The sequence below is a fragment of the Pantoea sp. X-Soil-ISGK-275 genome (assembly GCF_059730795.1).
On sequence record NZ_AP035976.1, the window covers coordinates 4,074,377 to 4,178,925 of the forward strand.

A 104,549-nucleotide genomic window follows, 5' to 3' on the forward strand; every position below is an offset into this window, starting at 1 on the left:
GGGCAAATTGCACATTCAAACAGTAGTTAGCCGGGAAGAGATCGCCGGTTCGCTACACGGTCGCGTGCCGCAGCTGATTGAAAGTGGAGAACTGGAGCGAGCCGTCGGCTTGCCGCTGACGGCCGAAACCAGCCATGTGATGCTGTGCGGCAATCCACAGATGGTGCGCGATACCCAGCAGTTACTGAAAGATACGCGTGAGATGCGTAAACATTTCAAACGTAAACCCGGCCATATGACCAGCGAACATTACTGGTAATCGGCGCGGCACAAAGAATGTAAGATTTTTCCCAGTGTGGGTTTTGACTTTGCCCGGTAAAAACCGTTCTAATCGTGGGCTAAGTGAATGATTTAGGGCCGAAGCAATGAACAACCTGCCAGTCGCGCTGCTGCTTGGCCTCGCACTGACATTTCCCGTCTGGGCGGAGGATGCCCCCGCGTTAGATCGTAGCGATCATCTGCCTGCTGCGCCCTATCTGCTCGCGGGTGCGCCAACGTTCGATATGACCGTTGCTCAATTCCGTGAGAAGTACAACGCGGCCAATCCCAATGAATTGCTGCAGGAATATCGCGCCATTGATAATCGCGGCGATAAAAGCAATCTGACGCGTGCCGCCAGCAAAATCAGCGAAACGCTGTATGCCTCAACGGCGCTGGAGCAAGGCACCGGCAAAATCAAAACCCTGCAAATCACCTGGCTGCCGGTTCCCGGCCCCGATATGAAAGCCGCGCAGGCACGCGCCATGGATTATATGACCGCCCTGCTGCGCTTCTTCATCCCCGGCTTATCGCCCGAAGATGGGCGTAAAAAACTCGATTCCTTGCTGAGCGCCGGTAAAGGCGCGCGCTATTTTGCCCGCACCGAAGGTGCCTTGCGTTTCGTGGTGGCGGACAATGGCGACAAGGGTTTGACCTTCGCCGTTGAGCCGATAAAACTGGCGCTCGCGACGCCCTGATCGCACCGGCAAAAATGACGAAAAGCAAAGCCAGCAACAAATTTGATCTCTATACTGTCTCGCAGACATCGCTGCCCGATGGCAGCGCTATTTCATGAATCGCGTTATGCGGAGGAAAGAATGCGACATCCACTGGTTATGGGTAACTGGAAACTGAACGGTAGCAAGCAGATCACCAAAGAGCTGATTGAAGGCCTGCGCAAAGAGCTGTCTGGCGTTGATGGTTGTGGCGTCGCGATTGCACCGCCAGCCATCTATCTGGACCTGGCGAAACACGCCATTTCCGGTAGCCACATTGCTCTGGGTGCTCAGAACGTTGACGTTAATCTGTCTGGCGCATTCACTGGCGAAACTTCCGCAGACATGTTGAAAGACGTTGGCGCGAAATACATCATCATCGGCCACTCTGAGCGCCGCACCTATCACAAAGAGAGCGACGAGTTCATCGCAAAGAAATTTGCCGTTGTGAAAGAAGCGGGCCTGGTGCCGGTTCTGTGCATCGGTGAAACTGACGCAGAAAACGAAGCGGGCAAAACGGAAGAAGTGTGCGCACGTCAGATCGACGCCGTGCTGGAAACTCAGGGCGCTGCAGCGTTCGAAGGCGCAGTGATCGCTTACGAGCCAGTTTGGGCGATCGGTACCGGCAAATCAGCCACTCCAGCGCAGGCTCAGGCGGTGCACAAATTCATTCGTGACCATATCGCGAAGAAAGATGCAGCTATCGCCCAGCAAGTGATCATTCAGTACGGCGGCTCGGTCAACGACAAAAACGCCGCTGAGCTGTTCACCCAGCCAGATATCGATGGCGCGCTGGTTGGCGGTGCGTCACTGAAAGCCGATGCATTTGCGGTGATCGTGAAAGCGGCAGCAGCAGCGAAAAACGCGTAAGTCAGCGTTTTCGATGCAGAAAAAGGCGGCTGATTAGCCGCCTTTTTTATTGGTCGCCATAAATGGCAACCCAACGAAAGATGGGTTATTGCGGCAATATGCTGCAGTTATGATCCTGCAGCTCTTCCGCCGAGCCGCTGTTTAATTTCAGCCAGTTACGCTCCAGCGCCAACAGCGCTAAACGGCCATCCGGCAATTGTGCCAGCGCCAACCCGTATTTCCCCATCTCGGTGCGCGCATGCGGCACTTCATCCGCCAGGCGGATAAACGCACTCTGCTGCGCCAGTTCTGCCGCAGAAATCGACCGCACCAGATAACGATGCTTACGCAGCATTTCACTGTGCCACTGCGCGTTTAGCCTCGGAGCCAGCGCGTCCAGCTGCTGACGCACATCTGGCCGCAGACAGGAAATATGAATATGCAGCTGATTCTGCGTACGCCCATATTGCGCATTGATGGCCAGCGACAGCGCGCTATCGGGAATCGGCGCGCCGTGCTTCTGCGCCAGCAATGTGCGTTGCTGCCACGCTTCGGCAAACAGATTTGGCGTTGCGGGTTCAAGAAGGATCGGACTTTCCATGCCGGTAATTTTTTCGAGCGGCATCAGCAGAAACTGCAACGGGCCGTTGAGATCTTTCAGCGTGACGTAACGCTGCGCGCTGTTCACCTGCTGACATGGCGCGGGTTTGCCCGTCGCCGCCATGTTAGGCACGCACTTTTCGCTGATAATCTGCCACAAGGCGTTGGAGTTTTTATGGAAATGGATGGCGCCGGCGATCAGTCCGACAATCAACAGCACCAATAATGCGGTAAGTAACTTCAGGGTACGACGACTGCCCTGCATAGCCCGATTCCTCTGTTCATCACCTGCCAGCATCCTCGCCTGGCAGGTGATGAAAGTCACGGACTAAAACAAAACGGCCAGCATTCTCGCTGGCCGTTTTTTATGCGTTATGGCTTCATCACCTGGTCGTAGCTGCCGCCATCGGCGAAGTGGGTTTTCTGGGCTTGCGTCCAGCCACCAAATTTGCTGTCGATAGTGAACAGTTTTACCGGGGCGAATTTATTGGCAAATTTCTTCGCAACGGCTTCATCACGTGGACGGTAGAAATTCTCCGCTGCGATGGTCTGGCCTTCCGGCGAGTAGAGATACTTGAGGTAATCTTCGGCCACTTTACGGGTGCCCTGCTCGTCGACCACTTTATCCACCACTGAAACCGTTGGCTCGGCCAAAATCGATTCGCTTGGGGTGACGATTTCAAACTTGTCTTTACCCAGCTTATCCACCGCCAGATAGGCTTCGTTTTCCCACGCAATCAGCACATCGCCAATGCCACGTTCAACGAAGGTGTTAGTCGCACCACGTGCACCCGAATCCTGTACTTCGACGTTCTTAAACAGCGATTTGACGTAAGCCAGCGCTTTGGCCTGATCGCCATGGTTCTGATCCAGCGCCCAACCCCATGCAGCCAGATAGTTCCAGCGCGCACCGCCCGACGTTTTCGGGTTTGGTGTGATGACGGAAACGCCCGGTTTAATGAGATCCGGCCAATCATGAATGCCTTTCGGGTTGCCTTTACGCACCAGGAACACGATGGTCGAGGTGTAAGGCGCGGAGTTGTCCGGCAGGCGTTTAATCCAGTTTTTATTAATACGACCACGGTCAGCAATAGCATCGACATCAGATTGCAGCGCCAGCGTAACCACATCAGCACGGATGCCATTGATCACTGAGGTCGCTTGTTTACCGGAACCGCCGTGCGACTGGCGAATCACCACGTTGTCGCCGGTCTCCTGCTTGTAATGCGCGCTAAACGCTTTGTTGTACTGCTCGTACAGCTCACGGGTTGGATCGTAAGAGACGTTTAACAGCTGAATATCCTTTGCCAGAACACTGGTTGAAGCCAGTAACAGGGTGACACCAATACTCCACTTATTCATTGCTTGCTCTCCCGAGGTCGTTATAGAACAAGACTGACACAAACTTATCCATGGATTAAAGAATTAAAAATAAGCTGTTATAACTGGAGGGAATATGAGCAGGTATAAAAAAGGCGCGAGTTGCGTCGCGCCTTGACAGGGAATTAGTAAAGTTTTTTGGCGGTATCCAGCCAGTCGCGTTTGAACGGACGCTTCATATTTTCAATCGCGTCGATGATGTCGTGATGCACCATCTTCTCGTTCTGAATGCCGACGCAGCGGCCGCCATAACCTTGCAGTAGCAGCTCGATGGAGTAAGAACCCATGCGCGATGCCAGGATGCGGTCATAGGCACAAGGTGCGCCGCCACGCTGAATGTGACCGAGAACGGTGGCGCGGGTTTCGCGTTTGGTTTCAGCTTCGATGAAGTGCGCCAGATCGTCGATATCGCAGATGTGCTCGGTAATCGCTACGATGGCGTGTTTTTTGCCTTTGGCGATGCCCGCTTTGATCTCTGAAACCAGCTCTTCGCGGGTATAGGGGATTTCAGGCAGTACGATGAACTCACAACCGCCGGCAATCGCTGCCGCCAGGGTTAAATCGCCGCAGTAACGGCCCATCACTTCAACGATGGAGATGCGCTGGTGGGAAGAGGAGGTGTCGCGCAGGCGGTCAATCGCTTCAACCACGGTTTCCAATGCAGTGAAGTATCCGATGGTGTAATCGGTGCCCGCTACGTCGTTATCGATGGTGCCCGGCAAGCCGATGCACGGGAAGCCCATTTCGGTCAGGCGCTTCGCACCCATGTAGGAACCGTCACCGCCGATAACGACCAACGCATCAATGCCGCGCTTTTTCATGTTATCAATCGCGGTCTGGCGCACTTCATCGTTGCGGAATTCTGGGAAGCGTGCGGAACCGAGGAAGGTGCCGCCACGGTTGATCATGTCTGACACGCTGTAGCGGTCGAGGTTGATCATGCGATCTTCGTACAATCCCAGATAGCCGTCGTAAATACCAAAAACTTCCAGTCCTTCACTCAGCGCGGAACGTACAACTCCGCGAATGGCTGCGTTCATGCCTGGGGCGTCGCCGCCGCTGGTCAGTACTCCGATTTTTTTGATCATGACAACCTCTGGATTGTTCAAAAACTAAGGATTATTCCTGCCATGTGTCCGGCGTGGACCAGCTCGCGATCGCATGGCTTAATAGTTGCAAAATAGTATATCAAACGCTTGATGCTGAATTGATTCAGGTCAGACAAGTTTTCGCTAATTTTTTACAGAGTTGTTAGCGTTACGTCACTTTTTTTGTGTAATTGCATGATTTTAAATCGCTAACCTTGAAAAAATCCGTGCTGATTGCTCGGCACAACAGAGCAGGGATCTTGATGGATGATCACGTCTGAGCCGGGAAACTTCTTTAGTAATGCCTGCTCAATTTGATCGGCCACCTGATGCGCCTGCACCAGCGGCAACTGATCTTCCATCTCAAGATGCAGTTGGATAAAACGCGTCGGGCCCGATTGCCGCGTGCGCAGTGCATGTGCGCCACGTACGCCTGGCCAGTTGGTCACCACGTTAATGATCTCCTGCGTTTCATGCTCGGGCAGTACGCGGTCTAGCAGCGCCTGTACCGCGTCATAGCCCATCCGCAAGGCGTTATAGAGAATGTAAACACCGATGCCGAGCGCGAACAATGCATCCGCCCGTACAAAACCATAGCTGCTCAAACCAAGGGCGACCAATATTGCGCCGTTCATCACCACATCAGATTGATAGTGCAGCATGTCTGCGCGAATCGCCTGGCTACGCGTGCGACGCACCACCCAGCGCTGGAAGGCAACCAATGTCAGGGTTGAAAACAGCGCAATCACCGTCACCACAATGCCCACCAGCGGCGCATGTAAGGTTTCGGGCGATGCCAGATGCTGAATACCGGTGAGAAACAGAAACAGCGCCGAGCCGGAGATAAACATGCTCTGCGCCAGCGCGGCCAATGATTCGGCTTTACCATGGCCGAAGGTGTGATCGTCATCGGCCGGCTGTAATGAATAGCGCACCACCAGCAAGTTGGTGAGAGAAGCGGCGATATCCACCAATGAATCCACTAAGGCCGCCAACATGCTGACTGAACCGGTATGCCACCAGGCGAAAATTTTAACGATTAACAGCAGCGTCGCCAGCGTAGTCGCCGCTAACGCCGCCCGATTGACTAACTTTGCATAGGAAGAATCCATGCTATGCCTCGCCGGGTCGCACGCTTCATCGGTGCGGCCTTTAGGTCTCAAGATGGCTAAAGTTTATCATCGGCAGAAGTGTGCTGCGTGATTGAATTTTAAGACAATGATGTTAGAGAGAAATGACAAGCAAAAAAAACCCCCGCATCATGCGGGGGAAGACAGGGATGGTGTCTATGGCAAGGAAAACAGGGATACTATGTTACTGGTTACTGCTGGTACTACTCACTGCTTGCAGCGGTGATGATGGCTGCAATCCTGAGAGCCGACGAACTTCAGCCAATCGTCGCTCATAATTTTTCTGCAATGTCGCTTGCTGTGCAGGCGTTAACAGGTGGTACATCTGATTACGAACCCGAGCCATTTCGACTTGCTGTTCTATCGCTGCGCGGGCTTGTTTCTCTGCCTGCTGTCGAATAGCCGATTCGTTAAATTTGTCTGCAATGACAAGGTCATGCATAGTTTCTATATCTTGAACGCTGATTGTTGGGCGTTCGTGTCGCGCTTGCTGCATCAGGTCTCGCATCTGTTGCCGCTGTTGTTCAGTCAGCTCAATGCCATCGAACATGTAGCTTTGCGGATTTTGCGTCATACTGCCTGTCGTCAATCCGCTGTTCGGATGCATCTCGTCAATCGTCGTCGTGTCTGCTGCTTCGGCGCTGGCGTGACTGAGAACCATCGCTGAGGCAATGACGACGGCGGTTAAGTAGCGCATCGTTAACTCCCAGTTCGTTCCGTTTTGCGATTCAACGAGAGCCAGTGTACGGCGGTGGCTGCAAACATCCGTCAGGGGGTGTAAAACTACGTAAAGCGTTGGATTGCAAGTCAAGGAACACGGTATTTTGCCTGCGGAGGGCAATAAAAAATGAATAAAATCCTGTTGGTTGATGACGACCGCGAATTAACTTCGCTGCTTAAAGAACTGCTTGAGATGGAAGGTTTTGAAGTCATTGTGGCAAGCGATGGTGAGCAGGCGCTTAACCTGCTAGATAACACCGTGGACTTGTTATTGCTTGATGTCATGATGCCGAAGAAGAACGGTATCGACACATTGAAAGAACTACGCCAACAGCACCAAACTCCGGTCATTATGCTGACTGCACGTGGCAGCGAACTGGACCGTGTTCTGGGCCTTGAACTGGGCGCAGATGACTATCTGCCTAAACCGTTTAACGATCGTGAACTGGTGGCGCGTATCCGTGCCATTTTGCGTCGTTCAAACTGGAGCGAGCAGCAACAGCAGCATGATAACAGCTCACCGACGCTGGAAGTCGACTGCCTGCGCCTGAATCCAGGTCGCCAGGAAGCCAGCTTTGATAGCGAAACCTTGGATCTCACCGGCACCGAGTTCACTCTGCTCTATTTGCTGGCACAGCATCTGGGTCAGGTGGTATCGCGTGAGCACCTGAGTCAGGAAGTGTTGGGCAAACGTCTGACACCGTTTGACCGCGCTATCGATATGCACATTTCTAATCTGCGCCGTAAATTGCCGGAACGTCGTGATGGTCATCCGTGGTTTAAAACCCTGCGCGGACGCGGCTATCTGATGGTTTCGGCATCATGATTGGAAGTTTAACCACCCGCATCTTCGCCATCTTCTGGCTCACGCTAGCGTTGGTGTTGATGCTGGTTTTGATGGTGCCCAAACTCGATTCGCGCCAGATGACCGCATTACTGGAAAGCGAGCAGCGTCAGGGCACCATGATTGAACAGCACGTTGAAGCGGAGCTGTCTCAGGATCCGCCAAACGACTTAATGTGGTGGCGTCGCCTGTTCCGCTCCATCGACAAATGGGCGCCGCCCGGCCAGCGCTTGTTATTGGTGACCAGCGAAGGCCGGGTGATTGGCGCGCAGCACAATGAAATGCAGATCATCCGCAACTTTATTGGGCAGTCGGATAACGCCGACCACCCACAAAAGAAAAAGTATGGTCGCGTTGAAATGGTTGGGCCTTTCGCGGTGCGCGATGGCGAAGACAACTATCAGCTCTACCTGATTCGTCCTGCCACCAGCTCACAGCTGGATTTCGTCAATCTGCTGTTTGACCGCCCGCTACTGCTGCTGATTGTCACCATGCTGATCAGTTCACCGCTGCTGCTGTGGCTGGCGTGGAGCCTGGCGCGTCCCGCCCGCAAACTTAAATATGCGGCGGATGAAGTGGCAAGCGGCAATTTGCGTCAGCATCCGGAACTGGAATCGGGACCGCAAGAGTTTCTGGCAGCGGGTTCGAGTTTCAACCAAATGGTGAGCGCGCTCGAACGCATGATGACGGCGCAACAGCGTTTGCTATCTGATATCAGCCATGAACTGCGTACGCCGTTGACTCGCTTGCAGCTGGCAACCGCGTTACTGCGTCGCCGTAATGGTGAAGGCAAAGAGCTGCAGCGCATCGAAACGGAAGCGCAGCGTCTTGATGGCATGATTAACGATTTGCTGGTGCTGTCACGCACTCAACACAATAACGCACTGGTTAGCGAGGCAATGAAGGCCAACCAGCTGTGGAACGGCGTGCTGGAAGATGCCAAATTTGAAGCCGAGCAGATGGGCAAACTAATGGAAGTGCCCTATCCGCCTGGCCCGTGGCCGCTGTACGGTAATCCACATGCGCTGGAGAGTGCGCTTGAGAATATCGTGCGTAATGCGCTGCGCTATTCGAATTCGCATATCAGCGTCAGCTTCTCGGTGGATATCGAAGGCATCACCATCCACGTCGATGATGATGGTCCGGGCGTCAGCCCAGAAGATCGCGAGCAGATTTTCCGTCCGTTCTACCGCACCGATGAGGCGCGCGATCGTGAATCAGGCGGCACGGGTTTAGGCCTGGCGATTGTCGAAACGGCCATCCAGCAGCATCGCGGCTGGGTCAAAGCCGATGACAGCCCGCTCGGGGGTTTACGCCTCACGCTGTGGCTGCCGCTGTACTCCGCCCGCCAATAATTTGTTATGCTTCGGCCCTCGTTTCTGGGGGCCTTATGCTAAACATTGTCTTATTTGAACCTGAAATTCCGCCAAATACCGGCAACATCATTCGCTTGTGCGCAAATACCGGTTTCCAGTTACACCTGATTGAACCGCTAGGCTTTGCCTGGGATGATAAACGCCTGCGACGCGCCGGGCTGGATTACCACGAATATACCGCCTTAAAAAAACACGCCAATTACGCGGCATTTCTGGCGACGGAAGCACCGCAGCGCATGTTCGCCCTCACCACCAAAGGAACGCCTGCGCACAGCGCGGTGAGCTATCAAAAGGGGGATTATTTGGTGTTTGGTCCGGAGAGTCGCGGCTTACCCGCAGAGATCCTCAACGCGCTGCCCGCTGAGCAGAAAATCCGTATTCCGATGATGGCGGAAAGCCGCAGCATGAATCTGTCTAATGCGGTGTCTGTGGTGGTGTATGAAGCGTGGCGCCAGCTCGATTATGCTGGCGCACTGATCAAAGGCTAAATGCCGTCGCCGTACTCAAAGCCCGCGCCGTTGAAGTGCTGATCCATATCCATCGACGGTTTATCGCTGGTCGGTTTACCGACAATGCGCGCAGGCACGCCGGCCGCCGTGGTATGCGGCGGTACGGGCTGCAGGACAACGGAACCGGCACCGATTTTCGCACCGCGTCCTACTTCAATGTTGCCCAGAATCTTGGCACCCGCGCCAATCATTACACCTTCACGGATTTTCGGATGGCGATCGCCGCTGGTTTTACCGGTACCGCCGAGCGTCACCGATTGCAGGATTGAAACGTCATTTTCGATGATGGCCGTTTCGCCGATAACAATGCCGGTGGCGTGGTCAAGCATGATGCCGCGACCAATGCGCGCCGCCGGGTGAATATCCACGGCAAACGAGACGGAAATTTCGTTCTGCAGATAAACCGCCAGTGCGCGGCGACCTTCTCTCCATAACCAGTTGCCAATGCGATAGGCCTGTAAGGCGTGGAAACCTTTGAGATAGAGCAGCGGCGTGGAGTATTTATCAACAGCGGGATCGCGCTGACGCACAGCCTGAATATCGTAGGCCGCGGAGACAATCATCTCTGGGTCTTCACGATAGGCTTCTTCCACGATTTCGCGAATAGCGATAGCGGGCATGATCGGGTTCGCCAGCTTGTTGGCGAGCATATAGCTGAGCGCACTGCCGAGGTTTTCGTGTTTAAGCAATGTCGCATGGTAAAAGCTGGCCAGCATCGGTTCACAGTCGGCCAGTGCTCTGGCTTCGGCTTTGATATGGTTCCAGACCAGTTCTAACTCTTCAGACGACATTGCTGTTTGCTCCCGATAAAAAAAGCGCCTGATGGGGCGCTACAGGTGGTGACGCTGGCGCATCCTGCTTCAGCTTTGGCTGTTTTCGTCCTTCCTTGCACGGCCAAGTAAGGTCAATGCTGCCTCTCGCGCTGATTTTCCGCAATAGAGCACCTGATAAATCTGCTCAGTAATCGGCATTTCTACGCCGACACGCGCGGCCAATGCTTTGACTTCTTTAGTGTTTCTGTAGCCTTCTACAACTTGTCCGATAATGCGTTGCGCATCGTCTACGCTCTCACCTTGCCCCAGCATCATGCCGAAACGACGGTTGCGCGACTGATTATCGGTACAGGTCAGCACCAAATCGCCTAAACCGGCCATGCCCATAAAGGTGGTGGCATCGGCACCCAGCGCTGCGCCGAGACGGCTCATTTCCGTCAGACCACGGGTGATTAAGGCAGTACGCGCGTTGGCACCAAAGCCTATGCCGTCAGAAATCCCCGCACCAATCGCAATCACGTTCTTCACCGCGCCGCCTAACTGCACGCCGATGAAATCCTGATTGTTATAGACGCGGAAACTTTTACCACAGTGCAGCTTCTGCTGCAGGTCGTCAGCGAACTCCGCATCAGTCGATGCCAGTGCGATGGCCGTAGGCATGCCAGCAGCCAGCTCTTTGGCAAAGGTGGGTCCGGAAATCACCGCTAGCGGAATGGCATCGCCAAGGATTTCACGCGCCACATCCTGCAGCAAACGGCCGGTCTCTTTTTCCAGTCCTTTAGTCGCCCAGACAATCCGTGAATCGGCACGCAAATGCGGCTTAAGCTGCGTCAGCACGTCGCCAAATACATGGCTCGGCACCACGACCAGCAGATCGCGACTGGCGTTAACCACGGTAGCCAGATCGGCTTCAGGAACGAGATTATCAGGGAAAGGAACATCGGGCAGGAAAGCGGTATTGCAGCGGTCAGCTTGCAGCTGCGCCAAGCTTTGAGGATTGTGGCCCCAGAGCAGAACCGGATGGCCATTACGGGCCAGCGTGATGGCCAATGCGGTGCCGTACGAGCCGGCACCGATGACGCTAATTGAAGCATTGAGTGTAGTCATCAGGCATCCTGATGTGGCGCTTCGCCTTCACCTTGCTGCTGCAGATAGTTCATAAACAGCGCATCAAAGTTAACTGGCGCCAGGTTGAGCTGCGGGAAAGTACCACGAGACACAAGGCTGGTTACGCATTCGCGTGCATACGGGAAAAGAATGTTCGGGCAGTAAGCACCGAGGCAATGTGCCATCTGCGTGCCTTCGATACCGCTAATGGTGAAAATACCCGCCTGCTGAACTTCGCACAGGAATGCGGTCTCTTCGCCAACGGTTGCGGTTACGGTAACACGCAGAACGACTTCAAAAACGCCATCAGCCAGCTGAGAAGAGGCGGTGTCCAGGTCCAGCTTCACTTCCGGTTCCCACTCTTTCTGGAAAACCTGCGGTGCGTTTGGCGCTTCGTAAGAAACATCTTTGGTGTAAACACGTTGAATCTGGAACTGCATTTCGCTGTTGCTTTGCTCTGACATGTGTCTAAATCCTGTGAGTTAAAATTGTCTGACCGAAAAGTTATGCCTGGAGTAAAGGATCAAGTCCCTGACGCCCATCCAGCGCGTAAAGATCGTCACAGCCGCCAATGTGCTGCGCATCAATAAAAATTTGTGGCACCGTCGTGCGACCGCTGCGTTGAATCATCTCTTCACGTTTCGCCGCGTTCCCGTCAATGGGAATCTCCTGGTACGACACGCCTTTCTGATCCAACAACGCCTTTGCACGGTGGCAATAAGGACAAGTGACTTTGGTGTAGATCTCTACATTTGCCATACGGTTACCTCGAAGAAGTTATTTACCGCGCACCAGTGGCAGGTTTTCACCACTCCAGCCGCTCACGCCATCTTTCAGTACGGAGACTTTCTCGAAGCCCGCTGCGCTCAATTTCGCCGCAGATTCGCCCGCACTTTGACCGGTCGCGCAAACTACAATTATGTGCTGTGACTTGTGCTTTTCCAGCTCGCCAAAGCTCTCTTTTTTGATGTCTGCTGCCGCTACGTTGATAGCCCCAGAAATGTGTCCTTTGCGGTAATCGTCACGTGAACGAACGTCTACCACCACCGCGTCCTCTTTGTTAATCAGGTGGGTTGCTTCACCACGGCTGATGGTTTTTACTTTAGAGAACATACCTTTAACGGTGGTCACAATCACGAGAACGAGTAAAGCAACCCATGCCAGACTGAGGATGGGGTGATTGCTTGCAAACTGCATAATTTCTTGCATGAGGGGTAACGACTCCAAACCGGGCTGATAAGCTAAAACAAGGGTTCTGAGTATACCTGCGCCACTTCGCATGTACAGTCGCTAAGGGGACAGAGTTACGATTTGTGCGTCATTTTCCAAAAAAAGTGTTCTAATCCCAAAATTAAGACAAAGTTTATGCCGGTAAGCTCGGTACAGACATTTTTAGCAAAGTAAAACCCGGCCGGGCTAACTGGTAAGCGGCTGTTCATCGTGGAATAATTATCGACTATGAAGGGAAAAGCGACCGTTACACACACAAGGACCCGTCACAACGGCACTGCGCTTCCGTTGTCATTCCGCTGGCCCGAAATCTCCCTGAGTCTGCTTCTGGCAGGCACATTATTACTTCCTGCTGCCGCTCGCAGTGCGGATGACAGTAAAACGCAGTTGAAGTCCATTCAGCAGGATATCGCCGAGAAAGAGAAAAGCGTTAAAGCACAGAAAGTGCAGCGCAGTAAGCTGTTGGATCAACTGCAGAGTCAGGAAAAAGTGATTGCGCAGGCCAGCCGTCAGCTGCGCGAAACGCGTAACAGCCTCAGCACGCTCGAAGGTGAAATCGCGCAGGTCACCTCCTCTATTTCGCGGCTGGAAAAGCAGCAAGCGCAGCAGGAAAAACTGCTGGCACAACAGCTTGATGCCGCCTTTCGTCAGGGACAGCATAATGGTCTACAGTTGCTGCTTGGTGGCGAAGAAGCCCAGCGCAGTGAGCGTATTCTTGCCTATTTCGGCTATCTCAACGCCGCACGCCAGAAAAACATCGACGATCTCAAGCAAACCCAACAGCAATTAGCGGAACAGCGCCAATCATTGCAGGGTAAACAGGATCAGCAAAAATCGTTGTTAGCTCAGCAGCAGACGCAGCAAAACAAGCTGGAAGCAGCTAGCGCGGCGCGTAAGAAAACGCTCACCGCACTGGAAAGCTCGCTGGAGAAAGATCAGGCTGACCTGGTTGAGATGCGTGAGAACGAAAGCCGATTGCAGAGCAAAATCGCCAAGGCTGAGCGTGAAGCGCGTGAACGTGCCGAACGGGAAGCGCGCGAGGCGGAAAAAGTGCGTCAACGTCAGGCACAGGCGAAAGCCAAAGGATCAAACTATCAGCCAACGCAGAGTGAGCGCGAGCTGATGGCGCGTACCGGCGGATTAGGCAAGCCCGGCGGGCAAGCGGTTTGGCCGGTACGTGGACGCATTGAACATCGCTTCGGTGAATCGATGCAGGGCGAATTGCGCTGGAAAGGTCTGGTGGTTGATGCGCCAGAAGGCACTGAAGTGAAAGCCATCGCAGATGGACGCGTACTGATGGCCGACTGGCTACAAGGCTATGGTCTGGTTGTGGTTCTGGAACACGGTAAAGGTGATATGAGCCTTTATGGCTACAACCAAAGCGCACTGGTGAGCGTGGGTGCTCAGGTGAAGGCAGGACAGCCTATCGCCCTTGTGGGCACCAGCGGCGGCCGCGGCACGCCTTCGCTCTACTTTGAAATCCGACGCCAGGGACAGGCCGTCAATCCACTACCGTGGTTAGGAAGATAAGTTTTGTTTCAACCCTCTAAGCTCTCGGCCGCCCTGTGCGGCCTGTTTCTATCACTTTCCGCCCATGCGGGAAAACTCTCCATCGTGATCGACGACTTCGGTTATCGGCCAAAAGAAGAGAATAAAGTGCTGCAGATGCCTACTGCGATTTCCGTTGCGGTCCTGCCGAATGCGCCACATGCGCGTGAGATGGCGACGAAAGCGCATCAGGGCGGTCGCGAAGTGCTGATTCACCTGCCGATGGCACCGCTCAGCAAACAGCCGCTGGAGAAAGACACGCTAACGCCAGAGATGAGCAGCACGGAAATCGAGCGGATTATTCGTGAAGCCAGTGGCAAAGTGCCTTACGCCGTCGGCCTGAATAACCATATGGGCAGCAAAATGACATCCAGCCTGCCCGGCATGCAGAAAGTGATGCAGGTGCTCAATCACTACAACTACTACTTTCTCGATAGCATGACGATTGGCAACAGTCAGTCGATCCCGGCCGCGCAAGGCACCAACGTTAAAGTACTGAAACGTCGCGTGTTCCTTGATGATAGCCAGGATGAAGCTTCAATTCGCATACAGTTTACCCGCGCGGTGAAACTGGCGCAGCGCGATGGTTATGCCATCGCCATTGGCCATCCGCATCCCACGACGGTGCGCGTCCTGCAGCAGATGCTGCCGACATTACCCGCCGATATCACGTTAGTGCGGCCAAGCCAGTTACTGAATGAGCCGCTGCATCAGGGCACGACTCCGCCGCCATCCAAAACGCAGCCTCAACGCTTCCGCGCGCCAGGCGTATGTAAACCGAACAAACCGTTAGCGCCAGTGCCGCAGAGCCACGCCGTTGAGTTGATCAGTGAAAGCATTGTGCAAAGCCCATTGGTTCAGTCAATAAAGCAGCTCTTCTGAGATCGGGAAAAGGAAATTCAATGAGAAGAAAAATTCTGCTATTGGATACCGGCCGCGAATGGGGCGGCGGTACCAACAGTATGCTCGAGTTGCTCAAGCGCATTGATCGACAGAAATTTGATATTACCTGCTGCTTCTATAACAACTATTCTCGCGGCAACAGTGAAACCATTGAGTCAATTCTCAATTCGATTGGCATTCCGGTGGTTTTTATCGCCCAGCGTCGTCAGCCGAAATGGGCGAAAATCGCTAAAGAGCTGTTACGCACGCTATTCATTTTTAACCGTTCGCTGAAGAAGCAGATGATTGGTCGGGTTGATGAAAAATGGCGTGTGTTGCCAAACGCAAAACAGATTTCATCAATTTTGCATGCAGGGCAATATGACGCGCTGTATATGAATAATCAGCCCAGCACCAATGTTGAAGGCTATCGCGCTGTTCAGGGTATGCCGGTTGCGCTAATTCAACACTGCCGCATTGAGCCGCAAATGAACTCTGCGCTGGTCGAGATGGTTAATGAACGTGTTGATGCCGTTATCGCGGTTTCGCATGGCGTAAACCAGACGCTGCGCCAGAGCGGGGTTGATGTGCAGCGTTGCTTTACTGTTTCAAACGCCATCGATATCCATCAGGCATTACCGGATCACGAGAAAGTGCGCGAGCGCTTTGCTTATTCGCCTGATACTTTTATTTTTGGCTCGATCGGATCCCTTATTACACGTAAAGCGAATCATCATATTTTCCAGGCGCTAGGCCAATTTAAACGCATGCATCCTGAAGCTAAATGGAAAATGGTGGTGGTGGGTTCCGGGCCGGAACATGAAAATCTGGTTCAGCTGGCACTTAAAGAAAACATTGAAACGAATGTTGTTTTTACCGGTTTTCAAAACAACCCGCTGGATTACCTCGCAGCGTTTGATGCCTTTATTCTCGCCTCGCGCAGTGAAGGCTTACCGCGCGTAGTGCTGGAAGCCATGCTGGTGAAAACGGCCGTTATTGGTTCGAATGTCGTGGGCACCTCAGAGTTAATTAACCACAATGAGACTGGATTAATTTTTGAATATGGCGATGTTAAGCAATTAAGTGCTCATCTTACCGCCTTATGGCAAGATGCAAGCTTACGCCAGCGACTTATTAGTACTGCGGAATTACGCGTGCGTGAATGCTACGCGATTGAACACTATGTCGCGGGGGTTGAAATGATATTGGATAAGAGTATTGAAAGGAAAACGGATGTTTGATTTTTTAAACAAAAATCGTCGGCATATTCGTGGGCGTCATAATATCCCCTATTCGCAAAGCAGTACGCAGGGCGATGTTCCGGTTACCTCTGTTGTCATACCTTGTACCGGTGCTGACTATGTTGAAGAAGCGTTATTAAGCGCCGAGTTTGCCAGTCGGTTTGCGCCCGAAATGAAAGAGATTGTTATCGTTAGCGATCAGCCTGTGCAGGTTTTTGGCAAACTTCCACACAATAGTCGTGTGGTAACGTTAGATGTTCCTCATCGTGAAGAGAGCTATCGTTACAAGCAAATCTACCGCAGCCGTTTAATTAAAATTCAGGCGCCTTTACAAGCAAAAGGTAACGGTATTTTAATGATTGATTCGGATCTGAATTTGCTTAAATCCCCCGATATTCGCATGCATGCAGGTCACCTTTATTCTAGTTTCCGTAACGGAAAAATGATCGCCAAGCTGGAGGGTGCAGAAAAACATGCCATTCCCGCCTATTACCGGCCGTCAATAAGACCTTATTTTGAAGACCACGTTAATGGCGCCTATTTGGCGGCAACCCGACAAACCTGGAAACGCATTTGTCCACTATGGTTAACGCTATTTCAGGACACCTGGGAATTAATGAACGATAGTCAACCGCCGACAGATCAGCTTCCTCTTGCCGCCTTATTGGATATGCTGGATCTACGCACAGTTAATTTAGGTGAATGGGCGAATTGGCCTGTGTCAAAAAAGATTGGTGGCACCCCGGCGACAATCCCCGCAGAAGTCATTGGCGCGCACGGTGGTTTTCCATTGAGTGAATGGCAAAAGTATTTACATGATCCCACTCAGCCTCTCACTTTTAGAGGCCAGGATTATACGCGCAAAGTACGTTATCTGACGGATGCGGAAAAACAGCAGTCCTGAAATTCTCCGGCCATCAGGCCGGAGAAAGGTTTAATCCCAGCTCAACACCACTTTGCCGGATCGTCCCGAACGCATTTCATCAAAGCCCTGCTGGAACTCATCAATGTGATAGCGATGGGTGATGATCGGCGTGAGATCGAGGCCAGACTGAATCAGCGCCGCCATCTTGTACCAGGTTTCGAACATCTCGCGGCCGTAGATGCCTTTGATGAACAAGCCTTTAAAGATAACCTGATTCCAGTCGATTGACATCTCGCCCGGCGGAATGCCGAGCAGCGCGATGCGGCCGCCGTGGTTCATCACTTCCAGCAAAGTGCGGAACGCCGCTGGCGCACCGGACATCTCCAGACCCACATCAAAGCCTTCGGTCATGCCGAGTTCAGCCATCACGTCACGCAGATTTTCCTGCGCCACGTTCACGGCGCGCGTTACACCCATTTTGCGCGCCAGTTCGAGGCGATAGTCGTTGATGTCGGTGATCACCACATGGCGCGCGCCGACGTGCTTACACACCGCCGCCGCCATAATGCCAATTGGCCCAGCACCGGAAATCAGCACATCTTCGCCTACCAAATCGAACGACAGCGCGGTGTGCACCGCATTGCCGAAGGGATCGAAAATCGCCGCCAGTTCATCGGAAATGTTGTCAGGAATTTTGAAGGCGTTAAATGCCGGAATCACCAGATATTCAGCGAAACAGCCCTGACGATTGACGCCAACGCCTACCGTATTGCGGCACAGATGCGTGCGTCCGGCGCGGCAGTTGCGGCAATGGCCGCAGGTGATATGACCTTCACCGGAAACGCGATCGCCCACGGCAAAGCCCTTAACTTCCTGACCCATTCCTACCACTTCGCCCACATATTCATGGCCGGTGATCATCGGGACTGGAATGGTTTTGCGCGACCAGTCGTCCCAGTTATAGATGTGTACGTCGGTGCCGCAGATAGCAGTTTTACGAATCTTAATCAGCAGGTCGTTATGGCCGGGTTCGGGAATCGGCGCGTCCTTAACCATCCAAATGCCTTCTTCGGCTTTTAATTTGGCGAGTGCTTTCATTTACTTGCTCCTGAAATAACGCCCAGCTGTTGACCAATGCGGGTAAAGGCAGCCACGGCGTGCTCCAGCTGCGCCTGCGTATGTCCGGCAGAGATCTGCGTACGGATACGCGCCTGGCCTTGCGGTACCACCGGATAGAAGAAGCCGGTGACGTAGATGCCTTCCTGCTGCAACAGGTTGGCAAACTGCTGCGCCACTTTGGCATCGCCCAGCATTACCGGGATGATGGCGTGATCGGCGCCGGCCAGCGTGAAACCTGCAGCAGTCATTTTCTCGCGGAAGAAGCGGGCGTTTTCCCACAGGCGCTGACGTAAACCGTCGCCTTCGCTTAGCAGCTCCAGCACGCGCAGCGAGGCGGCAACAATTGCCGGCGCCAGCGAGTTGGAGAACAGATACGGACGCGAGCGCTGACGCAGCCATTCAACCACTTCTTTCTTCGCTGCCACGTAGCCGCCCGATGCACCACCCAGCGCTTTGCCCAGCGTGCCGGTCAGAATGTCGACGCGATCCATCACGTCACAATATTCGTGCGTGCCGCGTCCGGCAGAACCGACAAAGCCCACCGCATGAGAATCATCGACCATCACCAGCGCATCGAACTCATCGGCTAGATCGCAAATGCCCTGCAGATTGGCGATCACGCCATCCATCGAGAACACGCCGTCGGTGGCAATCAGGATGTGACGCGCGCCTTTATCGCGTGCTTCCTGTAAACGCGCACGCAGCTCGCTCATGTCATTGTTGGCGTAACGATAGCGCTGCGCTTTGCACAGACGCACGCCATCAATGATCGAGGCGTGATTGAGGGCGTCGGAAATAATCGCGTCTTCAGCGCTGAGCAGCGTTTCAAACAGGCCACCGTTGGCATCAAAGCAGGACGAGAACAGAATCGCGTCTTCCATGCCGAGAAACTCAGCCAGCTTATGTTCCAGCTGCTGGTGGATGTCCTGCGTGCCGCAGATAAAGCGCACCGAGGCCATGCCAAAACCGTGTGAATCCATGCCGTCTTTCGCCGCCTGGATCAATGCCGGATGATTGGCTAAACCCAAATAGTTATTGGCGCAAAAGTTGATAACGGGCGGGCTGTTGGCAACGTTGATTTCTGCCTGCTGTGCCGATGTGATGGTGCGTTCTCGTTTGAACAATCCGTCCTGACGTGTTGTCTCAAGTTGTTGACGAATTTGCGAATAAAACTGACTGGACATGATTCTGCTCCTCAGATAGCAAAATTTTGGCACATATTACTGATCGAAAAGCGAATAGACGATATTTCAGCCATCAATATCTCGGTTTTGCAGCATAGTTCACGCTGCGGACAGGATTTGTGCAGCGCTTACGGAGTCATCTGGCTGCCTGCGTCTGGCTGAAATGTTATGATGATAGGTATTCGTGGGTGAAACCTCCTGTTTCCCCCCAACTCTTTAAAGGCAAAGCATATGATTATCGTAACCGGTGGCGCTGGCATGATTGGCAGCAACATTGTTAAAGCGCTGAACGATCGCGGTCTGACCGACATTTTGGTGGTGGATAATCTGAAGGATGGCACCAAGTTCGTGAATCTGGCGGATCTCGACATCGCTGATTACATGGATAAAGAGGAATTCCTCAGCTACATCATGTCTGGCGAAGATCTCGGCCCCATCGAAGCCGTTTTCCACGAAGGTGCGTGTTCCGCGACCACCGAGTGGGATGGCAAGTACATGATGGATAACAACTATCAGTACTCGAAAGATCTGCTGCACTTCTGCCTCGAGCGTGAAATCCCGTTCCTGTACGCCTCTTCTGCGGCCACTTACGGCGGCCGCAACGAGAACTTCATCGAAGAGCGCCAGTACGAGCAGCCGCTGAACGTATACGGCTACTCGAAAATGCTGTTCGATCACTATGTGCGCCAGATTCTGCCTGAAGCCGAATCGCCGGTGTGCGGCTTCCGTTACTTCAATGTGTACGGTCCGCGTGAAGGCCACAAAGGCGGCATGGCGAGCGTCGCGTTCCACCTCAACACGCAAATCAGCAACGGTGAAAATCCAAAACTGTTCGAAGGCAGCGACGATTTCCGCCGCGATTTCATCCACGTTGATGACGTGGTGGCGGTAAATCTGTGGTGCTGGGAAAACGGTGTTTCCGGTATCTACAACTGCGGTACCGGGCGCGCTGAATCTTTCCAGGAAGTGGCGGATGCGGTGCTGAACTTCCATCAGAAGGGCCAGATTGAATACATTCCGTTCCCGGACAAGCTGAAAGGCCGTTATCAGGCGTTTACCCAAGCCGACCTCACCAATCTGCGTGCAGCGGGTTACGACAAGCCGTTTAAAACCGTCGCGCAAGGCGTGGGTGAATACATGGCATGGCTGAACCGTAACGCATAAGGAAATCGGCAGCAGCGATGAAAATTCTGGTTATTGGCCCATCATGGGTCGGCGATATGATGATGTCGCAAAGTCTCTATCGCACGCTCAAGGCTGAGCATCCTGAAGCGGTAATCGACGTGATGGCACCGGCCTGGTGCCGCCCATTGCTGTCGCGTATGCCGGAAGTGAATCAGGCGCTGGCGATGCCGCTCGGCCATGGCGCATTAGCGCTGGGCGAACGTCGTCGTTTGGGGAAAACCCTGCAGGCCAGCGGCTATGACCGCGCCTATGTACTGCCGAACTCCTTCAAATCTGCGCTGGTGCCGTTTTTCGCCGGGATCAAACGTCGCACTGGCTGGCGCGGCGAGATGCGCTATGGCGTGTTGAATGATGTGCGCGTGCTGGACAAAGCGGCCTTTCCGTTGATGGTTGAGCGCTATGTGGCGCTCGGCTATGACAAACCGGTTGCTTCCGCGCAGCAGCTGCCACAGCCATTGCTGTGGCCGCAATTGCGTGTTGATGACGATGAAAAGCAGATGACGGCGGCACATTTTGCGCTGTCGGCCGATCGCCCGGTGATCGGCTTTTGCCCAGGCGCAGAGTTTGGCCCGGCGAAGCGCTGGCCGCATTATCATTATGCCGCGCTGGCAGAGCAGCTGATTGGCGAAGGTTATCAGGTGGTGCTATTCGGTTCAGCGAAAGACCGCGAAACTGGCGACACCATTGTGCAGACGCTGTCTGAAGTGGCGCGTGCGCACTGCAAAAATCTGGCCGGTGAGACGCAACTGGAGCAAGCGGTGATTCTGTTAGCGAATTGCGCGGCGGTAATCAGTAACGATTCCGGCCTGATGCATATCGCTGCTGCATTGAATCGTCCGCTGGTGGCGCTGTATGGCCCAAGCAGCCCGGACTTCACGCCGCCGTTGTCCCAGCACGCGCGCATTATTCGTTTGATCACCGGTTATCACAAAGTCCGCAAAGGTGATGCCGAGCAAGGTTATCACCAGAGCCTGATCGATATTCAGCCAGCGCGCGTTCATCAGGAACTGAGCGCGCTGTTGCATCCGGTGCAGGAGTAAAGATGCACGTTTTAATTGTTAAAACTTCCTCAATGGGAGACGTGCTGCACACCTTACCGGCGCTGACAGATGCGATGCAGGTGATTCCTGGCATCAGGTTTGATTGGGTGGTTGAAGAGAACTTCGCTCAAATCCCAGCCTGGCATCCGGCGGTCGATAAAGTGCTGCCGGTGGCAATTCGCCGCTGGCGCAAGCACTGGTTCGGCAGCCAGCAGCGTGAAGAGCGTGTGCAATTTAAGCGTGAGCTGCAATCGCGTCAGTATGATGTGGTGCTTGATGCACAAGGCCTGATTAAAAGCGCCGCGCTGGTTACACGCCTGGCAAAAGGCGAGAAGCACGGACAAGACAGCCGCAGCGCACGCGAACCTTTCGCCAGCTGGTGGTATGACAAACGCCATGAAATCAACAAGCAGCAGCATGCGGTGGAACGTACGCGCGAGCTGTTTGCCAAAAGCCTCGGCTATGAAAAACCCACGACGCAGGGCGATTATGCGATTGCTGGGCATTTCCGTTCTACGCTGCCAGACAACGCTCAGCCTTATCTGGTGTTTCTGCACGCCACCACGCGTGATAACAAACACTGGCCGGAATCACACTGGCGCGCGCTGATTGACTTAGTGCAGCCAACAGGTTTGCGCGTGAAGTTGCCGTGGGGCGCTGAGCATGAACATCAACGCGCACAACGTTTGGCGGAAGGCTTTGACCATGTTGAGGTGCTGCCAAAGCTAACGCTGGAGCAGGTAGCGCAGCAGTTAGCCGGCGCGCGCGCGGTGGTGTCGGTGGATACCGGTTTGAGTCACCTTACGGCGGCGCTGGATCGTCCGAATATCACACTTTACGGTCCAACCGATCCGGGGCTGATTGGCGGTTATGGTAAGAATCAGTATGTGCTGCGTCCTGCTCAAGGACACAGCATGGCGGATATTCAAGCCAAAGATGTTGCAACGATGATGAAAGAAATTGCGGTATAAATTTATACCGCTATCGCTAGATAGCGCTGTTTCTCTTCTGCAGCGCATATTCCGTCAGCGTCATACCTTGAGTACGTGATTGTAGCCAACTGAAAAGCTGCTCTAAATCATCATAAAGGCGCTCAATGTCAGCTTCATTTTTAAATGTGGGGCTGCCATCAGGCATGAATTCTGATGAATGCAGCATGAACTCGACGTAATCATTCCCCTGGCTAAGTGTTTGCTCAACCACCTGCTTCATCTGCGCCACATTGCCCCCAACCGGACGTAGCCAATTAACAGAGGGACCACGTTTCTTGCCGCGTACGTCATTCCACACTTTTTTCAGCTGATTAGTGAATGTGCCATAGCGGTATTGAATGCTCATCGGCAACTCTAACAACGGACTGTCACCTGCGCGGGAAATGTCATGAACATCAAGGTAATAAGCATGATCGGGGAAACGGCTGTAATCGGTGCCGCCTTTGCCTTGCGGCGCACCAGATGAATTACGCCAATCCACGCGCGGTGTGACAGAGCAATCAACCAGATAACCATTGTCAATCAATGCTCGGGCGTAAACTTCATCAAAAGCCCAGCGTCCGGCTCGATGGCTAGTCATCTTCTGCTGAAAAGCGCTTTCCAGCAAATCGGTCATGTATGCGACCTTGTCGCGCAAAATATTTTCAGGAAATTCAATCAAATAAGGCTGATAGCGCCAGTCATCATCGGTCAACGCGTATTCCGGCGGGCTATACCATGCATGAAGATGCATGCCGATTTCACCTTGCCCGCGCGCCAGTAGATCGCGACCAAATTCAACATAAGCCGCATCGCTCGCCATTTCGTAATTGGTTAGCCAGGTAGGTTTAAACCCGTATTTCTCACATAAAGCCTGAAAGCGCGGCAGGAACTGAACATTTCGAGTGGTAACCTTGCCGCTGCGATTGCGCCAAAGATTATCCCCTTCAGTATCGAGAGTAATTAAAAACGCAGGCTTATCCATAACTTATCCGGTAAAATGAGCACTTTCTCATCGCTATGGTACGCAAGCCCTTGAGTGAGGGCAAACATTTCATCTGGCGTGTTCCCACAGATGTTGTTAGCAGTATAAGTGTGGTTAAACTAGAGTAAATTAGACTGCACATCGACGCGCATACGCAGAATGTTCATCTTAAGAGCAATAAGCAATATCTGAAGCCAAACATACCTAATAAATTGATTTATCTTATATTCAGTCCTGTTTTATCAGGGGATGATAGCTGCATTGTCATACAAAACAGGCTGGCGATTAGGAGCAAAAGAATTTGTCGAAGCGCATTCTGATGGTGATTGATGGCCTGCCGGGCGGCGGTGCCGAAAAAGTCGTGCTGACACTGGCTGAGGGTTTTATCAGTCAGGGACATCGTGTGTCGCTTTTCTCCTTGCGCAAAGTCTGCGAATACCCCATTCCTGCGGGCGTGGATTATCAGACCGTGATTGATAAAAGTTCACGTCCGTGGCGCAAACTGACTGAAACCCATCGTCGTGCGCATTTGTTAGATGAAGCCGTGCTTCAAAGCGAAGCGCTGCACGGAAAATTCGATTTGGTTTTATCTAATCTGCACAAAACCGATCGCATTGTTCGCTATGCACGTGCGCTGGATGCGAGTAAAACCTGGTACTGCCTGCACGGCGTTTTTTCAGCCTCCTATCTTGCTCGCAAATCAGGTTTCTCTTTATGGCTTAAGCGGCTGAAAATTCGTGATACTTACCACGGTAAACAGCTTATCGGCGTCTCGCAATACGTCATTGATGATGTGATTCATAATATCGGCGTGAAACCCAGCAAAGCGCAGGTCATCTTTAACCCATTTGATTTCGAACTTATTTCCCGACTGGCCGCAGAACCTTGCCCACTTGCAGGACGCAATTTCGTGCTGCACGTCGGACGCTTCCATGAAACTAAGCGTCACGATCGTTTGCTGGCCGCCTATGCTCAGAGTGGCATCACTGCTCCGCTGGTTTTATTGGGTCAGGGGAGCGAAAAAATCACGGAAAGATTACGCCAGCAAGCCACTGATTTAGGCATCGCAGAACGTGTGCGCTTTGAAGGTTTTCATAAAAATCCTTACCCGTGGATTCGCCACGCTCGGCTGTTAGTGGTGAGTTCAGACAGCGAAGGATTCGGCAATGTACTGGTTGAAGCCTTGAGCTGCGGCACATCCGTGGTAAGTACTCGCTGCCCCGGCGCGCCGTCGGCCATCATGACCGGCGACCTGGCGCGCGGTCTAGCGGATTTGAATGCTGATTCACTCGCGCAGAGAATGCGCGAGATTTATGCCGATCCGCCTGAGTTGCAAGATCTGGACTTAAGCATTTATAGTCTCAAGATTATTTGTCAGCAGTATTTGCAACTGGCAGAAATGGAAGTACCTCTATTTTCAGGCACTCAGCACGTTTCAGGTTAATAGGTCCCCATGTCGGTGTGGCCGTATCATGGGGATAGATCGTTGACGTATGTAATTCTCTTTTTACTTTTTTTACCGGTCAAATGGGTGATGAAAATCTTCCACAGCCGAACCGGTAAAAATCTGGTTATTCAAACAGCCAAGATCGGTGATTTCGTTAATATCACCCCGCTATTAACCCATCTGGGAAAAAGCGATGCGCTATTGAGCAATAGCGTTGCCGCTCTTGCCACGCGCGATAACACGCTGGAAAACATCTGGTATATCGAAGAGCATCGTTCAGGCTTAGTCAAAAAAATGAAGTTGGTGTGGCAGATACTCAACCGCTACGACAACATCTATCTATTGCATCCCACCAATCTCAATCTGTTTATTGCCGCTTGCTGTAATGCCAGCAACAAACAGTTTCTTTCAAGTTATCGCCGCAAAAGTTATCAGGGTTTGTTTTACCTCACTGCAAGCGGCGTGGTCGAACATGAAAAAAATACCCTGACGCTGGAAAATTACCTGAAACTCGCCGATCGCTCGTTCACTAAAGAGAGTTATCCTAAGCATGCCACACAACCACTTTGGCAACCCAACTCGCTGCCGGATGAAATATTCCAGCATGATGGCATTCGCATTGGCATCAGTATTACCGCAGGTAATCAGGCAAAAACGATCCCACCGATAATTTGGCAGCGACTTTTTAACCACTTGAGCGATCTGCCTTGCCAGTTTTATGCCTTTGGCGCACCGAATGAACAAACACGCTTGCAGGAGCTGTATAAAGTTGTCGGCGCGCGCGAGAACCTCATCAGCCTGGTTGGCAAGGTGCCATTAGAAGACGTGCCAGCGGCTATCGGTGAAATGGATTTCTATATCGCGTCAGATTCCGGCAATGTCTATATCGCCGATGCGCAGCAGGTGCCGATCATTTTGATTTATGGCCCATGTTGCGTTGAAGAGCAGCGCCCGCTGGGCGATGTGTTGTTGATTGGGCCAAATCATATTGCGCCCTCATCTTTTGTTTTCGACGCACAGTACAAATTTATGCATCCCGCTGAACAGCTGTTTGAACTTGATCAGCGGAAGCTAAACGATATTCATGATTTTATCAGCGCCAGGCAGCAGCAACGCCTAGCGCGACGGAAGAACAGTAAAACAGCATGACCATGCAGCCTGAAAGATCATCCCCGTTACTCAGCATCATTATTCCCATGTTCAATGCGGGCAATGATTTTGCCGCCTGCATGCAGTCGTTGCTGGCGCAAACTCTTACCTCGCTGGAAATCATCGTTGTCGATGATGGCTCTACCGACGGCTCTGATGAGCGTGCCGACGCCTATGCTCAGCAGCATCCACATGTGCGGGTGATCCACCAGGCCAACGGCGGCGTATCGCGCGCGCGCAATGCCGGCTTAGCGATAGCGCGCGGTAAGTACGTTTCGTTTCCAGATGCCGACGACACCATGGATCCGGCAATGTATCAAACGCTGGTTGAGATGGCAGAACACGACAATCTCGATGCTGCGCAGTGCAACGCAGAATGGTATTTCAAAGCCAGCCAGCAAGTGAAGCCACTGATTCCTCTCGATCGCCTTACCAGCACCGAAGTGCTCGGCGGCCCTGAGTGGCTCAATAAAGCACTTAAAACGCATCGCTATATGCATGTGGTTTGGCTGGGCATTTACCGCCGTGACTTGATTGAACGGCTCAAACTTTACTTTGAACCTGGCCTGCATCATCAGGACATTCCATGGACGACTGAGTTCATGCTTAATGCCCAACGCGTTCGCTACACCGATCGGGTGCTTTACCGTTATTACATGCACGATGCCTCAATCAGTAATCGCAAACGCACCGGCCAGCGCAACGTCGAATATCAGCGTCATTACCTGAAAATTGCGCAATTATTGGAAGAGATCAACGCACGCTATCGCCACAAAGTGAACATCTATCCGGCGTTTCACTACCAGATCACGCACGAGGCGCTTAGCGTCTGCCACTGTATTCGACGCGAGCCGGAAGAGAGCGCGCGTCAGGCGATGATTGCCGATCTGTTTGCCACGCAAACCCATAAGCGCATGCTGCGTAATGCGCGCGGTATTCAGCAATGGTATCAACTGCTGCTGTGGCTGAGCCGGATATATCGCTGGCGCAAGAAATAAGCGCCGCGTCTGGCTTTCACGCCTTTGGGGTTTGCCCTACAATCAGCTGACTGAATTCTGAGATCATTTGAGTATGGCAAGCCCGATTCCAGACCCCTTTGCACCGAAAAATATTCTGCTGATCAAGCTGCGCCATCACGGCGATATGCTGCTGACCACGCCCGCTATCAACGCGCTTCGCCAGCGCTATCCGCAGGCCAACATTGACGTCCTGCTGTATAAAGAAACCCGTCCAATGCTGGAAGCGCATCCGGCCATTCGCCAGTTACACATCATCGATCGCAACTGGAAGAAGGAAGGCGGCTGGCGGAAATTCCGACATGAAATGGCGCTGCTTTCAGCGGTGCGTGCTTGCCATTATGACCTTGTGATTAACCTTGCCGATCAGTGGCGCAGTGCCATCATAACCGGTTTCTCTGGCGCGCCGGTGCGCATTGGGTTTGCCTTCCGCAAACGTGATAATGCCTTATGGCGCTGGATGCACAATCAGCTGGTCAGCACGGCTGATCATCATCAGCTGCATACGGTCGAACAGAATATGGCGGCGCTGAAGCCGCTGGGCATCAGTGCCGCTGGCGCAAAAGCCTCAATGCATTTCAGCGTAGCCGATCAACGGAAAGTGCAGGATGTGCTGGCGCAGCACGCGGTGAAAATGCCATTTGTGGTGGTGCAACCCACCTCACGCTGGCTGTTCAAATGCTGGGAAGATGAAAAAGTCGCACAGCTGATCGATGCGCTGGTCGCCGAAGGCCGCACCGTGGTACTGACTGCGGCGCCGGACCAGAAAGAAATGGCGATGATCGCCAATATACAGTCGCTGTGCCATAGCCATAACGTGGTGTCGCTGGCCGGTGAATTATCCTTGCCGCAGCTGGCGGCGCTGATCGATGCGGCGCAGCTGTTTATCGGTGTGGACTCTGCGCCGATGCATATGGCCGCCGCGCTGGAAACGCCTTGTTTGGCGCTGTTTGGCCCCACCAAGCTGCAACACTGGCGTCCATGGGGCGATCACAACCGCGTGATTTGGGCCGGCGATTATGGTCCGCTGCCCTCGCCAGACGCCATCGATACCAACACGCAACAGCGCTATCTTTCTGCCATTCCCGTTGAGGATGTGGTGGCTGCCGCCCGGAGTTTTTTGCATGAGTAAGTTACGCCTGGCGATCGTCCGGCAGAAATACCGCCCAGACGGCGGCGCAGAACGTTTTATCTCGCGTGCGCTGGAAGCGCTGGATAGCGAGCAGCTCGATCTCAATATCATCACCCGCAGCTGGCAGGGCACGCCGAATCCAGCCTGGCATCTGCACATTTGTAATCCGGCGAAATTTGGTCGCATCTCGCGCGAGCGCGGTTTTGCGCGTGCCGCACGTGAATGTTGGGAGCGCGAGAAGTTCGATATTGTGCAGAGCCACGAACGCATCGCCGGTTGCGATATCTTTCGTGCCGGTGATGGCGTGCATCGCGTTTGGCTGGAGCAGCGCGCGCGCATCGTGTCGCCGTGGCAGCGCTTAAGTGCCCGCCTCAGCCCTTATCATCGTTATGTGTTGCAGGCGGAAGCCGACATGTTCAACGCGCCGTCATTGCAAGCGGTGATCTGTAATTCAGAGATGGTGAAGCAGGATATTTTGCGGCACTTCACGCTTGATGCCAGCAAGATCCATGTGATTCATAACGCCATTGACAGCCAACGCTTCCAGCCAGCCAGCGAAGCAATGCGCCATGCGGCACGCCTGCAGCTCAAACTGCCGCAAGATGCCACGGTAATGATTTACGTAGGCTCGGGCTTTGAGCGCAAAGGATTGAAGGCGGCGATTGAAGCGGTGGCGAAAAGCGATCGTTATCTGGTGGTGGTCGGCCAGGATAAGCAGTTGTCGCGCTATCAGCAGCTGGCAAACCAGCTCAATTGCCTCGACCGCTTACGCTTTGTTGGCGTACAGCAGGACGTGCAACCGTTCTACCATGCAGCCGATGCGCTGCTGCTGCCCACGCTTTATGATCCCTTCCCGAATGTGGTGCTGGAAGCGATGGCCTGCGGTCTGGCAGTGATCACCAGCACCGGCTGCGGCGGCGCGGAGTTTATCACTGCGGGCCAGGAAGGTTTTGTCTGCGATGCATTAGATATCAACGCATTAAACGAAGCCGTAAAAGCAACACCGGCGCTTTCTCACAATTCTGCCATGGGCGAAGCCGCACGTCGCAGAATTGAACCTTATGGTCCGCAGCGGCTGGCGCAAGCGCTGACCTCGCTGTATCAGCAAGTGCTGCAGACCCGCTGACGAAGGGGTATGAGCAGGCGGTTAATTTCTGATAACATGCCGCCTTTCCTCTGTTTTTTGACGCGATTCTGTCGTAACGGTAACTATGACGACTCTATACACAGCCTTGCTCTATCTGATTCAGCCACTCATCTGGCTGCGCCTGTGGCTGCGCGGTCGAAAAGCACCGGCCTATCGTAAACGTTGGGCAGAACGCTACGGCTATTGCACTGGAAAAGTGCTGCCGCATGGCATTGTGTTGCACTCGGTTTCCGTCGGCGAGACGCTGGCGGCGGTGCCGCTGGTGCGCGCGCTGCGTCACCGCTATCCGACGCTACCGATCACCGTCACCACCATGACGCCGACCGGCTCCGAACGTGCGCAGTCAGCGTTTGGCAAAGATGTGCACCACGTTTACCTGCCGTACGATCTGCCAGGTTCCATCAACCGTTTCCTTGATACCGTCGATCCACGCCTGGTAATCATCATGGAAACCGAGCTGTGGCCAAACATCATTCGTATTCTTCATCAGCGCAAGATTCCGCTGGTGATTGCCAACGCGCGCCTGTCTGAGCGCTCGGCCAAAGGCTACAAAAAGCTCGGCAGCTTTATGCGCGACTTGCTGCAACGCATCACGCTGATTGCCGCGCAAAACGCCGAAGATGGCGATCGTTTCCTCAGCCTTGGCCTGAAGCGTTCGCATCTCACCGTTACCGGCAGCCTCAAATTTGATATTTCCGTGACGCCAGAGCTGGCGGCAAAAGCGGTCACGCTGCGTCGTCAGTGGGCATCGCGTCGTCCGGTGTGGATCGCCACCAGCACCCACGAAGGCGAAGAAGCGATTGTGCTCGATGCGCATCGCCGCCTGCTGCAACAGTTCCCCAATCTGCTGCTGATTTTGGTGCCGCGCCATCCGGAACGTTTCAAAGATGCCTGCGACCTGACGCAAAAACGTGGCTTCAGCTTTACCTTACGCAGCAGCGGCGAAATTCCTTCAAGCTCCACGCAAGTGGTGATTGGCGACACCATGGGCGAGTTGATGATGCTATACGGTATCGCCGATCTCGCCTTTGTGGGCGGTAGCCTGGTTGAGCGCGGCGGTCACAACCCGCTGGAACCGGCAGCGCATGCCATTCCGGTGTTGATGGGCCCGCATATCTGGAACTTCAAAGATATCTGCGCCAAGCTGCAGCAAGCCGAAGGGCTGATTACCGTCACTGACGTGGTATCGCTGCAGAAAGAGGTCGCTAACCTGCTGCAGGATGACGATTATCGCCGCTATTACGGCCGCCATGCTGTGGACGTGCTGCATCAAAATCAGGGCGCATTACAGCGTCTGCTACAGTTACTCGAACCTCACTTACCACCGCGAGCTCACTAATTCATGTCGCAACGCCAACGTCTCTCCGTGGTGATGATCGCCAAAAACGAAGCTGAACTGCTGCCGGAGGCGCTGGCTTCTGTCAGTTGGGCGGATGAGATTGTGGTGCTTGATTCTGGCAGCAGCGATAACACGGTGCAGGTGGCTCGCGAACAGGGCGCGCAGGTGTTCCAGGCTGAAGGCTGGCAGGGATTTGGCAAGCAGCGCCAGCGCGCGCAGGCCCATGCGCGAGGCGAGATGATTTTGATGATCGATGCCGACGAGCGTGTGACGCCAGAACTGCGTCGCGCTATCGAGCAGGTTCTCGCGCAGCCCGCATCGGACAACGTTTACAGCCTTGGTCGCAGCAATCTGTTTCTCGGCCGCTTTATGCGCCACAGCGGCTGGTATCCCGACCGCGTCATGCGTCTTTATCCGCGCAAGCTCAATTACAACGACAATCTGGTACACGAATCACTCGAGACGCAAGGTGCGCCGGTAGTGAAGCTGGCGGGCGATCTGCAACATCTCACCTGCCGCGACCTGATTGCGTTTCAGCGTAAGCAGATGAACTATGCCGAAGCCTGGGCAAATGAGCGTTTCCAGCGCGGCAAACGCTGCGGCTTGTTCTCGATCTTTAGCCATACGCTCGGCGCGTTCATTAAAACGCTACTGCTGCGCGCCGGTTTTCTTGATGGCAAACAGGGCTGGATCCTGGCGGTGGTTAACGCGCAATACACTTTCAACAAATACTCGGCGCTCTGGGCGCTGAATCACACCTCAACACAAGGTCGCGTATGAGTACCAAAGCGATTTATCCCGGCACCTTTGATCCCTTTACTTTGGGTCATCTGGATATTGTGACGCGCGCAGCGAAGATGTTTGGCCGCATCGTCGTGGCGATTGCCGCCAGCCCGAGTAAAAAACCGCTGTTCACTCTGGATGAGCGCGTGGATATGGCGCGTCAGGTGACGGCACATCTGCCGAACGTCGAAGTGATTGGGTTTAGCGACCTGATGGCGAACTTTGCCCAGGCGCAGAGTGCCAATGTGCTGGTACGTGGATTGCGTGCGGTATCGGATTTCGAATATGAGCTGCAGCTGGCGCAGATGAATCGCCATCTGTTGCCCACGCTGGAAAGCGTGTTTCTGATGCCGTCAGAAGGTTTCTCGTTCGTCTCTTCTTCGCTGGTCAAAGAAGTGGCGCGCCACGCCGGTGACGTGCAGGCATTTCTGCCTGCCGTGGTGCACAAGGCGTTACTGGCGCGGCTGGCACAGCCTTAACTCAGTGCTGGCAGCGTGGACACCAGAAGGTGCTGCGCTGGCCATGCTTGCCGCTGACAATCGGCGTACCGCAGGCGCGACAAGGTTCACCGGTGCGACCGTAAACCTGCAGCTCTTGCGCAAAGTAGCCCGGCTTACCGTCAGTTTGCAGGAAATCACGCAGCGTGGTGCCGCCCTGCTCAATCGAGCGTAGCAACACCGCTTTGATGGTGTTAACCAGCAGTTCCGCCTCTTCCTGACTCAAACTCATCGCCGAACGATCGGGCAAGATCCCGGCGGTAAACAGCGATTCGCTGGCGTAGATGTTGCCGACGCCCACCACCACTTTGTTATCCATCAGCCACTGTTTAATCACGGTGCGTTTGCCGCGCGACTTTTCAAACAGATAAGCGCCATCAAATTCGCTGCTAAGCGGTTCCGGACCGAGATGCGCCAACACGCTGCTGCCTGCAAGGTCATTGCTCCACAGCCAGGCGCCAAAGCGACGTGGATCGGTGTAGCGCAGCACTTTGCCGTTGCTCATCACCAAATCGACGTGGTCATGTTTAGCGGCCGGTTGTTCGCCGGGAAGCACACGCAGGCTGCCGGACATGCCGAGGTGAATGATGATCCAGCCATGCGGCAGTTCGAGCAGCAGATATTTAGCGCGACGCTGCACGCTTAATACTGGTTGATCACTCAGCGCGTGGATTTCATGCGAGACCGGCCAGCGCAAACGTGGATTGCGCACCACTGCATGCAGAATCGTGGCACCCACCATATGGGGTTCGATACCGCGACGACTGGTTTCTACCTCAGGTAATTCAGGCATCTCATCTCCTCAACGAATCGCAGAAACAAAAAACCCGGCCGAAGCCGGGTTTTTCACAGAACACTAAAATTACTTAATTTTAGCTTCTTTGTAGATCACGTGCTGACGTACAACCGGATCGAACTTTTTCAGTTCTAATTTCTCTGGTTTAGTACGCTTGTTCTTCGTGGTGGTATAGAAGTGACCTGTACCAGCAGAGGAAACCAGCTTGATCTTCTCACGAATACCTTTAGCCATGATTCAGTTCCTTAGTACTTCTCACCACGGGCGCGGATTTCGGTCAGAACCGTATCGATGCCCTTTTTATCAATAACACGCATACCTTTAGCAGATACACGCAGAGTAACGAAGCGCTTTTCGCTCTCAACCCAGAAACGGTGAGAGTGCAGGTTCGGCAGGAAACGGCGTTTCGTCGCGTTCATTGCGTGGGAACGGTTGTTACCCGTTACCGGACGCTTTCCAGTTACCTGGCAGACTCGTGACATTTCTATTCTCCAAAAATCAAATCAGCTCGAGCTTTAAAAACTAGGTTTTGGCCGCCTCGTCAGGCCTTAGCCCGCCCAGGCGAGTTCCATGTGAACCCGCTAAGCTGGCCCAAACGCCAAACCCGAGATTCTCAAAGGTGGCGTAGTATACGCCGCTCAGCCCAAGTGCTCAAGTCCCGAACAGATAAAGATCCCTCTGGATCGCGCAAAAATGCCCTATTTCTGTTCAGTTGAATCGATGAATTACAACCAACCGCGCTCGGCGAAAGAGGTAAACTCGCCGTGACCGATCACCAAATGATCAAGTAAACGGATATTGAGCAGCGCGCAGGCTTGTCCTACTTTTCCGGTAATCTCGCGGTCGGCGCGGCTGGGTTCAGCGATGCCCGACGGGTGATTGTGCGCCAGAATCACCGCTGCTGCGTTGAGTTTCAGCGCTTCGCGCACGATTTCGCGCGGATGAACTTCCACGCTGGCAATCGTGCCGGAGAACATCTTCTGCGCCTGCAACACGCGGTGCTGGTTATCAAGGAACAGCGCCATAAACACTTCGCGCTCCTGATGCGCCAGCACGCTTTGCAGGTAATGGCGCGTCACCTGTGGATTCTCCATCACATTCTCCCGCGCCAGCTGGCTGGCAAAAAACCGCCTTCCCAGTTCGGCTATGGCATACAGCTGCGTCATTTTGGCGCTGCCCACACCTTTAATCTGCCCGAGTTCCTCTTTGCTGGCCGTCATAATGCGATAGAGCGAACCGAACTCGTTCAACATCTGATGTGCCAGCAGCAGCACACTGGTGCCGCTGATACCGGTGCGTAAAAAAATCGCCAGCAGCTCAGCATCACTCAGCACTTCGGCGCCCATTAACATCAGTTTTTCCCGTGGTGCCAGTTCCGTCATGACCCTCTCCTCCCTGCGTTGCGGCGATTCTGCGCGTCAGCCACATTCAGCGCCAGCACCCATTGAACGATTTCAGAGCCGGCTCGCAAAGGCCGCAGGCAGTGAAAAGGCGCGTTGCGGATTTTGTGATAAAGTTGCCTGCATCTGCCGCCCCTGACGCGGCAATCTGCTTTGAGGCGAACAACATGACGGGATTAGCCGGAAAGAAAATTCTGCTGGGCGTGAGCGGCGGCATCGCTGCGTATAAAGCGCCGGAGCTGGTGCGTCGGCTGCGCGATCGCGGTGCGGATGTGCGCGTAATGATGACCGAAGCGGCCAAAGCTTTTATTACCCCGCTGAGCCTGCAGGCGGTTTCCGGTTATCCGGTATTTGATGATTTGCTCGACCCAGCGGCGGAAGCGGCAATGGGCCATATTGAATTGGCAAAATGGGCCGATTTGATTGTGCTGGCGCCGGCAACCGCCGATCTGATTGCCCGCATGACGGCCGGTATGGCGAATGATTTGGTCACCACCGCGTGTCTGGCAAGCGCCGCGCCCGTTGCCATTGTCCCGGCCATGAATCAGCAGATGTACCGCGCGGCGATCACGCAAGAGAACCTGCAACGTCTGCATCAGCGCGGCGTGTTGATTTGGGGACCCGACAGCGGTAGCCAGGCGTGCGGCGATATGGGTCCGGGCCGCATGCTCGACCCGCTGGCAATTGTGGCGCACGCGCTGGAATGGGCTGCGCCCGTCAACGATCTGCAACATCTCAACATTATGATCACCGCCGGTCCAACACGTGAAGCGCTGGACCCGGTGCGTTATATCAGCAATCACAGCTCGGGTAAGATGGGCTTTGCGATTGCGGCTGCGGCAGCAAAACGCGGTGCGAAGGTGACGCTCGTTGCCGGTCCGGTGGCGCTGCCAACACCAGCTGGCGTGCAACGCGTGGACGTCGACAGCGCGCTGGAGATGGAAGCAGCAGTGATGGCGCAAATCCAGCAACAACATATTTTCATTGCCAGCGCAGCCGTGGCAGACTACCGGGCGGCTAACATTGCCGCAGAGAAAATCAAAAAACAGGGTGGCGACGATAACGTCACGCTGCAGTTGGTGAAGAACCCCGATATTGTCGCAGGCGTGGCGGCGCTGCAGAAAAATCGCCCTTACGTTGTGGGATTTGCTGCCGAAACCCAGAATGTGGAAGAATACGCGCGGCAAAAACGGGTGCGAAAAAACCTGGATCTGATTTGTGCCAACGATGTGGCGCAGGCGGGTCAGGGCTTCAATAGCGACACCAATGCTCTTCACCTTTTTTGGCAGGAAGGAGAAAAAGTCTTACCGCTCAGTGATAAGACGCTCCTTGGCCAACAATTAATAGACGAGATTGTCAGCCGTTATGATGAAAAAAATCGACGTTAAAATTCTTGATGCACGTGTGGGCAACGAATTCCCGCTGCCGACTTATGCAACCTCTGGTTCCGCAGGTCTCGATTTACGCGCCTGCCTGGATGATGCACTGGAAATCGCACCAGGCATGACCACGCTGGTACCCACCGGTCTGGCGATCCACATTGGCGATCCAGGTCTGGCAGCCGTGATTCTGCCGCGCTCCGGTCTTGGCCATAAACATGGCATCGTGCTGGGCAACCTGGTCGGCTTAATCGATTCCGATTATCAGGGCCAACTGATGGTTTCCGTCTGGAACCGTGGTCAGGATAGCTTCACGCTGCAGCCAGGCGACCGTTTGGCACAGCTGGTCTTCGTGCCGGTCGTGCAGGCCGAATTAAACCTGGTGGAAGATTTTGACACCAGCGATCGCGGCGCAGGCGGCTTCGGTCACTCAGGCCGTCAGTAACACGCGACACTTTTCGCTTAGCCATCTTTTTATTTCTTATCGCCACAGGCCGCTATGTCTGTGGCAGATGAGGCAGTATTGCCTGTTTTTGGTGAATTTCAGGGGTGTTGAAGGTCATGGCAGAAAAAAAAGTCGCGAAACGGAATCGTCGCGAAGAGATTTTGCAGGCGCTGGCACAAATGCTGGAGTCGGGCGATGGCAGTCAGCGCATCACCACTGCGAAGCTGGCCGCCAATGTCGGCGTATCGGAAGCGGCGCTCTATCGCCACTTTCCCAGCAAAACGCGTATGTTTGACAGCCTTATCGAGTTTATTGAAGACAGTCTGATTACCCGCATCAATCTGATCCTGAAAGATGAAAAAGAGACGCTGACGCGCCTGCGTTTAATCGTGCAGCTGATTCTGGGATTTGGTGAGCGTAATCCGGGGCTGACGCGTATTTTGACCGGCCATGCGCTGATGTTTGAACAGGATCGCCTGCAAGGGCGTATCAATCAGCTGTTTGAACGGATTGAAGTGCAGCTGCGTCAGGTGATGCGCGAGAAGAAAATGCGTGATGGTGAAGGTTTCCAGAACGACGAAACGCTGCTGGCGAGCCAGTTGCTGGCGTTTTGTGAAGGGCTGTTGTCGCGCTATGTGCGCTCGGAGTTTCGTTTTCGTCCGACCGCAGATTTCGATAGCCGCTGGCCGCTGATGGCTGCGCAGTTGGTTTAAAAGACCAGGTCGGCATTTATGCCGACCTCATTACCGAATAATTAAATCCCATACTCTTTGCGATACGCGCGCACTTTCGCCAGATGATCAGCCATCTCCGGTTTCTCTTCCAGATAATCAATCAGCTCAGCCAGCGTAATGATTGCGGTGACTTTGCATTTATAGTCGCGTTCCACTTCCTGAATCGCCGAAATATCGCTGCGGCCGCGTTCCTGACGATCCAGCGAAATCAACACGCCCGCTAACGTCGCGTTATGCGCACTGATGATATCCATTGATTCACGAATCGCGGTGCCGGCGGTGATCACATCATCCACCAGCATCACTTTGCCCTGCAGCGGGCTGCCGACCAGCAAACCGCCTTCGCCGTGATCTTTGGCTTCTTTGCGGTTAAAGCAGTAAGGCACATCACGCTCATGATGATCGGCCAGCGCTACCGCAGTAGTGGTAGCAATCGGGATGCCTTTATACGCCGGGCCAAACAACAGGTCGAAATCAACACCGCCGTCGACCAACGCCTGTGCGTAAAAGCGGCCTAACAGCGCTAAATCGCGACCAGTATTAAACAGACCGGCATTGAAGAAATAGGGGCTTTTACGTCCCGATTTCAGGGTGAACTCACCAAACTTCAGCACCCCTTTGTTCAGGGCGAATTCAATAAACTGACGCTGCCAGGCTTTCATTTCTCACTCCTCAAATAAAGAAAAGGCGACTCTATGGTCGCCTGTTACATCAATTAGTTAGCGCCGCTTTCTGCGCCTGAATCAACTGCTCAATGCCGCCTCGCGCCAGCGCCAGCAGCTGCAGTAACTCGTCGTGGCTGAAGGGTTCACCTTCTGCGGTGCCTTGCACTTCAATCATGCGACCGTCTTCGGTCATCACCACGTTCATGTCAGTTTCTGCGGCGGAATCTTCCACATATTCCAGATCGCATAACGCTTCACCGCCGACGATGCCCACAGAAATCGCCGCCACCATGCCTTTCAGCGGGCTGGCTTTCAGCTTGCCAGCAGCCACCAGCGCATTCAACGCATCGGCCAGCGCCACGCAGGCACCGGTAATGGATGCGGTACGCGTGCCGCCATCGGCCTGAATCACGTCGCAATCCAGCGTGATGGTGAATTCACCCAGCGCTTCCAAATCCACTGCCGCGCGCAGTGAACGGGCGATCAGACGCTGAATCTCCAGCGTACGGCCGCCCTGTTTGCCTTTGGCCGCTTCACGCGCCATGCGGCTGTGGGTAGAACGCGGCAGCATGCCATATTCAGCGGTAATCCAGCCTTGACCTTTGCCTTTGAGGAAACGTGGCACGCTCTCTTCGACGGTTGCGGTGCACAGCACTTTGGTTTCGCCGAACTCAACGAGCACAGAGCCTTCTGCATGTTTGGTGTAGTGACGAGTGAGTGTGACGGGACGTGTTTCAGATGCACTACGGCCTGCTGGACGCATGGTTTCTCTCCGGCTTGCTTAGGTTTGGCTGCGCATTATACGGACTTCGGCTGCGGCTGTCCTGCCCGCGATCGCCACAATCCTGGATGAAATTCTGTGGTGGCTGTGGCTAAATGCGCGTTTCCTCCCTAAAAAAGATAAATGATGATCGCGATACTCCATTTCCTGCTGGCGCTGGTGGTGATCTTTGCCCTTGCGCTGTTGGTCAGCCACGACCGCAAACACATTCGTCCCCGCTTTATTATTCAGCTGCTGATTGTTGAAGCCGCGCTGGGCTGGTTCTTCCTGCATTCGGCGGGCGGCCAATCGGTGGTCTCTGCGGTGGGCGGCTTCTTTGAGACCTTATTAACCTACGCCGCGCAAGGGACCAACTTTGTCTTCGGTAATATGGCGGATCAGGGATTAGCCTTTATTTTCCTCGGGGTGCTCTGCCCAATTGTGTTTATTTCCGCACTGATCGGCATTTTGCAGCACTGGCGCATTCTGCCGCTGCTGATTCGCGCGGTTGGTACTCTGTTGTCGAAAGTGAATGGCATGGGCAAGCTGGAGTCGTTTAACGCCGTCAGCACCTTGATTCTCGGCCAATCGGAGAACTTCATCGCTTATAAAGGCATTCTCGCCGATATCTCTGCGCCGCGTATGTACACCATGGCGGCGACGGCGATGTCGACGGTTTCGCTGTCGATTGTTGGCGCATATATGTCGATGATTGATGCCAAATATGTGGTTGCAGCGCTGCTGCTCAATATGTTCAGCACCTTTATTATCCTCTCGATCATCAATCCAACCCGCCCGGAAAACGAAGAGCAGATTGCGCTGGATAAGCTGCACGAAGATCAGAGCTTTTTTGAGATGCTGGGCGAATATATTCTCGCCGGTTTTAAAGTGGCGATGATCATCATGGCGATGCTAATTGGTTTTATCGCGCTGATCGCGGCGATCAATGCGCTGTTCGCGGCGCTATTTGGCTACAGCTTCCAGCAGCTGCTCGGCTACGTTTTCTATCCATTTGCGTGGCTGGTAGGCATTCCGTCCGCTGATGCCTTGCAGGCAGCGAGTATTATGGCCACCAAACTGGTGGCAAATGAATTTGTCGCGATGATCGAGCTGAAGAAAGTGGCGGCTGAGATGACGCCGCGCGGACTGGGGATTCTGTCGGTGTTCCTGGTTTCGTTCGCTAACTTCGCCTCGATCGGCATCGTTGCCGGTGCGATTAAAGGCCTGAACGAGAAACAGGGCAATGTGGTTTCACGCTTTGGCTGGAAGCTGGTGTATGGCTCCACGCTGGTGAGCTTGCTCTCGGCCGCGTTCGCCGGACTGTTTATCTGATAACACATGGCGGCTGCATGGCCGCCATTTTTTAAAACGCCACGCACACCAGTGAATCAACCCGCATCACCGATTCCTGCTCAAAGCGCTTTTTATACACGTCACGCAGCTTATTGATGCTCTCAGAACTCGCCACATCCGGATTGTGAATCAGCATCAGCGCTTTGCTGTTTTCCCGCGCCAGCTTGCCGTTCTCGCCCAGCCACTGCCCTTTTGCGTCATATACCGATAAACCGTCTTTGAAACGCGGCGTCACATCGTTATCAACAAACTGCTGCCATTCGCTGCTGCTGACAATGCCACCTTTCGGTTTGTTCATGCCAAACCACAGCGTGGTTTGCATCATCACGTCACCCGAACCGCATACCGCGACCGGCGTAGTGTTGGGCGGGATCTGTTGCGTTGTGGTCGACGGTGCCTGACAGCCCGCGAGCAGTAAGGTTAATAAAGCAGGAAGAGCCAGAGAGCGGAACATCACTTCATCCTTTTAAGCGAACCAGCGCTAAGCATAAGTGTCTGTCAGCAAAAGGGGTAATTTTTTGTTATTCAAGCTTAAGTGCGCTTATGCCTGTTAGCGTCGAGGCTGCCTCGCTATACTTCACCCAACATTTCTGAAAAAGAGAAGACGACTATGATCCGCAGTATGACCGCTTACGCCCGCCGCGAAGCCAAAGGCCACTGGGGCAGCGCCGCCTGGGAAATCCGTTCGGTTAACCAGCGCTATCTGGAAACCTATATCCGTCTGCCGGAGCAATTTCGTGGTCTGGAGCCAGTAATCCGCGAGCGCATCCGCAATCGTCTGACGCGCGGTAAAATCGAGTGCAACCTGCGTTATGACGCCGATGCCAGCGCGCAAGGCGAACTGCAGCTGAATGAATCGCTGGCCAAGCAGCTGGTGCAGGCCGCCAACTGGGTGAAGATGCAGAGTGATGAAGGCGCGATTAATCCGCTGGATATTCTGCGCTGGCCGGGCGTAATGTCCGCGCAAGAACAGGATCTCGATGCTATTAATGCTGAGCTGCTGGTGGCGCTCGATGGCGCATTGGATGACTTTATCGAAGCGCGTGAAAGCGAAGGCACCGCGCTGAAAGCGATGATTGAGCAGCGTCTGGAAGGCGTATCGCACGAAGTCAGCAAAGTGCGCGCGCAGATGCCAGAAGTGATCAAATGGCAGCGCGAGCGTCTGGTGACCAAGCTGGAAGAAGCCGAAGTGCAGCTGGAAAATAATCGCCTCGAGCAGGAACTGGTGATGATGGCGCAGCGTACCGATGTTTCAGAAGAGCTGGATCGTCTGGATGCGCACGTTAAAGAGACCTACAACATCCTGAAAAAGAAAGAAGCCGTTGGCCGCCGCCTCGACTTTATGATGCAGGAGTTCAACCGCGAGTCGAACACGCTGGCTTCGAAATCGATTAACGCTGAGATCACCACATCAGCGATTGAGCTGAAAGTGCTGATTGAGCAGATGCGTGAGCAGATTCAGAACATCGAATAGTTAGCTTCCACAAAGCCCGCATTGCCGCGGGCTTTGCTACTTCATCGATTGATAGCAGAATCGCTCTGGTAGAGAATCATCCACACCCGGATAGCGTATGTTTTCCGCCGCTAGCGTTAGTGAATTGTCAGCAATGATAAAAAAACATTTCTAAAGTGATGTTAAGCGAGCGAAAATAGGCAGCAAACCAAAATACCCCCTGTAATTAACCCTCTGTAAGTAAACAATAAAATCATTTTGATCGCCATTAACCTGCCAATAGTCGCCTCATCAATGATTTCCATTAATCTTAAAGATTGTGGAGATCGCGTTTCTTTGACGGCACTATTTGTTAATCTACTGGTCGTAATTAGAACAGTTGTACCGCCAGGAACTCATGGACCCTCTTCTTAGTGCGATACATTTTCTCCCGACATGAAGGCGTTATGACGAAATCCAGGCAGTTCCGTTCCAAACTTCTGCATCCCCGCTATTGGTTTACCTGGTTTGGGCTAGGTGTGCTGTGGCTGCTGGTGCAACTTCCTTACCCCATTCTGATCCGGCTTGGCGCTGGCGCGGGCAAATTGTCACGTCACTTCCTCAAGCGTCGCGAACGCATCACCCGCCGTAATATCGAGCTGTGCTTCCCCAATATTGATGAAGAGAAGAAAGAAGCGATGATCGCCGGCAACTTCGAATCTCTGGGAATGGCGCTGGCAGAAACTGGCATTGCCTGGTTCTGGTCCGATGCACGCGTACGTCGCTATTTCAAAGTCAGCGGTCTCGAAAATTTGCAGCACGCCCAGAGCCATCAGCGCGGTGTGATGGTAATCGGTGTGCACTTCATGTCGCTGGAGTTGGGCGGCCGCATTACCGGTTTATGCCAGCCAATGATGGCGATGTACCGTCCGCACAATAATCAGGCGATGGAGTGGGCACAAACCAAAGGTCGCATGCGTTCAAATAAGGCGATGATCGACCGCCGCGATTTGCGCGGCATGGTGCAGGCGCTGAAAAAAGGCGAAGCGGTGTGGTTCGCACCGGATCAGGATTACGGCCCGAAAGGCAGCGTGTTTGCCCCGCTGTTTGCGGTTAAACAAGCGGCGACCACCAACGGTACCTTTGTGCTTTCTCGTCTGGCGAAACCGGCGATGCTAACCATCGTGCTGATTCGCAATCAGGATAAAAGTGGTTATCAGCTGATCATTCAACCAGAACTGGAAAATTATCCGTATGAAGATGAGGCCGCTGCCGCTGCGTATATGAATCGCGTCATCGAGAAAGAAATTCTGCGCGCACCCGATCAATACCTGTGGCTGCACCGCCGCTTTAAAACCCGCCCGCCAGGTGAAGCGTCTCTTTATATCTAATCTCTTGATTCAGCAGGTTTTCGCCTGCTGCTCATTTTCTCTACTCACATTTAACAACCATTCTTAACGAAAAACAGGTTTGTCAAAATCTGCCCTGCCTCTTGTAATGGTCGCCTCCTCCTCTCTTTGACCAGAGCCATGACATAGCACTTTCATTGCAAATTTTTCGCGCTGACCGTTGCCACTGCGCTGCTGGCCAGTTGTGCCAATTCACACGGCTTACACACCAAAAACACCTTGCTTGATGCCAATGCGCTGCAAGCCAATCAATCCCTGAAAGATGCACATTTCAGCGCCGCGAATTGGCCGAAAAGTGAATGGTGGCAAAGCTTTGACGATGCTCAACTCAATCAGCTGATTTATGAGGCAATGGCTTCCAGCCCGGATTTACCGGTGGTCAACACGCTGGCAGATAAAGCCAATGCGCAGGTGATTGCCGCCGATGCTGAGCGCTATCCTGATGTCGATCTCAATGCCGGTATTACGCGCTCGCGCGTGGCAAAAGTGGATGATCCTCTGCTGGAGGGCAAAAGCTACAGCACGCTGCGCACCGCTAGCGTTGGATTGAGCTACACCTTTAATTTGTGGGGCGGCAAAAAAGATGCCGCTGAAGCCGCGTTGGGGCAAGCACGCGCCAGCGAGTTGGATCGTCAGGCTAGCCAGTTAACGTTGGCTGCGAACGTGACGCGAGCATGGAACAACCTTAATCCCGCCTGGAATAATGCCGAACTGGCACAGCAGAATCTCGAGCGGGCTGCGGGTATCGCCAACATTCAGCAGCAACATGTTAGCGCCGGACTCACTTCCGGGCTCAACAGATCAATCTTGCGGTGGTGTTGATTGAGGATTTGGGCGGCGGATTCCAGAGCGGCAGCTCTCAAGTTTGAAAAGGTCGCCATGAATGTGCAAATTTTGCCGGCTGGCATTCTGACGAGCATTGATGAATCATAGTCCGCACTGTGTAATCACCTGCGGACTATTATGATGGAACAGAATATTGAGGCTGGCTGGTTGCGGCCTCTGATTGCCGACCGACTAACGCCTTACCTCGAAATTGACGCCGCTCGCCTGCAGCGTAACCTGCAACAGATGCAGCAAAAAGCCGATGCCGCTGGCGTCGCGCTGCGCCCTCACATCAAAACCCATAAAAGTGTCTGGATTGCTGAGCAGCAGCGCATGCTCGGCGCGCGTGGTATTACCGTATCTAAACCGAGTGAAGGCATCGCTTTTATTCTGGGTGGCGAACGCGATCTGCTGCTGGCTTACCCGATTGTGCATGCCGGGACGCTGAAAGAGCTGTTAGCGGTGGCCGCACAACATCAGGCGCGCATTACCTGCATTGCTGATAGCGCTAATGGTGTAGCGGCCATAGCAGCTGCACATCAGCGCCAGCCCGATTGTCTGCTGGCGTTAGCCATTAAGGTGGATGTGGGATTGCACCGCATCGGCGTTGATCCGCACAGCGATACTGCCATTACGCTGGCGCAGCAGATTCAGGATGCGGGCCTTACTTTTTCTGGTCTGGTTTCACATGCTGGTCACGCTTATGGCGCGGGCAACGCCACGGCGATTGCAGAAGTGGCCATGCAGGAAATCGCACTCATGCAGGATCTTCAACAGCGCCTGATTTCCGCCGGTTTTGCGCACTGCCCGATTTCGGTCGGTTCAACGCCAACAGCATTGGCGGCGCCCGTCGCACAGGGCAGCGATGAAATCCGTCCAGGCAACTATGCGTTGCTCGATCTCACCGCATGGCGTTTGGGTCTCTGCACGCCAGATGCATTGGCGCTGAGCGTGGTGACGCGCGTGGTGGCCGTCAATCCGCACTTCGCCATTATTGATGCCGGTTCCAAAATGCTTAGCTCTGACAAAGGCCCGCACGGCACCAATGCCAGCGGATTTGGTATCGCCGTGGATGAGCATGGCAATCACTTTGAAGTGTTGAAGCTGTCGGAAGAGCATGGTTTCCTGCAATACGCCGAGCAGGCGCCAGCCGTTGGTACGCTGCTGCGCATCTTCCCTAACCACAGCTGTGCGGTAGTTGCGCAGTCCGATCGCTTCGTGCTGCGCCATGCTGATGGTGCAGGTGAAGAGCAGGATATTCCTGGGCGCGGCAAGTTTATCTGATTACAGCGTTTTCACGGAAACCGCTGCTGTCCCACACTTCCATGACCGGGCCGTTTGCAGCCCGGTATCAGCGTGCTTTAATGACTTCTTGTTAGCTCATCAGGAGGTTCCATGCTGCCATCTCAGACAGTCACACTCACGGTCCCACGCAACTGGTTAGATTTGTATGAAACCATCTGGAAACCTGAATGCTTTGCCAAATGGGCTAGCGGACTCAGCGCCAGTACGCTGACGCAGGAAGGGAACAGCTGGAAAGCCAAAGGTCCCGAAGGAACGGTGAAGATTCGCTTTACCCCACACAATCCGTTTGGCGTGATGGATCACTGGATTGATACCGGAAACGGTAAAGAGATTTATATGCCGATGCGAGTAATTGCTAACGAGCAAGGCGCAGAAGTGGTGATGGTGGTTTACCGTCAACCATTCATGTCTGACGAGAAGTTTGCCGGGGATGTAGCGTGGGTAAAACGCGACCTCGAACAGCTTCTCCATCTGTTAACTCATTAGAATCAATGAATTATGCAGTGCTCGCCTCTTTAACGCATGCTGGAACCAATCAATAAAAATCGGTTACTTTTTTGCTCAGTAGCGTTTAACTGTTTTGTTCAAACCTTCATGTGTTTATCTGTTATTCACCAGCCCGGCTTAAGCATCCTCAGCAGGAAAATTCCTGGTGAGGATGTGCATGAAAATGCTGAGTCACTCTGATTTATCAAAGTTTTTTCTAATTATCTCTAACATTTCTTCATTCACCAGTCCTGAATGAAGAAATGTACTAATAAATAGTAAATCACTCGCCTTATACATTCTGATGCAAATTCTGAAACCATTTATTCCTGCGGTCTATTTATAGGAGTTTTCTGATGGTGTTAATTTAATTAAAACACGGTATAACTCTTTCCACACACAGCAGTAACCATAATAACAACAGCAGGGAAATAACATGGATCGCTCAACCTATCCTTTGTTATCAGAAAAAGAATTTGTTGAGATTGCCAGGCGGATGCTGGCCGGGGAATATATAAACGCAAAGGGATTTTATAATGACCTTACGGATTTCCTCCGCACAGGAGGAGATACCATTAAGACAACAACACCATTAAGCGCCAGGGGCATCTTTATTAATTCAGAACATCATTTAATTGCGAGCATCTTTACGTGGCAAAACCTGAAAGGTATATCAGGGTTGCGTCAGGAATCGCTGCATTAATGTGACCTGTGCTTTGGCCTGTGGCCAGAGTAAACCCTTAATTGCACTGGTACATGTACCATAATGAGCAGGATATGGCGATAAGAGAAAAAAATCTGACCAACGCTAAATGGTCAATTTTGTCATCGATTAAAATCGTCGGCATTGGTGTTTTACAACTTTCACTTCTGGCACAAATACTCCAGGCAAACGAGTTAGATCTACTCGCCATTGCTATTGTGATGTTATTAATTATTGATACGCTGGCCGATCGCGGATTTGGCAATAGAATTATTAGAAGTAAAAACCTGAATAACAGCGATCTCTCAATATTGTATTGGGGGAATGTATTAAGCGGACTGGCAATATTTGCTGCACTGTTTATCGGCAGCGATATTTCCAGTCGTATAATGAATCAGCCCGAAATGGCAATTATGCTGGAGATGATTTCAGTCATATTCATCATTATTCCGCAGGGACAACATTATCGCGCCATATTACAGCGGGAAAACCAATTTTCGCGCATCGCATTTGCGGAAATAGCTTCTGTGCTGGTGGGATTGGGCGTCACGCTGTTTACCGTGTGGCTAACACCTTCAGTGCTATGCGCCATCTGGGGCTACCTCGCGATGGTATCCATCAGAATGCTGATCTACTGCTACTACGGGCGCTCCTGGTTCCAGCCAGAATACCGTTTTAGCCTGAAAAGTTTCGCTAACGTGCGAGCAAGAAACGGATAATAAAAACAAGTCTGTATGGTGGGCTCTGGGCATCTGAAAAGATGCGTTCGCGTGCTGGTCGCCAGCACGCTTTTTTCTTTTTAGGCTTCCAGTAACTCTTCCAGTGACTGAAAACTGAGTTCACTTAACTTGCCGTTACGCTGCAAGCGCAGCCAACTCACTATCATGCGTAACTCATCAATCACCATATACAGATCGGCCATATCATTTTTGCTTTTGACCTGCAGTCGCGCTAGTGCATTGAGTTTGTGTGCATTCACGGTTTTATGACTGATGCCTAAGCGAATGCCGATGTGCTCGATGCTGTAACCCCACGCCAACATCAGTAGCACCCTTAATTGCCTGTCTGGCAGAAGAATATCCGCGCCTTCTACTAACTGAATCTGGGCATTGGTATTGATGCTGGTGAGCAGGCGGCTGGAAAGCATTTGGCGCGAGGATTTTAAATCCAAAACAGTGAGAGAAGGCAGATAACGACTGAGCGCATGCATCAGCGGTAACAAACGTCGCGTGAGGACCACGATTTGCATCGCGGGAAACTGCTGCTGCAAAGCGTAAAGCACTTTTAAGGTGCCGGTTAGCGGCATATTTTCATGAAAGATACAGACCAGCAAACGCGGTTTCATCTTCTCACACTTCGCCATCACCGTGCTGAGTGACCACAGTTCATGCACCTGACACGCCACAGGTAACCTGGACAAAAGACTCTCAAGCCCCAGCGCTGCCAGTTTGTCAGAGGAGAAAAAGAGAATGTCTTCGTTGCGAGTTTTCATGCCTGTCCAATAGTTGCTATGCGTGATACCTGAGAGCGGAAAGCCGGGTTTATTTGCCAGTAATCACGTACGACACAAACTGGATGGAACTTAAGAAGAAAGGCTCTTAGCCTCTTCGCATCATTTATACTTATGCGAAAAGGTCATTAACTCTCGATTTATCCCGCCCGTTAAGCCTGTTAGCATGCTCGCCATCAAAATGCCTAATCCGATAGCACTGTATTTAGAAAATCTCAGTGGTCTACACTCTGGGAAATCTTTAGCCTTGCCGCCAATTTATTGGAGTGCTCTATGTTATTAACCGTTCTCTATATTATTGGTATTACAGCCGAAGCCATGACCGGCGCGCTGGCGGCAGGACGTCGTAAAATGGACCTGTTTGGCGTAATCATCATCGCTTCGGTCACCGCCATTGGTGGCGGTTCGGTGCGTGACATTCTGCTGGGCCACTATCCGCTCAGCTGGGTTAAGAACCCGGAATACATCATGATCGTTGCTGCGGCTGCGGTTGTGACCACTTTTGTTGCGCCGCTAATGACGCACCTGCGCAAAGTGTTTCTCGTGCTGGATGCGCTGGGTTTGGTGGTGTTCTCCATTATTGGCGCCCAGGTTGCGCTGGATAGCGGCCACGCTTCCATCATCGCCGCCATCGCCGCCGTGATCACTGGCGTGTTTGGCGGGGTGCTGCGGGATATGTTCTGCAACCGCATTCCGCTGGTGTTCCAGAAAGAGCTGTATGCCGGGATCGCATTCGCCTCGGGCTGGATGTACATCCTGTTGCTGAAAACGCCGCTGGCGCATGAAGCGGTGGTGATCATTACGCTACTGTTCGGCTTTTTCGCCCGCTTGCTGGCGCTGCGTTTCCGCCTCGGCTTGCCGATCTTTAATTATCCCCATCCTGAGCACTGAGTCAGTGGCAGGAATCTCCTGCTGCTGCAGAAAGTGAATCAACTGCTGCAGGTGCGCATCCTGCAGCATCATCACAATCCGCTGCGCCAGCACGTTTCCGATGCCGGGCAACTGCTGCCAGCTCTCCGCCGTTCGCGTCAGCAACTGCGACCACTGCACATCCGGTAAAGCCTGTAACGCTGCGCGCGGCAACGGCAAGCCAGCGCACTCACCCAGCGCCGCAGCGGCTGCTGGCGCGTCAGGTTAAAGCGGTGCCAGATAAGTTGCGCGCGAGCTGGCGTGATGCCATTGGCTTGCGCAATCTGCTCGGGCGTCAGCGTCAGCCACGAAAAGAGATGGGTGATAGCGCCGCTATCCAGCAGGCGCTGCCAGCTGCTGCGCTGTACGCCCACAATATCGAGTACTGATTTCTGGCTGAGCCAGCTGAGGCGAGACAAAAACTGCGCCCGGCAGTCTGCACTAAAGTGCAGACAGGTTAAGCCGTTGAATTCGCCATTCTGTGGAGACGCTGGATAATCGCGCTGCGCCACGCGCCAAATCACCCGCTCCAGTCGCGGAATGCCTAAACCTGCCAGCGTGAGTGTCACCTCATCACCTGCTATTACATCTAATTCACGCCAGCGTCGTAGTGAACCAATGTTTACCCGGCGTACCGTTTTGTCCTCCAGTTGCACCGGTATCAGATTCAGCACCACGGCGACCTTGCCCGTGCGCCCCACATTGAAATCCACTGACAGCACTTCGCTGCTGACTTCCGCCGGTTGATATTTCCATGCCGCTGACCAACTGCCCTGACCAGGCTGCCAGTCGCGCCCTGCGCTGAGCGGTGACTGATGGATTACCACGCCGTCGGTGACAAACGGCAGCGATTCGCGGAACCAGCGATCGCGCCACACCGCGACGTCCTCTTCATTACTTACCTGACGACTCCAGCTCTGCGCCAATCCAAATCCCCATTGGGTGAGCTGCACCAGACGATCGGGCATCGAATTTGGCCCATCCGGCCACGCCCAGATAAATATGCCAAGTCGCGCAAGCAGCGGGCTATTGTCGTGACGCATCATCGCCCCCGCCACCTGAGCACGCGCGTTCTTGCCACCGTCGCGCCACTGTTGATGATCGGTCATTTGCAGAAACAGCTCACCTTGCAGCACCACTTCCTCACGCAAAGTATCCAGCCGCTGCGGAATGGAGGGAATATGTGCGGATTTGGCCAGCCACTCTTCGCCACGCAAACCATCGCCGCGGCTGATCAATGACGCCAACTTGCCTCGCCGATACACCAGGGTGACGGCGACGCCATCGACTTTCGGCTGCAGCCATAGCGCAGATTTATCCTGCATCCAGTACGCCACCGCCAGCTTGTCGCGCAGTTTGCGCACGCCGGTATGCGCCACCGGATGATGCGTGCTGCCATCGGTGGAGAGTTGTGCATCGTAGGTGGCTTGCGCCGGGGTGAAACAGCGCTGCCACTGCTGTAATCGCTGTTGCAAGCTGTCGTAATCGGCATCGGTCACCAGATTGGTGCCCTGCCGGTAGTACGCGTCATCCCATTGTCGTAGCTGGGTTTGCAGTTGTGCGATTTCCTGCCCCGCACGCACCGGCGACCAGTTCGGGCAGAGCGCTTCGGCCCAACAACCGATGCTGAATAAGCAACACAATAAACTCAGACATCCTTTCATCTTCGCTCTCCTTTTTCGCTATTGGAGAGCGCAGCGCAGCCATTTACCAGCCATGAAAATTGCACGCTGGAAGCAGATTCCAGAGATTAAATCGCTGTTGCAGCCTGCTACATCAGCCTCTGGCGCGGCTTCACAGAAAAAAGAATTGCCTCAGCCAAGCGGCAAACGCTGCGTGACCACCCCAAGCCGTGTATACTGTGCAGGAAATCGACTCCGCTCTTTACTCAATTCAAGATAACCATGGCTCAAGGCACGCTTTATATAGTTTCCGCCCCCAGCGGCGCGGGTAAATCCAGCCTGATTCAGGCGCTGTTAAAGACACAACCGCTGTACGATACGCAGGTGTCTATTTCTCATACCACCCGTGGCGTGCGTCCCGGTGAAGCTCATGGTGAGCACTACTATTTCGTCTCTAAGTCCGAATTCGAGACCATGATTGCCACAGACGACTTCCTCGAACATGCGGAAGTGTTTGGCAATTATTACGGTACGTCACGCGCGGCGATTGAGCAGGTGCTGGCGACCGGCGTGGACGTCTTCCTGGATATCGACTGGCAAGGTGCGCAGCAAATTCGCCAGAAAATGCCTGCCGCACGCAGCATCTTTGTGCTGCCGCCCTCTACCGAAGAGTTGGATCGCCGCCTGCGTGGCCGCGGTCAGGACAGCGAAGAGGTGATTGCCCGTCGTATGCAACAGGCGGTGGCAGAAATGAGCCACTACGCCGAGTATGACTATTTAATTGTTAATGATGATTTCGATCTGGCGCTGTCAGATCTGAAAACCATTATTCGCGCAGAACGTCTGCGTATGGGTCGCCAAAAATCGCGACATGATGCTTTAATCAGCAAACTATTGGCAGTCTGAATTCACTTTCAGTATTATGCCCAGTCATTTCTTCATCATCTGTGGAGTAGCACACCTATGGCACGCGTAACCGTTCAGGACGCAGTAGAGAAAGTTGGTAACCGTTTTGACCTGGTGTTGGTCGCTGCACGTCGTGCACGTCAGATGCAGGTAGGCGGTAAAGATGCGCTGGTTCCGGAAGAGAACGATAAGCCAACCGTTATCGCCCTGCGCGAAATCGAAGAAGGTCTGATCACTACCCAGATTCTGGATGTCCGTGATCGTCAGGAACAGCATGAGCAGGAAGCCGCTGAGTTACAAGCCGTTACCGCTATCGCTGAAGGTCGTCGTTAACAGCACTTCGCAGGTCGCCCTTGTATCTGTTTGAAAGCCTCAATCAACTGATTGAAAAATACTTGCCTGAGGAGCAAATTAAGCGCCTCAAGCAAGCTTATCTAGTCGCGCGTGATGCCCACGAGGGTCAAACACGCTCCAGCGGCGAGCCTTATATCACCCATCCTGTTGCTGTTGCCTGCATTCTGGCCGAGATGAAACTCGACCATGAAACGCTGATGGCGGCGCTGCTGCATGACGTGATTGAAGATACGCCCGCCACTTACCAGGATATGGAACAGCTGTTTGGTAAAAGCGTTGCCGAACTGGTGGAAGGTGTATCCAAGCTCGATAAGCTGAAGTTCCGCGACAAGAAAGAAGCGCAGGCTGAAAACTTCCGCAAAATGATCATGGCGATGGTGCAGGATATCCGCGTCATCTTGATCAAACTGGCTGACCGCACGCACAACATGCGCACGCTCGGCGCGTTACGTCCGGATAAAAAACGCCGTATCGCGCTGGAAACGCTGGAGATTTACAGTCCTCTGGCGCACCGCCTTGGTATTCATCACCTGAAAACAGAACTGGAAGAGCTCGGCTTTGAAGCGCTCTACCCGAACCGTTTCCGCGTGATTAAAGAGGTGGTGAAAGCGGCGCGCGGTAACCGTAAAGAGATGATTCAGAAGATCCTTGCTGAAATCGACGGTCGCTTACAGGAAGCAGGCATTCCCTGCCGCGTAAGTGGACGCGAAAAACATCTCTACTCGATCTACCGCAAAATGCACCTGAAAGAGCAGCGTTTTCACTCGATCATGGATATCTATGCTTTTCGCGTCATCGTGAAAGATCTGGATACCTGCTATCGCGTGCTCGGACAGATGCACAGCTTGTACAAACCGCGTCCCGGACGCGTCAAAGATTACATCGCCATTCCCAAGGCCAACGGCTATCAATCGCTGCATACTTCAATGATTGGCCCGCACGGCGTGCCGGTTGAAGTGCAGATCCGTACCGAAGATATGGATCAGATGGCAGAAATGGGTGTGGCAGCACACTGGGCGTATAAAGAGAGCGGCGAAGTCAGCGGCACCACCGCGCAGATTCGTGCTCAACGCTGGCTACAAAGCCTGCTGGAGCTGCAACAAAGCGCCGGTAGCTCATTTGAATTTATCGAAAGCGTGAAATCCGATCTCTTCCCGGATGAGATCTACGTGTTCACGCCGGAAGGCCGCATCGTCGAATTACCTGCTGGCGCCACGCCGGTCGATTTCGCCTATGCAGTGCATACCGATATCGGTCATGCCTGCGTCGGCGCACGCGTCGATCGCCAGCCTTACCCGCTGTCACAATCGCTGACCAGCGGTCAAACCATTGAAATCATTACCGCTCCCGGCGCTCGCCCGAACGCTGCCTGGCTCAATTTTGTCGTCAGCTCGAAAGCACGCGCCAAAATCCGTCAGCTGCTGAAAAACCTCAAACGTGAAGACTCAGTCAACCTTGGCCGTCGTCTGTTGAGCCACGCGCTCGGCGGCAGCAAGAAGCTGGCAGAGATTCCGGTTGAGAACATTCAGCACGAACTTGAGCGCATGAAGCTGATCGCTATCGATGATTTGCTGGCAGAAATCGGCTTAGGCAACGCCATGAGCGTGGTGGTAGCGAAAAACTTGCTGCAGTCCGGCAATGAAGAGCCGCAGAGCAATAGCAAACGTAAAAAGCTGCCGATCAAAGGCGCGGATGGCGTGCTGATTACCTTCGCCAAATGCTGCCGTCCGATTCCTGGTGACCCGATTGTGGCGCACGTCAGTCCCGGCAAAGGTTTGGTGGTGCATCACGAATCCTGCCGTAACATTCGCGGCTACCAAAAAGAACCTGAAAAGTTCATGCCGGTAGAGTGGGATAAAGTGACCGATCAGGAATTTGTCGCTGAGATTAAAGTCGACATGTTCAATCATCAGGGCGCACTGGCGAATCTGACTGCGGCAATCAACACCGCCGGTTCCAATATTCAGAGCCTGAATACCGAAGAGCGTGATGGTCGCGTTTATAGCGCCTTTATCCGTCTCACCGCGAACGATCGCGTCCATCTGGCGAATATTATGCGCAAAATCCGCGTAATGCCGGACGTGATCAAAGTTCACCGCAACCGTAACTAGTCCATGAACGCTCAACGTTTTGCCCGAATTCAGGAGATGCTGGCCCTGCGCCAGCACGATCTCACCGTCTGCATGGAACAGGTGCATAAACCGCATAACGTCTCGGCGGTGATTCGTACCGCCGATGCGGTGGGCATTCATGAAGTGCACGCTGTCTGGCCAAGCGTGCGAATGCGCACCATGGTTTCTGCTTCGGCGGGCAGCAACAGTTGGGTGAAAGTTAAAACGCATCAGCATATTGCAGATGCGGTGCGTCATCTGAAAGATGAAGGCATGCAGGTGCTGGCGACCAATCTGTCGGCCAAAGCGGTAGATTTTCGCGACATCGATTACACCAAACCGACCTGTATTCTGATGGGGCAGGAAAAAACCGGAATTACTGCTGAAGCGCTGGCGCTGGCCGATCAGGACATCATTGTGCCGATGGTCGGCATGGTGCAGTCGCTCAATGTCTCGGTGGCTTCCGCACTTATTCTGTATGAAGCGCAACGTCAGCGACAGAACGCCGGCATGTATCAGCGCACTTACAGCCTGCTGGATGAAGATGAGCAACAGCGCTTGCTGTTCGAAGGCGGTTATCCTGTGCTGGCGCGCGTCGCCAAGCAAAAAAATCTGCCTTATCCGTACATCAATGGCCAGGGCGAAGTGGAAGCCGACGCCGATTGGTGGGCCACCATGCAATCGACAGGTAGAAAATGAAAGGCCGTCTGCTGGATGCCATCCCGCTCAGTACCCTGACCGGCGTCGGCGCCAGTCAGGCGGGCAAGCTGGCCAAACTTGGCCTGTTTACCATTCAGGATTTACTGCTGCATCTGCCACTGCGCTACGAAGACCGCACCCAACTGTATAAAATCAATGACCTGCTGCCGGGCGTTTATGCCACGGTGGAAGGTGAAGTGCTGAACAGCGAAATCACATTTGGTCGCCGCCGCATGTTGGTGTGCCAGATCAGCGATGGCAGCGGCATGCTGACCATGCGCTTCTTCAATTTCAATGCCGGGATGAAAAACAGCCTGTCGCCGGGCCGTCGCGTCACCGCCTATGGCGAGATTAAACGCGGTCAGCGCGGCGCTGAAATCATTCATCCCGAGTATCGCGTGCAGGGCGAACAAGGCGGCGTTGAGCTGCAGGAAACCCTGACGCCGGTTTACCCCACCACCGAAGGCATTCGTCAGGCGACACTGCGCAATCTCACCGATCAGGCGTTGACGCTGCTGGAAAGCTGCCCGATTGCCGAGCTGCTGCCGTCAGAACTGAGCGGCGGGCTGATTAGCCTGCCGGATGCCCTGCGAACGCTGCATCGTCCGCCGCCGGATTTGCGTCTGAGCGAGCTGGAAACCGGCCGCCATCCGGCACAAAAACGTTTAATTCTGGAGGAGCTGCTGGCACATAACCTCAGCATGCTGGCGGTACGCGCCGGTGCGCAGCGCCATCATGCGCTGCCGATGACGGCGCGCCACGAGCTGGTTGATCAGCTGCTGGCGGCGCTGCCCTTCTCGCCAACCGGTGCGCAAAAACGCGTGGTGGCCGAAATCGAAAAAGATCTGGCCAACGATTTTCCGATGATGCGCTTGGTGCAGGGCGATGTTGGCTCCGGCAAAACGCTGGTGGCCGCTCTGGCGGCACTGAACGTCATCGCGCACGGCAAACAGGTGGCGCTGATGGCGCCGACTGAACTGCTGGCCGAGCAGCATGCCAACAATTTCCGCCAGTGGTTTGCACCGCTGGAAATCGAAGTGGGCTGGCTGGCGGGTAAGCAGAAAGGCAAAGCGCGTGAAGCACAGCAGGAAGCGATCGCCAGCGGCCAGGTCGCGATGGTGGTCGGCACCCACGCGCTGTTCCAGGAGCAGGTAAAATTCAACGGCATGGCGCTGGTAATCATCGATGAACAGCACCGCTTTGGCGTACATCAGCGCTTAGCCTTGTGGGAAAAAGGTGAGGAACAAGGTTTCCATCCGCATCAGCTGATCATGACCGCCACGCCGATTCCGCGCACGCTGGCAATGACCGCTTACGCCGATCTCGATACCTCCACCATCGACGAATTACCGCCAGGCCGTACGCCGGTCACCACGGTGGCGATTCCCGATAGCCGCCGCAGTGAGATCATTACCCGCGTGCAAAGTGCCTGTCACGAAGGACGTCAGGCTTATTGGGTATGTACGCTGATTGAAGAGTCGGAAGTGTTGGAAGCGCAGGCTGCGGAAGCAACGTGGGAAGAGCTGAAAGTGGCCCTGCCCGATTTGCAGGTTGGTCTGGTGCACGGCCGCATGAAGCCCGCCGAAAAACAGGCGGTAATGGCGGCGTTTAAGGCCAATGAAATCCAGCTGCTGATTGCCACCACGGTTATCGAAGTGGGCGTGGATGTGCCGAATGCCAGCCTGATGATTATCGAAAACCCGGAACGTCTCGGTTTGGCCCAGCTGCATCAGCTGCGCGGCCGCGTGGGCCGTGGTGCTGTCGCCTCACACTGCGTGTTGCTGTACAAAGCGCCGCTCAGCAAAACCGCGCAGAAGCGTTTGCAGGTGCTGCGCGATAGCAACGACGGCTTCGTGATTGCTCAGCACGATCTGGAGATTCGTGGTCCAGGTGAGATGCTCGGCACACGTCAAACCGGCAACGCCGAGTTTAAAGTGGCGGATTTGCTGCGCGATCAGGGCATGATTCCCGAAGTTCAGCGCGTGGCGCGTCATATCCACCAGCACTATCCCGAGCAGGCGCAGGCACTGATTGAGCGCTGGCTGCCGGAAACCGAGCGCTACAGCAACGCTTAATCTGACGTTATCGCTTTATCGATAGCCATAAAATCCCCGACAAATTTCTGCAGCAGACGCGCCAGCTCGGCGCGCTCTTCATCCGACCAGCTGGCAAACAGGTTCTGATAGATCTGCGCGCGCGCCGCATCGATCTTGTCGGTCATCGCTTTACCTGCCGCCGTGATCACCGCTTCATTCACCCGTTTGTCTTTGGCGTTTTTCTGCCGCTGCGCCAACCCTAACTCCTCCAGCTTCGCCACCTGACGACTCACCGTGGTGTAATCACGCCCGGCACGCTCCGCCAGTTCGACCACGCCAATTGGGCCGAAGCGACCGATCTGAATCAGCAGAGGAAACAGCGCGCGATCGAGCTGAATATTCGACTCTTTTATCAGTAATTCATCACGTTGCGGACGGTTGAAGGTTCCAACAATCATCAGCAGCGCATTATGTAGATCATCGAATGCTGCACTATTATGTGTATTTTGCACACTTTTCATTGACGTTATCCCGAGGCAAGCCTAATGTGTGCATATTACACATAGTTTCCACTTAACTGAAGGTGAAAGCATGAAAGCAGCGATTGTTTCCGCGGCAGGTGAACTGCCGGTTTACGGTGATTTCCCTGAACCGCAGGCTGATGAAAGCCATGTGGTGGTGACAGTAACAGCCGCCGCCGTCAGCCAGCTAGCGAAAGCACGCGCCGCCGGTACCCATTACAGCGCGGCCGCGCACTATCCCTTTATTACCGGCATTGATGGTACCGGCACGCTGAGCAATGGCGATCCGGTTTACTTTCTCGCTTTTGATGCGCAGTGGGGCAGCATGGCGGAAAGAACCTTAGTGCCCGCCGACAGCATCGTTTCGTTGCCGGCCACACTGGATCCGGTGCTGGCCGCCGCGCTGGCGAATCCGGGCATGTCATCCTGGGCAGCATTAACCCGACGTGCTCAGCTGCGCGCCGGTGAAACCGTATTAATCAATGGCGCAACTGGCACGTCGGGCGGTTTAGCGGTGCGCATCGCGCAGCATCTGGGCGCAGGAAAAATCATCGCTACCGGCCGCAATCGCGCCGCGCTGGATCAACTGCGCGCGCAGGGTGCTGACCTCACTTTCACGCTGGATGAATTGCCGGGCGCGTTACCGGCATTGATGAAAGAAGGCATTGATGTGGTGCTGGATTATCTTTGGGGCCAGAGTGCGCTCGATATCATGCAGGCCGCCGTGGCGGGCGGAGAGAAAACGGTGCGCTTTGTCCAAATCGGTTCGTTGAGCGGACAGGAAATTACCCTGCACAGCAAACTGCTGCGCTCCTCCGGGCTGACATTAATGGGCAGCGGCCTCGGCAGCGTGTCGGATAAAGCGTTGATCGCCTGTATCGGTGAAATGCTGACGGCCGCCGCTGAGAGCGATTTTTCCATCGCCTTCCAGATGCGCCCGCTGAGTGACGTCGCCCTGGCGTGGCAGGAAGATGACAGCCGCTGCCGCACGGTGTTTACGCTCTAGATCAACGGAAGTAAAAAGGGGCATTGCAAACGATTGCTTTCACAACGCAACCGTTTAAAATCGCCCCTTTGTTGTAATTGAGAACGTCCACTATGTCCGTCAACACCGCTGAAACTCGCCAGCCTGCCAGCGCTGCAAGCCCGAAAAGTGAACTGATTTACCGCCTCGAAGACCGTCCACCATTACCGCAAACCTTGTTTGCTGCCTGTCAGCATTTGCTTGCGATGTTTGTCGCGGTGATTACGCCCGCGCTATTAATTTGCCAGGCGCTGGGTTTACCGGCGCAGGATACGCAGCACATCATCAGCATGTCGCTGTTTGCCTCGGGCGTGGCATCCATTCTGCAAATCAAAACCTGGGGACCGGTGGGTTCCGGCCTGTTGTCGATTCAGGGCACCAGTTTTAACTTCGTCACGCCGCTGATCATGGGCGGTATGGCGCTGAAAAACGGCGGCGTTGATGTACCAACCATGATGGCGGCGCTGTTTGGCACGCTGATGGTGGCGTCGTGTACCGAAATGGTGCTGTCACGCGTGCTGCACCTGGCGCGCCGCATCATTACGCCGCTGGTTTCCGGCATTGTGGTGATGATTATTGGCCTGTCGCTGATTCAGGTCGGTTTGACCTCCATCGGCGGCGGCTTTGCTGCGATGAGCGATCACACGTTCGGTGCCCCGAAAAACTTATTGCTGGCGGCTTCGGTATTGGTGGTGATTATCCTGCTTAATCGCCAGCGTAATGCTTATCTGCGCGTGGCTTCGCTGGTGATCGCGATGGCGGTAGGTTATGCGCTGGCCTGGGCGCTGGATATGCTGCCTGCCACCAGCATGACAGCCGATCAGCCGCTGATAGCCGTGCCATCGCCGCTCTACTATGGGCTGGGCTTTGACTGGAATCTGCTGATTCCGCTGATGTTGGTGTTTATGGTGACCTCATTGGAAACCATTGGCGACATCACCGCGACCTCTGATGTTTCCGAGCAGCCGGTGAGTGGTCCGCTGTATATGAAGCGTCTGAAAGGCGGCGTGTTGGCAAACGGGCTTAACTCCTTTGTCTCGGCGCTGTTCAATACTTTCCCGAACTCCTGTTTTGGCCAGAATAACGGCGTGATTCAGCTTACCGGCGTTGCCAGCCGCTATGTGGGGTTTGTCGTGGCGCTGATGCTGATCGTGCTTGGCCTGTTCCCGGCCGTGAGCGGTTTTGTGCAGCACATTCCGGAACCGGTGCTGGGCGGTGCAACCATTGTGATGTTCGGTACCATCGCCGCGTCTGGCGTGCGCATTGTTTCACGCGAGCCGCTGAATCGTCGTGCCATCATGATTATCGCGCTGTCGCTGGCGGTCGGTTTGGGCGTTTCTCAGCAGCCGCTGATTCTGCAATTTGCCCCAGACTGGCTGAAAACCCTGCTTTCATCTGGCATTGCGGCCGGTGGTATTACCGCCATCGTGCTGAACCTGATCTTCCCGCAAGAAAAGTAATCCAGACGGCAGGCTTCGGCCTGCCTGATATTTATCCGCATTTACATCCAGGCTGTTGAGCTGTAACGGTAATTCAGGCATAACAACCACTCACCGGATAAATATCGGGATGGATGAGTGCGATGAAATTTTTAGGCAAGTTTTTCCTTACCTTACTGCTGCTAATTCTGCTGGCGCTGGTAGTGCTGTATGTGTTGCTGCAAACACAATGGGGCGCGGGTTGGTTTAGCCGCTGGGTAAGCGATAAAACCGCCTGGCATCTCTCTCTCAGCAAGATTGAGCACGGCTTCTCCTCTCCTTCGCACATCATTCTCGATGACTTCAGCTTTGGCCATGATGGCCAGCCCGCCGTGTTGGTGGCGAAACGCGTTGATCTCGGCCTTGCGCTGGTTCAGTTCAGCGATCCGCTGCACTTCAACAGCATCGAAATACGCGACGGTGAAATCAATCTGGCTAATCAAGCGCCCGATACCACGCTGCCGATTCAGGCCAATCGCCTGCAGCTGAATAACGTGCGCATTGAGAATCCGCATAGCGCGTTGCCGATGACCGCTCAGCGCGTGAACGGCGGTCTTCTGCCGTGGAAACCGCTGCCTAACGACGTGCTGGGCAGCGATGCGCAGTTCCAGATCAGCGCCGGCACTCTGACGCTGGATGGTGTGCCGGGCAATAACGTCTTGCTGCAGGGCAGCATTAAGCAACGTCGTCTGGTGCTGAGCAATATCGGTGCCGATCTGGCGCGTGGTTCGATGACCGGCAACGCCGAACGTGATGCGCAGGGTAACTGGAAGATCGACCAACTGCGCCTCAACGATATCCGTTTGCAAACCCATCAAAGCCTGGGCGACTTCCTCAATCCGCTGCGCGATGTGCCTTCAGTGAGCATCAACCGTCTGGATATGACCGATGCACGCCTGCAAGGACCGGATTGGGCGGTGACCGATCTCGATTTAACCCTGAAAAATGTCACGCTGCGCGGCGATGATTGGGAAAGCGATGGCGGCTCTCTCTCCATGAACGCCGGGAATTTCATTAACGGTGGCTTTGAGCTCAACGATCCTATCGTCAATGCCGACCTTTCGGCGCAGGGCATCGCGCTGACGCAGTTCAGTTCGCGTTGGGTGAATGGCGTGGTGCGCGCCAGCGGCAACTGGTCGCGCAGCGACAAGCGTTTAACGCTGGATGAACTGGCGATCGCCGGGCTGGAATATACCTTGCCGCAAAACTGGCGTGAACGCTGGCAGCAAACCTTACCGGATTGGCTGGATAGCGTGCTGATAACCCGCGCTACCGCCAACCGTAACCTGATTATTGATATCAATCCGGCGTTCCCGTTCCAGATGACGTCACTGGATGGCAGCGCGGATAACCTGCTGCTGGCACGTCAACATCAGTGGGGAATCTGGGCCGGTAAAGCCAGCTTCAACGCGGCTGAAGCCACCTTCAATCGCACCGATCTGCGCCATCCATCCATTGCGCTGAATGCCAATGACCAGCAGATTCAGGTAACGGAGTTGAGCGCCTTTAACGGCAGCGGTTTACTGGAAGGTTCTGCAACGGTTGGGCAGGATGCGCAACGTCCGCTGACGCTGAATCTGAAAGGTCAGGCTGTGCCGGCAAACGTGCTGGGAAATTGGGGTTGGCCAACGCTGCAGTTGAGCGGCAACAGTAATTTGCAGCTGCAGGTGAAAGGCTCGTTGAACGCCAGCGCGCCGCTGCGCCCCAGCGTGGAGGGTACGTTGTCAGTGACTACCGATGCACAGTCGGTGCAGCAGACGATGCGGGGCGGGCAGGTTCAGTAAGGTAAAATAGAAAGGTCGCCATGAATGGCGACCCTACGTGTTAGTTGATACGAGCGCCGGAACCACCCTCTTCCAGCGCCCCGTCCGAATCGGCGGGCAAGACGATATACACGCCTTCGAATACCGCGCCCAACTCATCATCACCAAACAACTCCACTTCCATCTGCACGCGCGCTTTGCGGCCTCGCGCCAAACGGTCAAGATCGCCGCTGAGCGAGCCGAGATCGGCAATTGCGCCCGGACGGCCGCTTATTGGTTTGCTATAGCGAATATGCGCATCCGCCAGAATAATGGTGCCACCGAGATGCCGCTCGCGTAGCAGCAGCCAAATCAAGCCCCAACCGGTTAGCGTGGCGAGCGAGAACAGGCTGCCCGCAAATAAGGTGTGATGTGGATTCTGGTTGCCCGCTTCGGGCATGGTGGTAACGAATTTCTGCCCGGTGTATTGCAGAATGCGCACGCCCATTTTTTCACTCAACGGGATGTGCTCATACCAGGCTTGTTGCAGCTGTCCGCACCAGTCGGCGCGATGCAGAATATCGTCAAGCGTCACGACCGGTTTGATCATCAGGAAGTGGCGCACCGGCGTGGTTTGCGGCGCGGTGATTTCACCCTGATTGACGTATCCAAGCTTGGCGAAGAATTCGACCGCGTCTTCACGCGCGCTACAGGTGACGCGTTTCGCTCCTTCCTGACGCGCAACCGATTCCAGCGTCATCGCCACCAGCGTGCCAAGACCTTTGCCCTGCACGGAAGGATGCACGGCAAGGAAGCGAATCGCCGCTTCGTTCTCAGCGTTGATGTACAGACGACCGATCGCCACTGGTTTGCCCTGCTCATCCACCACCATTTGATGATGTGCCAGCGCATCCCAGGCATCACGCTCAGAACCCTGCGGCTGACGCAGCGGCTTTCGTAACATTTCCCAGCGGAACTGGTAATACATATCCAGCTCTTCCGCCGTTTGCGGTACGCGAAGATGATACATAAAGTGATTCTCTCGTTCGGAGCTTGCGTGGCTAAGTCCTTGCCGCTCGGCTGAAAACCTCACACCTGTAACCAGAAGGTCACCGGACCATCGTTTACTAACGAAACCTGCATATTGGCGGCGAAGCGCCCGTTTGCGGTGGTCACGCCCTGTGCTCGGCAGCAATCGCTAAAGTATGCATAGAGGCGCTCGGCTTCCGCCGGTTCTGCGCCGCCAGAGAAAGAGGGACGCATCCCTTTATTGGTATCTGCGGCGAGAGTGAATTGCGACACCACCAGCACGCTACCACCCGCCTGCTGCACATTGAGATTCATTTTGTCATTCTCATCCGCAAAGATGCGGTAGCCCAGCACGCGCTCGGTTAGACGCTGCGCTTTTTGTTCGTCGTCGCCCTTTTCCACACCCAATAACACCAATAACCCATTGCCAATTTCGCCCACTGTCGCGTCGTCAACGCTAACACTGGCGCGGCTGACGCGCTGAATCAAAGCAATCATGTTTCCTCACGTTCTTTTTCGCGTTCCTGCTGTTTTAGCTGGCGATAGTCATCCAGCGTGACGGTGATTTCCGCGCCTAACAACACAATACACCACGACCAATAGACCCAAAGGAACAGAATGGGGATGACCGCCAGAACGCCGTAAATTAACTGATACGAAGGGAACATCGTAACATAGAGCGCAAAGCCTTTTTTGCCCAGCTCGAACAGCAATCCGGCAACGATCGCGCCGATCAGTGCATCACGCGTGGGCACGCGCCGCGTCGGCACAATGCTATACAGCAGCCAGAAAGCGAGGATGGAGAGGCACAGCGGGAAAATACGGAGCAGCTGATCAACCAGACTGGTTACGCCTGTCACACTCAACCACCGCAGCGATAACAGATAGGAGCTGAGCGCTAAGCTTGCGCCCGCCAGCAGGGGCCCGAGCGTTAAGATCATCCAGTAAACGGCAAACGAATAGACCATCGGACGCGGCTTATCGCTGCGCCAGATGGCGTTTAATGCGCTATCCACCGAATGCATCAGCAGCAACGCGGTGACGATCAACCCCACAATACCAATCGCCGTCATCTTATTGACGTTGGCGACGAACTGGTCGAGATAACGCTGAATCACGTCGCCCGTTGCTGGGATGAAGTTGGTAAAAATGAAGTTCTTCAACTGCACGCTGATATCCGAGAACATCGGAAAAGCAGCAAACAGCGCGAACACCACGGCAATCAGCGGCACCAATGCCAGCAATGAAACGTAGGCGAGATTACCCGCCTGCGTCGTCATGTTGTCATCGTCAATGCGTCGCCACAGCAGTTTTACCCACAAATAAAAGGCATGCGCCGAGTGGCGCAGATGTCGTTGGTTCAGCACTCAGAGACGACCCGCAAACCAGTCCGGCACGGTTTTATCATCAACCACCAGCACGCTTTCAATACCAAGCGCGCGCGCAGCGTCGATATTGGCCTGGTTATCATCGAAAAACACCGCCTGATTGGCCTGATAACCTTCGTGCTGCAGCACATAGTGATAGATGCGCGCTTCCGGCTTACGCATGCCGATATCCTGCGACATATAAAGATGATCGGCCGCCTGTTGAACATCGGGATATTGGGTTGGCCAGAACTCGAAGTGCAGCTGATTGGTATTGGACAGGATCACCACGCGCTCGCCATTGGCACGCAGCTTGTTCATGATCGCCAGCGTTTCCGGACGTACGCCGACAAAGACCGCCTGCCAGCCAGCGGTGAATTGCGGATAGCTCAGCGCGATATCCAGCTGGTCGCAGATACGTGCAGCAAATTCCGGATCGCTGATTTCACCGCGTTCGTGTTGCTCAAAAGCCTCATCCATGCGGAAACGACTTTGCAGCGTGGATAACGGCACGCGCCCCAAATCGCTCCAGACGCCGAGCACACGATTGAAATCGATATCAACAATCACATTGCCTAAATCAAAGATGTACAGCATGACGCCTCTCCTTTTCGTTCCCTGGATCATTCACTTTAGCGGCAAAAGTGGGAGCTGAACAGGGACGAAAGGCGGGAAATCAGTAATCTGGAGGCGGAGCCAAATTTCATTAAGCGAGCGTTGCAGCGGGTTGCAGGCATAAAAAAGCCCCGCAAGTGCGGGGCTCAATATCAGACTGTTTCGCTTACTCTTTGCTGCCGCGAGAAGAACGCTTACGGTCGTTCTCGGTCAGGTGACGTTTACGAATACGGACTGACAACGGAGTCACTTCTACCAGTTCGTCATCATCGATGAACTCGATAGCCTGTTCCAGCGTCATTTTCTGCGGTGGAACCAGAGTGGTGGCTTCGTCAGTACCTGACGCACGCATGTTGGTCAGTTTCTTACCGGTCAGGCAGTTTACTGTCAGGTCGTTAGAACGGCTGTGAATACCAATGATCTGGCCTTCATATACTTCCGCACCGTGACCCAGGAACAGCTTACCGCGATCCTGCAGACCGAACAGGGCGAACGCGACCGCTTTACCCTGACCGTTTGAGATCAGCACGCCGTTCTGACGCTGGCCCACTTCGCCTGGACGAACGTCGTCGTAGTGGCTGAAGGTGGAGTACAGCAGACCGGTACCTGAAGTCATGGTCATGAATTCGTTACGGAAGCCGATCAGACCACGGCTTGGGATCATGTAGTCAAGACGTACACGGCCTTTGCCATCTGGATCCATGTTTTTCAGGTCGCCTTTACGCTCACCCATCGCTTGCATCACAGAACCCTGGTGGGTTTCTTCGATGTCGAGGGTCACGTTTTCGAATGGCTCCTGCTTACGGCCTTCGTGCTCACGGAAGATTACTTTCGGACGGGATACCGCCAGCTCGAAACCTTCACGACGCATGTTCTCGATCAGAACTGACAAGTGCAGCTCACCACGACCAGAAACGCGGAACGCATCCGAATCTTCGGTTTCTTCAACGCGCAGTGCCACGTTGTGGACCAGCTCTTTGTTCAAACGCTCCAGAATCTGGCGCGAAGTCACGAACTTACCTTCTTTACCGCAGAACGGTGAGGTGTTCACGTTGAAGAACATGGTTACGGTTGGTTCGTCGACGCTCAGGGCTGGCAACGCTTCCACATTCTGCGTGTCGCAGATGGTGTCAGAGATGTTCAGCTCGCCCAGACCGGTGATCGCGATGATGTCGCCCGCTTCTGCCAGGGTGCTTTCGATACGCTCCAGACCAAGGTGGCCCAGCACTTTACCGACTTTACCGTTACGGGTTTTGCCTTCGCTATCAATGATAGTGACTTGCTGGTTCGGCTTCACGGTACCGCGCTTGATGCGGCCGATGCCGATCACGCCCAGATAGTTGTTGTAGTCCAGCTGCGAGATTTGCATCTGCAGTGGCGCTTCAACTTCAACCTGAGGTGGAGAAACGTGGTCAACAATCGCCTGATACAGCGGGGTCATGTCGTCAGCCATGTCGGTGTGTTCCAGACCCGCGATACCGTTCAGCGCCGAAGCGAAGATGATCGGGAAGTCCAGCTGCTCGTCAGTCGCATCCAGGTTAACGAACAGGTCAAATACCTGATCAACAACCCAATCAGGACGCGCGCCCGGACGGTCAACTTTGTTGATAACCACAATCGGCTTCAAACCATGAGCAAATGCTTTCTTGGTTACGAAGCGGGTTTGCGGCATAGGGCCATCCATCGCATCTACAACCAGCAGCACCGAATCCACCATGGACATGACGCGCTCCACTTCACCACCGAAGTCGGCGTGTCCTGGGGTATCAACGATGTTGATACGGTAGTCATTCCATTTGATGGCGGTGTTTTTTGCGAGGATGGTAATCCCACGCTCTTTCTCCAAATCGTTGGAGTCCATTACGCGCTCAGTCGCTTCGGTACGAGCATCAAAAGTACCGGACTGTTGGAGCAGCTTGTCAACCAGGGTGGTCTTACCATGGTCAACGTGCGCGATGATGGCGATGTTACGCAAATTTTCGATCACAGCTTTGCCTCAGGCATTATAGAAATAACGCGGTATTGTACACGGATTAAGCGGAAGACTGAACATGATCACAGATTTCGCCGAAAGTTTCTCGTAGCGCTGGTTTTTAGCACCGTTTACGGTGCATTAATCTGCACTGCGATGGCAATTTGCACCAATTTAGTGCTTAACTTCACCTATGATGCACCATTACGATGCATGCAATCCATCCTGGTGCAGCCTTCGACTCACGAAAGGGCGCATTGTAGCGCCATTTTCACCATTGTCATAAAGTTGGCACAGAATTCGCTTTATATATTTTAAGCGAAAACGACAGTTATAAAACGGTTGATAGAGCTTGCCGAGATCTTTGGTTAGGAATGGTCAGCAGTCATGACACATTCCCGGCAACGAAGTTCTCTCACCATGACGATAATGACCATTTCCAGGAGAGTTGAGTATGTCCGCTGAACACGTTCTCTCGATGATGAACGAGCATGAAGTTAAGTTTGTTGACCTGCGTTTTACCGATACCAAAGGTAAAGAACAGCACGTTACTATCCCTGCTCACCAGGTTAACGCTGACTTCTTCGAAGAAGGCAAAATGTTCGATGGCTCCTCCATCGGTGGCTGGAAAGGCATTAACGAATCAGACATGGTGCTGATGCCGGACGCAACCACTGCAGTAATGGATCCGTTCTTCGAAGACTCGACCCTGATCATCCGTTGCGACATCCTTGAGCCAGGCACACTGCAGGGCTACGACCGTGACCCACGCTCCATTGCTAAGCGTGCAGAAGAGTTCCTGCGTTCTTCAGGCATCGCGGATACCGTGCTGTTTGGACCAGAGCCAGAGTTCTTCCTGTTCGATGACATCCGTTTCGGTTCTTCTACTTCAGGTTCACACGTTGCTATCGACGATATCGAAGCCGCATGGAACACCGGTAAAGAGTACGAAGGCGGTAACAAAGGTCACCGTCCAGGTCTGAAAGGCGGTTACTTCCCAGTGCCACCGGTTGACTCAGCACAGGACATCCGTTCTGCCATGTGTCTGACCATGGAGCAGATGGGTCTGGTGGTTGAAGCACATCACCACGAAGTAGCGACTGCTGGTCAGAACGAAGTGGCAACCCGCTTCAACACCATGACCAAAAAAGCTGACGAAATTCAGATCTACAAATACGTGGTGCACAACGTCGCTCACGCGTACGGCAAAACTGCAACCTTCATGCCTAAGCCAATGTTCGGTGATAACGGTTCTGGTATGCACTGCCACATGTCCCTGTCAAAAGGCGGCGTGAACCTGTTCTCTGGCGACAAGTACGGCGGCCTGTCTGAAACTGCTCTGTTCTACATCGGCGGTATCATTAAGCACGCTAAAGCGATTAACGCCCTGGCGAACCCAACCACCAACTCATACAAGCGTCTGGTCCCAGGCTACGAAGCGCCCGTTATGCTGGCTTACTCTGCCCGTAACCGTTCTGCTTCTATCCGTATCCCAGTGGTTGCTAGCCCGAAAGCACGTCGTATCGAAGCACGCTTCCCGGATCCAGCGGCTAACCCATACCTGGCATTCACCGCGCTGCTGATGGCCGGTCTTGATGGTGTTATCAACAAGATCCACCCTGGCGATGCGATGGACAAAAACCTGTATGACCTGCCTCCGGAAGAAGAAGCTGAGATTCCAAAAGTTGCAGGTTCTCTGGAAGAAGCATTGAACGCACTGAACGAAGACCGCGAGTTCCTGACCCGTGGCGGTGTGTTCACTGATGACGCTATCGATGCATACATCGAACTGCGTAAGTCAGACGTTGACCGCGTGCGTATGACTCCGCACCCAGTTGAGTTCGAACTGTACTACAGCGTTTAATCAGCATTAAAGATTCGCGGATTTTGCATCGCCGCAAGGCGGCAATCGAGAGAATCCCGGGGAGCTGAGATAACTCAGTGACTCGGGTGAACGAGTGCAGCCAACGCAGCGGCGGTGTAAAAGACGCCGAAGATTTTATATTGCCGTGGAAACTTTAGCCCATCTCCGGATGGGCTTTTTTCTCCGCGCATTCATGGTTCGAAGCACAGATTTCCGTCCTGAAAGGCTATAATGCACTAAATTAGTGCAGAGGAACGCTGTATGGCAACTGGCACGCTGCCCGACGCGGGGCAGATTCTCAACTCCCTGATCAACAGTATTTTGCTGGTCGATAACGATTTAGTTATCCATTACGCCAATCCGGCGGCTCAGCAATTACTGGCGCAAAGCTCACGTAAATTGTTCGGCACGCCATTACCGGAATTAACCGGCTATTTTTCGCTGAATATTGAGGTGATGAGCGAGAGTCTCGGAGCTGGCCAGGGCTTTACCGATAGCGAAGTCACGTTGGTGGTCGATGGCCGCGCGCACATTATGTCGCTCACGGCACAGCGCTTACCGGATGGCTTTATTCTGCTGGAAATGGCGCCGATGGATAATCAACGTCGTCTTAGCCAGGAACAAATTCAGCATGCTCAGCAGGTCGCGGCCCGCGATTTAGTGCGCGGCCTGGCGCATGAAATCAAAAACCCGCTGGGAGGATTACGTGGTGCCGCGCAGTTGCTGACTCGCGCGTTACCCGATCCTTCCCTGCATGAATATACACGCATCATTATTGAGCAAGCCGATCGACTGCGTAATCTGGTCGATCGCCTGCTCGGCCCGCAACAGCCGGGCTTGCACGTAACGCAAAGCATTCATCAGGTCGCCGAGCGCGTGGTGAATCTGGTGTCGATGGAGTTGCCGGATAACGTCTCGCTGGTGCGTGATTACGATCCAAGCCTGCCGGAACTGCCGCACGATCCCGACCAGATTGAACAGGTGCTGTTGAATGTGGTGCGTAACGCGCTGCAAGCGTTGGGCGATGAAGGCGGTACCATTGTGATTCGCACGCGTACGGCCTTCCAGCTCACGCTGCACGGCACGCGTTATCGTTTAGTTGCACGTATTGATATTGAAGATGATGGCCCAGGGATTCCGGCCCAGCTACAAGACACCCTGTTCTATCCGATGGTTAGCGGACGCGAAGGCGGCACCGGTTTAGGTCTGTCCATCGCCCGTAGCCTGATCGATCAGCATTCAGGGAAAATAGAATTTAACAGTTGGCCAGGACACACCGAATTCTCGGTTTACCTGCCTATTCGCCAGTGAGGTTTCTATGCAACGAGGGATAGTCTGGATCGTCGATGACGATAGCTCCATCCGCTGGGTGCTTGAAAGGGCACTCACTGGAGCCGGTTTGAGCTGTGCAACCTTTGACAGCGCTAACGAGGTATTGGACGCGCTCGCAAGCAAAACCCCAGACGTATTATTGTCAGACATTCGTATGCCTGGCATGGATGGACTTACGCTGCTGAAACAGATTAAGCAGCGTCATCCGATGCTGCCGGTGATCATTATGACCGCGCACTCCGATCTGGATGCCGCCGTCAGTGCTTATCAGCAAGGTGCGTTTGATTACCTGCCAAAGCCGTTTGATATTGATGAAGCGGTGGCGCTGGTTGAGCGAGCGATTAGCCATTATCAGGAACAGCAGCAGCCGCGTAATCAGCCCGTCAGCGGCCCAACCACCGACATTATCGGCGAAGCGCCGGCCATGCAGGATGTGTTCCGCATCATTGGTCGTCTTTCACGCTCCTCAATTAGCGTGCTGATCAACGGTGAATCCGGTACCGGTAAAGAGTTGGTGGCACATGCGCTGCATCGTCATAGTCCGCGTGCGAAGTCCCCTTTTATCGCGCTGAACATGGCGGCGATACCCAAAGATTTGATTGAATCAGAGCTGTTTGGTCACGAGAAAGGCGCATTTACCGGTGCGAACCAGATTCGTCAGGGACGTTTTGAGCAGGCCGATGGCGGCACGCTGTTCCTCGATGAAATTGGTGACATGCCGCTTGATGTGCAGACCCGCTTGTTACGCGTTTTGGCCGATGGCCAGTTTTATCGCGTTGGCGGCTATGCGCCGGTGAAAGTGGATGTGCGTATTATCGCGGCAACCCATCAGAATCTTGAGCTGCGCGTGCAGGAAGGCAAATTCCGTGAAGACTTGTTCCATCGTCTTAACGTGATTCGCGTTCATCTGCCGCCGCTGCGTGAACGCCGCGAAGATATTCCGCGCCTGGCGCGTTACTTCCTGCAGGTCGCTGCACGTGAGTTAGGCGTGGAAGCGAAGATTCTGCATCCGGAAACCGAAACCGCGCTGACGCGTCTGCATTGGTCCGGTAACGTGCGCCAGCTGGAAAATACCTGTCGCTGGTTGACGGTGATGGCAGCGGGCCAGGAAGTGTTGATTCAGGATCTGCCGCCTGAACTGTTTGAATCCAGCACGCCAGACAATCCGGTGCAGTCGTTACCGGACAGCTGGGCCACGCTGCTGGCGCAGTGGGCAGATCGCGCCTTGCGTTCCGGTCATCAAAACCTGTTGTCGGAAGCACAGCCGGAGATGGAGCGCACCCTGCTCACCACTGCGCTGCGTCACACGCAAGGGCACAAACAGGAAGCGGCACGCTTGCTCGGCTGGGGACGTAATACCCTGACGCGTAAGTTGAAAGAGCTGGGAATGGAATAACGCGCACGTTGTGCGTGTTAATATAGGGGAGCGAATGAGCTCCCCTTTTTTATATCACTCGCGAGAACTGCTGCATGCGCACCTTTTGGCGCATATACACATCGAAGCACATACAGATGTTTCGAATCAGCAAACGCCCGACGCCAGTAACGTGCAGGCTGCGACCGCGCTGTTGCACTAATCCATCCGCCACCAGCGGCGCTAACAGCGCTAAATCCTCGGCAAAATAACGTTCAAACTCTATCGGGTATTGTGCTTCTATCGCGGCAAAATCCAGTGAGAAATTGCAGATTAAGGCTTTAATCACATCGCGGCGCAAACCATCATCGTCATTCAACGTGAGCCCGCGCCACAGCGCATTGCCGCGCTGCTCGACTTCTGCGTAATAGGCTTTCAACTCTTTGTGATTTTGCGCATAGCTGTCGCCCAACATACTGATGGCCGACACGCCCAAACCGAGCAGATCGGTTTCGCCCTGCGTGGTGTAGCCCTGAAAATTACGATGCATTTCGCCGGCGCGTTGTGCCACCGCCAGTTCATCATCCGGACGCGCGAAGTGATCCATGCCGATAAACTGGTAACCTTCGCCGGTTAAGGTGGCGATGGTTTTCTGCAGGATTTGCAGTTTCTGTGCCGCGCCTGGCAGCTCGTCATCTTTAATTTTGCGCTGCGCAGCGAACAACGTAGGCATGTGCGCATAGTTGAAGACGCTGAGGCGATCGGGATTAAGTGCAATAACGCGCTGTAAGGTGAAGGCGAAGCTTTCCGGTGTCTGCAGCGGCAAACCATAAATCAGATCGAGGCTAACCGAACGGAAGCCCTGCTCACGCGCACGCTGCACCAGCGCGAAGATGGTTTCTTCATCCTGCACGCGATTCACGCGCTCCTGCACCGCTTTATTAAAGTCCTGCACGCCCATGCTCAGGCGATTGAAACCTTCCGCGCGCAGATGATCGATCATCTCCAGTTCGATTTCACGCGGATCAACCTCGATCGACATTTCGACATCATCGGCAATGGTAAAATGATCGCGTAGCAGCGCCACCAACCGGCTCACCTGCTGCTGGTTGAGGAATGTCGGCGTACCGCCGCCCCAATGCAGCTGAGTGACGCTGCGCCCCGCAAATAAGGGCGCACGCTGGCGGATCTCCTGCTCCAGCACATCGAGGTAGCGATCGGCTTTATGCAGCTGGCGCGTCACGATTTTGTTGCAACCGCAGAAGTAGCAAAGACGATGGCAAAACGGGATATGCACATACAGCGATAACGGACGATCGGGATAGCGCTGCACGGCGTGCTGAAAATCTGCCTCACCAAAGTTCTCACTGAACTCGAGCGCGGTGGGATAAGAGGTATAACGTGGGCCAGCGTAATTGTATTTTTCGATGAGGCGCTGATCCCAATCAATCTGCTGCGATGACATGCTCACTCCTTACGGTGACGTCGTCTGAGAGAGGGCCGCGTAGCAGAAGAGTGGACGAAGCGATGGGCTGAACGCCGACGTAAACGCGACTTCAGACGCGACAGGCGGCGTAGTTTAAACAATAACCAGATCAGATAACATGTCAGTAGCAGCGCGAAAATTGATCCAGGCCAAAACATAGGTGAATACCTGTTTAGCACGGCATGCGCGAAAACGCATGCCGATCAAAATTGGCCTTAATTGCCTTTGAGCAGGCGCATCATATCTTCTTCAGCCTGCTCATCTTCCGCTTCGTCATCCAGCGCGATGCCTAACGTTTCCATCAGCTCGTCAATGCGGTCTAAGGTTTGATCCAGCCAGGCCTGATCTTCGCCACTTAAGGTTTCACCGTTTTCCAGTCGATCCAGCAGCGTATCCAGACGTTCGTCATTTTCCAGCTTCGCCAGCTCTTCTTGCGGCGTCAGGCGAACTTTTTCCGCTTTTGGTTTTGGCTTCGCTTCAGGCTTTTTCGCCGGCTGGGTTTTACCATCAGCGACTAATGCGATCGGCGTTTTGCTGCCCAGGCGTGGATCCTGAGCTTTTTTACCCTGACCTTTGCCAGCGGTTTGCGTTTCCGGATTAGCGCGGCTGCCAGATTTGTGGCCGCTATGCTTTTTATCGCGTTTGCGATCGCGCGCTTCCTGATTAAGGTCTTCACGCGATTTGCGTTTGGCTTTCGCAGCAGGTTTGCCACGCGGGGCTGATGCAGGTTGCTTCATGGTGTCCGGTCTCGGCGATGCTTTGTGAGTTCAGTATAGAATTGCGGCGAAATCTAGCAGAAAGTAAGCAAAGAAAAAAGGCGATAGCCTATGCTATCGCCTTTTATCGCACCTTCATACGAAGGAAACACTGAATAAATCCTTTACGGCTCACAACGTCCCGGTTGCTCCATCGCCACATCGCTCCTGCGATTAATCCCTGTCCTTGTTCGATTCCTGCCTGAATCGCTTCCCGCCATGCTCTTGGTCATCCCCGACACTCCTGAGCTCATCATCCTGATGGGTGCTGCCGTGCACTGACAACAAATGTAGACTAATAGGTAAAATCAACAAGTGAGACTTGTCTCTATTTTAGAGTGGTATTTCCTACAAACACTTCAACCCATTGAAATTAAATGCCTAAAATCATTGTTAATATTCCATGAAGCGGTAATCGCTGGCAGTAAAAATCATAGATCTCTTACAAAATGACGCGTTTAGACGCTATCGGGCACTTTTGCGCCATTACAGGTATAATCAGCCCAATTGCCCGATTCATTTTGCTGGAGTTTCACTTTGTCTGCTTTGAACTATCACATGACCCATTTCATGCTCAGCGCCCCGGATATTCGCCATTTACCGGCGGATGTGGGTATTGAAGTTGCTTTTGCCGGGCGCTCGAATGCAGGCAAATCCAGCGCGCTGAACACCATCACTAACCAGAAAGGTCTGGCACGTACCAGTAAAACGCCAGGTCGTACTCAGTTGATTAACCTGTTTGAAGTGGTTGAAGGTAAATGTCTGGTCGATTTACCCGGTTATGGCTATGCCCAGGTTCCGGAAGAGATGAAGCGCAAATGGCAAAAGTCTCTGGCGGAATATTTACAGAAACGCCAGGCATTGAAAGGCTTGGTAGTATTGATGGATATACGCCATCCGCTGAAAGACCTTGATCAGAACATGATTGAATGGGCTGTACAGAGCCAGATTCCCGTGCTGGTCTTGCTGACCAAAGCCGACAAGCTGGCATCCGGCGCGCGTAAAGCACAGCTGACGATGGTACGCGAAGCGTCGCTGGCCTTTAACGGTGATGTGCAGGTAGAAATGTTCTCGTCACTGAAGAAGATGGGCGTTGATATTGTGCGTAAGAAGTTGGACAGCTGGTTTAGCGAACTGGAGCCTGCGCAAGAAGGCGACGGCGAAGAAACAGCAGAGTAATTTTGTTGCGGCTTTTGCGAAAAAGCCCAATAAAAAACGCCCCAGTCATAAATGACTGGGGCGGCTAAATATTCAGCCAAATCCGATTACGTGAAGTAAAAGGTCTGAAAGATAGAACATCTTACCTCTGTACCCTACGCGACAAACTCTACCTGATTTTCCGCGCCCTACAAAGGGTTTTTTGTTGTTAAGTTTCAGGATTCGACATCTTTTTTACTAAGTTCATCACACTTTCACGTGTGCGATGTAGTTTAATTACTAAAAAAATGCTTAGCCGATAAGTAGTTACAAAACGCGCATTTAATAGACCGCTTTGTGAGGTTGCTGAACCGATTAAGTAAACATTTTTCTTATGATGATGTCAGCGGCACGCAAATACCGCTGAATACGCATAATCAGTGCGCCTCATCCCAGTTATCGCCGGACCCGACCTCAACCTGCAGCGGCACATCCAGCTTCATGCTGTTCTCCATCAGGTCACGGATGGTCTTAATCGAGCTATCTACCGCGTCGCTGCGAATCTCAAACACCAGTTCATCGTGTACCTGCATAATCATGCGCACGGCATCGTCTTTTTGCTCTAACAGCCAGCCATCCACCGCAATCATCGCGCGTTTGATGATGTCTGCCGCCGTGCCTTGCATTGGGGCGTTGATCGCCGCACGCTCCGCTGCTTTACGACGAATGGCATTGCTGGAGGTAATATCAGGCAGCCACAAGCGACGACCATCAAGCGTTTCAACATAGCCTTTCTCTGCCGCCTTCGCGCGCGTCTCTTCCATATAACGCAACACGCCCGGATAGCGTTCAAAGTAGAGATCCATGTATTTCTTCGCCTCACCCGCGCCGATATTCAGCTGGCGAGAGAGACCAAACGCGCTCATTCCGTAGATCAGGCCAAAGTTGATCGCTTTAGCACTGCGACGCTGCTCGCCCGATACTTTGCCAAGCGCCACACCAAACACTTCTGACGCGGTGGCGCGGTGGATATCTTCGCCCTGAGCAAACGCATCCAGCAGACCTTTATCTTGCGACAAATGCGCCATGATGCGCAGTTCAATCTGTGAGTAGTCCGCAGCAACAATACGATTGCCCGACCCGGCGATAAACGCCTGGCGAATTCGGCGCCCTTCTTCGTTGCGCACCGGGATATTCTGCAGATTAGGATCGGTAGACGAGAGTCGTCCTGTCGCGGTTACCGCCTGATGATAGGAAGTATGCACGCGGCCGGTAACCGGATTGATCATCAGTGGCAGCTTATCGGTGTACGTCGATTTCAACTTCGATAAACCACGATGTTCAAGAATCACTTTCGGCAATGGATAATCGAGCGCCAGCTCAGCCAATACTTCTTCGCTGGTCGACGGTGCGCCGCCCGGCGTTTTCTTGGTTGGCTTGATTCCCTGCTTTTCAAACAAAATGGTTTGCAGCTGTTTAGGTGAAGAGAGATTGAACGGTTCGCCCGCCAGCTCGTGCGCTTTCAGCTCCAGTTCGGCCACACGCGTGGTCAGCTCCTGCGAGTGTTTCGCCAGGATATTCTGATCAATCAGCACGCCGTTGCGCTCAATACGCGATATCACCTTCAACAACGGCATTTCTATCTCTTCAAATACCTGTTTCGGCCCCGCTTCCGGCTCCAGCTTCTCCCACATTTTCAGATGCAATTGCAGCGTGACATCGGCATCTTCCGCCGCATAGTGACCGGCTTGCTCGATAGCAATTTGGTTAAAAGTGAGCTGATTTTTCCCTTTGCCCGCGATCTCTTCAAACGTCACCGTTTTATGGTTGAGCCAGCGCGCGGCCAGGCTATCCATATCGTGTTTGCCGCCCACGCTGTTCAGGCAATAGGATTCGAGCATGGTGTCGAATTTGATGCCGTTCAGTTCGATGTCGTAATTCTTCAGCACGCCGCGATCGTATTTGAGATTCTGGCCAACCTTCGCCGCTTTGCCATCTTCCAGCAGCGGTTTTAGCTGCTTCAGTACTTCACTACGATCCAGCTGATCTGGCGCATCCAGATAATCGTGGGCGACCGGCAGATAAGCCGCTTCACCCGGCGCGACGGCAAAACCAATACCGACAATATTGGCGCTTAAGGTATCCAACGAGTCGGTCTCAAGATCGAAAGCGAAGAGCTCGGCGCTTTTCAGCTTTTTCAGCCATTCAGTAAATGTCGCTTCATCGAGGATAGTGACGTAGCCATCCGCAGAGAGCACGCTGGTCGCTTCGGCAGCGGGCGCAGCAGGTTCGCTGAGGTGCGCTTTCTTAGTCTGCGCGTTGCTCTTTTTACCTTGTTGCAGCCATGAGCCATCCTGCAAATCGGTGATCCAGCGCTTAAATTCATAGCGGCTAAGCAAGGTTTGCAACGCTTCTACATTGGGTTCATTGACAACGAGCTGATCGCACGTCAGATCCAATTCAACATCGGTTTTGATGGTTGCCAGCTGATAAGACAGGAAAGCGACATCGCGATTTTGCTCCAGCTTCGCCGCCATGGTTTTCGCGCCGCGGAACGAGAGATCGGCCACTTTATCGAGATTGTCATAGATTGACTGCATACCACCCAAGCCTTGCAGCAGCGCCTGTGCGGTTTTCTCACCGACGCCCGGCACGCCCGGAATGTTGTCCGAGCTGTCGCCCATCATGGCAAGGAAATCGATAATCAACGCGGGTGGCACGCCATATTTCTGCTCGACCTCTTCCGGACCGAGCACGGTATTGGTCATGGTGTTAATCAAGGTGATTGCAGGCGTCACCAGCTGCGCCATATCTTTATCGCCGGTGCTGATCAACACCGGGCGGCCAAGTTTTTCCGCCTCTAGCGCCAGCGTACCGATGACATCATCCGCCTCAACGCCAGAGACCGCCAACAGCGGCAGGCCCATCGCTTTCACCATTTCATGCAGCGGCTCAATCTGCGCACGCAGATCGTCTGGCATCGGCGGACGGTGCGATTTGTAGTGCTCAAACAGCTCATCGCGGAAGGTTTTGCCTTTCGCATCGAAGACCACAGCCACATGGCTTGGCTGATACTGCATCAACAGGCTCTTCAGCATATTGAGCACACCATACATGGCGCCAGTTGGCTCGCCTGCACTGTTCGTTAGCGGCGGAAAGGCATGATATGCACGGTACAGATAAGATGAGCCGTCGACCAGAATCAGGGGATTTTCTGCAATTTGCGCCATAGGTTCGTATTTTCTTCGTTGCGATAATGAGGGCTATAAGGATGCCACAACCGGAGGAGAATGTTGAATGCACTCGGGGAAGTCAGGATCTTTTTCGTCGTTACGCGGCATGGATCGCAAGGATCAATCTGTGGATAAGTTTGTGCGTAAAAATCATAACGTATTGTTATTTACGTTAATTGCAATTACTTTAATATTAAAAATTAAATTATATCAGTTAGTTAAATACTTACCGTGACCTCATCCGCTCTAATGAAAAGACGATCGTCCATGTGGATATTAAGCGGAAGGTCAATAAATACATCCTATACGTATGAGAGAAAAGGCAATAAAAAACGCCGGCAGTGCCGGCGTTCTGAAAACTAAATTACTTCTTTTCTACCAGGAACTTCACTACGTTGGCGTAATCAGCAACGAAGTTGTCCATTGAGCTGGTATCCAGGCCACCGTTGTTAACCATATATTTGCCGTTAACAAAGATTGCTGGCACACCTTGCAGATTGACGTCTGCTGCCGCTTTCTGCTGCTGCGCAACTAGCGCTTTTACAGCGAAGCTGTTCCACGCTGCATCGTAATCTTCTGAAGAGATACCCGCCGCTTTAATAAAGGTCTCTTTCAGGCTTGCTGCATCGGTAACGGTTTGGGTTTTCTGAATACCATCGAAGATCGGTGCAGTAACTTTGCTTTCTACGCCCAGCGCCATGGCAACAGCCCATGCCTGAGTGACAACCGGACCGAATTGACCGCCAAGGAAATCAACGTGGTATTTGGTCACTTTCGTATCCGCCGGCAGGTTCTTTTTCACTGCATCGCTCACGTGATAAACGCGTTCGAACTGGTAGCAATGTGGGCAGAAGAAGGAGAAGAACTCCAGAACCTGCGGCTCACCCGCCACTGGCTTTGGCAAAGTAACGAACTGCTTACCCTCGTTGAACTGTGCCGCTGAGGCGCCAAATGCCAGCATTAAACCTACCAGCGCAAACATGATCTTTTTCATCGTGAAACAATCTCCTGAGTACTTCATTAATATTGCGGGCTAAGCTGCAACGGCGGTTCCTGTAGCAGCCTTTCCTGCTCGATAAATAATGCAATCTGCCGGCGCCAAAAATCCTCATCTGTCATCCAGGGAAAGGCGCGCGGAAAAGCGGGATCCTGCCAGCGGCGTACCACCCAGGCCAAATAATAAACCATGCGCATAGCGCGTAAAGGCTCAATCAGTGACAATTCATGTAAATCAAAATCACCGAATTCATTATAGGCTTCCAGCAAAATGTCCCATTGAATCAATTGTTCCTGACGATCGCCATTGACCAGCATCCACAAATCCTGCACTGCTGGTCCGTTACGGGCATCATCAAGATCGACAAACATCGGGCCTTCACGCCACAGAATATTGCCGGGATGGCAATCGCCGTGCAACCTTAACGGCTGCCATTGGCTATGCCAGCGCTGCTGCAGTGTCGCGCTGAGCTTATCAACGGCAGCAAGCAGTAAGTCCTTGAGTGAAGACGGAACTAACGCGCTTTGTTCCAGCTCCTGGCGTGGTTGAAACACATACTCTTCAAGGCCGAAGGTGGGCCGCCGCTGAAACAGGCTTTGCTTTGCGGTTTGGTGGATGCGGCCCAGAAAGCGGCCAACCCATTCCATCTGATCCTCGTTATCGGTTTCATATTGCCGCCCGCCTAAACTGGGGAAGACCGCGTACATGAAGCCGGCATGATGATTCAGCGTACTGCCCTGCAGAACGAGCGGCGCGGCGACCGGCACTTCATCCTCTAATAAATCCTGAGTGAACTGATGCTCTTCAAGGATCTGTTGCGCGCTCCAGCGCTGCGGACGATAAAACTTAGCCACATAGCGGCGTTTATCATCATCGCTGAACTGATAGACGCGGTTTTCATAGCTATTGAGGGCGGTTAAGCCTGATTCGACACGCAGACCCGCATCCCAAAGTGCATCAAGGATGACATCGGGATTCAGCGTCTGGAAATTAAAGGCGGCTTCGCTCATCATTTGGCCTGTGTGTTACCTTTGCGATTAATGCGCAAGGATAACATTACTCATCATCCTTAATCACACCGCGTGCACGTAATAGCGCGGTTTTGAAGTCCACTTCATAATCCTTTTTCAGGCCGGGAATGACACTCTGGCTATCTGTGTCACGCATTTTGAGATGGTAAATCAATACATCATCGGTTAATTCACTTAATGGGCCACTGAAACCAGATTCCTGCGCCAGTTTTTGCAAAAATGCCAGCAAATTGAGATCGGGATCCTTTTGCCATGCCGGTTGCAGGAGCTCGAGCAGTTCATTGAGTCGGTGATATTTCATCATTGATTCCTTATGCAGATGGTACGCTGCCGCTCAGTAAGTATCGTCCAGAATGAAGCAAGGAGACGAAGATGACAGCTTTTACCGGCGTGATTCTCGCAGGTGGCCAAGGCAGCCGTATGGGAGGCCAGGATAAAGGGTTTTTGATGTTACAGGGCGAACCCCTTTATCAACACGTTTTGCGGCGATTCCAGCCGCAGGTCAATATTGTGTTGATAAGCGCTAACCGTAACATTGATCGCTATCAGGCAAGTGGTTGTCAGGTTGTTACCGATTCATTGCCCGATTATCCCGGACCGCTGGCTGGCATGCTCAGTGGTTTACGCAGCAGTGAAACCGAATGGGTCGCTTTCTGCGCTTGCGATACGCCATGGATCCCCAATGATTTCGTCGCGCGTTTATGGCAGCAGCGTAATGATGCGCCCGCCGTGTGGGTGAAGTCTTCCCTGCGTGATCATCCATCCTTAGCGCTGGTCAATCGTGCGCTCGCTGATGATCTTGAAGCCTGGCTACTGCGCGGCAAGAGACGCCTGATGCAGTTTTTACATGAGCATGGCGGGCATGCCGTTGCGTTTTCGGATCCAGAATCTGCGTTTCGCAATATCAACACGCCAGACGACCTCGTGAATGAGGAAAAATGTTTATGAGCCTGCGCTTACTGGCTATTGCCGCGTGGAGCGGGACCGGAAAAACGACCTTGCTCGAGCAAGTTATCCCGCTGCTCAAAGCTCGGGGGATTCGCTCAGGCTTAATTAAGCACACACATCATCAGATGGATATCGATACGCCGGGGAAAGACAGCTATTTACTGCGCAAAGCTGGGGCGGATCAAGTGATCGTCGCCAGTAATCAGCGCTGGGCGTTGATGGCTGAAACACCCGATAGGCCGCTAAGCCTGATGCAATTAGCATCGCAGATGGATAGCTCGGCATTAGATCTGGTGCTGGTAGAGGGTTTCAAAGATGAGGCGGTCCCCAAAATTGCACTTTGGCGGCGTGGCGTTAAAGGTAGGGTTGAGGATTTGCTGGATCAGTATGTAATTGCAGTCGCTGCTGATGAAGATTTAGAACTGAATTTGCCGGTATTGGATATTAATCAACCAATGCAGGTTGCTGATTTTATTGCTCAGTGGCTGAAGAAGCGTTGAATTAGTAGATTTTTTACTAATATCCGGATGTAAAAAAGCCCCGAACTTTCGTTCGGGGCTTCTTCACTTAATTGATGCCTGGCAGTTCCCTACTCTCGCATGGGGAGACCCCACACTACCATCGGCGCTACGGCGTTTCACTTCTGAGTTCGGCATGGGGTCAGGTGGGACCACCGCGCTAAAGCCGCCAGGCAAATTCTTTGCGCAAAAACGAATAACATCCGCTTCCGCTAAATCTTTAATCCGTAAAACAAGCTGAAAATACCGGTCTCTCAGACCAAAACGCCTCTGGCGTTGTAAGGTTAAGCCTCACGGGTCATTAGTACCGGTTAGCTCAACGCATCGCTGCGCTTACACATCCGGCCTATCAACGTCGTAGTCTTCAACGTCCCTTCAGGACTCTCAAGGAGTCAGGGAGAACTCATCTCGGGGCAAGTTTCGTGCTTAGATGCTTTCAGCACTTATCTTTTCCGCACTTAGCTACCGGGCAGTGCCATTGGCATGACAACCCGAACACCAGTGGTGCGTTCACTCCGGTCCTCTCGTACTAGGAGCAACCCCCCTCAATTCTCCAGCGCCCACGGCAGATAGGGACCGAACTGTCTCACGACGTTCTAAACCCAGCTCGCGTACCACTTTAAACGGCGAACAGCCGTACCCTTGGGACCTACTTCAGCCCCAGGATGTGATGAGCCGACATCGAGGTGCCAAACACCGCCGTCGATATGAACTCTTGGGCGGTATCAGCCTGTTATCCCCGGAGTACCTTTTATCCGTTGAGCGATGGCCCTTCCATTCAGAACCACCGGATCACTATGACCTGCTTTCGCACCTGCTCGAGCCGTCACTCTCGCAGTCAAGCTGGCTTATGCCATTGCACTAACCTCCTGATGTCCGACCAGGATTAGCCAACCTTCGTGCTCCTCCGTTACTCTTTGGGAGGAGACCGCCCCAGTCAAACTACCCACCAGACACTGTCCGCAGCCCGGATTACGGGCCTACGTTAGAACATCAAACATTAAAGGGTGGTATTTCAAGGTTGGCTCCACGCAGACTGGCGTCCACGCTTCAAAGCCTCCCACCTATCCTACACATCAAGGCTCAATGTTCAGTGTCAAGCTATAGTAAAGGTTCACGGGGTCTTTCCGTCTTGCCGCGGGTACACTGCATCTTCACAGCGATTTCAATTTCACTGAGTCTCGGGTGGAGACAGCCTGGCCATCATTACGCCATTCGTGCAGGTCGGAACTTACCCGACAAGGAATTTCGCTACCTTAGGACCGTTATAGTTACGGCCGCCGTTTACCGGGGCTTCGATCAAGAGCTTCTCCTTGCGGATAACCCCATCAATTAACCTTCCGGCACCGGGCAGGCGTCACACCGTATACGTCCACTTTCGTGTTTGCACAGTGCTGTGTTTTTAATAAACAGTTGCAGCCAGCTGGTATCTTCGACTGGCTTCAGCTCCGGGAGCAAGTCCCTTCACCTACGCGCCAGCGTGCCTTCTCCCGAAGTTACGGCACCATTTTGCCTAGTTCCTTCACCCGAGTTCTCTCAAGCGCCTTGGTATTCTCTACCTGACCACCTGTGTCGGTTTGGGGTACGATTTCGTGTTACCTGGAGCTTAGAGGCTTTTCCTGGAAGCAGGGCATCAGTTACTTCACCACCGTGGTGGCTCGTCGTCACGCCTCAGCCTTAAGATATCCCGGATTTACCAAAGATATCAGCCTACACGCTTAAACCGGGACAACCGTCGCCCGGATAACCTAGCCTTCTCCGTCCCCCCTTCGCAGTAACACCAAGTGCAGGAATATTAACCTGCTTCCCATCGACTACGCTTTTCAGCCTCGCCTTAGGGGTCGACTCACCCTGCTCCGATTAACGTTGAACAGGAACCCTTGGTCTTCCGGCGAGCGGGCTTTTCACCCGCTTTATCGTTACTTATGTCAGCATTCGCACTTCTGATACCTCCAGCAACCCTCACAGGCCACCTTCAACGGCTTACAGAACGCTCCCCTACCCAACAACACATAGTGTCGCTGCCGCAGCTTCGGTGCATGGTTTAGCCCCGTTACATCTTCCGCGCAGGCCGACTCGACCAGTGAGCTATTACGCTTTCTTTAAATGATGGCTGCTTCTAAGCCAACATCCTGGCTGTCTGTGCCTTCCCACATCGTTTCCCACTTAACCATGACTTTGGGACCTTAGCTGGCGGTCTGGGTTGTTTCCCTCTTCACGACGGACGTTAGCACCCGCCGTGTGTCTCCCGTGATAACATTCTTCGGTATTCGCAGTTTGCATCGGGTTGGTAAGCCGGGATGGCCCCCTAGCCGAAACAGTGCTCTACCCCCGAAGATGAGTTCACGAGGCGCTACCTAAATAGCTTTCGGGGAGAACCAGCTATCTCCCGGTTTGATTGGCCTTTCACCCCCAGCCACAAGTCATCCGCTAATTTTTCAACATTAGTCGGTTCGGTCCTCCAGTTAGTGTTACCCAACCTTCAACCTGCCCATGGCTAGATCACCGGGTTTCGGGTCTATACCCTGCAACTTAACGCCCAGTTAAGACTCGGTTTCCCTGCGGCTCCCCTATACGGTTAACCTTGCTACAGAATATAAGTCGCTGACCCATTATACAAAAGGTACGCAGTCACCCCATTAAAGAGGCTCCCACTGCTTGTACGTACACGGTTTCAGGTTCTGTTTCACTCCCCTCGCCGGGGTTCTTTTCGCCTTTCCCTCACGGTACTGGTTCACTATCGGTCAGTCAGGAGTATTTAGCCTTGGAGGATGGTCCCCCCATATTCAGACAGGATACCACGTGTCCCGCCCTACTCTTCGAACTCACAGAATGTGCACTTTCGTGTACGGGGCTATCACCCGGTATCGCGCGACTTTCCAGACGCTTCCACTAACGCACAAACTGATTCAGGTTCTGGGCTGTTCCCCGTTCGCTCGCCGCTACTGGGGGAATCTCGGTTGATTTCTTTTCCTCTGGGTACTTAGATGTTTCAGTTCCCCAGGTTCGCCTCGCAACACTATGTATTCATGTTGCGATGATGCACTGAGTGCACCGGGTTTCCCCATTCGGACATCGTCGGCTGTAGCGGTTCATATCACCTTACCGACGCTTTACGCAGATTAGCACGTCCTTCATCGCCTCTGACTGCCAGGGCATCCACCGTGTACGCTTAGTCGCTTAACCTCACAACCCACAGGCGTTTTGCAACGCTGCGGACTGCAGGCATTGAGAGACTCGAACATGTTGTTATTCATTTCTTATTACGGAGAAATGAACCAACACGTCGTTTCAATTTTCAGCTTGTTCCGGATTGTTAAAGAGCAATATCTCAAACATGACGGTTAAGTCAGTTTTGAGATACTTCGTGGAGACACCTTTCACCTGTCACCAAGCAAGTGGCGTCCCCTAGGGGATTCGAACCCCTGTTGCCGCCGTGAAAGGGCGGAGTCCTAACCGCTAGACGAAGGGGACACGATAGTGTCACGACTTCGCAGCCGTCTTGCTCATTACTTTTTATCAGACAATCTGTGTGAGCACTGCGCGGGAAGGTATCTTCAGGTAAGGAGGTGATCCAACCGCAGGTTCCCCTACGGTTACCTTGTTACGACTTCACCCCAGTCATGAATCACAAAGTGGTAAGCGCCCTCCCGAAGGTTAAGCTACCTACTTCTTTTGCAACCCACTCCCATGGTGTGACGGGCGGTGTGTACAAGGCCCGGGAACGTATTCACCGTAGCATTCTGATCTACGATTACTAGCGATTCCGACTTCACGGAGTCGAGTTGCAGACTCCGATCCGGACTACGACGCACTTTATGAGGTCCGCTTGCTCTCGCGAGGTCGCTTCTCTTTGTATGCGCCATTGTAGCACGTGTGTAGCCCTACTCGTAAGGGCCATGATGACTTGACGTCATCCCCACCTTCCTCCAGTTTATCACTGGCAGTCTCCTTTGAGTTCCCGGCCGAACCGCTGGCAACAAAGGATAAGGGTTGCGCTCGTTGCGGGACTTAACCCAACATTTCACAACACGAGCTGACGACAGCCATGCAGCACCTGTCTCAGAGTTCCCGAAGGCACCAAAGCATCTCTGCTAAGTTCTCTGGATGTCAAGAGTAGGTAAGGTTCTTCGCGTTGCATCGAATTAAACCACATGCTCCACCGCTTGTGCGGGCCCCCGTCAATTCATTTGAGTTTTAACCTTGCGGCCGTACTCCCCAGGCGGTCGACTTAACGCGTTAGCTCCGGAAGCCACTCCTCAAGGGAACAACCTCCAAGTCGACATCGTTTACGGCGTGGACTACCAGGGTATCTAATCCTGTTTGCTCCCCACGCTTTCGCACCTGAGCGTCAGTCTTTGTCCAGGGGGCCGCCTTCGCCACCGGTATTCCTCCAGATCTCTACGCATTTCACCGCTACACCTGGAATTCTACCCCCCTCTACAAGACTCTAGCCTGCCAGTTTCGAATGCAGTTCCCAGGTTAAGCCCGGGGATTTCACATCCGACTTGACAGACCGCCTGCGTGCGCTTTACGCCCAGTAATTCCGATTAACGCTTGCACCCTCCGTATTACCGCGGCTGCTGGCACGGAGTTAGCCGGTGCTTCTTCTGCGGGTAACGTCAATCGGTGAAGTTATTAACTCCACCGCCTTCCTCCCCGCTGAAAGTACTTTACAACCCGAAGGCCTTCTTCATACACGCGGCATGGCTGCATCAGGCTTGCGCCCATTGTGCAATATTCCCCACTGCTGCCTCCCGTAGGAGTCTGGACCGTGTCTCAGTTCCAGTGTGGCTGGTCATCCTCTCAGACCAGCTAGGGATCGTCGCCTAGGTGAGCCATTACCCCACCTACTAGCTAATCCCATCTGGGCACATCCGATGGTGTGAGGCCCGAAGGTCCCCCACTTTGGTCTTGCGACGTTATGCGGTATTAGCTACCGTTTCCAGTAGTTATCCCCCTCCATCGGGCAGTTTCCCAGACATTACTCACCCGTCCGCCACTCGTCACCCGAGAGCAAGCTCTCTGTGCTACCGTTCGACTTGCATGTGTTAGGCCTGCCGCCAGCGTTCAATCTGAGCCATGATCAAACTCTTCAATTTAAGTTTGATTTGCTGAAACAAGTTCAGCGGTGCTCATCTGTAAAACGTCATAATGAATTTCATTATGTGTTCACTCGTGAGGCTTTGATATTTTGTTGCGTCCGGAGACGCTGATATCAATCCTGCGAGTGCCCACACAGATTGTCTGATAAATTGTTAAAGAGCGTTGCGGGCAGCGGCTGAACCGTCTGTCGCGAGGTGGCGTATACTACGCTACTCTCCTTCGGAGTCAAACACTTTTTTCAGCGCTTTCATCCGGCGGGATGAATTTCTTCACTCCCTGCTGAGCCGTCTGCGTTGCCGCTTTGCCGTCTCAGTGGTGGCGCATTATAGGGAGTTATTCGGAGGTGACAAGGGTTAATTGCAAAAAAATGACTGAGCGCCTCTTTTTTAAACGAACGCGTTAAAAACAGACATTTCCCGGCGAAGAATCAGTCAAAAGCGCCGCTTCATCGGCACAAATCAGCGCCATCACCTTAAACACCAATGCTATTCTCTTTAACCAAACGTAATTTCTTTGTCGCAGGCTGACAATTATTCGAGAAGGACTTTCAATGATTCGCTCCGCGCGCAGTATGGCCGGCTTGCCCTGGATCGCCGCCATGGCGTTTTTCATGCAAGCACTTGACGCCACCATCCTGAATACTGCGCTTCCTGCTATCGCCACCAGCCTTGAACGTTCTCCTTTAGCCATGCAATCCGCCATCATCAGTTACACGCTAACGGTGGCAATGCTGATCCCGGTGAGTGGCTGGTTGGCCGATCGCTTCGGCACACGCAAAATCTTCATTCTTGCCGTATCACTATTTACGCTGGGTTCGCTGGCCTGTGCCTTATCCGGGTCATTGAGCATGTTGGTGGTCTCGCGCGTGGTGCAGGGGATTGGCGGAGCGATGATGATGCCCGTCGCGCGCCTGGCGCTGTTACGCGCTTATCCGCGCAGTGAACTGCTGCCGGTGTTGAACTTCGTTACCATGCCGGGTTTAGTGGGGCCGATTCTGGGCCCAATGCTCGGCGGGTTGTTAGTGACCTACGCCAGCTGGCACTGGATATTCCTCATCAACATTCCCATCGGTATCGCCGGCATCTTCTATGCGCGCAAATATATGCCGGACTTCACGACACCAAAACGCCGCTTCGACTTTTTAGGCTTCCTGCTGTTTGGTTTGGGTTTGGTGTTGATCTCGGTCGGCATCGAACTGTTTGGCGAACGCGTGGTGTTGCCGTGGCAAGCGGTGTTGGTGCTGTTGAGCGGCATTGCATTACTTCTTCTCTATATAGTGCACGCACGTCGTCATCCGGCACCGCTGATTAATCTGCCAATGTTTAAAACCCGCACCTTCTCGGTCGGCATCCTTGGCAACATCGCTTCGCGTCTGGGAACCGGCTGCATTCCATTCCTGATGCCGCTGATGTTGCAAGTGGGCTTTGGTTATCCTGCGCTGATTGCCGGTTGCATGATGGGACCGACAGCGATTGGCGCGCTGCTGGCGAAATCCACTGTGACGCAAGTGCTGCATCGCTTCGGTTATCGCCATACGCTGGTGGGTATCACCATCATCATTGGCATATTGATCGCCACCTTCTCACTGCAATCGCCGGGTGGCAGCGTGGTGATGTTGCTGGCGGCACTGTTGATTCTGGGGATGGCGATGTCAACGCAGTTCACCGCGATGAACACCATCACGCTGGCGGATTTAAATGATGAGAACGCCAGCGGCGGGAACAGTGTGCTGGCGGTAACGCAGCAGCTGTCGATCAGCTTTGGTGTGGCGGTGAGCGCCGCAGTGCTGCGTTTCTATCAGGATGTCGAGGCGACAACCGTCGCGCAATTCCACGCCACCTTCCTGACGATGGGCGTCGTCACGGTGTTGTCTGCCTTTACCTTTATGATGTTACGTCCGGGCGACGGCCGTAATCTAATCGCCAACCGCGAGAAAAAGAAGAAATCGGCTTAGACCGAACCGCGTTCCACCAGCTCCGGCGTCAGCACCAGCGTTTGCTGACTGGCGTCGGGATCGCTCATACGATGAATCAAGGTATCAATCGCCAGTTCGCCTAACTCATCTTTCGGCTGATGGATAGTGCTAAGCGGCGGCGTCAGGTAACGCGCCAGCTCGATGTTGTCATAGCCCATCACCGCAATATCCTGCGGCACGCGCAATCCGGCCTGGAACAAGGCGTGATAGACGCCAACCGCCATCGCATCGTTGCTGGTAAATATCGCTTCTGGCAGCGTATCCAGCGTCAGCAGTTGATTCATGGCGTTGAAGCCGCCCTGAAACTCAAAATCGCCATCAACTACATAACCCAACGGAACCGATAATCCGCTGTTGGCCATCGCCTTATGGAAACCTTCAAGACGCAACCGCGCGGGGGTTTTATCCTGCGGGCCAGCAATACAGGCAATGCGCGTATACCCACGATCGATCAGATGCTGAGTTGCCAGCTCACCGCCGAGCAGCGCATTATCCTGAATAATGTCGCCGCGCCCTTCAAAAGGCGCCCAGTCCATCATTACCATCGGCACCGACGGATAACGATTGAGGATCTCCGCTGAAGGCAGATGAGTTTCGGTGCACATCATTAACAAACCATCGACGCGCTTTTGCATCAGCGTCTCAAGGCTGCGATTCATGCGTTCTTCATCGCCTTCGGTATTACACAGAATCAAGCTGTAGCCGCGTTCGTAGCAGCTGTTTTCCACGCCACGCACCACTTCGGAATAGAACGGGTTACTGCTGGCGGTCAGCAGCATGCCGATGGTGCGGGTTTGTTTGATCTTCAGGCTGCGCGCCAGCGCGGACGGCGCATAGTTAAGCTCGCGAATCGCCTGATCCACCTTTTCACGCACCTGCTCGCTGACAAAGCGATTGTTATTAATGACGTGTGAAACGGTGGAGGTCGAGACGCCCGCCAGGCGGGCGACATCTTTCATGGTAGCCAAGCGCTTAGCCCTGTTGCTGCAGGAAAGCGTCGATCTCAGTGCGCCACGGCACTGAGGGCTGCGCGCCCGGACGCGTCACCGCAATCGCAGCGGCGGCATGGGCGAAACGTACGGCATCGTGCATTGGCATACCTTCCAGACGTGCGGTAATAAACGCCCCGTTGAAGGTATCTCCCGCCGCAATAGTATCGATGGCCTGCACGCTGAAGCCCGGAATGCGCACGCCGTTGCCTTGCTCACTCAGCCACACACCGCGACGGCCTAAAGTGATTAACACGGTATCGATACCTTTGGCATGCAATGCCGCAGCAGCACGCGCGGCATCTTCATCGCTCTTCACCGCAATGCCGGTGAGAATTTCTGCTTCGGTTTCATTTGGCGTGATGATGTCGATAAGCGCGAGCAGCTCATCTGAGAGCGCGGTGGCCGGTGCGGGATTCAGGATCACTTGCGTCTGCTGCGCGCGGGCAATCTTCGCGGCGGCCAGAACGCTTTCCAGCGGAGATTCCAGCTGCATCAGCAACGCATCGGCATCGGCAATCACTTGCTGGTGCTGCGCAACGCGAGTCGGCGTCAGCGCCGCATTGGCACCGGAATAGATGCCGATATTATTTTCGCCTTCGCCATTCACGAAGATCATCGCTACACCGGTCGATTCATCAGCGACGGTTTCAACCGGTGCGGTATCAATGCGGTCTTGCTGTAACTGCTGACGAATGCGCTCGCCGATATCATCGGCGCCTACGCAGGCAATAAAAGCAATGTCTGCACCGGCACGACCGGCAGCCACCGCCTGATTGGCCCCTTTGCCGCCAAAGGCAATTTGATACTGTTTCCCGATCACCGTTTCGCCCGGACGTGGAAAGTGGGCGAGGTTAAGGATGTGATCGGCATTAATGCTGCCGAGAACGGCCAGTTTTGCGCTTGTGGTCATTGGGATTCATCCAGAAAGATGCGCCACCAGGACGGTGGCGCGTTGCCCTGCTTTTCTTTACTTATTATTTGGTAACCAGCTTCAGGTCAACCGGATTAACCGCCTGCACCTTCTCGCCTTTCAATACTTTATCGGCAGTCTGCACGCCAATCACACCAATCTTGTCTGGCATCTGAGCCACAGTGGCGGTCAGTTTACCCGATTCAACGGCTTTCACACCGTCAGCGGTGCCGTCAAAGCCCACCACCAGCACGTCGGTTTTACCGGCGGTTTGCAGAGCACGCAGCGCGCCCAGCGCCATTTCGTCGTTCTGAGCGAAGACGGCCTGCACATCCGGATGTCCCTGCAGCAGGTTCTGCATCACGTTCAGACCTTTAGTACGGTCGAAGTCAGCAGGCTGGCTCGCCAGGATGTTGAATTTGTGCGCATCGGCTGCCTGTTTGAAGCCTTCGCCACGCTCGCGCGCCGCAGATGTACCGGCAATACCTTGCAGCTCAATAATCTTCGCGCCATCACCCAGTTTTTTGGCGATGAAGTCACCGGCCATTTTGCCGCCGAAACGGTTGTCAGACGCCACGTGGCTCACTACGGTGCCCTGTGCTGCTACGCGGTCCAGCGTGATCACCGGAATGTTCGCCTGGTTCGCCATCTTCACGGCGTTACCCACCGCATCAGAATCGGTTGGGTTGATCAGCAAAAGCTTGGTGCCACGCACCGTCAGATCCTGCACGTTCGCCAGCTCTTTCGCCGGGTTGTTCTGCGAATCCAGCACCACGAGGTTATAACCCAGTTGGTCAGCTTCTTTCTGTGCGCCATCTTTCAGAGACACAAAGAACGGATTATTCAGGGTTGAAACCACCAGAGCAATGGTGTCCTTTGCCATCGCGCCAGCACTGAGGGTGGCGCCAAGAATGACGGCCAATGCAGTTAACTTTTTCATTTTTAAATCCTGTGTGAAGGTCAGAGTTATTTACTGCTTTTGTTATCCACCAGCACCGCTAGCAGAATGACGACGGCTTTAACAATCATTTGGTAGTAAGACGATACGCCCATCAGATTCAGGCCGTTGTTCAGGAAACCGAGGATCAATGCACCAATCAGCGTGCCCATGATGCGGCCTTTACCGCCCGCCAGGCTGGTACCGCCCAGCACCACCGCCGCGATCGCATCCAGTTCATAACCGGTGCCCGCGGTAGGTTGAGCGGAAGAGAGACGCGCCACTTCGATGGTGCCCGCCAATGCCGCCAGCAGGCCGCACAGCGAATAAACGATGATTTTGACGCGATTAACGTTGATACCTGACAAACGCGTCGCCGCTTCGTTGCCACCTAACGCATAGATGTAACGACCAAGGCGCGTGTGATGCAGCATGTACCACGCCAGACCAAATACCGCGACCATCAGCCACACCGGCGTTGGGATGCCCAGCGGACGACCGATACCGAACCAGCCAAACAGATCGGCGTTATCGTTGAAACCGGTATTGATCGGGCTGCCGTTGGTGTAAACCATGGTGACGCCGCGCAGCAACAGCATCATCACCAGCGTGGCAATGAAAGCCTGCACCTTGCCGCGCGCCACAATCACGCCGGTAATACCGCCAATCGCCGCCCCCAACGCCAGCGAAGCCGCAACGGCCACCAGCGCATTCACCTCTAATCCGACGATCGATGCCGCCACCGCGCCAGTCAGCGCCAGCAGCGAGCCCACTGACAGATCAATGCCCGAAGTCAGAATCACCAGCGTCATGCCAACCGCCATAATGGCGTTGACCGACGTCTGCTGCAGAATGTTGAACATGTTGGCCAGCGTAAAGAAGTTCGGGCTCTGGCTGGCAACCACGGCGATCAGCACGATCAATGCAATCAGGGATTTCTGCTCCAGCAGCCAGGCTTTGCTGAACCAACGGCGGCTGGCGGGTAAGGTTTGGGTGCTCATACAACTAACTCCTCGCTGTGTTGCTTACCGACTGCCGCCGCCATCAGGGATTCCTGGGTAGCTTGCTCACGGGAAAATTCGCCACTGAGATGGCCTTCATGCATCACTACGATGCGGTCGCTCATGCCAAGCACTTCCGGCATTTCCGACGACACCAAAATGATGCTCAGCCCTTCGGCTTTAAACTGATTAATTAACTGATAAATTTCTTTCTTTGCCCCGACATCGACGCCGCGCGTTGGCTCATCAAGAATCAACACATCAGGGCGCGTCATCAGGCCGCGCGCAATCGCCACTTTTTGCTGATTACCGCCGGACAGCAGGCCAATCGGCTGCTCCATTGAAGGGGTTTTGACGTTGAACAGGCGGATAAAATCGCCCACCGCCAACTGCTCATCGCTGTGACGCAGGTTGCCTGCGCCGGTGCTGAAATAGCGCAGCGCGGTTAGCGACATGTTCTCTTTCACCGACATGCCCAATACCAAACCATCGCGCTTACGATCTTCGGAGATATAAACGATGCCGTTCGCCAATCCTTCTTGCGGGGAGCGAGTGGTGATTTCGCGGCCATTCAGCGTGACTTTACCTTTGCTGCGCGGCAGCGCGCCGTACAGCACTTTCATCAGTTCGGTACGTCCCGCGCCCATCAAGCCCGACACGCCAAGGATTTCCCCTTTGCGCAGCGTAAAGCTGACGTCATCAACGCCCGGACCGCTGAGGTTTTCAACTTTTAAGCGGATCTCACCCGGCTGCTGATCGATACGTGGATATTGATCTTCCAGTTTGCGGCCGACCATCATCTCGATCAGGCTCTCTTCGCTGAGATCGCACACCGCGCGCTCGGCAATAAACTGCCCATCACGGAACACGGTGACGTCATCGCAAATCTCGAAGATCTCTTTCATGCGGTGCGAGATATAGACGATGCCGCAGCCCTGCGCTTTCAGTTCGTTGATGACGCGGAACAGCGACAGCGTTTCGGTATCGGTCAGCGCATCGGTGGGTTCATCCATAATGATGACTTTCGACTCGAAGCTGAGCACTTTGGCGATCTCGACCATCTGCTGATCGCCAATCGACAAATCGCCCACCAGCTTGTGGCTGTTGAAGCGCAGATTGAGGCGCTTTAATAGCGCATCCGCCTCGGCATACATCTTTTTCCATTCGATACGGCCAAAGCGGTTAACAAATTCGCGGCCAAGGAAGATATTCTCGGCGACGGTCAGTTGCGGAATCAGGTTAAGTTCCTGATGGATAATACCAATGCCCGCTTCCTGCGACGCTTTCGGGCCAGAGAACGCCACATCCTGACCGAGCCACTGCAGGGAACCGGCATCCATGCTGTAAATGCCGGTCAGCACTTTCATCATGGTAGATTTGCCGGCACCGTTTTCACCCACCAGCGCCATCACGCGTCCCGGATAAACAGCAAGCGATGCGCCATTCAGCGCCTTCACGCCGGGAAACGACTTTTCAATCCCTTTGAGTTGCAATAACGGTTGCATAGCGGCCTCAGAAGGTCACGCCGGCGCTCAGGATGACATTCGCATACGGAGAACACTCTCCGCTGCGAATGACCGCCTGACTACGCTGCGTTTGTTGTTTGAATTGTTCATGGCTGGTGTAACGAATGGTGATGACATTCCCCTGGTGCTGTTGCAAGGCTTCGAGCACGGCGAGCAGTGCGCTATGGAGCTGCGGATTGTGCTGCTTAATCTCCTCCGCCATCAGGGCGCTTTCGACTTGCATCTCCTGCGTGACTACCTCAACCACCTGTAAAAATTCGGGCATACCCGGCGTTAACGCCAGATCGATGCGCTGTGGACCAGCCGGAATCGGCAAGCCTGCATCTGCAATCGTCAGCGTATCGGTGTGCCCCAGGCGAGCAATCACATGAGAGACTTCAGCGTTTAACAAGCGACCTTTTTTCATTTCTTCCACTCCACAGCGAAACGTTTCGCTGATCGGGAGTGTATAAAATGCGCACGGCAACTCAATGGCGGCATCACGGAAATGTGATCGCCATCGAAACGTTTCGCTTGTACCAGAGAGAATTTGAGTTTGGTGGGATATTGGAGCCGCTGCTGCGGCCCCGATGCAGGGATTAAGGCAGTTTACGTACCTGTTTCACGTCCAGTTCGATGGAGTTGAAATCTTTATCCAGTTCGCCGGTCAGTTCTACCTGATCCTTCGGCGTGATGGTCAAACCGTTCCAGCGTTTATGATCGATCTCGACCTTCATGGTGCCGGTGGCATCACGGAACTGATAATCCTCATCACCGATTTGCTTCTCAAGCGTACCGCGCACGGTGATCCAGCTATCGTCCTTCATCTCTTCGGCCTGTTTCACCGTGACAACGCTGGTGTTATCGGCTTTGAAGCCACCAGACTTCACCTGCGCGGATGGCGCATTCGGATCAACAAAGCCACCTTGCTGAGCGGCAAGAACCGGCGTGGCGGCCAGGGCGATGATAGCTAACAGGGCTGCAGACTTTTTCATATGTCACCTCTTTTCCATGAATGTGTTGGTTTACGGAAGCTATTTCACCATAAGGTTCTTAACAGGATCTTAAGAGAATCCGTCGGGCTAACATTCATGAAAAATAGTCTATTTGCCGGGATTTTCGCTGTACAAGAGCGATTGTGCTTCGTATAACTCCGCTTAACAGAAGGAGAGTAGATGCGCATTTTACTGATAGAAGATGACACGCTGATTGGCGACGGTTTGAAAGTCGGGTTAACCAAACTCGGATTCAGCGTGGATTGGTTTGTCTCCGGCGAAGACGGATTTCAGGCGTTGGCGGCCGCGCCCTGGGACGCGGTGGTGCTGGATCTGTCGCTGCCGGAACGCGATGGTCTGGATATCCTGCGTCAGTGGCGCCAGCAAGGACAGGATGTGCCGGTGCTGATCCTCACCGCGCGCGATGCGCTCGATCAGCGCGTTCAGGGATTGCAGCTCGGTGCCGACGATTACCTGTGCAAGCCGTTTGCGCTGACAGAAGTGGCGGCACGCTTGCAGGCGCTGATCCGTCGCCGTCACGGCCAACTGCAGCCAGAACTCAAACACGGCAAAGTGGTGATGGCGCCCGGCAGCCATAGCGTGCTGTGCGATGGCGAAGCCGTCAGCCTGAAGAGCCGCGAACTGGCGCTGCTGGAACTGTTTCTGCGCAATCCCGGCCGTGTACTGACGCGCAGTCAGCTGGAAGAAAAGCTCTACAGCTGGGATGAAGATGTCTCCAGCAATGCGGTGGAGGTGCACATTCATCATCTGCGCAAGAAACTCGGCAGCCAGTTTATTCGCACCGTACACGGCGTCGGTTATACGCTGGGAGCGGCAGAATGAGTCTGTTTCTGCGCCTCGCCATCGGCTTTGTGCTGCTGATTATGCTGTGCGGCGGCCTGGCCAGCCTCAGCGCCTGGCACCAAACCCGCGATACGGTAGACGAGCTGTTTGATACTCAGCAAATGCTGTTCGCCAAACGCCTGATTAAGCTCGATCCCACCTCGCTGCAGGACGAAAAACTGCCTAACACCAAGTCGATCCTGCGTCATCATCGTGGCGATCAGGATGACGATGCGCTGGCGTTTGCCATTTTCAGCGCCGACGGCCAGCCGCTGCTCAATGACGGCGAAAATGGGCGTGATTTAGAGTTTGATTACCAACGTGATGGCTTTACCGATGGCCGCCTGCGCGGCGATAAAGAGAGCTGGCGCTTAGTGTGGCTCACCTCTGCGGATAAGCGTTATCGCGTGGTGGTTGGGCAAGAGTGGGAATACCGCGAAGATATGACGCGCGATCTGGCGCTCAGTAGCTTGCTACCATGGTTGGTCGCCATGCCTTTTATGCTGCTGTTGCTGCTGGCGCTGGTGTGGTTTGAGCTGCGCCCGTTGAAGCGCCTCACGCTTACGCTGCATCAACGAGCGCCGGACGATGCCACGCCATTGCCGGACACGCGCTTGCCCAAAGAGGTGAAGCCGCTGGTGGTGGCGCTCAACGGCTTGTTCAGTCGCATGGCGCATCTGGTACAGCGCGAGCGTCGCTTTACCTCCGATGCCGCCCATGAACTGCGCAGCCCGCTGGCGGCGCTGCGCGTGCAGAGCGAAGTGATTCAGCTGGCCGATGATGATGAAGCGATGCGTAAACGGGCGATTCAGCAGCTGGATAGCGGCATTGTGCGCGCCACGCGTTTGGTGGATCAGCTCTTAACGCTGTCACGCGTGGAAGCAGACGATCTGCGCAGCGAGTTTCAACCGGTGGCGCTGGCACCGCTGCTGCAAAACCTGCTGGCGGAGCACTTCCCGCAGGCAGAACAACAAAACATCGCTTTGCAGTTCACCAGCCATGCCGAACCGGTGATGAACGGTCATCCGCTGTTGCTGGGGTTGATGGTGCGCAATCTGCTGGATAACGCGCTGCGCTATTCGCCATCGGGCAGCACTATTGATGTGCAGCTCAACGTTCGCGCCATTACCGTTGATGATAACGGACCGGGCGTCAGCGATGAGCAGTTGGCAAGGTTGGGTGAACGCTTCTGGCGACCGCCGGGACAGGCGCAAACCGGCAGCGGATTAGGGCTTTCTATCGTGAAGAATATTGCCCAGCTGCACGGCGTTCGCTTGCAGTTCAGTCAGCGCGCCAGCGGAGGATTGCGCGTCACCTTGAGTTGGTGACGCGCGCAGCGTTAAATCTCGACCTGGGTTCCCAGCTCGATCACGCGGTTCGGTGGGATTTCAAACTGATCCGGCGCGCGCAGCGCATTGCGTTGCAGCGCGAGGAACAGCTTGCCGCGCAGGCGCAGATACCACGGACGATCGCCGATAATCAGCGATTCATGCGACATAAAGAAGGAGGTTTCCATCATGCGGCAGTTCAGCCCTTCAAGACCGCAGCGGTGGAAAATCTCCTCAACGTTTGGCGTTTCGCGCCAGCCGTAACTCGCTACCACGCGCCAGAAGGTCGGCGACAGCTGTTCGATGGTCACGCGACGCACATTGTGCACGTAAGGCGCATCTTCCGTACGCAGCGTCAGCAACACCACGCGCTCATGCAAAACTTTGTTGTGCTTGAGGTTATGCAGCATGGCAAAGGGAATCACATTCAGCGCCCGCGACATATACACCGCGGTGCCCGGCACGCGTACCGGCGGCGATTTCTCCAGTGACGCTATCATCGCTTCAAGAGAATTGCCGTGCTCATGCATACGACGTAGCAGGCGGAAACGCTCGCTTTTCCACGTAGTCATGATGATAAACATCATCAGTGCCAGCGTCAGCGGCAGCCAACCGCCGGAGAACACTTTGATCAGGTTGGCGGAGAACAGCGACACGTCGATGATCAGCATGGCAATCAGAATCAACACCACCAGATAGCGGTTCCAGTGCCAGTTTTGAATCGCCACGGTTGAACAGAGAATGGCGGTCAGCACCATGGTGCCGGTTACCGCAATGCCGTAAGCCGCCGCCAGATTGCTGGAGTGCTCAAAACCGACAATCACAATCACCACCGAGAAATAGAGCAGCCAGTTAATCACTGGAATGTAGATCTGCCCGGACTCCTCTTCGGAGGTGTGCACAATGCGCATTGGCGGCAAATAGCCGAGACGCACCGCCTGACGCGTTAATGAGAACACGCCGGAAATCACCGCCTGCGACGCAATCACCGTGGCTAAGGTCGCCAGAATCAACATTGGGATCAGCATCCAATCCGGCGCGAGCAGGAAGAACGGGTTTTTGATCGCTTCAGGATGTTTGAGCAGCAGCGCGCCCTGACCAAAGTAGTTGAGCACCAGTGAAGGCAGCACCACGATGAACCAGGCGAGACGAATCGGGAATTTACCGAAGTGGCCCATATCGGCATACAACGCTTCTACGCCGGTAATCGCCAGTACCACCGCGCCCAGCGCGAAGAAGGAGACAGTTTTATATTGGATGAAGAAGTGCACCGCCCAATACGGGTTCATCGCATGCAGGACGTCAGGATTGTCGATAATGCTGCGCGCGCCCAGAACCGCCAGCACCAAAAACCACAGCAGCATCACCGGCGCGAACAGCTTGCCGACAATGCCGGTGCCGTGTTTTTGGATAACAAACAGTAAAGTCAGCACTGCAATCGCCAACGGCACGATGTAGGCATCAAGACTTGGCGCGGCAATTTCCAGACCTTCAATCGCCGATAGCACCGAAACCGCCGGCGTTATCACCACTTCTCCGTAGAAGAAGCTGCCGCCAATCAGTCCCATGATCACCAGAATTGCCGTGGCTCTGGCGCCGGTATGGCGTCCGGCCAGCGACATCAGCGTTAAAATCCCGCCTTCACCGGCGTTATCCGCACGCATCACGTAGCTGATGTACTTCAGCGACACCACCAGAATCAGCAGCCAGAAGATCAGCGACAGAAAGCCAAATACCGCTTCGCGCTCTACGCCAAATCCAAACTGACCAGAGAGACATTCACGCAATGTATAGAGCGGGCTAGTACCAATATCGCCATACACCACGCCAATTGCCGCCAGCGTGACGGCCCCAAGGGACTGTTTCTTATCCGAGCTCATAAGTTGTCTTTTGTTGGAGCCGGAGGCACTTGCCTTCCGCTCAAGCCATCAAAAAGCGCACAGTATGCACATATTCCCAAAAAAACCTACTCTTACAAAGTGCCACCATCGCGTCGGTGACGCGGTTTTTCGCCGAAAATAGCGCCAAAAAACCGTTGGAAGCGGCGAGTTCTCTCGCATCAACCTTCTGAAACAAAAAAGCTGACGGCTATCAACGCAATCGCGCATGATAATCAGTAGAGTATTGCGCTCGCCAGAATATGACGGCACCAGGATCAAAAGGATAATGATGTGATTATGGCTCAACCCCATCTTTTGGCAGAAAGAATTTCTCGCCTGAGCAACGCTCTGGAAAAAGGGCTGTATGAACGCCATCATGCGATCCGCCTCTGTTTGCTGGCTGCCTTAAGTGGCGAAAGCGTGTTTCTGCTCGGGCCGCCAGGCATCGCCAAGAGTCTGATTGCCCGCCGATTAAAATACGCCTTCCAGCACGCCCGCGCTTTTGAATACCTGATGACCCGTTTTTCCACCCCGGAAGAGGTGTTTGGTCCGCTATCGATTCAGGCCCTGAAAGATGAAGGGCGTTATCAGCGTCTGACCAAAGGTTATCTGCCGGATGCTGAAATTGTCTTCCTCGACGAAATCTGGAAAGCCGGCCCGGCGATTCTGAATACCTTGCTGACCGCTATCAACGAACGCCGCTTCCGCAATGGCGACAGCGAAGAAAAAATCCCGATGCGCTTGCTGGTTACCGCTTCCAACGAACTGCCGGAAGCCGATAGCGGACTGGAAGCGCTGTATGACCGCATGTTGATTCGCTTGTGGCTGGATAACGTGCATGAGAAGCAGAACTTCCGCAGCATGCTCACCCACCAGCAGGATGAAAACGACAATCCGGTGGCGGAATCGCTGCGCATCAGCGATGAAGAGTATGAACAGTGGCAGAAAGGCATCAGCCAGGTCAGTTTGCCGGATCACGTGTTTGAACTGATCTATCAGCTACGTCAGCAGTTAGAAACGCTGCCGGACGCGCCATACATTTCCGATCGTCGCTGGAAGAAAGCCATTCACCTGTTGCAAGCCAGTGCCTTTTACAGCGGTCGCGTGACCATCGCGCCCATCGACTTAGTGCTGCTGAAAGATTGCCTGTGGCATGACGTGGCATCGATGAAACTGCTGGATCGCGAAATCGATACGCTGATGTCGCAACATGCGTGGCAGCAACAGGCTCTGCTGCACAAGCTGCAGCAGATCAAAGGCCGCCGTCTGGCGCTGCAACAGCAGCAAAGCGTGGCGCAAGCGCTGACGCTGGAGAAACACAGCGGCATGTTCAGCCGCAAACCGCACTACGAATTACCCGCCGCCATTACCGATGAGCAGCTGACGCTGATGCTGCAACAGCCGTTAATGCTGCACGACATGCAGGTGACGCACATTCTGATTGGCCGTGAAGCACTGGAGCAGTGGCTGCTGAAGGGCGGTGAAATTCGCGGCAAGCTGAACGGCATCGGCTTTGGTCAGACGCTGGATATGCTGGTGGATACGCATCATTGTCTGACGCTGCGCGATGTTAGCCTGCAATCCACGCGTCTGACGCTACCGGGCGCCAGCAGCAGCAGCGAGATGCCGCAGGAGATCGCCGATGAGTATGACGCGCTGGAAACTCAGCTGCGCGCGCAGCGCACCCTGTTCAGCCAGCATCAGCGTTGCCTGTTCATTAGCGATGACTGGCTGGCGCGCATTGAAACCAGCCTGCAGGATGTCGCGGAACAGCTGAAACAGGCGAGAAAATGATCTCACTGGAGACGCTGAGTGCGCTGCTGTCGATTGGCGAAACCGAGTTAATCGAAGAGCTAATTATCGCGCTGCTCGCCTCGCCGCAGCTGGCGCTGTTCTTTGAGAAGTTTCCCCGCCTGAAGCAAGCCATGATGCGCGATCTGCCGCGCTGGCGATCGGAGATCGCCGAGCAGATCAAAGTCACGCCGGTGCCAGAAGCGCTGGCGCAGGAGTTTCAGCTGTTTCAACAGATGCAGCTGCTCAGCACACAACATTTCACCCAGCAGTTACCCAACATCATGACGCAGCTGAAAAGCCTGCCGTCGCCGTTCATCGAAGAAGCCAGCAAACTGCTGCTGAATGCCGAAAGCGACCAGCTCAGCAACGCGCAACACACCTTGTTCCTGCAACGCTGGCGTCTCAGCCTGACGCTGCAAACGCTAACGCTGAATGAAACCATTCTCGAAGAGCAGCGCGAACGCTTGATGGCCGAGCTGCAACAGCGCATGGCGATCAGCGGCCAACTGGCGCCAATCCTCACCGATGATGATGAAGCCGCCGCCGGACGCCTGTGGGATTTGAGCAAAGCGCCGCTGCAGCACGGCGATTACGAACTGATCGTGCAATACGGCGATTTCCTCGCCCAGCAGCCGGAGCTGATGAAGCTGGCGCAACAGTTGGGTCGCAGCCGCGAAGCTAAATCGGTGCCGTCGCAGGATGCGCCGCTGGAGGAGTTTCACCAGCTGGTACGCGAACCGGATAACGTGCCGGAAGAGGTCAGCGGCATTCATCAAAGCGATGATGTGCTGCGTCTGTTACCGCCTGAATTGGCGGCATTGAGCATCAGCGAGTTAGAGCTGGAGTTTTACCGGCGCTTAGTTGAAAAACGCCTGCTGACTTATCGTCTGCAGGGCGATGCGTGGCATGAAAAAGTCACCATGAGTCCGGTCAGCCACCAGCAGCATGAAGAGCAACCGCGCGGCCCATTTATCGTCTGCGTTGATACGTCCGGTTCGATGGGCGGTTTCAACGAACGCTGCGCTAAAGCCTTTTGCCTGGCGCTGCTGAAAGTGGCGCTGGCGGATAAGCGCCGCTGCTACATCATGCTGTTCGCTCATGAAGTGATCGGCTATGAACTCACCGCCGACAATGGCATTGAGCAGGCAATCCGTTTCCTCAGCCAGCGTTTTCGCGGCGGCACCGATCTCGCTGCCTGCCTTGCGGCGGTGGTGAAACGCATGGAAGGCAGCGCCTGGCAGGAAGCGGATGCGGTGATCGTCTCTGACTTTATTGCCCAACGTTTGCCGGACGACATCGTCAGCACCATTAAACAGCGTCAGCGCCAACATCAACAGCGTTTCCATGCGGTGGCGATGTCCCTGCATGGCAAACCCGGCATCCTGCGCATCTTCGATCACATCTGGCGCTTCGATACCGGCCTGAAAAGCCGTCTGCTGCGCCGCTGGCAGCGCTAATTCATCTGACGGAAATGCTAATTTGCTATAGTGATAAGTTCGAGCACTGAGCAAACTGGAGCATCTTGTGACGACCGCCCAACTTCCCGCACCGACCCGCACGCTAAAACTTTCTGGCCAAAACTCCGAACAAAAACGGGCCGAGCTGCTGGCGTACTTCACCCAAACCTGGGAACTGTATGAAAGCCTGTTTGATTGCCTGGCGGACGAGCGCGCCTGGTTTAACAAAGCCATTTCGCTGCGCCATCCGCTGATCTTCTATTACGGCCACACCGCGACCTTCTACATTAATAAGCTGATGGCAGGCCGCTATCTTGATCAACGCGTTGACGATCGCATCGAAGCGATGATGGCGATCGGCGTCGATGAGATGAGCTGGGACGATCTCAACGACAGCCATTACGACTGGCCGAGCATCGCAGAGGTGCGCGACTATCGTGGCAAAGTGAAAAGTCTGGTGAGTGAGTTTATTCGCACCCTGCCGCTGGAACTGCCCATCGGCTGGGACAGCCCGGCGTGGGTGGTGTTGATGGGCATTGAGCACGAGCGTATTCATCTGGAAACGTCCAGTGTGCTGATGCGCCAGTTGCCGATTGAATGGGTTAAGCCGCAGCCGCACTGGCCGGTTTGTCCGCAGGCGCGTCACGATCGTCAATCGGTACCGGAAAATGCCCTGATCGCGATGCCCGGCGGCCGCGTGCAGCAGGGCAAAACCGACGACACCTATGGCTGGGATAACGAATACGGCAGTCAGCAAACCGAACTCAAGCCGTTTAAGGCCAGTAAGATGCTGGTCAGCAATGCCGAGTTTTATCGCTTCATTGCGGCGGACGGTTATAACAATCGCCGCTGGTGGGATGACGAAGGTTGGGGCTGGCGTGAATTCTCCGGCGCACAGATGCCGACATTCTGGGTCGGTGACGAAAAGCTGCCCGATCAGCTAAAACTGCGCGTGCTGGCCGAAGAAGTGGCGATGCCGTGGGATTGGCCAGCGGAAGTGAATCAACTGGAAGCCGCCGCTTTCTGCCGCTGGCTGGCCGAAGAGACCGGTAAATCTATTCAGCTTCCCTGCGAGGCCGAATGGGCGCTGCTGCGTGAGCAGGTTGGCGGCGATCAGCCTGATTGGACTGAAGCACCGGGCAATATTAATCTGGCGTATTGGGCTTCCTCCAGCCCCGTCGACCGTTTCGCGCAGGGTGAGTTTTACGACATCGTCGGCAACGTTTGGCAGTGGACCACGACGCCAACCAACGGTTTCGAAGGCTTTAAGGTGCATCCGCTGTACGACGACTTCTCGACGCCGACCTTTGATGGCAAACATGCGCTAATCAAAGGTGGCAGCTGGATTTCTACCGGCAACGAAGCGCTGAAATCTGCGCGCTACGCTTTCCGTCGTCACTTCTTCCAGCACGCCGGTTTCCGCTATGTGGTTTCTTCCCATGAAGAGAGCATGGCCCTCAATCCCTATGAAACTGACAGCATGGTGTCGCAGTATCTCGATTTCCAGTACGGGCCGAGCTACTACAACGTGCCTAACTACGCGGCGGCACTGGTGGAAAAACTGCTGCCGCACTGCACTGCGCGCGGTCAGGCGCTGGACATCGGCTGCGCTACCGGGCGTGCCAGCTTTGAACTGGCACGACACTTCGACGCGGTAACCGGCATGGATTACTCGGCGCGTTTTATTGATGTCGCGCTGCAGCTGACCTCCGGTGAGGATTTCCGCTATGTTGTGCCCGAAGAAGGGGATCTGGTGGAGTATCGTCAGGTGCGGCTGAAAGAGTTTGGTCTCGAAGCAGAGCAAGCGCAGCGAATTCAGTTTGTGCAGGGTGATGCCTGTAACCTGAAGCCGCAGCCGGATCGTTACGATCTGGTGCTGGCCTCTAACCTGATTGATCGTCTGCGTCAGCCGAAGCGCTTCCTGCAGGATATTATCCCGATGATCCGTTCCGGCGGTTTGCTGGTGCTGTCATCGCCGTATACCTGGCTGGAAGATTTCACACCAAAAGAGAACTGGCTGGGCGGTGTGCGCGAAAATGGCGAAGCACTGACGACCTATCAGGCGCTGCAGCGTCTGTTGCGTGATGCTTTCGACGAAGTGGCACCGCCGCAGGATGTGCCCTTTGTGATCCGCGAAACGGCGCGCAAATTCCAGCACACGCAGGCGCAAGTGACCTTCTGGCGTAAGCGCTAAAAAGCAGGCAGACAACGGCAAGGCTGTTGTCTGCACCTTGCCTGCACCGCTAATTTGCTGCACATTCTCCCCTATTCATAGAAGAAGAACTCAACGAGGATGGATAATGGCGGAACACCTTCAGCTGGATAACCTGGATCGCGGCATTCTGAATGCGCTGTTACAGAATGCGCGCACCGCCTATGCCGAGCTCGCCAAACAGTTCAACGTCAGCCCCGGCACTATTCATGTGCGGGTGGAGAAGATGCGTCAGGCGGGCATTATTTTAGGCACGCGCGTGGAGATCGATCCGCGTCAGCTCGGCTTCGATGTGTGCTGCTTTATCGGCATTATCCTCAAAAGCGCGCGCGATTATCCGGCGGCGCTGAGCAAACTCGACGCGCTGGATGAAGTGGTGGAAGCCTGGTACACCACCGGCCATTACAGCATCTTTATCAAAGTGATGTGCCGATCGATCGATGCCTTGCAACAGGTATTGATCAACAAGATCCAGACCATCGACGAAATCCAATCCACCGAAACCCTGATCTCACTGCAAAACCCGATCATGCGCACCATTAAGCCGTGATCCCTCTCTAAGCTGTGCACAAACTTATCCCCGGCAGATCGCGCGTATGGCGCGACTTGTCGCCTGATGCTTTCATCTATTAACCCTGTTTTCCACAGGTGGATCACGGCTTGATCACAGCGTACAATGCTCGCCTTTAGTGCGGGAGAGCATCATGGCCGATATTACGTTAATCAGTGGAAGTACCCTTGGCAGCGCCGAATATGTTGCTGAACATCTGGAAGAAAAACTGCAGGAAGCGGGCTTCTCAACCGAGGTGCTGCATGGCCCAGAGCTGGATGAGCTGCAACCGGAAGGCATCTGGCTGATTGTGACCTCCACGCACGGTGCCGGTGAACTGCCTGATAATTTGCTTCCTTTATATGAAGCACTGCAAGAGACAAAACCGGACCTCTCGGGCTTACGTTATGGCGCAGTCGGCATCGGTAATCATGAATACGATCTTTTCTGCGGCGCGATCAAGCTGCTGGAAGAGCAATTGAACCAGCTGGGCGCCAAACGCATTGGCGATCGACTGGAGATCGACGTGCTAGAGCATGAGATCCCGGAAGACGCGGCTGAAGTGTGGGTCGCCACATGGAAAACGCAGATTTAAAACGATCGTCAGTGGCTGGGGATCGGGAAATTACAATGATCCCCAGTTGATTGCGCTGTTTTTTTACTTTATACACGCGATCGACTGTGGATAACATAGCCTGATTCATGCGTATAA

General features: G+C 54.0%; 98 protein-coding genes, 1 tRNA gene, 3 rRNA genes and 1 pseudogene (1 of these 103 cut by a window edge). 55 read left to right on the top strand and 48 right to left on the bottom strand.

The features are described from left to right. From fpr to tpiA, 3 genes are all read left to right on the top strand, one after another. A protein-coding gene (gene fpr / locus AC6I8A_RS18950) for a ferredoxin--NADP(+) reductase (RefSeq protein WP_497818901.1) crosses the window boundary here: on the top strand, positions 1-259 show its 3' end. It extends 488 nt beyond the left edge of the window; 259 of the gene's 747 nt are visible here — the last part of the coding sequence; the start codon falls outside the window, past its left edge; it ends in the stop codon at positions 257-259. Positions 260-365: 106 nt separating this feature from the next. Continuing rightward, entirely contained in the window at positions 366-956 is a 591-nt protein-coding gene (locus AC6I8A_RS18955; RefSeq protein WP_293796743.1) for a YiiQ family protein, read from the top strand. 120 nt (positions 957-1,076) lie between these two features. Next, positions 1,077-1,844: a triose-phosphate isomerase gene (gene tpiA / locus AC6I8A_RS18960; RefSeq protein ID WP_008109693.1), complete on the top strand. Its 768-nt coding sequence runs from the start codon at positions 1,077-1,079 to the stop codon at positions 1,842-1,844. Between the two features lie 85 nt (positions 1,845-1,929). Here the strand turns inward: tpiA and AC6I8A_RS18965 are convergent, their stop codons facing one another. The 5 genes from AC6I8A_RS18965 to cpxP all read right to left on the bottom strand — a co-directional run bounded on the left by AC6I8A_RS18965 (position 1,930) and on the right by cpxP (position 6,718). After that, complete coding sequence (locus AC6I8A_RS18965; RefSeq protein WP_497818902.1) at positions 1,930-2,688, bottom strand: CDP-diacylglycerol diphosphatase; 759 nt, start codon at positions 2,686-2,688, stop codon at positions 1,930-1,932. Between the two features lie 107 nt (positions 2,689-2,795). Further along, on the bottom strand, positions 2,796-3,785 hold the full coding sequence (locus AC6I8A_RS18970) for a sulfate ABC transporter substrate-binding protein (protein ID WP_497818903.1): 990 nt from the start codon (positions 3,783-3,785) through the stop codon (positions 2,796-2,798). 143 nt (positions 3,786-3,928) lie between these two features. Further along, on the bottom strand, positions 3,929-4,891 hold the full coding sequence (gene pfkA / locus AC6I8A_RS18975; RefSeq protein WP_007885343.1) for a 6-phosphofructokinase: 963 nt from the start codon (positions 4,889-4,891) through the stop codon (positions 3,929-3,931). 209 nt (positions 4,892-5,100) lie between these two features. Continuing rightward, the gene (gene fieF, locus AC6I8A_RS18980) at positions 5,101-6,003 is read right to left on the bottom strand and encodes a CDF family cation-efflux transporter FieF (RefSeq protein ID WP_008109699.1); all 903 of its coding nucleotides are present in this window, start codon (positions 6,001-6,003) and stop codon (positions 5,101-5,103) included. A 202-nt stretch (positions 6,004-6,205) separates the two neighbouring features. Next, positions 6,206-6,718, bottom strand: a complete 513-nt coding sequence (gene cpxP / locus AC6I8A_RS18985) for a cell-envelope stress modulator CpxP (protein WP_008109700.1) — start codon at positions 6,716-6,718, stop codon at positions 6,206-6,208. Between the two features lie 150 nt (positions 6,719-6,868). Here cpxP and cpxR point away from each other — a divergent pair, with 150 nt between their 5' ends. Genes cpxR through trmL form a run of 3 tightly spaced genes read left to right on the top strand, consistent with a single transcriptional unit; the run spans position 6,869 to position 9,449 of the window. Continuing rightward, a complete protein-coding gene (cpxR, locus tag AC6I8A_RS18990; protein WP_007885339.1) occupies positions 6,869-7,567 on the top strand; it encodes an envelope stress response regulator transcription factor CpxR in 699 nt (232 codons plus the stop codon). After that, the gene (gene cpxA, locus AC6I8A_RS18995) at positions 7,564-8,940 is read left to right on the top strand and encodes an envelope stress sensor histidine kinase CpxA (protein WP_008109701.1); all 1,377 of its coding nucleotides are present in this window, start codon (positions 7,564-7,566) and stop codon (positions 8,938-8,940) included. Before cpxR ends, cpxA begins: the two co-directional genes overlap by 4 nt. A 35-nt stretch (positions 8,941-8,975) precedes the next feature. Then, positions 8,976-9,449, top strand: a complete 474-nt coding sequence (gene trmL / locus AC6I8A_RS19000) for a tRNA (uridine(34)/cytosine(34)/5-carboxymethylaminomethyluridine(34)-2'-O)-methyltransferase TrmL (protein WP_256697818.1) — start codon at positions 8,976-8,978, stop codon at positions 9,447-9,449. Here the strand turns inward: trmL and cysE are convergent. The 5 genes from cysE to AC6I8A_RS19025 all read right to left on the bottom strand — a co-directional run bounded on the left by cysE (position 9,446) and on the right by AC6I8A_RS19025 (position 12,559). Next, positions 9,446-10,261: a serine O-acetyltransferase gene (gene cysE / locus AC6I8A_RS19005; protein ID WP_008109705.1), complete on the bottom strand. Its 816-nt coding sequence runs from the start codon at positions 10,259-10,261 to the stop codon at positions 9,446-9,448. The genes trmL and cysE overlap by 4 nt on opposite strands. Positions 10,262-10,330: 69 nt before the next feature. Continuing rightward, positions 10,331-11,350 (bottom strand): NAD(P)H-dependent glycerol-3-phosphate dehydrogenase, encoded by a 1,020-nt coding sequence (gene gpsA / locus AC6I8A_RS19010; protein WP_256697819.1) that lies wholly within the window; start codon positions 11,348-11,350, stop codon positions 10,331-10,333. Continuing rightward, entirely contained in the window at positions 11,350-11,814 is a 465-nt protein-coding gene (gene secB / locus AC6I8A_RS19015) for a protein-export chaperone SecB (RefSeq protein WP_007885330.1), read from the bottom strand. Before secB ends, gpsA begins: the two co-directional genes overlap by 1 nt. Positions 11,815-11,854: 40 nt before the next feature. Continuing rightward, positions 11,855-12,109: a glutaredoxin 3 gene (grxC, locus tag AC6I8A_RS19020; protein WP_097095602.1), complete on the bottom strand. Its 255-nt coding sequence runs from the start codon at positions 12,107-12,109 to the stop codon at positions 11,855-11,857. An 18-nt stretch (positions 12,110-12,127) separates the two neighbouring features. After that, on the bottom strand, positions 12,128-12,559 hold the full coding sequence (locus tag AC6I8A_RS19025) for a rhodanese-like domain-containing protein (RefSeq protein WP_008109709.1): 432 nt from the start codon (positions 12,557-12,559) through the stop codon (positions 12,128-12,130). Positions 12,560-12,808: 249 nt separating this feature from the next. On the opposite strand from AC6I8A_RS19025, the gene envC reads away from it, so the two are divergent. From envC to AC6I8A_RS19045, 4 genes are read left to right on the top strand one after another with little or no spacing between them, the layout of a single operon-like run. Continuing rightward, on the top strand, positions 12,809-14,110 hold the full coding sequence (gene envC, locus AC6I8A_RS19030; RefSeq protein ID WP_497818904.1) for a murein hydrolase activator EnvC: 1,302 nt from the start codon (positions 12,809-12,811) through the stop codon (positions 14,108-14,110). Between the two features lie 3 nt (positions 14,111-14,113). Beyond that, positions 14,114-15,010 carry a divergent polysaccharide deacetylase family protein gene (locus AC6I8A_RS19035; RefSeq protein WP_497818905.1) on the top strand — a complete coding sequence of 299 codons (897 nt, stop codon included), beginning with the start codon at positions 14,114-14,116 and terminating at the stop codon, positions 15,008-15,010. 20 nt (positions 15,011-15,030) lie between these two features. Continuing rightward, on the top strand, positions 15,031-16,251 hold the full coding sequence (locus AC6I8A_RS19040) for a glycosyltransferase (RefSeq protein ID WP_497818906.1): 1,221 nt from the start codon (positions 15,031-15,033) through the stop codon (positions 16,249-16,251). Beyond that, a complete protein-coding gene (locus AC6I8A_RS19045) occupies positions 16,244-17,155 on the top strand; it encodes a hypothetical protein (RefSeq protein WP_256697826.1) in 912 nt (303 codons plus the stop codon). The genes AC6I8A_RS19040 and AC6I8A_RS19045 overlap by 8 nt, the downstream gene beginning before the upstream one ends. Before the next feature lie 30 nt (positions 17,156-17,185). Here AC6I8A_RS19045 and tdh read toward each other — a convergent pair whose 3' ends face one another. Continuing rightward, on the bottom strand, positions 17,186-18,214 hold the full coding sequence (tdh, locus tag AC6I8A_RS19050) for an L-threonine 3-dehydrogenase (protein WP_265303038.1): 1,029 nt from the start codon (positions 18,212-18,214) through the stop codon (positions 17,186-17,188). Next, positions 18,211-19,419: a glycine C-acetyltransferase gene (locus AC6I8A_RS19055; RefSeq protein WP_256697829.1), complete on the bottom strand. Its 1,209-nt coding sequence runs from the start codon at positions 19,417-19,419 to the stop codon at positions 18,211-18,213. The genes tdh and AC6I8A_RS19055 overlap by 4 nt, the downstream gene beginning before the upstream one ends. 231 nt (positions 19,420-19,650) lie before the next feature. Here AC6I8A_RS19055 and rfaD point away from each other — a divergent pair, with 231 nt between their 5' ends. From rfaD to rfaC, 3 genes are read left to right on the top strand one after another with little or no spacing between them, the layout of a single operon-like run. Further along, the gene (rfaD, locus tag AC6I8A_RS19060) at positions 19,651-20,583 is read left to right on the top strand and encodes an ADP-glyceromanno-heptose 6-epimerase (protein ID WP_008109718.1); all 933 of its coding nucleotides are present in this window, start codon (positions 19,651-19,653) and stop codon (positions 20,581-20,583) included. 17 nt (positions 20,584-20,600) lie between these two features. Beyond that, positions 20,601-21,644 carry an ADP-heptose--LPS heptosyltransferase RfaF gene (gene rfaF / locus AC6I8A_RS19065; protein ID WP_479490373.1) on the top strand — a complete coding sequence of 348 codons (1,044 nt, stop codon included), beginning with the start codon at positions 20,601-20,603 and terminating at the stop codon, positions 21,642-21,644. 2 nt (positions 21,645-21,646) lie between these two features. Beyond that, on the top strand, positions 21,647-22,615 hold the full coding sequence (rfaC, locus tag AC6I8A_RS19070) for a lipopolysaccharide heptosyltransferase RfaC (RefSeq protein WP_497818907.1): 969 nt from the start codon (positions 21,647-21,649) through the stop codon (positions 22,613-22,615). A 16-nt stretch (positions 22,616-22,631) separates the two neighbouring features. Here rfaC and AC6I8A_RS19075 read toward each other — a convergent pair whose 3' ends face one another. Beyond that, positions 22,632-23,600 carry a polysaccharide deacetylase family protein gene (locus tag AC6I8A_RS19075; protein ID WP_293796777.1) on the bottom strand — a complete coding sequence of 323 codons (969 nt, stop codon included), beginning with the start codon at positions 23,598-23,600 and terminating at the stop codon, positions 22,632-22,634. 319 nt (positions 23,601-23,919) lie between these two features. Between AC6I8A_RS19075 and AC6I8A_RS19080 the strand changes: the two genes are divergently transcribed. The 8 genes from AC6I8A_RS19080 to coaD all read left to right on the top strand — a co-directional run bounded on the left by AC6I8A_RS19080 (position 23,920) and on the right by coaD (position 32,092). After that, positions 23,920-25,044: a glycosyltransferase gene (locus AC6I8A_RS19080; protein WP_256698462.1), complete on the top strand. Its 1,125-nt coding sequence runs from the start codon at positions 23,920-23,922 to the stop codon at positions 25,042-25,044. A 42-nt stretch (positions 25,045-25,086) separates the two neighbouring features. Further along, positions 25,087-26,196, top strand: coding sequence for a glycosyltransferase family 9 protein (locus AC6I8A_RS19085; protein WP_497818908.1), 1,110 nt, complete (start codon positions 25,087-25,089; stop codon positions 26,194-26,196). Further along, positions 26,193-27,194, top strand: coding sequence for a glycosyltransferase (locus tag AC6I8A_RS19090; protein WP_497818909.1), 1,002 nt, complete (start codon positions 26,193-26,195; stop codon positions 27,192-27,194). Before AC6I8A_RS19085 ends, AC6I8A_RS19090 begins: the two co-directional genes overlap by 4 nt. Positions 27,195-27,267: 73 nt before the next feature. Further along, on the top strand, positions 27,268-28,344 hold the full coding sequence (rfaQ, locus tag AC6I8A_RS19095) for a putative lipopolysaccharide heptosyltransferase III (protein ID WP_497818910.1): 1,077 nt from the start codon (positions 27,268-27,270) through the stop codon (positions 28,342-28,344). Beyond that, positions 28,337-29,470, top strand: coding sequence for a glycosyltransferase family 4 protein (locus AC6I8A_RS19100; protein WP_497818911.1), 1,134 nt, complete (start codon positions 28,337-28,339; stop codon positions 29,468-29,470). Before rfaQ ends, AC6I8A_RS19100 begins: the two co-directional genes overlap by 8 nt. A gap of 85 nt (positions 29,471-29,555) precedes the next feature. After that, positions 29,556-30,830, top strand: coding sequence for a lipid IV(A) 3-deoxy-D-manno-octulosonic acid transferase (gene waaA, locus AC6I8A_RS19105; RefSeq protein ID WP_497818912.1), 1,275 nt, complete (start codon positions 29,556-29,558; stop codon positions 30,828-30,830). A gap of 3 nt (positions 30,831-30,833) precedes the next feature. Further along, the gene (locus AC6I8A_RS19110; protein ID WP_497818913.1) at positions 30,834-31,610 is read left to right on the top strand and encodes a glycosyltransferase family 2 protein; all 777 of its coding nucleotides are present in this window, start codon (positions 30,834-30,836) and stop codon (positions 31,608-31,610) included. Further along, positions 31,607-32,092, top strand: a complete 486-nt coding sequence (gene coaD / locus AC6I8A_RS19115; RefSeq protein ID WP_497818914.1) for a pantetheine-phosphate adenylyltransferase — start codon at positions 31,607-31,609, stop codon at positions 32,090-32,092. Before AC6I8A_RS19110 ends, coaD begins: the two co-directional genes overlap by 4 nt. A 1-nt stretch (position 32,093) precedes the next feature. On the opposite strand, the gene mutM is transcribed toward coaD, so the two are convergent. The 4 genes from mutM to radC all read right to left on the bottom strand — a co-directional run bounded on the left by mutM (position 32,094) and on the right by radC (position 34,288). Then, the gene (mutM, locus tag AC6I8A_RS19120; protein ID WP_061720330.1) at positions 32,094-32,903 is read right to left on the bottom strand and encodes a bifunctional DNA-formamidopyrimidine glycosylase/DNA-(apurinic or apyrimidinic site) lyase; all 810 of its coding nucleotides are present in this window, start codon (positions 32,901-32,903) and stop codon (positions 32,094-32,096) included. 69 nt (positions 32,904-32,972) lie between these two features. After that, positions 32,973-33,140, bottom strand: a complete 168-nt coding sequence (gene rpmG / locus AC6I8A_RS19125) for a 50S ribosomal protein L33 (protein ID WP_001051798.1) — start codon at positions 33,138-33,140, stop codon at positions 32,973-32,975. A gap of 11 nt (positions 33,141-33,151) precedes the next feature. Next, entirely contained in the window at positions 33,152-33,388 is a 237-nt protein-coding gene (rpmB, locus tag AC6I8A_RS19130) for a 50S ribosomal protein L28 (protein WP_007885297.1), read from the bottom strand. A gap of 243 nt (positions 33,389-33,631) precedes the next feature. Then, positions 33,632-34,288: a RadC family protein gene (gene radC / locus AC6I8A_RS19135; protein WP_256697844.1), complete on the bottom strand. Its 657-nt coding sequence runs from the start codon at positions 34,286-34,288 to the stop codon at positions 33,632-33,634. Between the two features lie 185 nt (positions 34,289-34,473). Between radC and coaBC the strand changes: the two genes are divergently transcribed. From coaBC to slmA, 3 genes are all read left to right on the top strand, one after another. Then, positions 34,474-35,694 carry a bifunctional phosphopantothenoylcysteine decarboxylase/phosphopantothenate--cysteine ligase CoaBC gene (gene coaBC / locus AC6I8A_RS19140; RefSeq protein ID WP_497818915.1) on the top strand — a complete coding sequence of 407 codons (1,221 nt, stop codon included), beginning with the start codon at positions 34,474-34,476 and terminating at the stop codon, positions 35,692-35,694. Further along, on the top strand, positions 35,672-36,130 hold the full coding sequence (gene dut, locus AC6I8A_RS19145) for a dUTP diphosphatase (protein WP_497818916.1): 459 nt from the start codon (positions 35,672-35,674) through the stop codon (positions 36,128-36,130). The genes coaBC and dut overlap by 23 nt, the downstream gene beginning before the upstream one ends. 116 nt (positions 36,131-36,246) lie before the next feature. Further along, positions 36,247-36,843 (top strand): nucleoid occlusion factor SlmA, encoded by a 597-nt coding sequence (gene slmA / locus AC6I8A_RS19150; protein WP_007885293.1) that lies wholly within the window; start codon positions 36,247-36,249, stop codon positions 36,841-36,843. A 41-nt stretch (positions 36,844-36,884) separates the two neighbouring features. On the opposite strand, the gene pyrE is transcribed toward slmA, so the two are convergent. Continuing rightward, on the bottom strand, positions 36,885-37,526 hold the full coding sequence (pyrE, locus tag AC6I8A_RS19155; protein ID WP_008109749.1) for an orotate phosphoribosyltransferase: 642 nt from the start codon (positions 37,524-37,526) through the stop codon (positions 36,885-36,887). 49 nt (positions 37,527-37,575) lie between these two features. Then, positions 37,576-38,292 carry a ribonuclease PH gene (gene rph, locus AC6I8A_RS19160; protein WP_061720334.1) on the bottom strand — a complete coding sequence of 239 codons (717 nt, stop codon included), beginning with the start codon at positions 38,290-38,292 and terminating at the stop codon, positions 37,576-37,578. Positions 38,293-38,436: 144 nt separating this feature from the next. Between rph and AC6I8A_RS19165 the strand changes: the two genes are divergently transcribed. Continuing rightward, positions 38,437-39,621, top strand: coding sequence for a NupC/NupG family nucleoside CNT transporter (locus AC6I8A_RS19165; protein ID WP_497818917.1), 1,185 nt, complete (start codon positions 38,437-38,439; stop codon positions 39,619-39,621). A gap of 31 nt (positions 39,622-39,652) precedes the next feature. Here the strand turns inward: AC6I8A_RS19165 and AC6I8A_RS19170 are convergent, their stop codons facing one another. Continuing rightward, positions 39,653-40,096, bottom strand: a complete 444-nt coding sequence (locus AC6I8A_RS19170) for a DUF3574 domain-containing protein (protein WP_256697847.1) — start codon at positions 40,094-40,096, stop codon at positions 39,653-39,655. A 156-nt stretch (positions 40,097-40,252) separates the two neighbouring features. Here AC6I8A_RS19170 and AC6I8A_RS19175 point away from each other — a divergent pair, with 156 nt between their 5' ends. The 7 genes from AC6I8A_RS19175 (at position 40,253) to AC6I8A_RS19205 (ending at position 46,521) form a co-directional block, all read left to right on the top strand. Continuing rightward, complete coding sequence (locus tag AC6I8A_RS19175) at positions 40,253-41,116, top strand: YicC/YloC family endoribonuclease (protein ID WP_061720336.1); 864 nt, start codon at positions 40,253-40,255, stop codon at positions 41,114-41,116. A 425-nt stretch (positions 41,117-41,541) separates the two neighbouring features. Continuing rightward, on the top strand, positions 41,542-42,465 hold the full coding sequence (gene lpxP / locus AC6I8A_RS19180) for a kdo(2)-lipid IV(A) palmitoleoyltransferase (RefSeq protein ID WP_008109757.1): 924 nt from the start codon (positions 41,542-41,544) through the stop codon (positions 42,463-42,465). A gap of 237 nt (positions 42,466-42,702) precedes the next feature. Continuing rightward, the gene (locus tag AC6I8A_RS19185) at positions 42,703-43,305 is read left to right on the top strand and encodes a TolC family protein (RefSeq protein WP_497818918.1); all 603 of its coding nucleotides are present in this window, start codon (positions 42,703-42,705) and stop codon (positions 43,303-43,305) included. Positions 43,306-43,449: 144 nt separating this feature from the next. Next, on the top strand, positions 43,450-44,592 hold the full coding sequence (locus AC6I8A_RS19190; protein WP_497818965.1) for an alanine racemase: 1,143 nt from the start codon (positions 43,450-43,452) through the stop codon (positions 44,590-44,592). A 111-nt stretch (positions 44,593-44,703) separates the two neighbouring features. Then, the gene (locus AC6I8A_RS19195; protein ID WP_179453166.1) at positions 44,704-45,099 is read left to right on the top strand and encodes a polyketide cyclase; all 396 of its coding nucleotides are present in this window, start codon (positions 44,704-44,706) and stop codon (positions 45,097-45,099) included. A 436-nt stretch (positions 45,100-45,535) separates the two neighbouring features. Continuing rightward, positions 45,536-45,802: a hypothetical protein gene (locus AC6I8A_RS19200; protein ID WP_256697851.1), complete on the top strand. Its 267-nt coding sequence runs from the start codon at positions 45,536-45,538 to the stop codon at positions 45,800-45,802. 74 nt (positions 45,803-45,876) lie between these two features. Continuing rightward, the gene (locus tag AC6I8A_RS19205; RefSeq protein WP_497818919.1) at positions 45,877-46,521 is read left to right on the top strand and encodes an oligosaccharide flippase family protein; all 645 of its coding nucleotides are present in this window, start codon (positions 45,877-45,879) and stop codon (positions 46,519-46,521) included. An 80-nt stretch (positions 46,522-46,601) separates the two neighbouring features. Here the strand turns inward: AC6I8A_RS19205 and AC6I8A_RS19210 are convergent, their stop codons facing one another. Further along, positions 46,602-47,294: a response regulator transcription factor gene (locus AC6I8A_RS19210; RefSeq protein ID WP_312180684.1), complete on the bottom strand. Its 693-nt coding sequence runs from the start codon at positions 47,292-47,294 to the stop codon at positions 46,602-46,604. 291 nt (positions 47,295-47,585) lie between these two features. Between AC6I8A_RS19210 and AC6I8A_RS19215 the strand changes: the two genes are divergently transcribed. Beyond that, positions 47,586-48,203, top strand: coding sequence for a trimeric intracellular cation channel family protein (locus AC6I8A_RS19215; RefSeq protein WP_008109765.1), 618 nt, complete (start codon positions 47,586-47,588; stop codon positions 48,201-48,203). On the opposite strand, the pseudogene ligB reads toward AC6I8A_RS19215, so the two are convergent. Continuing rightward, positions 48,117-49,885: pseudogene (ligB, locus tag AC6I8A_RS19220) on the bottom strand (NAD-dependent DNA ligase LigB). The gene AC6I8A_RS19215 and the pseudogene ligB sit on opposite strands and share 87 nt — an antisense overlap. Positions 49,886-50,125: 240 nt before the next feature. Between ligB and gmk the strand changes: the two are divergent. Genes gmk through recG form a run of 5 tightly spaced genes read left to right on the top strand, consistent with a single transcriptional unit; the run spans position 50,126 to position 55,988 of the window. Beyond that, positions 50,126-50,749, top strand: coding sequence for a guanylate kinase (gene gmk / locus AC6I8A_RS19225; protein WP_256697857.1), 624 nt, complete (start codon positions 50,126-50,128; stop codon positions 50,747-50,749). A gap of 57 nt (positions 50,750-50,806) precedes the next feature. Continuing rightward, complete coding sequence (gene rpoZ / locus AC6I8A_RS19230; RefSeq protein ID WP_007885265.1) at positions 50,807-51,082, top strand: DNA-directed RNA polymerase subunit omega; 276 nt, start codon at positions 50,807-50,809, stop codon at positions 51,080-51,082. Between the two features lie 20 nt (positions 51,083-51,102). Then, on the top strand, positions 51,103-53,214 hold the full coding sequence (spoT, locus tag AC6I8A_RS19235) for a bifunctional GTP diphosphokinase/guanosine-3',5'-bis pyrophosphate 3'-pyrophosphohydrolase (protein WP_256697858.1): 2,112 nt from the start codon (positions 51,103-51,105) through the stop codon (positions 53,212-53,214). A 3-nt stretch (positions 53,215-53,217) separates the two neighbouring features. Beyond that, a complete protein-coding gene (gene trmH, locus AC6I8A_RS19240; RefSeq protein ID WP_497818920.1) occupies positions 53,218-53,913 on the top strand; it encodes a tRNA (guanosine(18)-2'-O)-methyltransferase TrmH in 696 nt (231 codons plus the stop codon). Continuing rightward, positions 53,910-55,988, top strand: a complete 2,079-nt coding sequence (gene recG / locus AC6I8A_RS19245) for an ATP-dependent DNA helicase RecG (RefSeq protein WP_479486379.1) — start codon at positions 53,910-53,912, stop codon at positions 55,986-55,988. Before trmH ends, recG begins: the two co-directional genes overlap by 4 nt. Here the strand turns inward: recG and AC6I8A_RS19250 are convergent. Beyond that, positions 55,985-56,470 (bottom strand): MarR family winged helix-turn-helix transcriptional regulator, encoded by a 486-nt coding sequence (locus tag AC6I8A_RS19250; protein ID WP_265303097.1) that lies wholly within the window; start codon positions 56,468-56,470, stop codon positions 55,985-55,987. The genes recG and AC6I8A_RS19250 overlap by 4 nt on opposite strands. 70 nt (positions 56,471-56,540) lie before the next feature. Here AC6I8A_RS19250 and AC6I8A_RS19255 point away from each other — a divergent pair, with 70 nt between their 5' ends. The 3 genes from AC6I8A_RS19255 (at position 56,541) to AC6I8A_RS19265 (ending at position 60,756) form a co-directional block, all read left to right on the top strand. After that, positions 56,541-57,476, top strand: a complete 936-nt coding sequence (locus AC6I8A_RS19255; protein WP_256697862.1) for a quinone oxidoreductase family protein — start codon at positions 56,541-56,543, stop codon at positions 57,474-57,476. Positions 57,477-57,568: 92 nt separating this feature from the next. Further along, on the top strand, positions 57,569-58,954 hold the full coding sequence (locus AC6I8A_RS19260; protein WP_497818921.1) for a nucleobase:cation symporter-2 family protein: 1,386 nt from the start codon (positions 57,569-57,571) through the stop codon (positions 58,952-58,954). A gap of 122 nt (positions 58,955-59,076) precedes the next feature. Next, positions 59,077-60,756 carry an AsmA family protein gene (locus tag AC6I8A_RS19265; protein WP_256697864.1) on the top strand — a complete coding sequence of 560 codons (1,680 nt, stop codon included), beginning with the start codon at positions 59,077-59,079 and terminating at the stop codon, positions 60,754-60,756. Between the two features lie 40 nt (positions 60,757-60,796). On the opposite strand, the gene fabY is transcribed toward AC6I8A_RS19265, so the two are convergent. From fabY to typA, 5 genes are all read right to left on the bottom strand, one after another. Next, complete coding sequence (fabY, locus tag AC6I8A_RS19270; RefSeq protein WP_008109787.1) at positions 60,797-61,744, bottom strand: fatty acid biosynthesis protein FabY; 948 nt, start codon at positions 61,742-61,744, stop codon at positions 60,797-60,799. A gap of 59 nt (positions 61,745-61,803) precedes the next feature. Continuing rightward, positions 61,804-62,241 (bottom strand): D-aminoacyl-tRNA deacylase, encoded by a 438-nt coding sequence (gene dtd, locus AC6I8A_RS19275; RefSeq protein ID WP_436332915.1) that lies wholly within the window; start codon positions 62,239-62,241, stop codon positions 61,804-61,806. After that, a complete protein-coding gene (locus AC6I8A_RS19280) occupies positions 62,238-63,107 on the bottom strand; it encodes a virulence factor BrkB family protein (protein ID WP_154183215.1) in 870 nt (289 codons plus the stop codon). The genes dtd and AC6I8A_RS19280 overlap by 4 nt, the downstream gene beginning before the upstream one ends. A 3-nt stretch (positions 63,108-63,110) precedes the next feature. After that, positions 63,111-63,707 carry a glucose-1-phosphatase gene (gene yihX, locus AC6I8A_RS19285; RefSeq protein ID WP_312183931.1) on the bottom strand — a complete coding sequence of 199 codons (597 nt, stop codon included), beginning with the start codon at positions 63,705-63,707 and terminating at the stop codon, positions 63,111-63,113. Between the two features lie 184 nt (positions 63,708-63,891). Then, the gene (gene typA, locus AC6I8A_RS19290) at positions 63,892-65,712 is read right to left on the bottom strand and encodes a ribosome-dependent GTPase TypA (protein WP_008109794.1); all 1,821 of its coding nucleotides are present in this window, start codon (positions 65,710-65,712) and stop codon (positions 63,892-63,894) included. Between the two features lie 439 nt (positions 65,713-66,151). Here typA and glnA point away from each other — a divergent pair, with 439 nt between their 5' ends. From glnA to glnG, 3 genes are all read left to right on the top strand, one after another. Then, complete coding sequence (gene glnA / locus AC6I8A_RS19295; RefSeq protein ID WP_256697869.1) at positions 66,152-67,561, top strand: glutamate--ammonia ligase; 1,410 nt, start codon at positions 66,152-66,154, stop codon at positions 67,559-67,561. A 261-nt stretch (positions 67,562-67,822) separates the two neighbouring features. Continuing rightward, a complete protein-coding gene (gene glnL, locus AC6I8A_RS19300; protein WP_008109798.1) occupies positions 67,823-68,872 on the top strand; it encodes a nitrogen regulation protein NR(II) in 1,050 nt (349 codons plus the stop codon). Positions 68,873-68,879: 7 nt separating this feature from the next. Further along, complete coding sequence (gene glnG / locus AC6I8A_RS19305; RefSeq protein ID WP_256697870.1) at positions 68,880-70,289, top strand: nitrogen regulation protein NR(I); 1,410 nt, start codon at positions 68,880-68,882, stop codon at positions 70,287-70,289. A gap of 49 nt (positions 70,290-70,338) precedes the next feature. Here the strand turns inward: glnG and hemN are convergent, their stop codons facing one another. Both hemN and yihI read right to left on the bottom strand, forming a co-directional pair. After that, entirely contained in the window at positions 70,339-71,712 is a 1,374-nt protein-coding gene (hemN, locus tag AC6I8A_RS19310) for an oxygen-independent coproporphyrinogen III oxidase (RefSeq protein ID WP_497818922.1), read from the bottom strand. A 236-nt stretch (positions 71,713-71,948) separates the two neighbouring features. Beyond that, entirely contained in the window at positions 71,949-72,470 is a 522-nt protein-coding gene (gene yihI, locus AC6I8A_RS19315) for a Der GTPase-activating protein YihI (protein WP_008109804.1), read from the bottom strand. Positions 72,471-73,025: 555 nt separating this feature from the next. Between yihI and yihA the strand changes: the two genes are divergently transcribed. Continuing rightward, on the top strand, positions 73,026-73,667 hold the full coding sequence (gene yihA, locus AC6I8A_RS19320) for a ribosome biogenesis GTP-binding protein YihA/YsxC (RefSeq protein WP_008109805.1): 642 nt from the start codon (positions 73,026-73,028) through the stop codon (positions 73,665-73,667). Positions 73,668-73,739: 72 nt separating this feature from the next. Here the strand turns inward: yihA and spfP are convergent, their stop codons facing one another. From spfP to AC6I8A_RS19345, 5 genes are all read right to left on the bottom strand, one after another. Beyond that, a complete protein-coding gene (gene spfP, locus AC6I8A_RS19325) occupies positions 73,740-73,787 on the bottom strand; it encodes a small protein SpfP (RefSeq protein WP_071892919.1) in 48 nt (15 codons plus the stop codon). Positions 73,788-74,062: 275 nt separating this feature from the next. Beyond that, the gene (polA, locus tag AC6I8A_RS19330; RefSeq protein WP_497818923.1) at positions 74,063-76,855 is read right to left on the bottom strand and encodes a DNA polymerase I; all 2,793 of its coding nucleotides are present in this window, start codon (positions 76,853-76,855) and stop codon (positions 74,063-74,065) included. Positions 76,856-77,222: 367 nt separating this feature from the next. Continuing rightward, the gene (dsbA, locus tag AC6I8A_RS19335; protein WP_256697874.1) at positions 77,223-77,852 is read right to left on the bottom strand and encodes a thiol:disulfide interchange protein DsbA; all 630 of its coding nucleotides are present in this window, start codon (positions 77,850-77,852) and stop codon (positions 77,223-77,225) included. 26 nt (positions 77,853-77,878) lie between these two features. Beyond that, positions 77,879-78,865, bottom strand: a complete 987-nt coding sequence (locus tag AC6I8A_RS19340; RefSeq protein ID WP_265303125.1) for a serine/threonine protein kinase — start codon at positions 78,863-78,865, stop codon at positions 77,879-77,881. A gap of 46 nt (positions 78,866-78,911) precedes the next feature. Then, positions 78,912-79,187: a YihD family protein gene (locus AC6I8A_RS19345; protein WP_061720519.1), complete on the bottom strand. Its 276-nt coding sequence runs from the start codon at positions 79,185-79,187 to the stop codon at positions 78,912-78,914. Between the two features lie 71 nt (positions 79,188-79,258). On the opposite strand from AC6I8A_RS19345, the gene mobA reads away from it, so the two are divergent. Together mobA and mobB are read left to right on the top strand one after the other, a co-directional pair. Next, positions 79,259-79,834, top strand: a complete 576-nt coding sequence (mobA, locus tag AC6I8A_RS19350) for a molybdenum cofactor guanylyltransferase MobA (RefSeq protein WP_479486384.1) — start codon at positions 79,259-79,261, stop codon at positions 79,832-79,834. Then, positions 79,831-80,334: a molybdopterin-guanine dinucleotide biosynthesis protein MobB gene (mobB, locus tag AC6I8A_RS19355; RefSeq protein WP_497818924.1), complete on the top strand. Its 504-nt coding sequence runs from the start codon at positions 79,831-79,833 to the stop codon at positions 80,332-80,334. Before mobA ends, mobB begins: the two co-directional genes overlap by 4 nt. Positions 80,335-80,410: 76 nt before the next feature. On the opposite strand, the gene rrf is transcribed toward mobB, so the two are convergent. The 5 genes from rrf to AC6I8A_RS19380 all read right to left on the bottom strand — a co-directional run bounded on the left by rrf (position 80,411) and on the right by AC6I8A_RS19380 (position 86,070). Next, positions 80,411-80,526 (bottom strand): 5S ribosomal RNA (rrf, locus tag AC6I8A_RS19360). A gap of 106 nt (positions 80,527-80,632) precedes the next feature. Next, a 23S ribosomal RNA gene (locus AC6I8A_RS19365) occupies positions 80,633-83,538 on the bottom strand. Between the two features lie 213 nt (positions 83,539-83,751). Next, a tRNA-Glu gene (locus AC6I8A_RS19370) sits at positions 83,752-83,826 on the bottom strand. An 88-nt stretch (positions 83,827-83,914) separates the two neighbouring features. Then, positions 83,915-85,454: ribosomal RNA gene (locus AC6I8A_RS19375) — 16S ribosomal RNA — on the bottom strand. The 16S, 23S and 5S rRNA genes sit together here with 1 tRNA gene alongside, the layout of an rRNA operon. Positions 85,455-85,857: 403 nt before the next feature. Beyond that, on the bottom strand, positions 85,858-86,070 hold the full coding sequence (locus AC6I8A_RS19380; protein ID WP_256698480.1) for a hypothetical protein: 213 nt from the start codon (positions 86,068-86,070) through the stop codon (positions 85,858-85,860). Between AC6I8A_RS19380 and mdtD the strand changes: the two genes are divergently transcribed. Next, the gene (gene mdtD / locus AC6I8A_RS19385; RefSeq protein WP_256697877.1) at positions 86,009-87,412 is read left to right on the top strand and encodes a multidrug transporter subunit MdtD; all 1,404 of its coding nucleotides are present in this window, start codon (positions 86,009-86,011) and stop codon (positions 87,410-87,412) included. The genes AC6I8A_RS19380 and mdtD overlap by 62 nt on opposite strands. Here mdtD and rbsR read toward each other — a convergent pair. The 7 genes from rbsR to AC6I8A_RS19420 form a co-directional block, all read right to left on the bottom strand. Then, positions 87,409-88,392, bottom strand: coding sequence for a ribose operon transcriptional repressor RbsR (gene rbsR, locus AC6I8A_RS19390; protein ID WP_256698465.1), 984 nt, complete (start codon positions 88,390-88,392; stop codon positions 87,409-87,411). The two genes, mdtD and rbsR, sit on opposite strands and share 4 nt — an antisense overlap. A 13-nt stretch (positions 88,393-88,405) precedes the next feature. Next, a complete protein-coding gene (rbsK, locus tag AC6I8A_RS19395; protein ID WP_256697878.1) occupies positions 88,406-89,335 on the bottom strand; it encodes a ribokinase in 930 nt (309 codons plus the stop codon). A 64-nt stretch (positions 89,336-89,399) separates the two neighbouring features. Beyond that, positions 89,400-90,275, bottom strand: coding sequence for a ribose ABC transporter substrate-binding protein RbsB (rbsB, locus tag AC6I8A_RS19400; protein ID WP_008106759.1), 876 nt, complete (start codon positions 90,273-90,275; stop codon positions 89,400-89,402). Positions 90,276-90,301: 26 nt separating this feature from the next. Further along, entirely contained in the window at positions 90,302-91,273 is a 972-nt protein-coding gene (gene rbsC / locus AC6I8A_RS19405) for a ribose ABC transporter permease (RefSeq protein WP_008106756.1), read from the bottom strand. Beyond that, entirely contained in the window at positions 91,270-92,778 is a 1,509-nt protein-coding gene (rbsA, locus tag AC6I8A_RS19410; protein ID WP_479486386.1) for a ribose ABC transporter ATP-binding protein RbsA, read from the bottom strand. The genes rbsC and rbsA overlap by 4 nt, the downstream gene beginning before the upstream one ends. Positions 92,779-92,785: 7 nt before the next feature. After that, on the bottom strand, positions 92,786-93,205 hold the full coding sequence (rbsD, locus tag AC6I8A_RS19415) for a D-ribose pyranase (RefSeq protein ID WP_497818925.1): 420 nt from the start codon (positions 93,203-93,205) through the stop codon (positions 92,786-92,788). A 172-nt stretch (positions 93,206-93,377) separates the two neighbouring features. After that, positions 93,378-93,773 carry a YgiW/YdeI family stress tolerance OB fold protein gene (locus AC6I8A_RS19420; RefSeq protein ID WP_008106749.1) on the bottom strand — a complete coding sequence of 132 codons (396 nt, stop codon included), beginning with the start codon at positions 93,771-93,773 and terminating at the stop codon, positions 93,378-93,380. A gap of 180 nt (positions 93,774-93,953) precedes the next feature. Here AC6I8A_RS19420 and qseB point away from each other — a divergent pair, with 180 nt between their 5' ends. After that, positions 93,954-94,616, top strand: a complete 663-nt coding sequence (gene qseB / locus AC6I8A_RS19425) for a quorum sensing response regulator transcription factor QseB (protein ID WP_312183957.1) — start codon at positions 93,954-93,956, stop codon at positions 94,614-94,616. Continuing rightward, entirely contained in the window at positions 94,613-95,944 is a 1,332-nt protein-coding gene (gene qseC, locus AC6I8A_RS19430) for a quorum sensing histidine kinase QseC (protein WP_497818926.1), read from the top strand. The genes qseB and qseC overlap by 4 nt, the downstream gene beginning before the upstream one ends. Positions 95,945-95,955: 11 nt before the next feature. On the opposite strand, the gene kup is transcribed toward qseC, so the two are convergent. Further along, positions 95,956-97,824 (bottom strand): low affinity potassium transporter Kup, encoded by a 1,869-nt coding sequence (kup, locus tag AC6I8A_RS19435; RefSeq protein WP_008106742.1) that lies wholly within the window; start codon positions 97,822-97,824, stop codon positions 95,956-95,958. Between the two features lie 297 nt (positions 97,825-98,121). On the opposite strand from kup, the gene ravA reads away from it, so the two are divergent. The 5 genes from ravA to mioC all read left to right on the top strand — a co-directional run bounded on the left by ravA (position 98,122) and on the right by mioC (position 104,432). Then, positions 98,122-99,618 (top strand): ATPase RavA, encoded by a 1,497-nt coding sequence (ravA, locus tag AC6I8A_RS19440; protein WP_256697883.1) that lies wholly within the window; start codon positions 98,122-98,124, stop codon positions 99,616-99,618. Next, the gene (viaA, locus tag AC6I8A_RS19445) at positions 99,615-101,075 is read left to right on the top strand and encodes an ATPase RavA stimulator ViaA (protein ID WP_154156963.1); all 1,461 of its coding nucleotides are present in this window, start codon (positions 99,615-99,617) and stop codon (positions 101,073-101,075) included. Before ravA ends, viaA begins: the two co-directional genes overlap by 4 nt. 46 nt (positions 101,076-101,121) lie before the next feature. After that, complete coding sequence (ovoA, locus tag AC6I8A_RS19450; RefSeq protein ID WP_497818966.1) at positions 101,122-103,269, top strand: 5-histidylcysteine sulfoxide synthase; 2,148 nt, start codon at positions 101,122-101,124, stop codon at positions 103,267-103,269. A gap of 106 nt (positions 103,270-103,375) precedes the next feature. After that, on the top strand, positions 103,376-103,837 hold the full coding sequence (asnC, locus tag AC6I8A_RS19455; protein ID WP_008106733.1) for a transcriptional regulator AsnC: 462 nt from the start codon (positions 103,376-103,378) through the stop codon (positions 103,835-103,837). A 154-nt stretch (positions 103,838-103,991) separates the two neighbouring features. Beyond that, a complete protein-coding gene (mioC, locus tag AC6I8A_RS19460) occupies positions 103,992-104,432 on the top strand; it encodes an FMN-binding protein MioC (RefSeq protein ID WP_064738315.1) in 441 nt (146 codons plus the stop codon). The last annotated feature ends 117 nt before the right edge of the window (positions 104,433-104,549 follow it).

Excerpts from the sequence above, each read along its gene's own strand:
- rbsD (WP_497818925.1), bottom strand. The coding sequence starts at position 93,205 with ATGAAAAAAGGTCGCTTGTTAAACGCTGAAGTCTCTCATGTGATTGCT.
- AC6I8A_RS19380 (WP_256698480.1), bottom strand. The coding sequence starts at position 86,070 with ATGAAAAACGCCATGGCGGCGATCCAGGGCAAGCCGGCCATACTGCGC.
- viaA (WP_154156963.1), top strand. The coding sequence starts at position 99,615 with ATGATCTCACTGGAGACGCTGAGTGCGCTGCTGTCGATTGGCGAAACC.
- secB (WP_007885330.1), bottom strand. The coding sequence starts at position 11,814 with ATGTCAGAGCAAAGCAACAGCGAAATGCAGTTCCAGATTCAACGTGTT.
- rbsK (WP_256697878.1), bottom strand. The coding sequence starts at position 89,335 with ATGACCACAAGCGCAAAACTGGCCGTTCTCGGCAGCATTAATGCCGAT.
- gmk (WP_256697857.1), top strand. The coding sequence starts at position 50,126 with ATGGCTCAAGGCACGCTTTATATAGTTTCCGCCCCCAGCGGCGCGGGT.
- AC6I8A_RS19170 (WP_256697847.1), bottom strand. The coding sequence starts at position 40,096 with ATGTTCCGCTCTCTGGCTCTTCCTGCTTTATTAACCTTACTGCTCGCG.
- AC6I8A_RS19080 (WP_256698462.1), top strand. The coding sequence starts at position 23,920 with ATGGTGATTGATGGCCTGCCGGGCGGCGGTGCCGAAAAAGTCGTGCTG.
- rfaQ (WP_497818910.1), top strand. The coding sequence starts at position 27,268 with ATGGCAAGCCCGATTCCAGACCCCTTTGCACCGAAAAATATTCTGCTG.
- mioC (WP_064738315.1), top strand. The coding sequence starts at position 103,992 with ATGGCCGATATTACGTTAATCAGTGGAAGTACCCTTGGCAGCGCCGAA.
- rfaD (WP_008109718.1), top strand. The coding sequence starts at position 19,651 with ATGATTATCGTAACCGGTGGCGCTGGCATGATTGGCAGCAACATTGTT.
- AC6I8A_RS19165 (WP_497818917.1), top strand. The coding sequence starts at position 38,437 with ATGATCGCGATACTCCATTTCCTGCTGGCGCTGGTGGTGATCTTTGCC.
- trmH (WP_497818920.1), top strand. The coding sequence starts at position 53,218 with ATGAACGCTCAACGTTTTGCCCGAATTCAGGAGATGCTGGCCCTGCGC.
- waaA (WP_497818912.1), top strand. The coding sequence starts at position 29,556 with ATGACGACTCTATACACAGCCTTGCTCTATCTGATTCAGCCACTCATC.
- gpsA (WP_256697819.1), bottom strand. The coding sequence starts at position 11,350 with ATGACTACACTCAATGCTTCAATTAGCGTCATCGGTGCCGGCTCGTAC.
- glnA (WP_256697869.1), top strand. The coding sequence starts at position 66,152 with ATGTCCGCTGAACACGTTCTCTCGATGATGAACGAGCATGAAGTTAAG.
- rbsB (WP_008106759.1), bottom strand. The coding sequence starts at position 90,275 with ATGAAAAAGTTAACTGCATTGGCCGTCATTCTTGGCGCCACCCTCAGT.
- yihX (WP_312183931.1), bottom strand. The coding sequence starts at position 63,707 with ATGCTGTACATCTTTGATTTAGGCAATGTGATTGTTGATATCGATTTC.
- AC6I8A_RS19420 (WP_008106749.1), bottom strand. The coding sequence starts at position 93,773 with ATGAAAAAGTCTGCAGCCCTGTTAGCTATCATCGCCCTGGCCGCCACG.
- AC6I8A_RS19345 (WP_061720519.1), bottom strand. The coding sequence starts at position 79,187 with ATGAAATATCACCGACTCAATGAACTGCTCGAGCTCCTGCAACCGGCA.
- AC6I8A_RS18955 (WP_293796743.1), top strand. The coding sequence starts at position 366 with ATGAACAACCTGCCAGTCGCGCTGCTGCTTGGCCTCGCACTGACATTT.
- slmA (WP_007885293.1), top strand. The coding sequence starts at position 36,247 with ATGGCAGAAAAAAAAGTCGCGAAACGGAATCGTCGCGAAGAGATTTTG.
- AC6I8A_RS19100 (WP_497818911.1), top strand. The coding sequence starts at position 28,337 with ATGAGTAAGTTACGCCTGGCGATCGTCCGGCAGAAATACCGCCCAGAC.
- yihI (WP_008109804.1), bottom strand. The coding sequence starts at position 72,470 with ATGAAGCAACCTGCATCAGCCCCGCGTGGCAAACCTGCTGCGAAAGCC.
- AC6I8A_RS19175 (WP_061720336.1), top strand. The coding sequence starts at position 40,253 with ATGATCCGCAGTATGACCGCTTACGCCCGCCGCGAAGCCAAAGGCCAC.
- rph (WP_061720334.1), bottom strand. The coding sequence starts at position 38,292 with ATGCGTCCAGCAGGCCGTAGTGCATCTGAAACACGTCCCGTCACACTC.
- dsbA (WP_256697874.1), bottom strand. The coding sequence starts at position 77,852 with ATGAAAAAGATCATGTTTGCGCTGGTAGGTTTAATGCTGGCATTTGGC.
- AC6I8A_RS18965 (WP_497818902.1), bottom strand. The coding sequence starts at position 2,688 with ATGCAGGGCAGTCGTCGTACCCTGAAGTTACTTACCGCATTATTGGTG.
- rpmG (WP_001051798.1), bottom strand. The coding sequence starts at position 33,140 with ATGGCTAAAGGTATTCGTGAGAAGATCAAGCTGGTTTCCTCTGCTGGT.
- rpoZ (WP_007885265.1), top strand. The coding sequence starts at position 50,807 with ATGGCACGCGTAACCGTTCAGGACGCAGTAGAGAAAGTTGGTAACCGT.
- cpxP (WP_008109700.1), bottom strand. The coding sequence starts at position 6,718 with ATGCGCTACTTAACCGCCGTCGTCATTGCCTCAGCGATGGTTCTCAGT.
- qseC (WP_497818926.1), top strand. The coding sequence starts at position 94,613 with ATGAGTCTGTTTCTGCGCCTCGCCATCGGCTTTGTGCTGCTGATTATG.
- cysE (WP_008109705.1), bottom strand. The coding sequence starts at position 10,261 with ATGTCGTCTGAAGAGTTAGAACTGGTCTGGAACCATATCAAAGCCGAA.
- AC6I8A_RS19200 (WP_256697851.1), top strand. The coding sequence starts at position 45,536 with ATGGATCGCTCAACCTATCCTTTGTTATCAGAAAAAGAATTTGTTGAG.
- mdtD (WP_256697877.1), top strand. The coding sequence starts at position 86,009 with ATGATTCGCTCCGCGCGCAGTATGGCCGGCTTGCCCTGGATCGCCGCC.
- AC6I8A_RS19340 (WP_265303125.1), bottom strand. The coding sequence starts at position 78,865 with ATGAGCGAAGCCGCCTTTAATTTCCAGACGCTGAATCCCGATGTCATC.
- rbsR (WP_256698465.1), bottom strand. The coding sequence starts at position 88,392 with ATGAAAGATGTCGCCCGCCTGGCGGGCGTCTCGACCTCCACCGTTTCA.
- AC6I8A_RS19190 (WP_497818965.1), top strand. The coding sequence starts at position 43,450 with ATGGAACAGAATATTGAGGCTGGCTGGTTGCGGCCTCTGATTGCCGAC.
- rpmB (WP_007885297.1), bottom strand. The coding sequence starts at position 33,388 with ATGTCACGAGTCTGCCAGGTAACTGGAAAGCGTCCGGTAACGGGTAAC.
- tpiA (WP_008109693.1), top strand. The coding sequence starts at position 1,077 with ATGCGACATCCACTGGTTATGGGTAACTGGAAACTGAACGGTAGCAAG.
- coaD (WP_497818914.1), top strand. The coding sequence starts at position 31,607 with ATGAGTACCAAAGCGATTTATCCCGGCACCTTTGATCCCTTTACTTTG.
- tdh (WP_265303038.1), bottom strand. The coding sequence starts at position 18,214 with ATGAAAGCACTCGCCAAATTAAAAGCCGAAGAAGGCATTTGGATGGTT.
- glnG (WP_256697870.1), top strand. The coding sequence starts at position 68,880 with ATGCAACGAGGGATAGTCTGGATCGTCGATGACGATAGCTCCATCCGC.
- AC6I8A_RS19260 (WP_497818921.1), top strand. The coding sequence starts at position 57,569 with ATGTCCGTCAACACCGCTGAAACTCGCCAGCCTGCCAGCGCTGCAAGC.
- AC6I8A_RS19195 (WP_179453166.1), top strand. The coding sequence starts at position 44,704 with ATGCTGCCATCTCAGACAGTCACACTCACGGTCCCACGCAACTGGTTA.
- AC6I8A_RS19040 (WP_497818906.1), top strand. The coding sequence starts at position 15,031 with ATGAGAAGAAAAATTCTGCTATTGGATACCGGCCGCGAATGGGGCGGC.
- asnC (WP_008106733.1), top strand. The coding sequence starts at position 103,376 with ATGGCGGAACACCTTCAGCTGGATAACCTGGATCGCGGCATTCTGAAT.
- trmL (WP_256697818.1), top strand. The coding sequence starts at position 8,976 with ATGCTAAACATTGTCTTATTTGAACCTGAAATTCCGCCAAATACCGGC.
- dut (WP_497818916.1), top strand. The coding sequence starts at position 35,672 with ATGATGAAAAAAATCGACGTTAAAATTCTTGATGCACGTGTGGGCAAC.
- coaBC (WP_497818915.1), top strand. The coding sequence starts at position 34,474 with ATGACGGGATTAGCCGGAAAGAAAATTCTGCTGGGCGTGAGCGGCGGC.
- AC6I8A_RS19090 (WP_497818909.1), top strand. The coding sequence starts at position 26,193 with ATGACCATGCAGCCTGAAAGATCATCCCCGTTACTCAGCATCATTATT.
- pyrE (WP_008109749.1), bottom strand. The coding sequence starts at position 37,526 with ATGAAAGCCTGGCAGCGTCAGTTTATTGAATTCGCCCTGAACAAAGGG.
- ravA (WP_256697883.1), top strand. The coding sequence starts at position 98,122 with ATGGCTCAACCCCATCTTTTGGCAGAAAGAATTTCTCGCCTGAGCAAC.
- rbsA (WP_479486386.1), bottom strand. The coding sequence starts at position 92,778 with ATGCAACCGTTATTGCAACTCAAAGGGATTGAAAAGTCGTTTCCCGGC.
- AC6I8A_RS19215 (WP_008109765.1), top strand. The coding sequence starts at position 47,586 with ATGTTATTAACCGTTCTCTATATTATTGGTATTACAGCCGAAGCCATG.
- mutM (WP_061720330.1), bottom strand. The coding sequence starts at position 32,903 with ATGCCTGAATTACCTGAGGTAGAAACCAGTCGTCGCGGTATCGAACCC.
- AC6I8A_RS19045 (WP_256697826.1), top strand. The coding sequence starts at position 16,244 with ATGTTTGATTTTTTAAACAAAAATCGTCGGCATATTCGTGGGCGTCAT.
- hemN (WP_497818922.1), bottom strand. The coding sequence starts at position 71,712 with ATGTCATCGCAGCAGATTGATTGGGATCAGCGCCTCATCGAAAAATAC.
- AC6I8A_RS19025 (WP_008109709.1), bottom strand. The coding sequence starts at position 12,559 with ATGCAAGAAATTATGCAGTTTGCAAGCAATCACCCCATCCTCAGTCTG.
- rfaF (WP_479490373.1), top strand. The coding sequence starts at position 20,601 with ATGAAAATTCTGGTTATTGGCCCATCATGGGTCGGCGATATGATGATG.
- glnL (WP_008109798.1), top strand. The coding sequence starts at position 67,823 with ATGGCAACTGGCACGCTGCCCGACGCGGGGCAGATTCTCAACTCCCTG.
- AC6I8A_RS19265 (WP_256697864.1), top strand. The coding sequence starts at position 59,077 with ATGAAATTTTTAGGCAAGTTTTTCCTTACCTTACTGCTGCTAATTCTG.
- kup (WP_008106742.1), bottom strand. The coding sequence starts at position 97,824 with ATGAGCTCGGATAAGAAACAGTCCCTTGGGGCCGTCACGCTGGCGGCA.
- cpxR (WP_007885339.1), top strand. The coding sequence starts at position 6,869 with ATGAATAAAATCCTGTTGGTTGATGACGACCGCGAATTAACTTCGCTG.
- mobA (WP_479486384.1), top strand. The coding sequence starts at position 79,259 with ATGACAGCTTTTACCGGCGTGATTCTCGCAGGTGGCCAAGGCAGCCGT.
- mobB (WP_497818924.1), top strand. The coding sequence starts at position 79,831 with ATGAGCCTGCGCTTACTGGCTATTGCCGCGTGGAGCGGGACCGGAAAA.
- lpxP (WP_008109757.1), top strand. The coding sequence starts at position 41,542 with ATGACGAAATCCAGGCAGTTCCGTTCCAAACTTCTGCATCCCCGCTAT.
- pfkA (WP_007885343.1), bottom strand. The coding sequence starts at position 4,891 with ATGATCAAAAAAATCGGAGTACTGACCAGCGGCGGCGACGCCCCAGGC.
- AC6I8A_RS19205 (WP_497818919.1), top strand. The coding sequence starts at position 45,877 with ATGGCGATAAGAGAAAAAAATCTGACCAACGCTAAATGGTCAATTTTG.
- cpxA (WP_008109701.1), top strand. The coding sequence starts at position 7,564 with ATGATTGGAAGTTTAACCACCCGCATCTTCGCCATCTTCTGGCTCACG.
- grxC (WP_097095602.1), bottom strand. The coding sequence starts at position 12,109 with ATGGCAAATGTAGAGATCTACACCAAAGTCACTTGTCCTTATTGCCAC.
- dtd (WP_436332915.1), bottom strand. The coding sequence starts at position 62,241 with ATGATTGCTTTGATTCAGCGCGTCAGCCGCGCCAGTGTTAGCGTTGAC.
- fabY (WP_008109787.1), bottom strand. The coding sequence starts at position 61,744 with ATGTATCATCTTCGCGTACCGCAAACGGCGGAAGAGCTGGATATGTAT.
- polA (WP_497818923.1), bottom strand. The coding sequence starts at position 76,855 with ATGGCGCAAATTGCAGAAAATCCCCTGATTCTGGTCGACGGCTCATCT.
- AC6I8A_RS19110 (WP_497818913.1), top strand. The coding sequence starts at position 30,834 with ATGTCGCAACGCCAACGTCTCTCCGTGGTGATGATCGCCAAAAACGAA.
- AC6I8A_RS19255 (WP_256697862.1), top strand. The coding sequence starts at position 56,541 with ATGAAAGCAGCGATTGTTTCCGCGGCAGGTGAACTGCCGGTTTACGGT.
- AC6I8A_RS18970 (WP_497818903.1), bottom strand. The coding sequence starts at position 3,785 with ATGAATAAGTGGAGTATTGGTGTCACCCTGTTACTGGCTTCAACCAGT.
- AC6I8A_RS19055 (WP_256697829.1), bottom strand. The coding sequence starts at position 19,419 with ATGTCCAGTCAGTTTTATTCGCAAATTCGTCAACAACTTGAGACAACA.
- envC (WP_497818904.1), top strand. The coding sequence starts at position 12,809 with ATGAAGGGAAAAGCGACCGTTACACACACAAGGACCCGTCACAACGGC.
- rbsC (WP_008106756.1), bottom strand. The coding sequence starts at position 91,273 with ATGAGCACCCAAACCTTACCCGCCAGCCGCCGTTGGTTCAGCAAAGCC.
- recG (WP_479486379.1), top strand. The coding sequence starts at position 53,910 with ATGAAAGGCCGTCTGCTGGATGCCATCCCGCTCAGTACCCTGACCGGC.
- radC (WP_256697844.1), bottom strand. The coding sequence starts at position 34,288 with ATGACGGAACTGGCACCACGGGAAAAACTGATGTTAATGGGCGCCGAA.
- fieF (WP_008109699.1), bottom strand. The coding sequence starts at position 6,003 with ATGGATTCTTCCTATGCAAAGTTAGTCAATCGGGCGGCGTTAGCGGCG.
- AC6I8A_RS19075 (WP_293796777.1), bottom strand. The coding sequence starts at position 23,600 with ATGGATAAGCCTGCGTTTTTAATTACTCTCGATACTGAAGGGGATAAT.
- qseB (WP_312183957.1), top strand. The coding sequence starts at position 93,954 with ATGCGCATTTTACTGATAGAAGATGACACGCTGATTGGCGACGGTTTG.
- AC6I8A_RS19250 (WP_265303097.1), bottom strand. The coding sequence starts at position 56,470 with ATGAAAAGTGTGCAAAATACACATAATAGTGCAGCATTCGATGATCTA.
- AC6I8A_RS19210 (WP_312180684.1), bottom strand. The coding sequence starts at position 47,294 with ATGAAAACTCGCAACGAAGACATTCTCTTTTTCTCCTCTGACAAACTG.
- rfaC (WP_497818907.1), top strand. The coding sequence starts at position 21,647 with ATGCACGTTTTAATTGTTAAAACTTCCTCAATGGGAGACGTGCTGCAC.